Source organism: Rhodopseudomonas sp., from assembly GCF_036404135.1.
Taxonomy (GTDB): Bacteria; Pseudomonadota; Alphaproteobacteria; order Rhizobiales; family Xanthobacteraceae; genus Rhodopseudomonas_A.
Genome location: NZ_DASWPE010000022.1, coordinates 1 through 114623, shown reverse-complemented (window position 1 = coordinate 114623; position 114623 = coordinate 1). Strand labels below are relative to the sequence as shown.

Annotated in this window: 101 protein-coding genes and 1 riboswitch (1 of these 102 running past the window's edge); of the genes, 63 read left to right on the top strand and 38 right to left on the bottom strand. The window is 66.7% G+C overall.

What is annotated here, in order from left to right; all coding sequences use genetic code 11:
- The 3 genes from VGC77_RS02925 to VGC77_RS02915 form a co-directional block, all read right to left on the bottom strand.
- On the bottom strand, positions 1 to 1421 hold the 5' portion of the coding sequence (locus VGC77_RS02925) for a MacB family efflux pump subunit (protein ID WP_331170061.1). Its footprint begins 544 nt before the window's first position; only the first 1421 of its 1965 coding nucleotides appear in the window; it begins with the start codon at positions 1419 to 1421; the stop codon falls past the left edge of the window.
- A 3-nt stretch (positions 1422 to 1424) separates the two neighbouring features.
- Entirely contained in the window at positions 1425 to 2639 is a 1215-nt protein-coding gene (locus tag VGC77_RS02920) for an efflux RND transporter periplasmic adaptor subunit (protein ID WP_331170060.1), read from the bottom strand.
- A 189-nt stretch (positions 2640 to 2828) separates the two neighbouring features.
- Positions 2829 to 3479, bottom strand: coding sequence for a TetR/AcrR family transcriptional regulator (locus VGC77_RS02915; RefSeq protein ID WP_331170059.1), 651 nt, complete (start codon positions 3477 to 3479; stop codon positions 2829 to 2831).
- A 126-nt stretch (positions 3480 to 3605) separates the two neighbouring features.
- Here VGC77_RS02915 and VGC77_RS02910 point away from each other — a divergent pair, with 126 nt between their 5' ends.
- From VGC77_RS02910 to VGC77_RS02895, 4 genes are all read left to right on the top strand, one after another.
- A complete protein-coding gene (locus VGC77_RS02910) occupies positions 3606 to 4895 on the top strand; it encodes an efflux RND transporter periplasmic adaptor subunit (protein ID WP_331170058.1) in 1290 nt (429 codons plus the stop codon).
- Positions 4895 to 8038: an efflux RND transporter permease subunit gene (locus VGC77_RS02905; protein WP_331170057.1), complete on the top strand. Its 3144-nt coding sequence runs from the start codon at positions 4895 to 4897 to the stop codon at positions 8036 to 8038. Before VGC77_RS02910 ends, VGC77_RS02905 begins: the two co-directional genes overlap by 1 nt.
- An 18-nt stretch (positions 8039 to 8056) precedes the next feature.
- Complete coding sequence (locus tag VGC77_RS02900; protein WP_331170056.1) at positions 8057 to 9583, top strand: efflux transporter outer membrane subunit; 1527 nt, start codon at positions 8057 to 8059, stop codon at positions 9581 to 9583.
- 159 nt (positions 9584 to 9742) lie between these two features.
- A complete protein-coding gene (locus tag VGC77_RS02895; RefSeq protein ID WP_331170055.1) occupies positions 9743 to 12514 on the top strand; it encodes an ATP-binding protein in 2772 nt (923 codons plus the stop codon).
- Here the strand turns inward: VGC77_RS02895 and VGC77_RS02890 are convergent.
- Complete coding sequence (locus tag VGC77_RS02890; protein ID WP_331170054.1) at positions 12468 to 13175, bottom strand: response regulator; 708 nt, start codon at positions 13173 to 13175, stop codon at positions 12468 to 12470. The genes VGC77_RS02895 and VGC77_RS02890 overlap by 47 nt on opposite strands.
- 133 nt (positions 13176 to 13308) lie before the next feature.
- Here VGC77_RS02890 and VGC77_RS02885 point away from each other — a divergent pair, with 133 nt between their 5' ends.
- The 5 genes from VGC77_RS02885 to moaA (VGC77_RS02865) all read left to right on the top strand — a co-directional run bounded on the left by VGC77_RS02885 (position 13309) and on the right by moaA (VGC77_RS02865) (position 19163).
- Positions 13309 to 14484 carry a NapC/NirT family cytochrome c gene (locus VGC77_RS02885; RefSeq protein WP_331170053.1) on the top strand — a complete coding sequence of 392 codons (1176 nt, stop codon included), beginning with the start codon at positions 13309 to 13311 and terminating at the stop codon, positions 14482 to 14484.
- Positions 14485 to 14520: 36 nt separating this feature from the next.
- Positions 14521 to 15162: a molecular chaperone TorD family protein gene (locus tag VGC77_RS02880; RefSeq protein WP_331170052.1), complete on the top strand. Its 642-nt coding sequence runs from the start codon at positions 14521 to 14523 to the stop codon at positions 15160 to 15162.
- A 52-nt stretch (positions 15163 to 15214) separates the two neighbouring features.
- Positions 15215 to 17704, top strand: a complete 2490-nt coding sequence (torA, locus tag VGC77_RS02875) for a trimethylamine-N-oxide reductase TorA (RefSeq protein ID WP_331170051.1) — start codon at positions 15215 to 15217, stop codon at positions 17702 to 17704.
- A gap of 86 nt (positions 17705 to 17790) precedes the next feature.
- The gene (locus VGC77_RS02870) at positions 17791 to 18102 is read left to right on the top strand and encodes a hypothetical protein (RefSeq protein WP_331170050.1); all 312 of its coding nucleotides are present in this window, start codon (positions 17791 to 17793) and stop codon (positions 18100 to 18102) included.
- A complete protein-coding gene (gene moaA, locus VGC77_RS02865) occupies positions 18099 to 19163 on the top strand; it encodes a GTP 3',8-cyclase MoaA (protein WP_331170049.1) in 1065 nt (354 codons plus the stop codon). The genes VGC77_RS02870 and moaA (VGC77_RS02865) overlap by 4 nt, the downstream gene beginning before the upstream one ends.
- On the opposite strand, the gene cobA is transcribed toward moaA (VGC77_RS02865), so the two are convergent.
- From cobA to cbiE, 5 genes are read right to left on the bottom strand one after another with little or no spacing between them, the layout of a single operon-like run.
- Positions 19160 to 19942: a uroporphyrinogen-III C-methyltransferase gene (gene cobA / locus VGC77_RS02860; RefSeq protein ID WP_331170048.1), complete on the bottom strand. Its 783-nt coding sequence runs from the start codon at positions 19940 to 19942 to the stop codon at positions 19160 to 19162. The two genes, moaA (VGC77_RS02865) and cobA, sit on opposite strands and share 4 nt — an antisense overlap.
- Positions 19939 to 21264: a cobyrinate a,c-diamide synthase gene (locus VGC77_RS02855; protein ID WP_331170047.1), complete on the bottom strand. Its 1326-nt coding sequence runs from the start codon at positions 21262 to 21264 to the stop codon at positions 19939 to 19941. The genes cobA and VGC77_RS02855 overlap by 4 nt, the downstream gene beginning before the upstream one ends.
- Positions 21257 to 22036 carry a precorrin-4 C(11)-methyltransferase gene (gene cobM / locus VGC77_RS02850; protein WP_331170046.1) on the bottom strand — a complete coding sequence of 260 codons (780 nt, stop codon included), beginning with the start codon at positions 22034 to 22036 and terminating at the stop codon, positions 21257 to 21259. The genes VGC77_RS02855 and cobM overlap by 8 nt, the downstream gene beginning before the upstream one ends.
- Complete coding sequence (locus VGC77_RS02845; RefSeq protein ID WP_331170045.1) at positions 22033 to 22422, bottom strand: cobalamin biosynthesis protein; 390 nt, start codon at positions 22420 to 22422, stop codon at positions 22033 to 22035. The genes cobM and VGC77_RS02845 overlap by 4 nt, the downstream gene beginning before the upstream one ends.
- Entirely contained in the window at positions 22419 to 23642 is a 1224-nt protein-coding gene (gene cbiE / locus VGC77_RS02840) for a precorrin-6y C5,15-methyltransferase (decarboxylating) subunit CbiE (RefSeq protein ID WP_331170044.1), read from the bottom strand. The genes VGC77_RS02845 and cbiE overlap by 4 nt, the downstream gene beginning before the upstream one ends.
- Here cbiE and VGC77_RS02835 point away from each other — a divergent pair.
- On the top strand, positions 23641 to 24423 hold the full coding sequence (locus VGC77_RS02835; protein WP_331170043.1) for a cobalt-precorrin-6A reductase: 783 nt from the start codon (positions 23641 to 23643) through the stop codon (positions 24421 to 24423). The two genes, cbiE and VGC77_RS02835, sit on opposite strands and share 2 nt — an antisense overlap.
- On the opposite strand, the gene cobJ is transcribed toward VGC77_RS02835, so the two are convergent.
- From cobJ to tcuA, 8 genes are all read right to left on the bottom strand, one after another.
- On the bottom strand, positions 24390 to 25151 hold the full coding sequence (cobJ, locus tag VGC77_RS02830; RefSeq protein ID WP_331170042.1) for a precorrin-3B C(17)-methyltransferase: 762 nt from the start codon (positions 25149 to 25151) through the stop codon (positions 24390 to 24392). The two genes, VGC77_RS02835 and cobJ, sit on opposite strands and share 34 nt — an antisense overlap.
- Positions 25148 to 25879 carry a precorrin-2 C(20)-methyltransferase gene (locus VGC77_RS02825; protein ID WP_331170041.1) on the bottom strand — a complete coding sequence of 244 codons (732 nt, stop codon included), beginning with the start codon at positions 25877 to 25879 and terminating at the stop codon, positions 25148 to 25150. The genes cobJ and VGC77_RS02825 overlap by 4 nt, the downstream gene beginning before the upstream one ends.
- The gene (locus tag VGC77_RS02820) at positions 25876 to 26505 is read right to left on the bottom strand and encodes a precorrin-8X methylmutase (RefSeq protein ID WP_331170040.1); all 630 of its coding nucleotides are present in this window, start codon (positions 26503 to 26505) and stop codon (positions 25876 to 25878) included. The genes VGC77_RS02825 and VGC77_RS02820 overlap by 4 nt, the downstream gene beginning before the upstream one ends.
- Positions 26502 to 29828: a cobaltochelatase subunit CobN gene (gene cobN / locus VGC77_RS02815; RefSeq protein WP_331170039.1), complete on the bottom strand. Its 3327-nt coding sequence runs from the start codon at positions 29826 to 29828 to the stop codon at positions 26502 to 26504. Before cobN ends, VGC77_RS02820 begins: the two co-directional genes overlap by 4 nt.
- 4 nt (positions 29829 to 29832) lie before the next feature.
- Positions 29833 to 30864 carry a cobalamin biosynthesis protein CobW gene (cobW, locus tag VGC77_RS02810; protein WP_331170038.1) on the bottom strand — a complete coding sequence of 344 codons (1032 nt, stop codon included), beginning with the start codon at positions 30862 to 30864 and terminating at the stop codon, positions 29833 to 29835.
- An 8-nt stretch (positions 30865 to 30872) separates the two neighbouring features.
- Positions 30873 to 31301: a DUF1636 domain-containing protein gene (locus VGC77_RS02805; RefSeq protein ID WP_331170037.1), complete on the bottom strand. Its 429-nt coding sequence runs from the start codon at positions 31299 to 31301 to the stop codon at positions 30873 to 30875.
- A 118-nt stretch (positions 31302 to 31419) separates the two neighbouring features.
- A riboswitch (cobalamin riboswitch) is annotated at positions 31420 to 31635 on the bottom strand.
- Between the two features lie 58 nt (positions 31636 to 31693).
- The gene (tcuB, locus tag VGC77_RS02800; protein WP_331170036.1) at positions 31694 to 32815 is read right to left on the bottom strand and encodes a tricarballylate utilization 4Fe-4S protein TcuB; all 1122 of its coding nucleotides are present in this window, start codon (positions 32813 to 32815) and stop codon (positions 31694 to 31696) included.
- Entirely contained in the window at positions 32802 to 34178 is a 1377-nt protein-coding gene (gene tcuA, locus VGC77_RS02795; protein ID WP_331170035.1) for an FAD-dependent tricarballylate dehydrogenase TcuA, read from the bottom strand. The genes tcuB and tcuA overlap by 14 nt, the downstream gene beginning before the upstream one ends.
- A gap of 303 nt (positions 34179 to 34481) precedes the next feature.
- On the opposite strand from tcuA, the gene cobS reads away from it, so the two are divergent.
- From cobS to cobF, 3 genes are read left to right on the top strand one after another with little or no spacing between them, the layout of a single operon-like run.
- Entirely contained in the window at positions 34482 to 35270 is a 789-nt protein-coding gene (gene cobS, locus VGC77_RS02790; protein ID WP_331170034.1) for an adenosylcobinamide-GDP ribazoletransferase, read from the top strand.
- Between the two features lie 10 nt (positions 35271 to 35280).
- A complete protein-coding gene (locus VGC77_RS02785) occupies positions 35281 to 35844 on the top strand; it encodes a histidine phosphatase family protein (protein ID WP_331170033.1) in 564 nt (187 codons plus the stop codon).
- A gap of 16 nt (positions 35845 to 35860) precedes the next feature.
- Positions 35861 to 36619 carry a precorrin-6A synthase (deacetylating) gene (gene cobF, locus VGC77_RS02780; protein WP_331170032.1) on the top strand — a complete coding sequence of 253 codons (759 nt, stop codon included), beginning with the start codon at positions 35861 to 35863 and terminating at the stop codon, positions 36617 to 36619.
- A gap of 50 nt (positions 36620 to 36669) precedes the next feature.
- Here the strand turns inward: cobF and VGC77_RS02775 are convergent, their stop codons facing one another.
- The 4 genes from VGC77_RS02775 to VGC77_RS02760 all read right to left on the bottom strand — a co-directional run bounded on the left by VGC77_RS02775 (position 36670) and on the right by VGC77_RS02760 (position 41487).
- Positions 36670 to 37935, bottom strand: coding sequence for a nitrogenase component 1 (locus tag VGC77_RS02775; protein WP_331170031.1), 1266 nt, complete (start codon positions 37933 to 37935; stop codon positions 36670 to 36672).
- Positions 37936 to 39303 carry a nitrogenase component 1 gene (locus VGC77_RS02770; RefSeq protein WP_331170030.1) on the bottom strand — a complete coding sequence of 456 codons (1368 nt, stop codon included), beginning with the start codon at positions 39301 to 39303 and terminating at the stop codon, positions 37936 to 37938.
- 1 nt (position 39304) lies between these two features.
- Complete coding sequence (locus VGC77_RS02765; protein ID WP_331170029.1) at positions 39305 to 40180, bottom strand: nitrogenase iron protein NifH; 876 nt, start codon at positions 40178 to 40180, stop codon at positions 39305 to 39307.
- Positions 40181 to 40269: 89 nt separating this feature from the next.
- Positions 40270 to 41487 (bottom strand): radical SAM protein, encoded by a 1218-nt coding sequence (locus VGC77_RS02760; protein WP_331170028.1) that lies wholly within the window; start codon positions 41485 to 41487, stop codon positions 40270 to 40272.
- 64 nt (positions 41488 to 41551) lie between these two features.
- Between VGC77_RS02760 and VGC77_RS02755 the strand changes: the two genes are divergently transcribed.
- The 5 genes from VGC77_RS02755 to xsc all read left to right on the top strand — a co-directional run bounded on the left by VGC77_RS02755 (position 41552) and on the right by xsc (position 47156).
- Complete coding sequence (locus VGC77_RS02755) at positions 41552 to 41827, top strand: hypothetical protein (RefSeq protein WP_331170027.1); 276 nt, start codon at positions 41552 to 41554, stop codon at positions 41825 to 41827.
- Between the two features lie 78 nt (positions 41828 to 41905).
- Positions 41906 to 43327, top strand: coding sequence for an acylating sulfoacetaldehyde dehydrogenase (sauS, locus tag VGC77_RS02750; RefSeq protein ID WP_331170026.1), 1422 nt, complete (start codon positions 41906 to 41908; stop codon positions 43325 to 43327).
- Positions 43328 to 43336: 9 nt separating this feature from the next.
- Positions 43337 to 44464, top strand: coding sequence for a succinate--CoA ligase subunit beta (locus VGC77_RS02745; protein ID WP_331170025.1), 1128 nt, complete (start codon positions 43337 to 43339; stop codon positions 44462 to 44464).
- Positions 44461 to 45345, top strand: coding sequence for a succinate--CoA ligase subunit alpha (gene sucD, locus VGC77_RS02740; RefSeq protein ID WP_331170024.1), 885 nt, complete (start codon positions 44461 to 44463; stop codon positions 45343 to 45345). The genes VGC77_RS02745 and sucD overlap by 4 nt, the downstream gene beginning before the upstream one ends.
- 32 nt (positions 45346 to 45377) lie before the next feature.
- Positions 45378 to 47156 (top strand): sulfoacetaldehyde acetyltransferase, encoded by a 1779-nt coding sequence (gene xsc, locus VGC77_RS02735; protein ID WP_331170023.1) that lies wholly within the window; start codon positions 45378 to 45380, stop codon positions 47154 to 47156.
- 321 nt (positions 47157 to 47477) lie between these two features.
- Here xsc and VGC77_RS02730 read toward each other — a convergent pair whose 3' ends face one another.
- Complete coding sequence (locus tag VGC77_RS02730) at positions 47478 to 48443, bottom strand: aliphatic sulfonate ABC transporter substrate-binding protein (RefSeq protein WP_331170022.1); 966 nt, start codon at positions 48441 to 48443, stop codon at positions 47478 to 47480.
- Positions 48444 to 48799: 356 nt separating this feature from the next.
- Here VGC77_RS02730 and VGC77_RS02725 point away from each other — a divergent pair, with 356 nt between their 5' ends.
- From VGC77_RS02725 to VGC77_RS02680, 10 genes are all read left to right on the top strand, one after another.
- Positions 48800 to 49762, top strand: coding sequence for an aliphatic sulfonate ABC transporter substrate-binding protein (locus VGC77_RS02725; protein WP_331170077.1), 963 nt, complete (start codon positions 48800 to 48802; stop codon positions 49760 to 49762).
- A gap of 208 nt (positions 49763 to 49970) precedes the next feature.
- On the top strand, positions 49971 to 50927 hold the full coding sequence (locus VGC77_RS02720; RefSeq protein WP_331170021.1) for an aliphatic sulfonate ABC transporter substrate-binding protein: 957 nt from the start codon (positions 49971 to 49973) through the stop codon (positions 50925 to 50927).
- 100 nt (positions 50928 to 51027) lie between these two features.
- The gene (gene ssuD / locus VGC77_RS02715) at positions 51028 to 52197 is read left to right on the top strand and encodes an FMNH2-dependent alkanesulfonate monooxygenase (RefSeq protein WP_331170020.1); all 1170 of its coding nucleotides are present in this window, start codon (positions 51028 to 51030) and stop codon (positions 52195 to 52197) included.
- Complete coding sequence (locus tag VGC77_RS02710) at positions 52194 to 53000, top strand: ABC transporter permease subunit (protein WP_331170019.1); 807 nt, start codon at positions 52194 to 52196, stop codon at positions 52998 to 53000. Before ssuD ends, VGC77_RS02710 begins: the two co-directional genes overlap by 4 nt.
- A gap of 7 nt (positions 53001 to 53007) precedes the next feature.
- On the top strand, positions 53008 to 53853 hold the full coding sequence (locus VGC77_RS02705; RefSeq protein ID WP_331170018.1) for an ATP-binding cassette domain-containing protein: 846 nt from the start codon (positions 53008 to 53010) through the stop codon (positions 53851 to 53853).
- A gap of 8 nt (positions 53854 to 53861) precedes the next feature.
- On the top strand, positions 53862 to 54437 hold the full coding sequence (locus VGC77_RS02700) for a flavin reductase family protein (protein ID WP_331170017.1): 576 nt from the start codon (positions 53862 to 53864) through the stop codon (positions 54435 to 54437).
- A gap of 70 nt (positions 54438 to 54507) precedes the next feature.
- Positions 54508 to 55515 (top strand): taurine ABC transporter substrate-binding protein, encoded by a 1008-nt coding sequence (gene tauA / locus VGC77_RS02695; protein ID WP_331170016.1) that lies wholly within the window; start codon positions 54508 to 54510, stop codon positions 55513 to 55515.
- Entirely contained in the window at positions 55512 to 56318 is an 807-nt protein-coding gene (locus tag VGC77_RS02690) for a taurine ABC transporter ATP-binding protein (RefSeq protein WP_414709599.1), read from the top strand. Before tauA ends, VGC77_RS02690 begins: the two co-directional genes overlap by 4 nt.
- The gene (locus VGC77_RS02685) at positions 56318 to 57169 is read left to right on the top strand and encodes an ABC transporter permease subunit (RefSeq protein WP_414709598.1); all 852 of its coding nucleotides are present in this window, start codon (positions 56318 to 56320) and stop codon (positions 57167 to 57169) included. The genes VGC77_RS02690 and VGC77_RS02685 overlap by 1 nt, the downstream gene beginning before the upstream one ends.
- 105 nt (positions 57170 to 57274) lie before the next feature.
- Positions 57275 to 58297 (top strand): histidinol-phosphate transaminase, encoded by a 1023-nt coding sequence (locus VGC77_RS02680; protein WP_331170015.1) that lies wholly within the window; start codon positions 57275 to 57277, stop codon positions 58295 to 58297.
- A 174-nt stretch (positions 58298 to 58471) separates the two neighbouring features.
- Here the strand turns inward: VGC77_RS02680 and VGC77_RS02675 are convergent, their stop codons facing one another.
- Positions 58472 to 59101 (bottom strand): TetR/AcrR family transcriptional regulator, encoded by a 630-nt coding sequence (locus tag VGC77_RS02675; RefSeq protein ID WP_331170014.1) that lies wholly within the window; start codon positions 59099 to 59101, stop codon positions 58472 to 58474.
- A gap of 102 nt (positions 59102 to 59203) precedes the next feature.
- On the opposite strand from VGC77_RS02675, the gene VGC77_RS02670 reads away from it, so the two are divergent.
- The 4 genes from VGC77_RS02670 (at position 59204) to VGC77_RS02655 (ending at position 64691) form a co-directional block, all read left to right on the top strand.
- Positions 59204 to 60430: an efflux RND transporter periplasmic adaptor subunit gene (locus VGC77_RS02670; RefSeq protein ID WP_331170013.1), complete on the top strand. Its 1227-nt coding sequence runs from the start codon at positions 59204 to 59206 to the stop codon at positions 60428 to 60430.
- A gap of 27 nt (positions 60431 to 60457) precedes the next feature.
- On the top strand, positions 60458 to 63658 hold the full coding sequence (locus VGC77_RS02665) for a multidrug efflux RND transporter permease subunit (protein ID WP_331170012.1): 3201 nt from the start codon (positions 60458 to 60460) through the stop codon (positions 63656 to 63658).
- A 12-nt stretch (positions 63659 to 63670) separates the two neighbouring features.
- Complete coding sequence (locus VGC77_RS02660; RefSeq protein ID WP_331170011.1) at positions 63671 to 63946, top strand: hypothetical protein; 276 nt, start codon at positions 63671 to 63673, stop codon at positions 63944 to 63946.
- 100 nt (positions 63947 to 64046) lie between these two features.
- Positions 64047 to 64691: a PepSY domain-containing protein gene (locus tag VGC77_RS02655; RefSeq protein WP_331170010.1), complete on the top strand. Its 645-nt coding sequence runs from the start codon at positions 64047 to 64049 to the stop codon at positions 64689 to 64691.
- Positions 64692 to 64781: 90 nt separating this feature from the next.
- On the opposite strand, the gene VGC77_RS02650 is transcribed toward VGC77_RS02655, so the two are convergent.
- Positions 64782 to 65276, bottom strand: a complete 495-nt coding sequence (locus VGC77_RS02650) for a prolyl-tRNA synthetase associated domain-containing protein (RefSeq protein WP_331170009.1) — start codon at positions 65274 to 65276, stop codon at positions 64782 to 64784.
- A 154-nt stretch (positions 65277 to 65430) separates the two neighbouring features.
- Positions 65431 to 66468, bottom strand: coding sequence for a GlxA family transcriptional regulator (locus VGC77_RS02645; protein WP_331170008.1), 1038 nt, complete (start codon positions 66466 to 66468; stop codon positions 65431 to 65433).
- A 127-nt stretch (positions 66469 to 66595) separates the two neighbouring features.
- Between VGC77_RS02645 and VGC77_RS02640 the strand changes: the two genes are divergently transcribed.
- Genes VGC77_RS02640 through VGC77_RS02620 form a run of 5 tightly spaced genes read left to right on the top strand, consistent with a single transcriptional unit; the run spans position 66596 to position 73060 of the window.
- Positions 66596 to 67849 (top strand): sarcosine oxidase subunit beta family protein, encoded by a 1254-nt coding sequence (locus tag VGC77_RS02640; RefSeq protein WP_331170007.1) that lies wholly within the window; start codon positions 66596 to 66598, stop codon positions 67847 to 67849.
- 10 nt (positions 67850 to 67859) lie between these two features.
- Positions 67860 to 68150 (top strand): sarcosine oxidase subunit delta, encoded by a 291-nt coding sequence (locus VGC77_RS02635; RefSeq protein WP_331170006.1) that lies wholly within the window; start codon positions 67860 to 67862, stop codon positions 68148 to 68150.
- Positions 68150 to 71131, top strand: a complete 2982-nt coding sequence (locus VGC77_RS02630) for a sarcosine oxidase subunit alpha family protein (protein ID WP_331170005.1) — start codon at positions 68150 to 68152, stop codon at positions 71129 to 71131. Before VGC77_RS02635 ends, VGC77_RS02630 begins: the two co-directional genes overlap by 1 nt.
- Positions 71124 to 71711, top strand: coding sequence for a sarcosine oxidase subunit gamma (locus tag VGC77_RS02625; protein ID WP_331170004.1), 588 nt, complete (start codon positions 71124 to 71126; stop codon positions 71709 to 71711). Before VGC77_RS02630 ends, VGC77_RS02625 begins: the two co-directional genes overlap by 8 nt.
- A complete protein-coding gene (locus tag VGC77_RS02620; protein ID WP_331170003.1) occupies positions 71711 to 73060 on the top strand; it encodes an L-serine ammonia-lyase in 1350 nt (449 codons plus the stop codon). Before VGC77_RS02625 ends, VGC77_RS02620 begins: the two co-directional genes overlap by 1 nt.
- 9 nt (positions 73061 to 73069) lie before the next feature.
- On the opposite strand, the gene VGC77_RS02615 is transcribed toward VGC77_RS02620, so the two are convergent.
- Positions 73070 to 73975, bottom strand: a complete 906-nt coding sequence (locus VGC77_RS02615; protein ID WP_331170002.1) for a LysR family transcriptional regulator — start codon at positions 73973 to 73975, stop codon at positions 73070 to 73072.
- 130 nt (positions 73976 to 74105) lie between these two features.
- Between VGC77_RS02615 and VGC77_RS02610 the strand changes: the two genes are divergently transcribed.
- The 7 genes from VGC77_RS02610 to VGC77_RS02580 all read left to right on the top strand — a co-directional run bounded on the left by VGC77_RS02610 (position 74106) and on the right by VGC77_RS02580 (position 80755).
- Complete coding sequence (locus tag VGC77_RS02610) at positions 74106 to 74837, top strand: isochorismatase family protein (protein ID WP_331170001.1); 732 nt, start codon at positions 74106 to 74108, stop codon at positions 74835 to 74837.
- A gap of 55 nt (positions 74838 to 74892) precedes the next feature.
- Positions 74893 to 75981 carry an ABC transporter substrate-binding protein gene (locus VGC77_RS02605; RefSeq protein ID WP_331170000.1) on the top strand — a complete coding sequence of 363 codons (1089 nt, stop codon included), beginning with the start codon at positions 74893 to 74895 and terminating at the stop codon, positions 75979 to 75981.
- Positions 75982 to 76070: 89 nt separating this feature from the next.
- Positions 76071 to 76958 carry an ABC transporter permease gene (locus VGC77_RS02600; protein ID WP_331169999.1) on the top strand — a complete coding sequence of 296 codons (888 nt, stop codon included), beginning with the start codon at positions 76071 to 76073 and terminating at the stop codon, positions 76956 to 76958.
- Positions 76959 to 76966: 8 nt separating this feature from the next.
- Entirely contained in the window at positions 76967 to 77788 is an 822-nt protein-coding gene (locus VGC77_RS02595) for an ABC transporter permease (RefSeq protein WP_331169998.1), read from the top strand.
- Positions 77789 to 77808: 20 nt separating this feature from the next.
- On the top strand, positions 77809 to 78876 hold the full coding sequence (locus VGC77_RS02590) for an ABC transporter ATP-binding protein (protein ID WP_331169997.1): 1068 nt from the start codon (positions 77809 to 77811) through the stop codon (positions 78874 to 78876).
- Positions 78877 to 78916: 40 nt separating this feature from the next.
- Positions 78917 to 79897 carry a dipeptidase gene (locus VGC77_RS02585; RefSeq protein WP_349257064.1) on the top strand — a complete coding sequence of 327 codons (981 nt, stop codon included), beginning with the start codon at positions 78917 to 78919 and terminating at the stop codon, positions 79895 to 79897.
- Between the two features lie 618 nt (positions 79898 to 80515).
- On the top strand, positions 80516 to 80755 hold the full coding sequence (locus VGC77_RS02580) for a hypothetical protein (RefSeq protein WP_331169995.1): 240 nt from the start codon (positions 80516 to 80518) through the stop codon (positions 80753 to 80755).
- A 310-nt stretch (positions 80756 to 81065) separates the two neighbouring features.
- Here the strand turns inward: VGC77_RS02580 and VGC77_RS02575 are convergent, their stop codons facing one another.
- Positions 81066 to 81725 (bottom strand): GntR family transcriptional regulator, encoded by a 660-nt coding sequence (locus tag VGC77_RS02575; protein WP_331169994.1) that lies wholly within the window; start codon positions 81723 to 81725, stop codon positions 81066 to 81068.
- Positions 81726 to 81860: 135 nt separating this feature from the next.
- Here VGC77_RS02575 and VGC77_RS02570 point away from each other — a divergent pair, with 135 nt between their 5' ends.
- The 9 genes from VGC77_RS02570 to dusA all read left to right on the top strand — a co-directional run bounded on the left by VGC77_RS02570 (position 81861) and on the right by dusA (position 92357).
- Positions 81861 to 82268 (top strand): cobalamin B12-binding domain-containing protein, encoded by a 408-nt coding sequence (locus VGC77_RS02570; RefSeq protein WP_331169993.1) that lies wholly within the window; start codon positions 81861 to 81863, stop codon positions 82266 to 82268.
- A gap of 15 nt (positions 82269 to 82283) precedes the next feature.
- On the top strand, positions 82284 to 83714 hold the full coding sequence (locus tag VGC77_RS02565; protein ID WP_331169992.1) for a phenylacetate--CoA ligase family protein: 1431 nt from the start codon (positions 82284 to 82286) through the stop codon (positions 83712 to 83714).
- Entirely contained in the window at positions 83711 to 84673 is a 963-nt protein-coding gene (meaB, locus tag VGC77_RS02560; RefSeq protein ID WP_331169991.1) for a methylmalonyl Co-A mutase-associated GTPase MeaB, read from the top strand. The genes VGC77_RS02565 and meaB overlap by 4 nt, the downstream gene beginning before the upstream one ends.
- Positions 84674 to 84684: 11 nt before the next feature.
- Positions 84685 to 86391 carry a methylmalonyl-CoA mutase family protein gene (locus tag VGC77_RS02555; protein WP_331169990.1) on the top strand — a complete coding sequence of 569 codons (1707 nt, stop codon included), beginning with the start codon at positions 84685 to 84687 and terminating at the stop codon, positions 86389 to 86391.
- A gap of 59 nt (positions 86392 to 86450) precedes the next feature.
- Positions 86451 to 87518 (top strand): gamma carbonic anhydrase family protein, encoded by a 1068-nt coding sequence (locus tag VGC77_RS02550; protein ID WP_331169989.1) that lies wholly within the window; start codon positions 86451 to 86453, stop codon positions 87516 to 87518.
- Complete coding sequence (locus VGC77_RS02545; protein ID WP_331169988.1) at positions 87508 to 88113, top strand: cob(I)yrinic acid a,c-diamide adenosyltransferase; 606 nt, start codon at positions 87508 to 87510, stop codon at positions 88111 to 88113. Before VGC77_RS02550 ends, VGC77_RS02545 begins: the two co-directional genes overlap by 11 nt.
- A 109-nt stretch (positions 88114 to 88222) precedes the next feature.
- The gene (locus VGC77_RS02540) at positions 88223 to 89524 is read left to right on the top strand and encodes an MFS transporter (RefSeq protein ID WP_331169987.1); all 1302 of its coding nucleotides are present in this window, start codon (positions 88223 to 88225) and stop codon (positions 89522 to 89524) included.
- A gap of 55 nt (positions 89525 to 89579) precedes the next feature.
- Positions 89580 to 91295: a thiamine pyrophosphate-binding protein gene (locus VGC77_RS02535; protein ID WP_331169986.1), complete on the top strand. Its 1716-nt coding sequence runs from the start codon at positions 89580 to 89582 to the stop codon at positions 91293 to 91295.
- A 69-nt stretch (positions 91296 to 91364) separates the two neighbouring features.
- Positions 91365 to 92357, top strand: a complete 993-nt coding sequence (gene dusA / locus VGC77_RS02530; RefSeq protein WP_331169985.1) for a tRNA dihydrouridine(20/20a) synthase DusA — start codon at positions 91365 to 91367, stop codon at positions 92355 to 92357.
- Positions 92358 to 92484: 127 nt separating this feature from the next.
- On the opposite strand, the gene VGC77_RS02525 is transcribed toward dusA, so the two are convergent.
- The 4 genes from VGC77_RS02525 to VGC77_RS02510 form a co-directional block, all read right to left on the bottom strand.
- Positions 92485 to 92997, bottom strand: coding sequence for a TIGR02281 family clan AA aspartic protease (locus tag VGC77_RS02525; RefSeq protein ID WP_331169984.1), 513 nt, complete (start codon positions 92995 to 92997; stop codon positions 92485 to 92487).
- Between the two features lie 10 nt (positions 92998 to 93007).
- A complete protein-coding gene (locus tag VGC77_RS02520; RefSeq protein ID WP_331169983.1) occupies positions 93008 to 93232 on the bottom strand; it encodes a DUF1289 domain-containing protein in 225 nt (74 codons plus the stop codon).
- Positions 93233 to 93272: 40 nt separating this feature from the next.
- On the bottom strand, positions 93273 to 94874 hold the full coding sequence (locus VGC77_RS02515) for a HAMP domain-containing sensor histidine kinase (protein ID WP_331169982.1): 1602 nt from the start codon (positions 94872 to 94874) through the stop codon (positions 93273 to 93275).
- A gap of 334 nt (positions 94875 to 95208) precedes the next feature.
- Positions 95209 to 96078, bottom strand: a complete 870-nt coding sequence (locus VGC77_RS02510) for an NAD(P)-dependent oxidoreductase (RefSeq protein WP_331169981.1) — start codon at positions 96076 to 96078, stop codon at positions 95209 to 95211.
- Between the two features lie 351 nt (positions 96079 to 96429).
- Between VGC77_RS02510 and apbC the strand changes: the two genes are divergently transcribed.
- Both apbC and VGC77_RS02500 read left to right on the top strand, forming a co-directional pair.
- On the top strand, positions 96430 to 97551 hold the full coding sequence (apbC, locus tag VGC77_RS02505) for an iron-sulfur cluster carrier protein ApbC (RefSeq protein WP_331169980.1): 1122 nt from the start codon (positions 96430 to 96432) through the stop codon (positions 97549 to 97551).
- A gap of 198 nt (positions 97552 to 97749) precedes the next feature.
- The gene (locus VGC77_RS02500; protein ID WP_331169979.1) at positions 97750 to 98838 is read left to right on the top strand and encodes a TRAP transporter substrate-binding protein; all 1089 of its coding nucleotides are present in this window, start codon (positions 97750 to 97752) and stop codon (positions 98836 to 98838) included.
- 95 nt (positions 98839 to 98933) lie between these two features.
- On the opposite strand, the gene VGC77_RS02495 is transcribed toward VGC77_RS02500, so the two are convergent.
- On the bottom strand, positions 98934 to 100118 hold the full coding sequence (locus tag VGC77_RS02495) for a TCR/Tet family MFS transporter (protein WP_331169978.1): 1185 nt from the start codon (positions 100116 to 100118) through the stop codon (positions 98934 to 98936).
- Positions 100119 to 100294: 176 nt separating this feature from the next.
- On the opposite strand from VGC77_RS02495, the gene VGC77_RS02490 reads away from it, so the two are divergent.
- Positions 100295 to 100933, top strand: coding sequence for a helix-turn-helix domain-containing protein (locus tag VGC77_RS02490; protein WP_331169977.1), 639 nt, complete (start codon positions 100295 to 100297; stop codon positions 100931 to 100933).
- 453 nt (positions 100934 to 101386) lie between these two features.
- Here VGC77_RS02490 and VGC77_RS02485 read toward each other — a convergent pair whose 3' ends face one another.
- The 5 genes from VGC77_RS02485 to gph all read right to left on the bottom strand — a co-directional run bounded on the left by VGC77_RS02485 (position 101387) and on the right by gph (position 106429).
- Positions 101387 to 103225: a TRAP transporter large permease subunit gene (locus tag VGC77_RS02485; RefSeq protein ID WP_331169976.1), complete on the bottom strand. Its 1839-nt coding sequence runs from the start codon at positions 103223 to 103225 to the stop codon at positions 101387 to 101389.
- A 34-nt stretch (positions 103226 to 103259) separates the two neighbouring features.
- A complete protein-coding gene (locus VGC77_RS02480) occupies positions 103260 to 103856 on the bottom strand; it encodes a TRAP transporter small permease subunit (RefSeq protein ID WP_331169975.1) in 597 nt (198 codons plus the stop codon).
- A gap of 153 nt (positions 103857 to 104009) precedes the next feature.
- Complete coding sequence (gene moaA / locus VGC77_RS02475) at positions 104010 to 105044, bottom strand: GTP 3',8-cyclase MoaA (RefSeq protein ID WP_331169974.1); 1035 nt, start codon at positions 105042 to 105044, stop codon at positions 104010 to 104012.
- A 107-nt stretch (positions 105045 to 105151) separates the two neighbouring features.
- A complete protein-coding gene (locus VGC77_RS02470) occupies positions 105152 to 105595 on the bottom strand; it encodes a hypothetical protein (RefSeq protein ID WP_331169973.1) in 444 nt (147 codons plus the stop codon).
- A 147-nt stretch (positions 105596 to 105742) separates the two neighbouring features.
- The gene (gph, locus tag VGC77_RS02465) at positions 105743 to 106429 is read right to left on the bottom strand and encodes a phosphoglycolate phosphatase (RefSeq protein WP_331169972.1); all 687 of its coding nucleotides are present in this window, start codon (positions 106427 to 106429) and stop codon (positions 105743 to 105745) included.
- A 141-nt stretch (positions 106430 to 106570) separates the two neighbouring features.
- Here gph and rpiA point away from each other — a divergent pair, with 141 nt between their 5' ends.
- The 3 genes from rpiA to gor are packed head-to-tail and all read left to right on the top strand — an operon-like array spanning position 106571 to position 109244.
- A complete protein-coding gene (gene rpiA, locus VGC77_RS02460) occupies positions 106571 to 107269 on the top strand; it encodes a ribose-5-phosphate isomerase RpiA (RefSeq protein WP_331170074.1) in 699 nt (232 codons plus the stop codon).
- Positions 107270 to 107293: 24 nt separating this feature from the next.
- The gene (locus VGC77_RS02455) at positions 107294 to 107809 is read left to right on the top strand and encodes a DUF2059 domain-containing protein (RefSeq protein WP_331169971.1); all 516 of its coding nucleotides are present in this window, start codon (positions 107294 to 107296) and stop codon (positions 107807 to 107809) included.
- Positions 107810 to 107858: 49 nt separating this feature from the next.
- On the top strand, positions 107859 to 109244 hold the full coding sequence (gene gor, locus VGC77_RS02450; RefSeq protein ID WP_331169970.1) for a glutathione-disulfide reductase: 1386 nt from the start codon (positions 107859 to 107861) through the stop codon (positions 109242 to 109244).
- Positions 109245 to 109432: 188 nt separating this feature from the next.
- Here the strand turns inward: gor and VGC77_RS02445 are convergent, their stop codons facing one another.
- Complete coding sequence (locus tag VGC77_RS02445) at positions 109433 to 110332, bottom strand: alpha/beta fold hydrolase (RefSeq protein WP_331169969.1); 900 nt, start codon at positions 110330 to 110332, stop codon at positions 109433 to 109435.
- Positions 110333 to 110510: 178 nt separating this feature from the next.
- Here VGC77_RS02445 and VGC77_RS02440 point away from each other — a divergent pair, with 178 nt between their 5' ends.
- From VGC77_RS02440 to VGC77_RS02425, 4 genes are all read left to right on the top strand, one after another.
- On the top strand, positions 110511 to 111899 hold the full coding sequence (locus VGC77_RS02440; protein ID WP_331169968.1) for a class II 3-deoxy-7-phosphoheptulonate synthase: 1389 nt from the start codon (positions 110511 to 110513) through the stop codon (positions 111897 to 111899).
- A gap of 1 nt (position 111900) precedes the next feature.
- On the top strand, positions 111901 to 112254 hold the full coding sequence (locus tag VGC77_RS02435) for a diacylglycerol kinase (protein ID WP_331169967.1): 354 nt from the start codon (positions 111901 to 111903) through the stop codon (positions 112252 to 112254).
- Positions 112255 to 112296: 42 nt separating this feature from the next.
- Positions 112297 to 114042 (top strand): NAD+ synthase, encoded by a 1746-nt coding sequence (locus VGC77_RS02430; protein ID WP_331169966.1) that lies wholly within the window; start codon positions 112297 to 112299, stop codon positions 114040 to 114042.
- Positions 114043 to 114102: 60 nt separating this feature from the next.
- A partial coding sequence (locus VGC77_RS02425; protein WP_331169965.1) for an AI-2E family transporter occupies positions 114103 to 114623 on the top strand: 521 nt, incomplete at its 3' end.

Below are 114623 nucleotides of genomic sequence, written 5' to 3'. Positions count from 1 at the left end.
GATGAGTTGCCGAGAAAGCGCGCCTGCACCGTGGCGTAGGGCAGATACACCGAGAGATTCTGGCTGGAGCCGAAGCCGCCCTGCTGCTGCTGGGTGACGCCGATGATCCGGCACGGCACCCGGCCGACCAGAATGACCTTGCCGATCGGGCCGTCCGGATCGTCGCTGAAGAAGGTCTGCCTGGTCTTTTCGTCGATCACCACGTCCTGGCTGACGTCGCGTAGTCCGCTCGCATCGAAGAACCGCCCGGCCGACAGCTTGGTGCCTTTGACCGCGAAATACTGCTCGCCGACGCCGTTGACCAGCGCGTTGGATTCCAGCGGGCCGTGCCGCAAGGTGCTACTGGTCGACACCGTCGGCGTCACGCCGTCGATGTAAGGCTGCTGCAGCAGGGCGCGCGCATCCGCCAGCACCAGCGTCTTGATCTTGGAGGAGCGCACGTCGCCGAGATCCTTGCCGGGAAAAATCTCGATCGTGTTGGTGCCGAGGCTGGAAATGTCGGCCAGCACCTTGCGCTTGGCGGCGTCGCCGACCGCGACGATGAACACCACCGAGGCGATGCCGATGATGATGCCGAGCATGGTGAGGAAGGTGCGCAGCCGATGCGCCGCCATCGCCAGCATCGCCATCCGGAACGCTTCGCCGACGCGATCGAGCCCGCTTTGCCAGGGCCAGCGCGATCGGCGTGGTGGCGCGGCGGCAGCGGCTGGCGCCGCGGCCGCGGCAGCCGCGGTCGATGTGGCGCGGTCGGAGACCACGACGCCGTCGCTGAGTTCGATGATCCGCCGGGCGCGCGCGGCGACCGAGGCGTCGTGGGTGACGATGATCACGGTCTTGCCGTCGGCGTGCAGCTCGTCGAGAATCCGCAGCACCTCGTCGCCGCTGCGGCGGTCGAGCGCGCCGGTCGGCTCGTCGGCCAGGATGACGTCGGCGCCGTTCATCAGCGCGCGGGCGATCGAGACGCGTTGCTGCTGGCCGCCGGAGAGCTGATTCGGCCGGTGGCTGGCGCGGTCGGTGATGCCGAGCCGCGCCAACAGCCCGTTGGCGCGGTCGCGCCGCTCGGTGCTGCTCTGGCCGGCGTAGATCGCCGGGATTTCGACATTGCCGAGCGCGGTCAGTTCCGGCAGCAGATGATAGCGCTGGAAGATGAAGCCGAAATGCTCGCGGCGCAGCGCCGCCAGTTCGTCCGGATCGAGCGAGGCGGTCTCGCGGCCGGCGATCTGATAGCTGCCCGAACTCGGCCGATCGAGGCAGCCGAGAATATTCATCAGCGTCGACTTGCCGGAGCCCGACGCGCCCATCACCGCGACCATCTCGCCGGGCTCGATGGTGAGGTCAAGGTCGCGCAGCGCCACCACGGTCGCCTCGCCGGAAGGATATTCGCGGCGCAGCCCGCGCAGCACGATGGTCGAACGCGCCATGGCTCACATTCCCGGCGGCGGCGGGCGCGGCGGGGAGGAGGGCTGCGCGTCGGTCGCGGCCTTGCGGATCACCACTTGGTCGCCGGCGGCGAGACCGGCGGTGACTTCCGCCGCAAGCTTGTTGTTGAGGCCGATGCGCACCGCGCGCGACGCCACCGCGCCGCCCGGCTCCATCACCTCGACCTGATAGCTGCCGTCGGCGTTGCGCTGCGCCAGCGCCGCCGACGGAATCGTCAGCGCCTGCTGCACCTGCGCCACCACGACATAGACCTCCGCGGTCATGTAGGTGCGCAGCCGGCCGTCGGAATTCGGCGCGGTGAAGATGCCGTTGTAGTAGATCGCCGAGGTCGAGGTCGATGACGAGGTCGAGCTGCTGGTGGTGGTGCTGGTGGAACTGAAGCTGCTGTCGTTCTTGATCGATTCCGGCGCCGGCTCGATGAAATCCAGCCGCGCGCCATAGCGATGATCGGGGTCGCCGAGGATGGTGAAATACACCTCCTGGCCCGGCCGGACCTTGATCACGTCGACCTCGGAAATCTCGGCGCGGATCGTCATCATCTCGACCTGGCCCAGGATGACGATGGTCGGCGCCGACTGCACCGCGTTGACGGTCTGGCCTTCCTGGGTCACCACCGACAGCACGGTGCCGTCGATCGGCGCGATGATCTTCGTGTAGTCGAGATTGACCCGGGCGTTGTCCACCGAGACCTGGGCTTCGGTGATCTGGGCGTCGAGTGCGGCGATCTGCGCGCGGGTCTGCTTGACGGTGGCGTCCGCGGTGTCGAAATCGGCGCGCGAGGTGGCCTTCTGCGCGAAGGTCAGCTGATGGCGGCCCAGCGAGGCCTCGGCCAGCGCCAGCGTGGCTTCTTTCTCGGCGCGCTGCGCATGCATGTTCTGCAGCGCGGCTTCCGAGGTGCGCAGATCGTTCTGCCGGGTGACCGGATCGATCTGCGCGATCAGGTCGCCCTGTTTGACCTTGTCGCCGATCTGGACCTTGAGCGAGAGCACGCGTCCGGACACCTGGGCGCCGACCGCGACCATCTTGATCGGCTTCAGCGTGCCGCTGGCCAGCACGGTTTCCTCGAGGTCGGCGATCTTGGCGGCCGCCGTCACCAGGTTCTCCGCCGGCTTCGGAAACAGCCTGGCCTTGATCATCCATCCCGCGACGGCTGCGACGATCAGGACGAGCACAATCGCGACGCGGCGGGTCTTGAACATGTCTGAGTGGTCCCTCGGCGCCACGACGGCCCGCCTGCTACAACTTTGGTATTCACGTCCACGACTTCGCCGCGGAGTCAACCGGATGCCGGCGCCGCGGCGGTTAACAATCGGACAGGAGAGACGAAATTGCTCAGTCTTGCTCGCGATCGTGTTCGCAAACTGCGCGACGTTGCCCGATGTGTCCGGTCAGCGCGGACGCACGCCGTTGAGAAACACGGCGATGCAGCGCCGGATATGCGCGTTGCGGTCGTCATCGCCGGGCCAGTTGAGATTGTCGACGGTCTTGAACGCAATGGCGCCAAAGATCATGTCCATCAGGATCCGCGCGGCGCTGTGCGGATCGTCGATCGCGATCGCTCCGCGTGATGCCTGCGCCGCCAGCCAGCCGGCGAGTTCGGTCCGCGACTTGTCGGCGCCGTGGCGCCGCACGATCTCGCCGAGCTCGGGGGATTGATGGGCCTCCAGCATCACCAGGCGCAGCAGCGCGACGCGGTCCTTGTCGGCCTGCGGATCGATGTCGATCCGGAAGATCGCCTCCAGCGCGCGGTCGAGCGGCAGCCCATCATAATCGCCGGGCAGCGCAAGCATCGCCTGCCGATGCAGGTCGACGATCGCGGCAAACAGCGCCGGCTTGCCGGGAAACAGCCGATACAGCGTGTGCTTGGAGATCCGGCAGCGCGCCGCGACCTCGTCGGTGGTGGTGCGGCCATAACCCTTCTGCAGAAACAGCTGCCGCGCGCAATCGGCGATCAAGCTGCGCTGGGCGTCGTCCGGCCGCAATTTCGGCCGCCCGCGCTGGCGCGGCTTGTCCAACGCAGGCGGCAAAGAGGCGGCCATGATGAAACCCCGTAATTTTCGCTGGATGTCTCAGAATTAATGTTGATGCAGGATGCCCGCGATTGACTGCCCGGCCGATCGATAATAACGGTACTTAATCGTACTGTAAATAAGGCGACGATGCCCTTGATCCGATTTATCTCAACGTGGCGGACCAGCCACCCATCGCCCCGTCGTGCCGCGCTCGGCGGCAGCCTGCTGCTGGGCTTGCTGCTCGGCGGTTGCGGACAGGACCAGGGCGCGGCGCAGAAGGCCAGCCCGCCGCGGCCGGAGGTTAGCGTGGTGACGCTGCATCCGCAATCGGTGGCGATCACCACCGAGCTTGCGGGGCGCACCACGGCGTCGCTCACCGCGGAGGTGCGGCCGCAGGTCAATGGCATCATCCAGACCCGGTTGTTTCAGGAAGGCAGCGAGGTCGCAGCCGGCGCCGAACTGTATCAGATCGATCCGGCGAGCTATCAGGCGGCCTATGACAGCGCGGTGGCGGCGCAGCAGAAGGCCGAGGCCTCGGTGCCGAGTGCGGCCGCCAAGGTCGAGCGCTATCAGAACCTGGTCAAGCAGAACGCGGTCAGCAAGCAGGATTACGACGACGCCGTGGCGACGCTGGCGCAGGCCAAGGCCGACGTCGCCTCGGCCAAGGCCAGCGTGGAAACCGCCCGCATCAATCTCGAATACACCAAGATCGTGGCGCCGATCGGCGGCCGGATCGACAAATCCTCGCTGACCCCCGGCGCGCTGGTGACCGCGAGCCAGACCACCGCGCTGACCACGATCCGCAAGCTCGATCCGATCAATGTCGATGTCACCGAGTCCAGCACCAATCTGTTGAACTGGCGGCAAGCCGTGCAGGACGGCCGGATCAAATACACCGGCCCCGACGTCAGCATCAAACTGAAGCTCGATAACGGCACGATCTACGCGCAGACCGGCAAATTGGCGTTCTTCGAATCCAACGTCAGCGAGAGCACCGGCACCTTCGCGCTGCGCGCCGAATTTCCCAATCCCGACCGGCTGTTGCTGCCCGGCATGTATGTCCGCGCGCTGATCGAGGAGGGCGTCGCCGAGAACAGCTTCGTGGTGCCGCAACGCGGCGTCACCCGCAACACCAAGGGCGAAGCCACCGCAATGATCGTCACTGCGGAGGGCAAGGTCGAGCAGCGGGTGCTGAGCGTCGGCAAGAGCGTCGGCAACAACTGGCTCGCCAACGCCGGCGTCAAGGACGGCGACCGCGTCATCGTCGAGGGCACCCAATTGGTGCGGCCGGGCCAGGACGTCACCGCCGTCGAGGTCACGATCGACGAGAACACCGGCGAGGTGCGCGCCCGCAAGCAGGGATCGTTGCGTCCGTCCGAGATGGAGCGGTTCGCGCAGGGCGATGATCAACCGAACAGCGTCGTCACGGCCGGAAACCAGTGATGTCGCGATTTTTCATCGACCGGCCGATCTTCGCCTGGGTGATCGCCATCACCATCATGCTCGGCGGCCTGCTGGCGCTGCGCACCCTGCCGGTGGCGCAATATCCGCAGATCGCGCCGACCACGGTGCGGATCACCGGCACCTATGCCGGCGCCGACGCCCAGACCGTGGAGAACTCGGTCACCAAGGTGATCGAGCAGGGCATGACCGGGATCGACAATCTCGACTACATGACCTCGACCTCGACCTCCACCGGGCAGTCGCAGATCACCCTGACCTTCACCAGCGCCGCCAATCCCGACGTCGCGCAGATGCAGGTGCAGAACAAGCTGCAACTGGTCACCGCGCTGTTGCCGCAGATCGTGCAGAGCACCGGGCTGTCGGTCACCAAATCCTCCACCGGATTTCTGATGGTGATCGGCTTCGTCTCCACCGACGGCAAATTGTCGTCGATTGATCTCGCCGACTACGTCAACAGCACGCTGAACGACACCTTGAAGCGGATCGGCGGCGTCGGCGACACCCAGCTGTTCGGCTCCGGCTACGCGATGCGGATCTGGCTCAACCCGGACAAGCTCGCCAAATACGCGCTGATGCCGAGCGACGTCGAGACCGCGATCGAGGCGCAGAACACCCAGGTCTCCGCCGGCCAGCTCGGCGGCCTGCCGGCGCGGGCCGGCCAGCAGCTCAACGCCACCGTCACCGCGCGCAGCCGGCTGCAGACCGCCGAGCAGTTCCGCAACATCATCCTGAAGAGCGCCACCGACGGCTCGCTGGTGCGGCTCAACGACGTCGCCGACGTCGAGCTCGGCGCCGAAAGCTACACCACCAGCGCGGCCTATAACGGCATGCCGGCAGCCGGCCTCGCGGTCAATCTGGCGACCGGCGCCAACGCCATCAGCACCGCGGAGGCCGTGCAGTCCACCATCGCCCGGCTGTCCTCGACCTTCCCGCAGGGCGTCACCGTGGTCTATCCCTACGACACCACGCCGTTCGTGCGGCTGTCGATCGAAGAGGTGGTGAAGACGCTGATCGAGGCGATCGCGCTGGTATTCGTGGTGATGTTCGTGTTCCTGCAGAACATCCGCGCCACCATCATCCCGACCATCGCGGTGCCGGTGGTGCTGCTCGGCACCATCGGCGTGCTGTCGATCTTCGGCTACTCGATCAACACCCTGACGATGTTCGCGATGGTGCTGGCGATCGGCCTGTTGGTCGACGACGCCATCGTGGTGGTGGAGAACGTCGAGCGGGTGATGCAGGAGGAGGGGCTGTCGCCGAAACAGGCGACCCGCAAATCCATGGACGAGATCACCGGGGCGCTGGTCGGCATCGCCACCGTGCTGTCGGCGGTGTTCATTCCGATGGCGTTCTTCGGCGGTTCGGTCGGGGTGATCTATCGGCAGTTCTCCATCACCATCGTCTCGGCGATGGTGCTGTCGGTGATCGTCGCCTTGATCCTGACGCCGGCGTTGTGCGCCACCATCCTGCGCAAGCCCGAAGTGCATGCCACCGGCAAAGGCCTGTTCGGCTGGTTCAACCGCAGCTTCGATCGCGGCGCGCAGGCCTATCGCCGCGGCGCCGCCGGCGTGATCGCGCGCTCGCTGCGGTTCGGCCTGGTGTTCATCGCCATCACCGTGGCGATGGGGGTGATCTTCGCGCGGCTGCCGAATTCGTTCCTGCCGCAGGAGGACCAGGGCATCCTGATCACCAGCGTGCAGCTGCCGGTCGGCGCCACCCAGGATCGCACGCTGCGGGTGCTCGACCAGGTCCGCGACTATTACGCCACCCAGGAGAAGGACGCCGTCGAGAGCGTGTTCACCACCGCGGGCTTCGGCTTTTCCGGCCAGGGCCAGAACATCGGCATCGCCTTCATCCGGCTGAAACCGTTCGCGCAGCGCAAGACCGCCGCGGTGTCGGCTCAGGCGGTGGCCGGGCGCGCGATGCGGACCTTCAGCAAATTCAAGGACGGCCGGATCTTCGCGCTGGCGCCGCCGGCGATCCAGGGCATGGGCACCTCGAACGGCTTCGACTTCTATCTGCAGGACATCAACGGCGCCGGCCACGCCAAGCTGATCGAGGCCCGCAACACGTTGCTGGCCGGCGCCGCGCAGAGCAAGCAGCTCGCCAACACCCGGCCGAACGGTCAGGAGGACGAGCCGCAATTCTCCGTCACCATCGACCAGGAGAAGGCCAGCGCGCTCGGCGTCGGGCTTGGCGACATCAACGCCACGCTGTCGACCGCCTGGGGCAGCGACTACGTCAACGACTTCATCGATCGCGGCCGGGTCAAGAAGGTCTATCTGCAGTCGGCCAAGGATTTTCGCATGCAGCCCGACGATCTGGGGCGCTGGTATGTGCGCAATTCCTCGAGCGTGATGGTGCCGTTCTCGGCGTTCGCCTCCGGGCAATGGAGCTTCGGCTCGCCGCGGCTGGAGCGCTACAACGGCTCCTCCGCGGTGGAAATTCAGGGCGAGGCCGCGGCCGGCATCAGCTCGGGTTCGGCGATGGACGAGATCGACGCGCTGGTCAGCCAGTTGCCGGCCGGCTACGGCCACGAATGGACCGGGCTGTCGGCGCAGGAGCGGCTGTCGAGCAACCAGGCCGCCTCGCTCTACGCCATCTCCGTGGTGGTGGTGTTTCTCTGCCTCGCGGCGCTGTATGAGAGCTGGGCGATTCCGCTCGGCGTGATGCTGGCGGTGCCGATCGGCATCTTCGGCGCGTTGCTGGCGGCGCTGCTGTTCGGGCAGACCAACGACGTCTATTTCAAGGTCGGGCTGTTGACGACGATCGGTCTGGCGGCCAAGAACGCCATTCTGATCATCGAATTCGCGCTGGAGCGGCAGGCCTCCGGTCTGCCGCTGGTCGAGGCCACGCTGGAGGCGGCGCGGCAGCGGCTGCGCCCGATCCTGATGACCTCGTTCGCGTTCATCCTCGGCGTCACGCCGCTGGCGATCGCGTCGGGCGCGGGCTCCGGGGCGCAGAATTCGATCGGCATCGGGGTGATGGGCGGCATGATCGCGGCGACCGCGCTCGGCATCTTCTTCGTGCCGCTGTTGTTCGTCGTGGTGCGCCGGCTGTTCAAGGGCAAGCCGGCGGTGGATGCTGCGTCGCCGGCCGATCCTGCGCAGGAGCAGGCGTAACATGGGGTTTCAAGGTCGATGATGACACGGGCAAAGCCGCGAGGCGAGCATGACACGGCCGCGGTTCGCCGCCGGCTGACGCGGCCGCTGTCGGGCCTGGTGGTGGCCGGCACGTTGCTGGCCGGCTGCGCGGTCGGCCCGGATTACGCCGCGCCCGGCATCGAATTGCCGACCATGTGGAATAACGCCAAGCCGCCGCGCACGGCGCCGCCGGTGGCCGATCTGCGGCAGTGGTGGCGGCGCTTCAACGATCCGCTGCTCAGCCAGTTGATCGAGCAGGCGGTGCAAAGCAATCTCAGCGTCGCCAGCGCCAAGGCGCGGATCCGCGAAGCCCGCGCCACGCGGCGGCAGGCGATCGGGGCCTTGTTTCCCTCGCTCGAAGGCACCGGGTCGGCGACCCGCAACCAGGTCAGTGCCAGCAGCACCGGCGGCAGCGCGGTGACCTCCACCTACAACCAGTTTCAGGCCGGTTTCGACTCCACCTGGGAGCTCGACATCTTTGGCGGCAACCGCCGCGCCGTCGAGGCCAGCAGCTACGGCGTCGATGCCGCCGAGGACGATCTGCGGTCCACCTTGCTGACGCTGATCGGCGACGTCACCGCCTACTACGCCGAGGCCCGCGGCTACCAGGCGCGGATCGCGCTGGCGCGGCGCACCGCCGCCTCGCAGCGCGAAACCGCGGCGCTGACGCAGCGCAAATTCGACGCCGGCTCGTCCTCGGCGGTGGATGTCGCCAAGGCCGCGGCGCAGGCCGCCACCACCGAGGCGAACATCCCGACCTATCAGGTCGGCTATTCCGAGGCGATGCACCGGCTCGGCGTGTTGCTGGGCCGCGAGCCGACCGCGCTGAGCCAGCCGATGGGGCAGGGCGGCGGCATCCCCGCGCCGCGGCTGCCGTTGCCGAAGGGGATTCCCGCCGACGTGCTGGTGATGCGCCCGGACGTCCGCCAGGCCGAGCGGCAGCTCGCGCAATACACCGCCAAGATCGGCCAGGCCGAAGCCGCGCTGTATCCCAGCGTCAGCCTGACCGGGTCGGTCTCCACCACCGCGCTGAAGATCGGCGACCTCGCCAAGAATTCGACGATCGGCTGGTCGATCGGGCCGGCGCTCAGCGTGCCGATCTTCAATGGCGGACAGTTGCGCGCCGCGGTCGAGATCAGCGAAGCGGAGCGCGACCAGTATTACGTCGCCTGGCACGCCGCGGTGCTCACCGCGCTGGAAGACGTCGAGAACGCCATCGTGGCGTTGGCGCAGGAACAGCTGCGGATCCGCAGCCTCACCGAAGCCAGCCGGCGCTACCGCGACGCCGCGCGGCTGTCGCGCTCGCTGTACGAGACCGGCTCGTCGAGCTTCCTCGACGTGCTCGACGCCGAACGCTCATTGTACACCGCCGAGGATTCGCTGCTGCAGAGCCGGGTCACGGTGGCGACCAGCTTTATCGCGCTGGCCAAGGGATTGGGCGGCGGCTGGGACGGCGCGATCGACAGCTCGCGGCCTGAAGTGATCGACCCCAACACCGGCCCGCACATCGCCATCGCCCAATAGCCGGCGTGTCGGCTGGAGCTATTCCGGTTCTGATAGATCAGAACCGGAGTTCCAGATTGTTGTTTCGACGCGTTTTCTTCACGCGAACCGGGAGCCACTTCGCTCGAAAACGCTATAGGATGGCGGGCCTGGCGCGCCGGTCAGGCGAAAGGGATCTGCGTGTTCAAGCACTCGCTGGCGAAACTGGTCCTGGTGCTACACTGGACCTCGATTCTGGCGCTGGTCACCATCACCTCGCTGCTGGCGGCGCAGGAATGGCTGGCCTTCGTCGACGCCGACCGCATCGTGGTTCTGACCCGGGCGGATCGCATGCTGTTCAACGCGATGACTGGAATCCGTTTCGAGGTCGGCGTCGCCGGCGTCGCGGTGCTGTCGCAGGATCAGCCTGACGCCCTGGTCGAGGCGTCGAACCGCAAGGTCGACGCGTTGTTCGCCTCGGCGGTGGCGGCGATCGACGCCACCCGGCTGGACGGCCGCGCCGGCTTGCTGGCGGCGGCGCGCGACGCCTATGCCGGGCTCGAGCGCAGCCGGCCGCTGCTGTCGGCGATGACAGCGCAGCCCGTGGCCGCGCGCGACATGGCCAGCGCCGATCCCTGGCTGATGGCGATGTATGACGTCGCCGGACGGCTGGAGGAGGCCTCGATCGCGGTCGGCAACAATGCCCGCATGCTAGACCCGGAAATCGCCGAGCTGGTGCAGTTGCGGCAGTCGTCCTACGTGATCCGCGAGCGCTATGGACGGCCGTGCTCGGCGTTGCGCGCCAATGTTCAGCGCAGCCTGCCGCTCGACCGCGACAAGCTCGCCACCTGGCGCGAAGGCGTCGGCGAATACACCGCGCGCTGGCGCTATCTGGAATCCTATCTCAACCGGCCCGGCGCCTCGCCCGAGCTGATCGCCGACGTCACCAACGGCCGCATCGCCACCGAACTCGTGCAGAAGCGCATGGACGAAGTGCTGTATGCGCTCGACGGCTCAGGTGCGCCGGCGATGCCGGCCGCCGAATGGTCGCAACTGTGCATCAGCGCCTATGATTCGATCCTGAAGCTCGGCCACGACGCGCTCGACCAGGCGATCGCCCACGCCGAACAGCGCAAGACCCGCGCCTCGCTGATGCTGGCGGCGATGGCGGTGGTCGCCGCGGCAGGCATTCTCTTGGTCGGCTTCTGGATTCAGACGGTGCGGCGTCGGCTGTCGGCGCCGATGAAGACCCTGGTCGACACCATCGGCCGGCTGTCGCGTCAGGAGTTCGCTTTGCCGGTTCCCGCCACCGGCTATCCCGACGAGATGGGGGCGATGGCCGGCGCCTTGGAGGAACTGCGGGTCGGTGCGTTGAAGGCGCAGCACCTGCAGCGGCTGTTGGAAAAGGCCCAGGAGGTCGAGATCGAGCGCGCCAACGAGGTCAGTCGCGCCAAGACCGACTTCCTCGCCACCATGAGCCACGAGATCCGCACGCCGCTGAACGGCATTCTCGGCATGGCGCAGTTGCTGGATGATAGTCCGCTGTCGGCGCAGCAACGGCAATGGCTGGACGCGGTCGCGCAATCCGGCTCGCTGCTGCTGTCGATCCTCAACGACATTCTCGACCTCTCCAAGATCGAAGCCGGCCGCATGGAGCTAGAATCGATCGCCTTCAGCCCGGAGGAGTTGCTGCGCACCATCGCCGCGGCGATGACGCCGCAGGCCGCCGGCAAGGGGCTGGCGTTTCTCACCGACTATCCGGCGTTGCCGCAGCGTCTGATCGGCGACCCCGCCAAGATCAGCCAGGTGCTGCTCAATCTGGTCGGCAACGCGGTGAAGTTCACGCACTCCGGCGAAGTGGTGCTCAGCGTTAACTGGCAGCCCGACCTTGCGCGGCCGGATCGCGGCCGGATGGAATTTCGCGTCACCGACACCGGCATCGGCATCGCCCGCCAAGCGGTCCGCCACGTGTTCGATCCGTTCTCGCAAAGCGATTCCTCGATCACCCGGCGGTTCGGCGGCAGCGGCCTGGGGCTTGCGATCTGCAAGCGCATCATCGACGCGATGGGCGGCACGATCGCAGTGGAAAGCACGCTGGGCTGCGGCAGCGTGTTCACCGTGGTGCTGGATTTCGTGGTGGCGCGGCCGTCGCTGCGCGGCCCGGCGCGGACCGCGGGGTTCGACAACATGCCGCAATTGTCGATCCTGCTCGCCGAAGACAACGAGGTCAACGCCGCGGTGGCCCGCGCCATGCTGCAGAAGATGGGCCACACCGTGCAGCACGCGGCGCACGGCCTGACCGCGGCGGCGCTGGCCGCCGAGCACGACTACGACGTGGTGCTGACCGATCTGGCGATGCCCGGGCTCGACGGCATCGGATTGGCCAAGGCGATCCGCGCGCTGCCGCACGCCACCCGCCGCGAAGTGCCGATCATCGCCATCACCGCCAATGTCTCGGCGGGCCGGATCGAGCAATGCTTCGCCGCCGGTATGACCGGCTACATCGAAAAGCCGTTCCGCCAGGAGACCTTGCGGCAGGCGCTGGCCGACGCCGTCGGCGCGCTGGAGGACGAGGGCCTGCCGCAGCCTTACCGCAGCGGATCGCTGCTGGAGCAGCGCTGCGACGATCTCGGCGAGGAAAAGACCGGCTACATCATCGAGCTGTTCGTCTCCACCGCGCCGTCGCTGATCGCCGAGGCGAACCGGGCGCTGCAGGCCGGCGATGCGCGCGGCTTCGGCGACGCCGCCCACCGGCTGAAGAGTGCCGCGGGAAATGTCGGGCTCAATCATCTGGCGCGGCTTGCGCAGCTTGCCGAGCGCGCCGCGGCGGCCAATGATCACGGCGCGATGCGGCGTTGCGCGCAGGCGATGGCGGCAAAAGCCCCCGGCAAGATCGACGCTTTGCAGCGCTCCTGGGCGGCCGTGCTCAGTGCACGGGCCCGGCAAAGCGATAGCCCAGACCATGCTCGGTGACGATCAGCCGGGGCTCGGCCGGATCGATTTCGATTTTCCGCCGCAACCGCGCGATCAGCACGTCGACGGTGCGATCGTTCGGCGCGCCGTCGCGATGCGCGCTTTCGTCGAGCAGCGCGTCGCGTGACAAGACCTGGCCGGGGCGCCGCACCAGCGCCGCCAGAATGTCGAACTCGCCGCGGGTCAGCCGCACGTCCTCGCCCTGCGCATCGGTTAGGCAGCGCTGCGACAGATCCAGCGTCCAGCCGGCGAAGCGCCGCGCCAGATTGTTGGTCTCGAGACGGTAGCTGTCCGAGGTGCGGCGCAAAAGGGTGCGCACCCGCGCCAGCAATTCGCGGTGCCCGAACGGCTTGGTGACGTAGTCGTCGGCGCCGAGCTCGAGGCCCAGCACGCGATCGATTTCATCGCCCCGGCCGGTGACGAAGATCACCGGCAGATTCGACCGCGCGCGTAGTTCGCGCAGAAAGCTCAAGCCGTCCTGGCCGGGAAGCCGGATGTCGAGCAGCACCAGATCGACTTTCTCGTGCGCGAGCACCCCGCGCAGACCGCGGATGTCTTCCGCCATGCTGACGCGAAAGCCTTCGCGCTCCAGATAGGCGGCAAGCGATTCCCGAGCCACCGGCTCATCATCGACCACGACGAGATGTGTTTGACTAACCATACGTATCTTTACTTAGGGGACGAACCCGAGGTTCTGTTCATATCTCATTCGCAACTTAGCGGAACGACGTTTACATCGCCCGAATAACTCCTGCGCAGCCTTCCTCTCGCGAGGCTGGCGCAGGAGAACGACGATGGGCTTACGTATCACGCGGCTGAAGAATTGGCTGAAGAGGCCGGTGGGCATGGGCACCGTGGCTCTGGTCGCCGTGATCGCCGCCGGCGGTTCGCTGGCCGGATGGGGCGCGTTTTCCGTTTTGCTCGACAAAACCAATTCGCTGGAATTCTGCGTCTCCTGCCACTCGATGAAGGGCAATTACGAGGAATACCAGAAGTCGCCGCATTTCAAAAATGCTTCGGGCGTCCGCGCCGTCTGTTCCGATTGCCACGTGCCGAAGGAACTCGGCCACAAGCTGATCGCCAAGGTGATGGCGGCGAAGGATGTCTGGCACACCTTGCTCGGCACCATCGATACCCCGGAAAAATTCGAGGCGCACCGGCTGGAAATGGCCAAGCGGGTGTGGAGCAAGATGGAGGCGAGCGACTCCCACGAATGCCGCAACTGCCACGCGCAGGACGCGATGGACATCCACAAGCAGCGCCCGAAAGCCGTCACCGTGATGCAGAAGGGGCTGGAAAAGGGCGAGACCTGCATCTCCTGCCACAAGGGCATCGCGCATAAATTGCCGGACATGTCGAGCGGTTACAAGTCGCTGTTCGATGACCTGAAGAGCCAGGCGGTGGCCAAGAGCGGCGGCGCCGACACGCTTTACGCGCTGGAATCCACCGCGTTCTATGCCGAGCGCCCCGAGGGCGATGCCGGCAAGGGCGACGGCAACGTCTATCCCTTGACCAAGGTCAAGGTGCTGGAGCGCAAGGGCGACTTCGTCAAGGTCGAGATCAGCGGCTGGGTGCAGGAAGGCGTCAAGCGGCTGATGGTCGCGGCGAAGGCGCGGCGCATCTTCGAACTCAGCATGACCGACGCGATGGCCGCCACCGTCAAGCTCGGCGACGCCGAGGTCGATCCCGACACCACGCTGTCCTGGCAGCAGGGCAGCATCTCCGGCTGGGCCAAGGCGGCGTCGTTCACTGCCGACCAGGCCGGGCTCGGCAGCTACGGCGCCGAGATGGCCAGTGCCGCCTGCGGCGCCTGCCACAGCCAGCCGCAGCCCGGCCATCTGCCGGCCAATCAATGGATCGGCGTGATCAAGGAAATGAAGGACGGCACCGCGCTTGGCGCCGAGGACGTCCGCCTGCTGCAATCCTACTTCCAGTTGCACGCCAAGGACATGCCGAACGCCGCACACTGATCCCCAGCCGCCCCGACCCCATGAGGCTCGATCATCATGACTGTTCTGACCGCTGAATCCTTGCCCGTCGCGGCGTTCGCCGAAGCCATCAACACGCTCGCTGCACTGTTCGGCGCGCCGCTCGAGCAACCCGTGCTGGCCGAGGTTTGCCTGCCGGTCGCGGTCGGCGCGCTGGCGCCGCTGGCGCGCATCGCGGCGTTGCGGCCGGGGGTCGAAACCGCAGCGGCGGCGGCGCGCGGGCTCGATCCTGTTCGAGCGGAATCGCTGCTCAACGCGGCGTTCTGCCGGCTGTTCTTGGGCTCGGGCGGCCCGACCTCGGCGCCGCCTTATGAATCCGCTTACCAGGGCAGCGGCCGGTTGTTTCAGGAGCCCGCCGGCGAGATGGCGTTGCTGCTGCAGCGCCGCGGCCGCCGCACCGCGGCGGACTTTCCCGAGGCGCCCGACCATCTGGTGATCGAACTCGCCTTGCTGTCCGAGGCGCTGGAGTTCGCCGCGGCCTCTCACAATGCCGACGACACCGAGACCGTCAACGTGCTGCTGACGCGGCTGCGCGGCTGGGTGCCGGATTTCGTCGCCGCCTGCCAGACCCATGACGCCAGCGGCTTCTACGCCGCCATCGCCGGCGTGCTCGAGCTGTTGCTGAACCTGCCTTTTCCCGGAATGGCGCGCGCGGCCTGACGCCGCGAACGTTTCAAAAAGCTGTGGAGCTGGTCGTTCGAAAGAGCCCGCCATGCTCCAGAACCTGAAGGAGACCAAGATGTCGGAAACTCATTCGTTGTCGCGGCGGCGCTTTCTCAGCGCGACCTCGTCGCTCACCGCTCTCGCCGCCGCCGACATGATGCTGCCGGGCGTGGTCGGCCGCGCCTTTGCGGCGGAGGCTCCGAAGGAGATTCTGACCGGCTCGCATTGGGGCGCGTTCTACGCCAAGGTCGACAACGGCCGCTTCACCAGCCTGCGGCCGTGGGAGAAGGATTTTCATCCGAACCAGGCGCTCGATGGCGTGCAGGACGTGGTCTATTCGTCGAGCCGGATCCGCTATCCGATGGTGCGCCGCGCCTATCTCGAAAACGGCATCAAGGCCGACCGCGACAGCCGCGGCGACGGCGACTTCGTGCGCGTCAGCTGGGACAAGGCGCTCGATCTGGTCGCCGGCGAATTGAAGCGGCTGGAGGAGCAGGAGGGGCCGTGGGCGGTCTATGCCGGCAGCTATGGCTGGCGCAGCTCCGGCGAGATCGGCAGTCCGCAGATCATGCTGACCCGGCTGATGAACCTCAACGGCGGTGCGGTGTATTCGTCGAGCAACTACTCGAAGGCGGCGCTCGAAGGCATCATGCCCTACGTCGTCGGCTCGATCGACGCCGCCGGCCCGCAGACCACCTATCAATCGGTGCTGGAGAACACCAAGACCATCGTGTTCTGGGGCACCGATCCGTTCAAGACCAACCAGATCGGCTTCGCGCTGCCCGACCATGAGGAATACAAGTGGTTCGAGGACATGAAGAAGGCCGGCATCAAGGCGATCTTCATCAACCCGGTCAATCTCGAGGCCAGCAAATATCTCGGCGCCGAATGGCTGGCGATCCGGCCGCATTCCGACGTCGCGCTGGCGATCGCGATCTGCCACGTGCTGTTGACCGAGAAGCTGTACGACGCCGAATTCATCGCCAACTGCACCTTCGGCTTCGAAAAGTTCTCCGACTATCTGCTCGGCAAGGGTTGGGACAAGGTCGAGAAGACCCCGGAATGGGCCGCGGCGCTGACCGAAATTCCGGCCGACGTGATCCGCCGGCTGGCGCATCAGTTCGTCGAGAACCGCACCATGTTGGTCAGCGGCTGGAGCTGCCAGCGCCAGCATCACGGCGAGCAATGGCCGTGGGCGTTCGTCACTCTGGCCTCGATGATCGGTCAGGTCGGGCTGCCCGGCGGCGGCTTCTGCCAGAACTATCATCTCTACAGCCTGGGATCGCCGGCCTCGCCGGCGCCGGCGCTGGCGCCCGGCATGTCGGGCGGCACCCGCAAGGCCAACAAGCCGTGGCCGAAGGAGAAGGGCGCGCAGTCGATTCCGGTCGCCCGCATCGTCGATATGCTGGAGAAGCCCGGTAAGACCTATGAGCACAACGGCGAAACCAAGATCTATCCCGACGTCAAGCTGACCTATTGGGTCGGCGGCAATCCGTTCCACCACCACCAGGACCGCAACCGGATGCGCAAGGCCTGGCGCAAGTTCGAGACGGTGATCGTGCAGGATTTCCAGTGGACCGCCTCGGCGCGCTTCGCCGACATCGTGCTGCCGGCCACCACGACCACCGAACGCGACGACATCGAGATGGTCGGCGCCAATTCCAAGCGCGCCTATGTCGCGATGAAGAAGGTAGTCGAGCCGGTGTTCGAATCCAAGACCGACTACGCGATCTTCACCGCGATCGCGGAGCGGCTCGGGCTCGGCCAGGAATTCACCGAGGGCAAGAGCGAACTCGACATGGTGCGCGACGTCTATGCGGCGGCGAAGAAGACCGCCGACGCCAAGAAGTCGGTGACGCTGCCCGCCTTCGAGGAGTTCTGGGACAAGGGCATCATCGAGTTCGAGACGCCCGCCAAGAACCTGCGTTGGGTGAAATACGCGGATTTCCGCGAAGACCCGATCGAGAACATGCTGCCGACCGGCACCGGCAAGATCGAGCTGTATTCGAAACCGATCGAGAAGATGGGTTACGACGACTGCCCGCCGCATGCCTCGTGGCTGGAGCCGCTGGAGTGGCTCGGCCAGAAGGACAAGGCCTATCCGTTGCACATGAACTCCAACCATCCCTTGCACCGCATGCATTCGCAGCTCAACGGCACCCGCGTCCGCAAGATCTACGAGGTCGCCGATCGCGAGCCTTGCATGATCAACACCAAGGACGCTGAAGCCCGCGGCATCAAGAATGGTGATGTGGTGCGGGTGTTCAACGGCCGCGGCCAGTGTCTCGCCGGCGCGGTGGTCAGCGACGACATCCGCCCCAGCGTGATCCAGTTGCAGGAAGGTGCCTGGTACGATCCGGCCGACATCAAGGATCCGAACACGCTGTGCAAGCATGGCGACGTCAACGTGCTGACGCCGGACATCGGCAGTTCGCGGCTGGCGCAGGCCACCTCGGCGCACACCTGCCTGGTCGACGTCGAGAAATACACCGGCCCGCTGCCCAAGGTGACGGTGTTCGACGCCCCGGCCAACGCCTGATTGCGGGTCAGCGATGACGACCGCCGCCGGGAGCTGACTTCCGGCGGCGCCCGATCCCTCCGCGCGCAATCCCAAGGAGCCGAACCATGCTTCGTATTGCCCTCACGGCCGCGCTGCTCGGCGCGGCACTGCCCGGCGCGGCATTCGCGCAGAGCGAGGCCCCGGCCGCCGCGGCGGTCGATCTCAGCGCCCCGCCGAAGATCAACGGCGGTCCGCTGGCGACGGGGACCAACACACTGACGGAAAAGCAGGTGCAGCGGCGGCTGCTGCGCGCCGGGCTGTCCAATGCCAGCGATCTGGTGTTGGACGACAGCGGCATCTGGCGCGGCAAGGCCGAGCGCTCCGGCATCAATCTGCGGGTCGGCGTCGATCGGCTCGGCGACATTTCCACCCAATGAGCTGCTCATTCCCCTTGATGGACCAGCTCGGTCTGGCACCGCGGCCGCTGTCGCGGGACCGCGCCACGCCGCGCGAGGTCGCGCCGCTGGTCGATCCGTTCGGCCGCGCGGTGTCGTATCTGCGGGTGTCGCTCACCGACCGCTGCAATCTGCGCTGCCATTACTGCATGGCGGAGGACATGACCTTCCTGCCGAAGGCGGATGTGCTGACGCTGGAGGAGATCGACCGGCTGTGCGCGAGTTTCACCGCGCTCGGCACCCGAAAACTGCGGCTGACCGGCGGCGAGCCCTTGGTGCGCTCCGGGGTGATGGATCTGATCCGCGCGCTCGGGCGGCACTTGAAATCGGGGGCGCTCGATGAGCTGACGCTGACCACCAACGGCACGCTGCTGACGCGCTACGCCAAGGAACTGGTCGCCGCCGGCGTGCGACGCGTCAACGTCTCGCTGGATACGCTCGACCCGGACAAATTCCACGCGGTGACCCGGTTCGGGCAATTGGCGAAGGTGCTGGACGGCATTCAGGCCGCCGCCGACGCCGGGCTTGAGATCAAGATCAACGCGGTGGCGATGAAGGGCATCAATGACAGCGAGTTTCACCGCCTGGTGAGCTGGTGCGGCGAGCGCGGCTACGATCTGACTTTCATCGAGATCATGCCGCTCGGCGGCATCGCGCGCAGCGAGCAATATATTCCGATGAGCGAGGTCCGCGCCGCCTTGCAGGCCCGCTTCACGCTGCAGCCGAACTCGCACCGCTCCGGCGGACCGGCGCGCTACATGACGGTGAAGGAAACCGGGCAGCGCATCGGCTTCATCACGCCGCTGACCCACAGCTTCTGCGAAAGCTGCAACCGCGTCCGCCTGACCTGCACCGGCCAGCTCTGCCTGTGCCTCGGCCAGGACGACGCCATCGACCTGCGGGCGCCGCTACGCCGTAGCCGCGACGACGGTCAGTTGATCGACGCGATCCGCGCGGCGATCCGGCTGAAACCGAAAGGCCATGATTTCTCGATCGCGCGGCCCGGCGCGGTCAGCCGCTTCATCAATGTGACCGGCGGCTAGCGCTGGGTCTGCGGTTCAGCCCCGTCGCGGCCGACGCCGGCCAGCGCCGCGCCGTACAGGATCATGCAGGGGCCCTGCGGCTTCTCGGCGGCGAGCTGCGCCGCGATCCCGCTCAGCGTGCCGGCGATCACCTGCGTCGCCGGCGTGCCGAGGCTTTCCACCACCACGGTCGGCGTGTCGCGCGACAGCCCCTGCGCGATCAGCTTCTCCGCCAGCGCCGGGAAGGTGGCCTTGCCCATGAATACGCAGGTGGTGGCGCCGGCGTCGGCCAGCGCCGCAAGATCGAGATCGCTCGGCAGCGTGCCTTCGATGTCGTGGCCGGTGACCATCTGCAGCCGGCGCGCCACCACGCGCTTGGTCAGCGAGGTGCCGAGAAACGCCGCTGCCGCGGTCGCGGTGGTGATGCCGGGCACGATCTCGATCGGCACGCCGGCGGCGCGCGCCGCGCCGATTTCCTCGTCGGCGCGGGCGAAGATCGCCGGATCGCCGGCCTTGATCCGCACCACGCGCTTGCCGAGCTTGGCGTAGCTGATCATCAGCCGGTTCAATTCGTCCTGCTTCGGCGACGGATGCCCGGCGCGTTTGCCGACCGCGATCAGTTCGGCGTCGTCGCGCGCGAACGACAACAGCGCGTCGCCGGCGAGGTCGTCGTACAGGATCACGTCGGCGGCGCGCAGCCGCTCCACCGCGCGCAGCGTCAACAGATCGACGTCGCCGGGGCCGGCGCCGACCAGCGCGATGCTGCCGATGGCTGCACCATTGGGTTCGTTGGATGTCATGGCGTCTCCTCGGCCACATCGACGATGTGGAAAAAGCTGCCGGTCACGCGGCCGCGGCGGCTGCCGGTTTCGGCGGTCGGCACCCCGGCGGCGTCGCAAATCGCGGCGAGCGGCTGATCGGGTTGGTTGATGACGCGGGCATAATGGAATTCGTGGCCGCGCAGTATGCTGTGTTCGGCATGGCCGGGGATCGGCGCCAGCAGCCTCGCGCTGCGGTAGCCGAGATGCAGCTTGCGCTGCGCGAAATCGGTTTCCAGCCCGAGCAGCCCGAGCATCGCGTGCCGCGCGCCGGCGGCGTCGACGAGGCCGGTGCCGAGCGTCATGTAGCCGCCGCACTCGCCATGCACCGGCTTGGTATGGGCGAATGCGCGGATGCCGTCGGCGAAGCGCGACGCCGCGGCGAGGCGGCCGGCGTGTAGTTCCGGATAGCCGCCGGGCAGCCAGGCGACGTCGCATGACGGATCGGGCGCCTCATCGGCGAGCGGCGCGAACGGCACGATCTCGGCGCCGGCGGCGCGCCAGCCGGCGAGCAGATGCGGATAGACGAAGGAGAACGCGGCGTCCTGCGCCAGCGCGATGCGTTGCCCGGGCGGCGCGGTGCGCGCGTGAACCGATGGCGGCGAACGCAAGGTCGGCCGCGCCGCCTTCTCGAGCGCCGCAAGGTCGACGTCGCGCGCCACCAGATCGGCCAGCGCGTCGAGCCGGGCCGCGAGCGCGGCGTCTTCCTGCGCCTGCACCAGGCCGAGATGCCGCTCCGGCATAGTCAGTGACGCGTCGCGCGCGACCGCGCCGAACACCGCGATGTCATGCCGGGCGAAGCCGTCGCGCACCAGCGCGGCGTGGCGTTCGCTCGCCACCTTGTTGAGGATCACTCCGGCGATTTGCACGTCGCTTCGATAATGCGCAAAGCCGAGCGCCACCGCGGCGGCGGATTGCGCCTGCCCGGAGACGTCGAGCACCAGCACCACCGGCCAGCCGGTGGCGGCGGCGATATCGGCGCTGGAGCCGTTGCCCCAGGCGCCGTTGGTGGCGACGCCGTCGAACAGTCCCATGACGCCTTCGGCGATGCATAGATCGGCGTCGGCGGCCTGATCGAGCAGCGCGTCGAACCGGCCGCGGCTCTGCGCCCAAGAGTCCAGATTGTACGAGGCGCGCCCGGCGGCCACGGCGTGGAACGCCGGATCGATGTAGTCCGGCCCGCACTTATAAGGCTGCACCACGCGGCCGCGCCGTCGCATCGCCGCGAGCAGCGCCAGCGTCAGCGTGGTCTTGCCGCTGCGCGTGGCGGGGGCTGCGATCAGCAGGCCGGGGGGATTATTCACGGATCAGCCCGGTCAGCGAGTTCGGCCGGAACCGGCGATCGTAATCCGCCGAATATAGCGCGCTGTCGGCAAAATCCTCGGCCGCCAGCGACGGCCCGACCAGGATCAGCGCGGTGCGCTCGATCGCAGCCTCGCGCACCTTGTCGGCGATGCTCGACAGCGTGCCGCGCAGCACGATCTGTTCCGGCCAGCTGGCGCGGACCACCACGGCGATGGCGCCGTCGGCGCCGTAATGCGGAATCAGCGTCGCCACCACCTCGTCGAGCACGTGGATCGACAGATGGATCGCCAGCGTAGCGCCGGTGGCGGCATAGGCCGCGAGATTTTCTCGCTCCGGCATCGCCGAGGCGCGGCCGGAAGTTCGCGTCAGCACCACGGTCTGCGCCACTCCAGGCAGCGTCAATTCGCGCCCCAGCACCGCGGCTGCGGCGGCGAACGACGGCACGCCCGGCGTCACGCTGTAGGGAATGCCGAGTTCTTCCAGCCGCCGGATCTGCTCGCCCATCGCGCTCCACACCGACAGATCGCCGGAATGCAGCCGCGCCACGTCGAGCCCCTGCGCATGCGCGGCGGAGATTTCCGCGACGATGGCGTCGAGATCGAGCGGCGCGGTGTCGACCACCCGGGCGCCGGGCGGGCACAGCGCCACGATCTCGCGCGGCACCAGCGAGCCGGCGAACAGGCACACCTTGCAGCGCGCGACAAGATTCTGTCCGCGCACGGTGATCAGGTCCGGCGCGCCGGGGCCGGCGCCGATGAAATGCACGGTCATGTTTCGTCCTCATTGAATGCGGCGGCGGCGGTGGCGGTGCGATCGGCCGAGACCAGGCGCGGCACGATTAGCCGCGCGCCGGGGCCCGCGGCGGCGAGTGCCGCGGCCTCGCAGACGCTGCCGACGCCGCGGTGGCGTTGGATGGTTGCGGAGCGCGTGGCGATATCGGCATCGGCGCGGCGCAGATCGGCTGCCGTCACGCGCCGGATCGGCAGCGCTGCGGCGAGTGCTGCCACGAGCAGGGCCGGATGCGCCGCCTTGTCGTCCAGCACGGCGATGGCGTCGGCGGCTTCGCCGGCCTGCGCCCGCGCCGCGGCGATGACTTCGCCGATCGAGACTGCGGCCGCCGCGTCGCGAAATCCCAGCCCGATCACCAGCCGGCTCATTTCACCACGCTCCATTGCACCACCGGCATCGCCGCGCGCCAGCCGGTCATGCCGCCGACTGCGCCTGCGCGCTCCACCGCAAGCCGCAGCAGCGTGCCGCCGTGGCGGGCCTGCCGCGCGATCAGTTCGGCCTCGGTCTCAAGCGTCACCGCATTGACCACCAGCCGTCCGCCCGCCGGCAAGGCCTGCCATACCGCGTCGAGCACGCCGTCGCGGCTGGCGCCGCCGCCGATGAAGATCGCGTCCGGCGTCGGCAGGTCGCGCAGCGCCTCCGGTGCCGAACCCAGCCGCAGATCGAAATGCGGCACCCCGAGCGACGCCGCATTGCCGCGGGCGTTGTCGAGCCGGTCCGGCCGCGGTTCGATGCCGATCGCGCGATTGGCCGGATGCGCCAACAGCCATTCGATGCCGATCGAGCCGGACCCGGCGCCGACGTCCCACAGCAATTCGCCGCCGCGCGGCGCCAGCGTCGACAGCGTCACCGCGCGGATCTCGCGCTTGGTGAGTTGGCCGTCGTGCTGGAACAATTCGTCGGGCAGCCCGGCGACCCGCGGCATGATCACCGCGCCGGGGGCTGCGATGGCTTCGATCGCAACCGCGACCGGCGAGCTGATATCATCGATCGCAAAGCTCTCGGCGCTCGATTCGCGAATCCGCTCGCGCGGCCCGCCGAGCGCTTCCAGCACGGTCAGCCGCGACGGCCCGAATCCCAGGCCGGTCAGATACGCCGCGATCTTGGCCGGCGCCGCGCCGTCGCGCGCCAGCACGATCAAGCGCGCGGAGTTATGCAGATGCGGTCGCAGCAATGCGAGCGGCTTTGCGTGCAGCCCGAGCGTGAGCGTGTCTTCCAGCCGCCAGCGCAGCCGCGCCGCCGCGAAGCCGAAAGTGGAGGGCGCCGGCACCGCAACGGTCTCGGCGGCCGGCACCGCGTCGGCCAGCACCGCGCCGGCGCCGTACCAGAACGGATCGCCGGAACACAGCGCCACCACGCGCTTGCCGCGCTGCGCCTTGAGCTTCGGCAAGGACCCCGCGAACGGAATCTCCCAGGCCAGCGTCGGCTTCCCCAGCGCTGCAACCAGCGCCAGATGCCGCGGCCCGCCGACGATCAGTTCGGCGTCGGCGAGCAGAGAGCGCGCCGCGGCGGACAGCCCGTCGAGCCCGTCCTCGCCAATTCCGATCATAGACAGCCAGGGCGTTGTCATGTCATCGCTTGCGGTCATGAACGCCTCCACGACCAAACAATTGCGCGTGCTGCTGCTCGGCGGCACCGCCGACGCCAACCGGCTGGCGCATGCGCTGGCCGGCGCCCCGCAGATCGACGCCGTGCTGTCCTATGCCGGCCGCACCGACAATCCGACGCCGCCGCCGATCCCGTGGCGCGTCGGCGGCTTCGGCGGCGTCGATGGCCTCACCGACTATCTGCGTAGCGAAAACATCGACCGCGTGGTCGACGCCACCCATCCGTTCGCCGCGCAAATGAGCGCGCATGCGGTGGAGGCCTGCCGGCGCGCCGGCGTGCCGCTGCTGGCGCTGGAGCGCGCGCCGTGGCAGCGCGTCGCCGGCGATCAATGGATCGAGGTCGACGATCTCGCCGCCGCAGCCGAAGCGCTCGGCGAAACACCCCGCCGCGTCTTTCTCGGCATCGGCCGGATGCATCTGAAAACCTTCGCCGCCCATCCGCAGCACGCCTATCTGGTGCGGCTGGTCGATCCGCCGCGTGCGGCGCTGCCGTTGCCGAATGCGCAGGTGATCGTGGCGCGCGGGCCCTTCGATCGCGCCTCCGACCGCGCCATGCTGACCGAGTTCCGCGCCGATTGCGTGGTGGCGAAGAACGCCGGCGGCCACGCCGCCTCGGCCAAGATCGAGGCCGCGCGCGATCTGGCGCTGCCGGTGGTGATGGTGCGGCGGCCTGACGTGCCGACGCGGCCCTGCGTCGAGTCCGTCGCCGAGGTGATGCGCTGGCTCGGTCACGACGAGACCCCGACCGAGCGCGGCGTATAGACGAACGGTTTGCCAGCGGCGCGCTCGATCAATTTGGTGTGGGTCGAGCCGATCATCACCAGCGTGCGCATGTCGGCGCGCTCCGCCACCGCTTCGCCGAGCGGTACGGTGTCGATGGCCTCGCGCGCATCGCTGATCGCGCTGGCGAAGATCACCGGCACGTGGCCCGGCAATTCCTCGCGCAGCAGATCCAGCGCGCGGCCGAGCTGCCACGGCCGCGCCTTCGACAACGGATTGTACAGCGCGATCACGAACCCGGCTTGCGCCGCGAGCCGCAGCCGGTGCTGCACCAATTCCCACGGCTTCAGATTGTCCGACAGATTGATGGCACAGAAATCATGGCCGAGCGGTGCGCCGATCCGGGCCGCCGCGGCGAACATCGCGCTGATGCCGGGCAGCACCTTGATGTCGAGTTCGCGCCAGGCAGGGTCGCCGGCGTCGACCGCCTCGAACACCGCCGCCGCCATCGCGAACACCCCCGGATCGCCCGACGACACCACGACCACGCGCTTGCCCTGCGCGGCCAGCCGCAGCGCGTGGCTGGCGCGGTCGAGTTCTTCGCGGTTGTCGGAGCCGTGCCGCACCAGGCCCGCGCGTTCGGCGACCCGCGCCACATAGGGCGCGTAGCCGATCAGGTCGGTGGCTTCGGCCAGCGCCGCGGCGACTTCCGGGGTGATGAGGTGCGCGGCGCCGGGGCCGAGGCCGGCGATGATCAGCGATCCGCTCATGGCCGTCGTCCCTGGCCGTGCACCAGAATCACAGAGAAGTAGGGCGCCTCGTCGTCGGTCTTGTCGGCGAGCCGCATCACCTTCTGCGCGGCCATGGTGCCGCGCTCGACATAGATCGCGCGTTCGATCAGGCCCGCGGCCTCAAGCGCGCGGCGCACCTTCGGCAGATTGCGGCCGAGCTTCATCACCACCAGCGCGTCGATCGCGGCAAATCGCTCGCGCAGGCTGGCTTCATCCAGCGTCGCCGGCACCACGCTCAATACGTCGTCGCCGAAGGTGATCGGCCGGCCGCTGGCGGTCCAGCAGCCGGACATTCCGGAAATCCCCGGCACCACCACGACGTTGGCCTTGCCGGCGAGCCGGCTGTGCAGATGCATGAAGGAGCCGTAGAGGAACGGGTCGCCCTCGCACAGCACCGCGACGTCGCGGCCCTCCGTGACGTGCACCAACAGCTGCCGCACGCAGTCGTCGTAGAACTCGCGCAGGCTGTCATTGTAGGCCGGATCGTCGATCGCGATCTCGGTGGTCACCGGATATTCCATCGCGAATTCGATCACGCCGGGCGCGAGCATGCCGTTGACCAAGGTGCGGGCGTTGCCGGCGCGGCCGGGTTTGCGGAAATGCGCGATCACCGACGCCTGGCCGATCAGCCGCGCCGCCTTGACGCTCATCAGTTCGGGATCGCCGGGGCCGAGCCCGACGCCGTAGATGGTAGCAGCCATGCTCATTCGACCTCACTCGCCAGCGCATTGACCGCGGCTGCCGCCATCGCGCTGCCGCCGCGGCGGCCGCGCACGATCACGCTCGGCGCCGCTTCGCTTTCCAGCAGCGCCTCCTTGGATTCCGCGGCGCCGACGAAGCCGACCGGAATGCCGATGATCGCGGCGGGCGGCGCCAGGCCCGGCTCCTGCAACATCTCCAGCAGGCGAAATAGCGCGGTCGGCGCGTTGCCGATCACCACCAGCGAGCCCTTGAGCCGGTCGCGCCACAATTCCATCGCCGCGGCGCTGCGGGTGGTGCCGAGCCTTGCCGCCAGCGCCGGCACCTGCGGGTCCGAGAGCGTGCAGATCACCTCGTTATCGGCCGGCAGCCGCGCCCGGGTGATGCCGTTGGCGACCATCTGGGCGTCGCAGAAGATCGGCGCGCCGGCGCGCAGCGCAGCGCGCGCCGCGTCGCTGAAGCCGGGCGTGAACACGATGTCGTCGGCGACCTCGACCATGCCGCTGGCGTGGATGATCCGGACCGCGACTTTTTCGTCGCCGGGGTCGAAGCGCGCGAGCTTGGCTTCGGCGCGGATGATCGCGAAGGATCGCGTGTAGATCGCGGCGCCGTTTTTCTCATAGGCGTAGCTCATGATGCAGCCTCGGTGTGTGGGGGCGTGGCGATGGTCTGGATCGCCGAATTGCGCCGCGTCGTCCAATAGCCGGCGTCGAGCAATTGCTGGAAGCGTTGTCGCATCGCTGCTGCGGCCGCCGGATTGGCCTGTTCGATGAAGCTGCGCACCTCGTCGCAACCCAGCGTGGCGTCGTAGTACAGATCGAAATGCGCGCTGGAGACCGCGCCTGCGAGATGCGCGAACAGCGCCATCTGGTCGAGCGTCGAGGCGATTTCCGCGGCGCCGCGAAAGCCGTGCCGCATCTGGCCTGCGATCCAGCGCGGATTGGCGGCGCGGCCGCGCACCACGCGGGCGATCTCCTCGTCCAGCGTGCGCATCTTCGGCGCGTCGAGGCGCGCGGAATCGGCGTGATACATCGTCGGCGCGGCGCCGCCGAGCTTGCGCGCCGCCGCGGCAAAGCCGGCTTCATGCGCGGCGTAGTCGGGCGCCGCGAGCAGGTCGGTCTCCGGCAGGTCCTGGGTGTGGACGAAGGCGTCGGTATCGCGGGTGCGGCGTTCCAGCGCCGCGCGCGCCGCGGCGCCGTCGTCGGCGCCGCCATAGGCAAAGCCGCTCGCCGCGAGCCAGGCGTCGCCGGCCTCATCGATGGTCTGCGGCGCCAGATCGGTCACCGTCTCGACCACGCCGGCGCCATAGCTGCCGGGCGCGGGTCCGAACACCCGCGGGCCTTCGCCGCGGCGATAGGGGTTTTCCGCGTCGGGCTCGTCGCGCAGCGCGAGTGCTGCGACCGCCTGTTCGAACAACAGCGGCAGGTTCTGGAACACGTCGCGGAACAGCCCCGAGATCCGCAGCGTGACGTCGATGCGCGGGCGGCCCAAAAGCGGCAGCGGGATGATGTCGAAGCCGGTGACCCGCGTCGAGGTCTGGTCCCATTCCGGCACCACGCCGATCAGCCGCAGCGCCATGGCGAATTCCTCGCCGGCGGTGCGCATCGTCGCCGAGCCCCACAGATCGAGCATCACATTGCGCGGATAGTCGCCATGGTCCTGCAGATGCCGGGTCAACAGCGCTTCGGCCAGCCGCTCGCCCTGCGCGGCGGCGTTGCGGCTCGGCACCGCGCGCGGATCCACTGTGAACAGGTTGCGCCCGGTCGGCAGCACGTCGCGGCGGCCGCGCCACGGCGAGCCGGAGGGGCCGGGCGGGACGCGGCGGCCGTCGAGCGCGGCCAATAGCGCGGCGCGTTCGCCGGCGGCGCAGGCCGCGAACGGCATGGTCAGCTCATCGCCGCCTTCGGGCGCGCAGCCGAAAACATGCAGCCCGTCGGCGACCAGCGTGGTCTTGACGTCGCAGACAAAGGAATCCAGCCGCACCACCGCCTCGCGCGGCGTCATCTCGGAGGTCAAGCCGCTGTCGCGGTCGAGCCCGGTTTCGCGGGCGCTGTCAATGATGGCGGCGGCCAGCCGCTCGCGGCGGCGCGGGTCGAGGCCCTCGGCGAGCGAGTATTCATCGAGCAGCCGCTCGATCGCGTGCAGCCCCGGCGGCAATTTGCCGGCGCTGATCGGCGGCGTCATGTGGCCGATGGTGACGGCGCCGAGCCTTCGCTTCGCCGCCGCGGCCTCGCCGGGATCGTTGACGATGAACGGATAGATCAGCGGCGTGGCGCCGAGCAGCGCGTCGGACCAGCAGGCCCGCGACAGCGCCACCGATTTTCCGGGCAGCCATTCCAGCGTGCCATGCGCGCCCATATGGATCAGCGCGTCGGTGCGCGCGGCGTGGCGCAGCCACAGATAGAACGCGACATAGCCGTGGCGCGGCGCGCGGCGCGGATCGTGATACTCGGCGGCGCGATCGCTGCGCTGGCCGCGCTCCGGCTGCGCCGCGATCAGGGTGTGGCCGCAGCGCACGATTTTGAAAACGAAATCGCCGTCGATGAGCGCCGGATCGCTGTCCGCGGCGCCCCATTGCGCGTCGAGGTCGGCGCACAGCGCCGGATCGAGCTCGGCCAGCGCGGCCTGATACTCGCGCAGCGGCCAGCGCACGGTCGCGCTTTGCAGCCGCGCGATCAGCGTCGCGGCATCCTCCGGAGCGTCCTCGATGGCAAAGCCCTGCTGGCGCAACAGCCGCAACAGCTCGACGGCGCTGGCCGGGGCGTCGAGCCCGACGGCATGGGCGATCTGGTCGTCGCGACCGGGATACGACGACAGCACCAGCGCCAGGCGCTTGTTGTCGTCGGTGGCGCGCCGCAGATTGATCCAACCGCAGGCGCGCGCCACCACGGCCTTGATCCGCTCGTCGTCGCCGCAATGCACGATGCGGGCGTAGCCGAGCTCCGGATCCGGCGCCTCGGCTTCCTTGAACGAGGCGACGCCGGCGAACACCCGGCCGTCGATTTCCGGCAGCACGACATGGATCGCCAGATCCGGCGGCGACAGCCCCCGATCCGATTCCGCCCACACCGCGCGCGAGGAGCCGGCCAGCGCCACCTGCAGCACCGGGGCGTCGACCACGTCGAACGGCGCGCCGTGCTCGCCGCGCGCCGAGAACGCGGTGACGTTGATGATGACGTCGGGCGCGATCCGGGCGATCGAGGCGCGCAGCCAGGGATCGCTCTGCGGATCCTTCAGGCTGGCGGCGAACAGTCCGATGGCGCGGACGCCGCGGCGCGACAATTCGCCGATCAGCCGGTCGACCGGATCGGTGTCGGCGGCGGCGAGGAAGGCGCGATAGAACACCACCAGCGCCACCGGGGCGCCGTCCGGCGCAGCATCGAGCGCGTCGTCGGCGACGACGCCGGTGTCGGGACGATAGAAGCCGTGGCGCGGCAAGGCGGCGGTGGCGGTCGGCAGCGCCGCCGGCAGGCCGGCGGCGAGCGCCAGTTGCGCCAGCGCGCCGCGCGCCGCGTCCGGGCCGCCCTTGTCGCACAGTGTGGTGAGCCGGCGCAGCGTCGAGGGCGGCAGGTTGGACGCCGCGTCGAGCCGCGGGTCGGGGCGGCCGTCGCCGGGAATGATCGCCAACGCAATGCCCTTGGCCGCGGCCAGCGCCGAGACCTGCTCGATGCCGTAGCGCCAATAGTCGATGCCGCCGAGCAGCCTGATCAAGATGCCTCGCGCGCCGCTGAGCGTCTTTTCGCAGTACAGATCGACCGACAGCGGATGGATCAGCCGGCGCAGATTGGCCAGCCGCAGGCTCGGCAGCGATCCTTGCCCGGCCCGCCAGGCCGCGGCGAAGCCGCCGAGGTCGCTGTCGGAGAACGACAGCACCACGAGGTCGGCCGGCTGCTGGCCGAGATCCTCGGCGGTCGCGGTTTCCTCCAGGCCATGGCGTTCGCGGAGCAGGATATGCATGGCGTCACCCGGTCATCACGGCGGTGATGGCGGCGTGGTCGATGCCGCGCTCGCCGATCACCACCAGCCGCGACTGCCGCGCTTCGTCGGCGCGCCACGGCCGGTCGAATTGCGCGCGCACCCGCGAGCCGACGCCCTGCACCAATAGCCGCATCGGCTTGCCGGCAATGGCGACGTAGCCCTTTGCGCGCAGCACGCCGTGATCGCGGGCGATGGTTTCCACCGCGGCGATGATGGCTTCGGCGCTGCTATCGCCCGGCAAGGTGATCACCAGCGTCTCGAAATCGTCGTGGTCATGGGCGTCGTGGCTGTCGTGATGGGTCGGCCGCGCGGCAAGATCGTTCTCGGCCGCAGCGCCGATGCCGAGCACGATGCGCGGATCGACCCGGCCCTCGGTCGCTTCGACGATCGGAATGGCGCGTGGCGATTCCGCCTGCACCGCCTCGCGCGCCCGTGCGAGCTGCGCCGGATCGACCAGGTCGGCCTTGTTGAGGATCACGATGTCGGCGCAGGCGACCTGATCCTCGAACACTTCGCCGAGCGGGGTGTCGTGGTCGACGCTATTGTCGTCGAGCCGCTGCCGGGCGATCGCCGCGAGGTCGTGGGCGAAGCGGCCGTCGGCCACCGCCTCGGCGTCGGCGACCGCGATCACCCCGTCGACGGTGATGCGGGCGCGCAGGTCGGGCCATTCGAAGGCCTTCAACAGCGGTTTCGGCAGCGCCAGCCCGGAGGTTTCGATCAGGATGTGATCGGGCGGGTTGGGGCGCGCCAGCAGCGCGGCAATCGTCGGCACGAATTCGTCGGCGACGGTGCAGCACAGGCAGCCATTGGTGAGTTCGACGATGGCGTCGGCCGGGCAATTGGCGTCGGCACAGCCTTTCAGAATGTCGCCGTCGACGCCGAGGTCGCCGAATTCGTTGACCAGCACCGCGAGCCGGCGGCCCTGCGGGCTCTGCATCAGGTGGCGTACCAGCGTGGTTTTGCCGGAGCCGAGGAAGCCGGTGATGATGGTGACGGGAATCTTTTCGATCGACATGGGCTCTCCTAGGCCGGCTGCGGCGGGGGCGGAATCCGCGCGATCACGCCCTTGCGGAAGATCGTCGGCCGCTCGCGCCACGGCACCAGGCCGTCGTCGGTCGCGGCGTATTGTCCGGCGCCGGCCAATAGCTCGGCGGCCGCGGCCTCGGTGAGATCGCCATAGACATAGCTCCAGCGCCCGGCGCCGGAGAGCGCCGCGCTACAGCCGCGGTTGCAGTTCGACAGGCATTCGGCGGCGACGATGCGGACCCGGGGCGGCTGATCCTGCTGCTGCTGGGCTTCCAGCAGCGCCTGATGCAACCTTGCGCCGGGGCGGGGGCTGGTGTCGCGGTCAGCGCCGGCCAGGCAATTGACGCAGACGTGCAGCGTCACCGTCGGATCGACGGATGCATCGCCGGGTCGCTGGCTGGGCGCGGCTTGGGTCGGATCGTCCATACGCAAGGCCAGTCGATGGATGGGCGGCCGCGTCAAACGCGGGACCCAGACATGCGGCGAACGGACCTGCACTCCGATCGACCAACGTCTTCACTCCGGAATTCCCCGCCCGGAATGGCGAAACGCGCAGGCGACGGCAGGTTTCCTGGCTCGCGGGTCGTGGCCGGCACCACCTTCCCAGGTCGAAACCCAGTGGTTGTCGGTGCAGGCTGTCCGCTCACAGTTGCGGGGGCAGCTCCGGCTTCGTCGGAGTCCGGGAGTTCCCGTCCTCTGACGCCCGGTATTCCCTCTTCGCCCTGCCCAAGGACAGGGTACCGTCGGCTAGGGACTCCATCAGCCCGAAACGCCGCGAAGTCAATACCTGCAGGCGTACAGTCGGAGGCTGATCCGGCTCATTCGTCGCCGCCGCGGCGCCGGCGCGGCTTCGCGCGGTCGATCGCGGCGCGCAGCAGCGCCAGCGAACGGTACAGCCCGTGCACCGCCTTGCTGACCGGCAGCACCGCAAAACTGCCGATCACGAGACCCAGATGCAGGCTCAGCGCCAGCCCCATCGCGGCGCTGTCGCGCAGCGCCAGCACGGCGAGGCCGCTCGCCGCCAGGCTCGCCAGCAACAGCAGAAACACCACATTGAGCCGGACCTCGGCGGCCGCCGAGGGCGCGCGGTCGGCGCGGCGTTCCAGCCGCAGCAGCCCGCCGATGCCGAGCAGCATCAGCACCCCGCCGATGCCGCCGGCCAGCACCGGCAGGCTATCCAGCGGGTAGGGCGCGGCGATCGCGAAGACGTGGTGATAGACGGCCGCGATCAGCGTCGAGGCGACGCTGGCCAGGAAACCCGTGACCATGATGTGGTGGCACCAGCGGCGCTGCTGCGAGAACTGTTGGTTCACGTCGTTGCAGCCGGGACCGCCGCCGCCGAGATTGCGCAGCGTGACGATGTCGCGCAGCGCCGGGCCGAGCGCGCGCAACGTCGCCGCGAGCGAGGCGCCGGGCGCGATTGCCCGCCAATAGCGCGCCGCGCTGATGCCGATCGCGAGCATCGCCCAGGTCAGCGTTACGGCGGCGGCGCCGGCCATGATCGGCCACGGCACCACGCGGTAGAACGCGCCTTCACCGCGATGCGCAGTCAACAAAACCTCGGCCGGCAACAGCAGCCATGTCGCCAGCAGCGTCAGCGCGGTGATGCCGCCGACGATGCCGGCCACCACGCCGGCGTTGAAAGCAAAGCCGCCGCGCAGCACGCGCGGCCAAGCGTAGTCCGCATAAGAGCGCTGCCGTAGTTCGGCCAGCGTATTCGGCAGGTTGACGGCGAAGGGGTGCGGCGGCGCGTATTGGCAGGCGTACCAGCAGCCGCGGCAGTTGTGGCAAAGATTGGCGAGATAGTCCAAGTCGTTCGGGGTGAACTCGTGCTGCCCGGCGATGGCCGGAAACACCGCGCATAGCCCGTCGCAATACATGCAGGCGGTGCAGATCCGCAGCACCCGATCGGCCTCGGCGGTGAGTTCATCTGGCGGCATGGCGCGCGGCCTCCTCGCCGGCGAGGCGTCCGAACACCGCCGACAGCGTGACGCCGAGCCCGGCCAGATAACCGCGGCCGAGCACATTCGCCGCCATGATCATGCCTGCGGCGAACACATTGCCGAGGCACTCGTCGCCGGTTGTCAGCACCCGCATGGTTTGATCGACGGCGACGCCGAAATGCGTAAACGTCAGCCCCGGCCGCATCGGATAGGCGGCGAATGGCGGCGCGGTGAGCGGTTTCGCGCCATGGCTTTTCGGCGGGGTGAGCGCCTCGGTGCCGCCGCCCTCGCGCACCGCGGCGTTGAAAGAGGCGACCGTGGCCTGCAGCGCCTGCGGATCGAGTTCGAGCTTGGCCGCGAGGCCCGCGATGCTGTCGGCCTCGATCGGCGGCAGCGCGGTCGGCAGCGCCCGCGCCCGGCCGGCGGCGTCCATGATCAGATAGGCAGTCTGCCGCTCGCATTGCGCGATCCGCGCGCCCCAGCGGGCATAATGCGTCTTGCGGGCGTCCTCGCCCTCGTCGTGAAAACGCTTGGCGTTGCGGTCGACCACGATGCCGTAGGGAATCGCGGTGATGCGGGTGACGATGCCGCCGTCGACCTCTGGTCCGCGGGCATCGACCGCGACGATGTGGGCCTGCGCCGGATCGCCGACCGCTCGTGCGCCGGCATCGAGCAGCAGCCGCAGTACCCGCCCGGTGACGTAGGGCGTGCCGCGGATCACCAGCCCGTCGGCGATGGCGCCGAAATGCGCGCGCAACCAGCCGCGATCGGACTGCTGGCCGCCGCAAGCCAGCACCACGGCCTTCGCGGCGATTCGTTCGGCGCCGCCGTCGCGCGCCACCACGACCTCGCTGCAGCGCGCATCCTCGACGTGCAGCGCCACCACTTCGCTGTCGTAGCCGATCTCGACGCCGATCGCCTCTGCGGTGGCATAGAGCGCGTTGATCATCGCCTTGCCGCCGCCGAGAAAGAACGCGGTGCGCTTGGAATGCGGCATCACCCCGCTGCCGGGATCTTGCAGCGCCACGCCATTATCCTGCAGCCACGGTGCGATGCTGGCGGAGCCGCGGATCAGCAGCCGCGCCAAAGCCTCGTCGGTGGCGCCGGCGGTGACGCGGTGAAGGTCGCGCAGGAACGCGGCTTCGCCGTAACTGTCCGGCACGTACCATTGCGCTTCGTCATGCATCAGCCGGAAATTGCGGGCGTGGCGGCTGTTGCCGCCGCGGAAGCTGATCGGCGCCTGTTCGAGCAGGCGCACCGTGGCGCCCCGGCGCCGCGCCGCGAGCGCCGCGCACAGCGCCGCGCTGCCACCGCCGACCACCAGGACGTCGATTGCTGTTGGAGCGGACGCGCCGCTCATGATCGCGTTCTGTCGATCATGTCAGCACCGCGGTCCAATGGCTCGGGGACGATCGCCGCACTCATAGGAATGCCGGGCTTGCCTTGTCAACCGTGCAGCGCGGCGGCGCGCCGCGCCGGCGCCGCGGTCGGCCCGGCAATTTGCGCTGGCTGCCGCGCGATCAACCAGCCCGATCCGCGCCTCGCGCGCTTTGCGCTTTCCGCCCAGAAAGTGCTATCGGCTCTGCGGCGCGCCGCCGCGCCGGCGTCGCGCCCTGCGTTGCAACGATCGGCCGCGACGCAAACGCAACTGTGAGACGGCACCATGGACAATCACAATCCGGCGTCGAAGCCCGGTCGACTCGCCGACTGGGTCGACGATCTGCGCATCGCGACGGCGCTGTTGACGCGGGTGCCGATGCCGCATCCGGCGGGCGCCGGGGTGCCGGATATCGCGCGCGCGCAGCGCCTGTTCCCGCTGGTCGGCGCGCTGATCGGCGCCGTGGTCGGGCTGATCGACGTGGCGTTGCTGGGAATGCGGGTTCCGGCGTTCGCCGCCGCAGCGCTCGCGCTCGGCGCCAGCGCGGCCTTGACCGGCGCGCTGCATGAAGACGGCCTCGCCGATGTCGGCGACGGGTTCGGCGGCGGCCGCGACCGCGCCGCCAAACTCCTGATCATGCGCGACAGCCGGCTCGGCACCTACGGCACGCTGGTGCTGCTGGTCGGCTTTGCGACCCGGTGGGCGGCGCTGGCCAGCCTGCCGGCGGCGGCCGTGGTTCCGGCGCTGATCGTCGCCCACGCGCTCGGCCGCGCGGCGATTCCGGTGCTGGCGGCGAACATGCCGTTCGCCCGCGCCGATGGGCTCGGCAAGACCGCGGGGCGGCCGCCGGCGGCCGGCGCGCTGATTGCGGTCGGGCTGGCGGCGCTGCTGGCGCTGCTGTGCCTGCCGCTGCAGGCCGCGCTTTTGGCGCTGCTGGTGACCGCGGCCGGCGCCGCCGCGGTGGCTGTGCTGGCGTGGCGGCAGATCGGCGGCGTCACCGGCGACGTGTTCGGCGCCGCCGAGCAGGTCGCGGAAACCGCGGTGCTGGTGCTGCTCGCCGCGCAGTTCGGGTGAGGCGGCGCCAATGAACAACGACACCCGGCTGTGGCTGGTGCGGCACGCGCCGGTGGCGGGACCGAAGGGCGTCATCCACGATTCCGACGCGCCCGCCGACACAGGCGATGCCGACGCTTTCGCCGCGTTGCGCTTGAAGTTGCCGGCGGACGCCGCCTGCTTTGCCAGCCCCAGCCGCCGCACGATGCAGACCGCCGCGGCGCTGGCGCTCAAGCCCGGCGCTGAGCCGAAGTTTCGCGAACAGCATTTCGGCACCTGGACCGGGCGGCGTCACGACGATCTCGCCCGCGAACTCGGCGACGGCTACACGGAGTTCTGGCGGGCGCCGGCCAGCAACCGGCCGCCCGGCGGCGAGAGCTTCGCCGACCAGATTGTGCGGGTGCGCGACGGCTTCGAACGGCTGCCCTCCGGCGACGTGGTGCTGGTGGTGCATTCCGGCACGGTGCGCGCGGCACTGGCGATAGCGCTCGAGATGGCGCCGGAGCCGGCGCTGCGCTTCGTGATCGATCCGTTGTCGCTGACCCGGATCGATCGGCTGGATGAGGGTTGGCGGGTGCTCTACGTCAATCGGTGAGGGGTAAGGACAAGCAATGCGAAAAATTCTGGTGATCGGCATCGGCGCCGGCGATCCCGACTATCTGACGCTGCAGGCGATCAAGGCAATGAACCGGGTCGACGTGTTCTTCGTGCCCGACAAGGGCACCGAGAAGGCGGCGCTGAAACATCTGCGCACCACGATCTGCGAGCGCTTCGTCGAGCGCGCCGATGTCAAGATGGTCGGCATCGAAGTGCCGCAGCGCGCCGCCACCGGCTGCTATCAGGACAATGTCGACCACTGGCACGCCGAGCTCGCCGATCGCTACGGCCATCAATTCGAGTCCTGCCTTGCCGATGGCGAGGTCGGCGGGCTGCTGGTGTGGGGCGATCCCGCGCTGTACGACAGCACGCTGCGCATCATCGAACGGCTGCGCGCCAAGGGGCTGGCCCTGGACTACGAGGTGATCCCCGGCATCAGCAGCGTGCAGGTGCTGGCCGCCAAGCATCGGATCGCGCTGAACCGGATCGGCGAGCCGGTGCTGTTGACCACCGGGCGCAAGCTTGCCGAAGGCTTTCCCGCCGATGCCGGCAGCGTCGTGGTGATGCTGGACGGCACCCAGACCTTCGCCCAACTCACCGAGCAGAATCTGGAGATTTTCTGGGGCGCCTATCTCGGCACGCCCGACGAGATTTTGATCTCGGGTCCACTCGCCGCGGTGAAGGACAAGATTGCAACGGCACGCAGCGAGGCCCGCGCGCGGCACGGCTGGATCATGGATATCTACCTGCTGCGGCGGTCCGAGCCGAGCTGATCGGCGCGGCGAGCGCCGCCGGCGGCTCCGGGCAGCCGCGCCGCGCGAAATCACGCCGGCACGGCCTGCAGGATGTCCTCGAGCAGCGCGCTGCCGCCGCGGCAGCCGGCAACGCCGCGGCTGAGCCCGGGCCGCGCGGTCGGGAAGGCGACCTCGACCAGCGGCACGCCGAGCTCGGCGGCGACGCCGCGTTCCAGCGTGCTGCCGAAGACGATCTCGGCGGCGCTGCCGCGCAGAACGTCGGCGATCTCGCCGGCGTCCTGGGTGTAGCGGAGGCCGCCAATGTCGGCCTCGATCGCGGCGCGGCTTTCGGCCGGCGGATCGTCGGTGACGACGACGGCGCGCGGCGTCCAGCCCAGCGTGCCGGTGAGATAGCGCGCCAGCCCCGGCGCGTGCAGGCTCGGCGCCACCACCGCGAAGTCGAGCTGGCCGCCGCGGCGGTACAGCGGCTCGGCGGCGACATCGAGCAGATAGGCTTCCCGCCTGGCCTCGGCGGCGAGAAAGCCGTCGGCGGCGGCGCGATCGGCCGAACTGGCGATCTCGCAGATCAGCCGCAGCAGCACCAGGCTCGCCTCGGCGCCGACGGGGAGGCCGCCGGCCTCCAGCCACGGCGTGCCGAACCGTCGTTCCAGTTCGCGCGCCGGCTCCAGCCCCCAGGGCGACAGCACCAGGCTGAGTTCGGCCTGCGCCAGCGCCTGCAGGCCGTGCACGCCGCCCTCCGCCCCGAACAGCGGATTGGCGCGCAGTCCGACGCCGGCCAGAAGCCGCGACAGCTCCTCGATCTCGGCAAGCCAGAACGCGTCCTGCTGCGGCACGATGCCGAGGATGTTGACCAGGCCGGGCAGGGTGGGCTGATGCGCGATCTGCTCGGCGATTATGCCGTTGAGCAACAGTTCGTAGCCGCGATGCGCCGAGCCGCGAAACCCGGCGGTGGCGATCTGCAGCACCGCCTCGCCCTGGTCGCGGGCTTCCTGCACCATCGCCGCGACGTCGTCGCCAATCATCTCGGCGGGACAGCCGCTCAGCACCACGGTGAGTTCGCTGTTCAGCACGCTGAGCGAATTCTTGATCTGTTCGCGCAGCCGCGAGGTGCCGCCGAACACGATGTGCTTTTCGGAAATGTTGGTCGATGGCGTGGCGGGGCCGGCGCTGGCGCGCGCGCCGCAGCCGGCGCCGGACAATCCGAGCTGATAGGCCTGCGCGCCGCAGCCCGCGGTCGAATGCAGCAGCGGCGTGACGCCGTCGATCGCGGCTGCGGTGAACAGCGCGCCATGCAGCGCGCAGCCGGCGCGCGAGCGCAACAGCGGGACCGCCATCTACTTGACCTCGAGCTTGATATGCCAATCCGGGCTGCGCTTGAACCAGCCCGGCCGATAGGGCGCGCTGCGCGCCGCGCTTAAGCGCTGCACCAGCGCGACGTTGTGCAGCGCGCGGGCGGCGCGTCGCGCCAGTTGCGCCACGCCGATGCTGCCGTAGAGCTGCTCCGGCCGCAGCGCGACCGCGGGGATTCCGGCGCGCGCTGCCAGCACCGCCAGTTCGGCGGAGCCGATCAGCAGATCCGGCAAGAGCCGCGCCAGCCGGTTGGCGTGCTCGAACGGCTGGCCGTCGGCGACGTGCAGCGGCACGCCGGGGCGGCGGGCGGCGAAATCCTGCAGCGCCGGCAGATGGCCGGCGTCGATGTGATCGACGCTGACGCCGGCGAGGGTGCCGCCGAGCTCGTCGATCAGGTCGGCGAGCCCGAACGCCGCGGCGGGCGGCGCCGCGATCACCACGCGCCGGCCGCGCAACACCTGCGGCGCGGCGGTTTCAGCGAGCGGGGCAGGGGCTGCGTGGTCGGTCGCCTCAGCCACCGCGGCGAGAAAGTGCTGCGTGGCGGCGCTGCCGATCGGCGGCGGCAGCGGCAGGAAAGCCACGCCGTGGGTGCGCTCCAGGCCGCGGCCGAATGCCTCGTTGGCGTCGGCATCGAGCGTGACGCTCAGCGCAGCACTTGCGGCGCGGCGAAAGCCCTCGGCATCGGCGCCGTGCGGCAAAGGGTTAACTTCGAGCCCGAGGGCGCGAAGCTGCGCCGCGATATCGGCGACGCCCGGCCCGCCATCCACCGCGAGCAGGTTGACGAGGTCGCGGCGCGGCGCGGCCTCGGCCGGAGTCACCAGTTGTAGCGCGGCTTGCGCCGCGGCATCGAAGCCGGTGGCGGCAATCTTCGAGCGGAAGCCGTCGCTGATCACCTCGATCACTGGGATGTCCAGCTCGTCGGACAGTTCGATCGCGGCGCTGCGCACGTCGTCATTGTTGATGGCGATCACCGGAGTGGCGACGATGAAGATCGCCCACGGCCGCTCGCGGCGATACAGCCCGCGCACGGTGTCGGCGAGCGCGCCGTCGGAGCCGAGAATGGTGTCGCGCTGGTCGAGATTGCTCACCGCCCAGCGGCCATTCGGGGCAAACCGCGTCAGCGCGCCGGCGCAGCCGCGCCCGCCATGCACCACGATGCCGGCGCCGGCGATGCCTGCGAGCACGTGCAGCGCCTGCACGATGTCGTCCGGCGCGATCTGCGCGAAGGTGCGGATGCGGTCGGAGGATTGCCCGCTTTGCAGTTCGGCGATCAGCGGCGCGACCTCGCCGAAATAGCCGCCGATCGCACCGAGGCGTTTTTCCCGGGTGCGCAGTTGCGGCGGGCGCGCCACCTCAGATCGCCTCTTGCGGGGCGACGATCCCGGCCTCGACGCCGAACACCCGATCGCCCCATTCCCGCGCCCAGCCCTTCAGCGCCGGGCCGTTCAGCGGCTTCGGCACGCTGCTGTCATGGCTCTGCGCGATATGCCGCGCCAGCGCGCGATACACCTCGGCCTGCTCGGAGCGCGGCTGCGCCTCGATCACGGTCTTGCCGTACAATTCGCTCTGCGCCACCGCCTGCGAGCGCGGCACATAGCCGACCACCTTGGTGCCGGTGCGCGCGGCGAAGTCGTCGATCAGCGACGCCGCATAGGGCGTCTGGATCGAGTTGGCGATCACCCCGCCGAGCCGGGCACCGCCGGAGGGCGCGTATTTGCTGATCGCCTTGAACAGATTGTTGGCGGCGAAGATCGCCATGAAGTCCGACGAGGTGACGACGAACGCGGATTCCGCGATGCCGTTGCGGATCGGCACCGCGAAGCCGCCGCACACCACGTCGCCGAGCACGTCGTAGAGCACGACATCCGGCTTGAATTCCTCGAACAGATTCAGTTCGTGCAGCAGATCCACCGCGGCGTTGATGCCGCGCCCGGCGCAGCCGACGCCGGGCACCGGACCGCCGGCCTCGATGCACAGCACGCCGGCAAAGCCGGTGGCGGAGACGTCGGCGATCGACGGCCGGCCGCGCTCGCGCAGGCTGTCGAGCACGGTCGGTAGGTCGTCGCCGCCGCGCAGGATGTTGGTGGAATCGCTCTTCGGATCGCAGCCGATCTGGATCACGCGATAGCCGGCCTCCGCCAGCGCCGCGCTGATGTTCGACGTGGTGGTCGACTTGCCGATGCCGCCCTTGCCGTAGATCGCGATATGTTTGGGTTTACGTTCAGTCACGGGACCTCCGGGCCATCGGCAAAGTTGCAACGGGGGCGCGGCGCGATCGCGCGTGGCGCCGCTCCGGCGCGCGGTCGCCACGCAGCTTGCTATTCCGCCGCGACCAGGCTTCTGGTCTCGGAGAACACCGGCAGCAATTCGTCCTCGATCCGCCAGACGTCATGCTGCAGGCTGTCGGAGGAGGCGTGGCAGTCGTAGATCTGCTGGTAGCTGAAGCCGTTCTGCTTCCAGATCGCGACCTGCTTGTGGGCGAGGTCGAGATACCAGCCGGGCTCGGGCGAGCGGTGGCCTTCGAGTTCGGAGCCGGGGTTCGGGCACCACACCGTGGCGGTGCCGACCACGCCCTTGGAGGCGAGATATTCCAGCCCGGCCACCGTGCTCTTCTTCGGCTCGATGCCGGCGACGATGTTGGAGCGCACCCGGCCGTGCCCGAACACCTTGGCGGCGTGTTCCAGCGCCTTGACCCAGTGCTCCCAGCCGCCGCTGCCGCGCGCCTTTCCGGGGCAGATCGCGTTGTAGATGCCCTTGTCCCAGATCTCGATGTTCATCGCGGTGGTGCGATAGCCGGCTTCCTTGAAGCGGTCGATGTTGCGCAGGTCGAGCGGGGCCGCAACCGTCGCGGTGCCGTTGAAATCCTCGAGCCCGGTGTGGCGCTGGATCGCTTCGGCGACGTCGAGATAGTAGTCGAGTTCGCGGCGCTCCGGGATGATGCCGCCGCTGACCGTCAGATGATCGACCTCGCCGCCGAGATAGGCCGCGGCCGCGGTCTCGCCGATCTGCTTGGCGTTCTTCCAGAACGGCCGCTGATCGCCATAGACGTCTTTGGTGTAGTTGATGTTGCAGAACAGGCAGTCTTCGCCCTTTTCCTTGTAGGAGCATTCGTTGCTGTAGACGATGAACAGATGGCGCTGCGCGTAATGCGCGCCGATCGCCGACATCTCGACGCCGTCGGAGGTCTTGGCGCCGTAGAATTTCGGCCGCGGCTGGAACTCGACGTCGGCCAGCACCTCGTTGCCGTGAATGATCACGGTGCGCTCGCCGATCAGGTCGATGCGGTAGCTGGATTTCGGATTCCAGCGGAACGGCGTCGTCAGTCCGTTCGGCAGTTGGAAGTGCGACGGCAGTTCGGTGGTGTGGATCTCGAAGTCCATCTCGAACAGGCAGTGCACCTGTTCCTGCGCCTTGACGCCGGGTTGGATCAGCTCCAGCGCCTCGCCGCTGATCGCCACGCCGTTGATGCCGAGCTCGGCCTTCAGCGCCAGCTCCTTCCACAACGCGTCCTTCAATTCGCCGACCGTCGCCGCCATCGCCATGCCTCTCACAAGATTGCCGCCGGTCAGGCCAGCGGACGCGTCGGCGCAAAGCGCGGACGTGATCGTTTATAGGCGGCCGAAACTACCAACTGAATTTCGTATTGCGCGGCTGCCGCGCCAAAATCATCCAAACGCCGCGAGGTTAGCAGCAGGTTCAATCTTCGTCGCGCGACGAAAGGTGTTGCGATACGCCCCGCGCGCCGGCGGTGTTGCCCGCGTCGGCTCGCGCGGCGCGACGCGGCGCGGCCTTGCGGTGTCGGGAATTCTCTCGGCGGGCGGTTTGATGGAATGGATCTCTCATGCGCGGCTGATAGTTGAAATTCTGATCCATTGACCGGGGCCGCGACAACAAGAGATATCTGCGCGGCGCCGGCGAGCGCCGATCGCCCGCCATCACGATGCGAGAGTCGCCATGACCGCCGCCAATTTCCTCACGCGCCCCGTCGATGCGGCGTCCGTTGTCGACGACGTCGTGCGCCGATCGCGCGCGGCGCAACAATCCTTCGCCGACGTCGATCAGGCCCGCGCCGACGAGGCGGTCCGCGCGCTGGCGTGGTCGTTGTACAAGCCCGAGCACGCCCGCGAACTCGCCGAGCTGGCGGTCGCCGACACCGGCCTTGGCAACGTGGCGGACAAGATCGTCAAGAAGCAGCGCAAGACGTTCGGCACCCTGCGCGATCTGTTGCGGGTGAAGTCGGTCGGCGAGATCGAGCGCGACGACCGCCGCGGCCTGGTCAAATTCGCCAAGCCGATCGGCGTGGTCGGCGCGGTGACGCCGTCGACCAATCCCGGCGCCACGGCGGTGAACAAGGCGATGATGGCGATCAAGGGCCGCAACGCCATCGTCATCGCGCCGTCGCCTCTGGGTTATCGCACCACGGCGCGAACCGTCGACTATATGCGCGCCGCGTTGAAGCAAATCGGATTGCCGGACGATTTGGTGCAGATCCTGCCGGCGCCGATCACCAAGCAGGCGACCGAAGCCCTGATGCGCGCGGTCGATCTGGTGGTGGTCACCGGCTCGCAGGACAATGTGCGGCGGGGCTACTCGAGCGGCACGCCGGCGATCGGGGTCGGCGCCGGCAATGTGCCGGTGATCATCGACGAGACCGCCGATCTTGCCGACGCCGCGCGAAAGATCTGCGCGTCGAAGACGTTCGACAACGCCACCTCGTGCTCCTCGGAGAACGCGGTGGTGATCGTCGACGCGGTGTATGACGCGGCACTCGCGGCGTTGCGCGACGCCGGCGGCTTCCTCGCCGACGCCGCGCAGAAACAGCGCATCGAGACCACGCTGTGGAGCGCCGGCAAGCTCAACCGCGAGCTGATCGCCCGCGACATCTCGGTGCTGGCCGCTGCCTTCGGTTTGCCACAAGATTTGCAGGCGAAATTCATCATGGTGGAGGAGGCCGGCGTCGGCCCCGCGCATCCCTTGTCCGGCGAGAAATTGTCGCTGGTGTTGACGCTGTACCGCGCCAGCGATTTCGCCGCGGCCGCCGCTAAGGCACGGGAAATATTGGATTATCAGGGTCGCGGCCACTCCCTCGGGCTGCACACAAGGGATTTCGCCCGCGCCTATCGGCTCGCCGAGAGCTTTCCGGTGGTGCGGGTGCTGGTGAATTTCGCCCACACTTTCGGCAATGGCGGCGGTTTCGACAGCGGCCTCGACTTCACACTGACGATGGGCTGCGGCTCTTGGCAGAAGAACAGCATCTCGGAAAACCTTAATTATAAGCACTTTCTCAACATCACTCACCTCGTGGTGCCGATCCCCGAGGACAAGCCGACCGAGCAGGAATTGTTCGGGCCGCATTGGCAGCGCTATGGGCGATAGGGCCGCGCGATGAATTTCGAAGAACATGTCGGCAAGACCTTGTTACTTGGCCGCGCCGGAATTGCGACCCCACAAGGCGTGGTTTGTACGACGCCGGAGCAGGCGGCCGACGCGGCGCGCGGCATTGGCCGCGTCGTGGTGAAGGCGCAGGTGCCGGCGGGCCAGCGCGGCAAAGCCGGCGGCATCGCGATCGCCGAGACGCCGCAGCAGGCGGAGATCGTCGCGCGAGAAATTCTCGGCAAGACCATCGGCGGCTACGCCGTGGAACGCGTCCTAGTCGAAGCGCAGGCCGAGATCGACCGCGAGTTCTACGCCGCGGTTGTGACCGACGTCGCCAGCCGCAGCCCGCTGGTGCTGTTTGCGAGCGACGGCGGCATCGAGATCGAGGAGCTTGCGGCAGAGAAGCCCGCCGCGCTCCGTCGCGCCGCGGTCGACGTCACCCGCGGCTTCACCGCCGCCGACGCCGCGGAGTTGCTGCGCGGGCTCGGCCTCGGCGCGGCCGAGGCGGCGGTCGCCGACGCGCTCGCCCGGCTCTATCAGCTCTATCGCGACCACGATGCCGAACTGCTGGAGATCAATCCCTTGGCGCTGCTACGCGACGGCCGCGTGGTGGCGCTGGATTGCAAATTCGTGCTCGATGATGCCGCTGCATTGCGCCAGCCGGCGCTGGTCGCGGCCGCGGCACCGCCGAGGCTCACCGCGCTGGAGCGGCGCGGCACCGAGCACGGGCTGAAATTCATCCAGCTCGACGGCAATGTCGGGATTCTCGCCAACGGCGCCGGCTTGACCATGACGACGATGGATGTGATCGCGTATTTCGGCGGCCGGCCGGCGAATTTCCTCGAGATCGGCGGCGACGCCTACACCAAGGCCGAGGTGGCGCTCGACCTGGTGCTGGCGAATCCCGGCGTCAAAAGCCTGGTGGTGAATTTCTGCGGCGCCTTCGCCCGCACCGAGGTGATGGCCGCCGGCGTGATCCGCTCCTGGGAAGCGTTGCGGCCGAGCGTGCCGGCGTTCTTTTCGATTCACGGCACCGGCGCCGAAGAGGCGGTGAAGCTGGTGCGCGAGCGGCTTGGCATCGAGCCCTATGACCTGATGGAAGACGCGGTGCTGGCCGCGATCGAGGCCGCGCGATGATCTATCGGCGTGGACAGACCGTGCTGGTGCAGGGCATCACCGGCAAGCAGGGCAGCTTCTGGACCCAGAAGATGCAGGCCTGCGGCACCAACATCGTCGCCGGCGTCAATCCGAAGCGCGCCGGCGCCAGCACGCTCGGCGTGCCGATCTATCGCTCCGCGGTGGAGGCTGTGTGGGACGGCGCGATCGACGTCTCGGTGCTGTTCGTTCCGCCGTTGCAGGCGCGCGACGCGGTGATCGACGCCATCGACGCCGGCATTCGCAGCATCGTGGTGCTGACCGAACATATCCCGACCCGCGACGTGGTCGACATCCACGCTCGCGCCCGCGTGTCGCAGAGCCGGATCATCGGCCCGAACACCGCCGGCCTCGTCACGCCCGGCGAAGGCTTTGTCGGCATCATGCCCGGCGACAACGCCGAGGTGTTTCGGCCGGGCGCGATCGGCGTGATCTCGCGCAGCGGCAGCCTCGGCACGCTGATCTGCCTCAACCTGACCCGCGCAGGCCTCGGCCAATCCGCCTTCATCGGCATCGGCGGCGATCCGTTGATCGGCACCACGACGCTGGATGCGTTGACCGCGCTCGATCGCGACCCGCGCACCCGCGCGGTGGCGCTGATCGGCGAGATCGGCGGCCACATGGAAGAAGACGCCGCCGACTATGCGCGGGGCATGAGCAAGCCGGTGGTGGCGTTCATCGCCGGCTGCGCCGCGCCACCGGGCAAGACGATGGGCCATGCCGGCGCCATCGTCAGCGGCGGCCGCGGCGGCTATGCGAGCAAGCGTGCTGCGCTGCAAGCAGCCGGCGTGCGCGTCACCGCGACGCCCAATGAGCTCGCGTCGGCGCTCGCCGCCGCGCTTGCGCCGGCCGGCGTCGCCTGATCTCACATCGACATTTCAATTGGACCAAGCCCATGCGTATGACCACCGAAGAAGCGTTCATCAAAGTATTGCAGCTGCATGGCATCGAACATGCGTTCGGCATCATCGGCTCGGCTTTCATGCCGATCTCGGATTTGTTTCCGAAAGCCGGGATCACCTTCTGGGACGTCGCGCACGAGGCCAATGGCGGGCTGATCTGCGACGGCTACACCCGCGCCACCGGCAAGGTCGCGATGGCGATCGCGCAGAACGGCCCCGGCGTCACCAACTTCGTCACCGCGGTGAAGACCGCCTATTGGAATCACACTCCGATGCTGCTGGTGACGCCGCAGGCCGCCAATCGCACCATCGGACAGGGCGGCTTCCAGGAGGTCGAGCAGATGGCGATGTTCCGCGACACCGTTTGTTACCAGGAGGAGGTGCGCGATCCGGCCCGCGTCGCCGAGGTACTGAACCGGGTGATCACCAAGGCAAAGCGGCTGTCGGCGCCGGCGCAGATCAACATGCCGCGCGATTTCTGGACCCAGGTGATCGACATCACGCTGCCCTCGATCATCGAACTCGAACCGCCGGCCGGCGGCGTGGACGCAATCGCGCAGGCCGCGAAGCTGTTGTCGGAGGCGGCGTTCCCGGTGATCCTGTCCGGCGCCGGCGTGGTGATCGGCAATGCGATTGCCGATTGCGTGGCGCTGGCCGAGCGCCTCGATGCGCCGGTGTGCAACGGCTATCAGCACAATGACTCGTTTCCCGGCTCGCACCGCCTCGCCGCCGGGCCGCTCGGCTACAACGGCTCGAAGGCGGCGATGGAATTGATCGCCAAGGCCGACGTGGTGCTGGCGCTGGGCACCAGGCTCAATCCGTTCTCGACGCTGCCGGGCTACGGCATCGACTATTGGCCGACCACGGCCAAGGTGATCCAGGTCGACATCAATCCTGATCGCATCGGTCTCACCAAGCCGCTCGCGGTGGCGATCTGCGGCGATGCCGGTCGGGTGGCGCGGCAGATTCTTGCGCAGCTCGCGCCGAAAGCCGGCGACGCCGGCCGCGAACAACGCAAGGCGCTGATCCACACGACCAGGTCGGCCTGGCTGCAGCAGCTCTCCAGCATGGACCACGAGGACGACGACGACGGGACGACGTGGAACGCGCGCGCCCGGGTGCGCGATCCGGAGCGGATGTCGCCGCGGCAGGCGTGGCGGGCGATCCAGGCCGGTCTGCCGCGCGAGTCGATCATCTCCTCGGACATCGGCAACAATTGCGCGATCGGCAACGCCTATCCGAGCTTCGATTCCGGCCGGCGCTATCTGTCGCCTGGGCTGTTCGGGCCGTGCGGCTACGGCTTTCCGGCGATCATCGGCGCCAAGATCGGCCGACCCGATCTGCCGGTGGTCGGCTTCTCCGGCGACGGCGCGTTCGGCATTTCGATGAATGAAATGAGTTCGATCGGCCGCGAAGAATGGCCCGGCATCACCATGGTGATCTTCCGCAACTATCAATGGGGCGCCGAGAAACGCAACTCGACGCTGTGGTACGACGACAATTTTGTCGGTACCGAGCTCGACCCGCATCTCAGCTATGCCCGCGTCGCGGTGGCCTGCGGGCTGCAGGGTGTCACCGTGCGCAGCCCGGCGGAGTTGACCGCGGCGCTGGCCGAATCCTGCGCGGCGCAGCAGGACGGCGTCACCACCTTCATCGAGGTGGTGCTGAACCAGGAACTCGGCGAGCCGTTCCGCCGCGATGCCATGAAGAAGCCGGTGGTGATCGCCGGCATCGACCGCGCCGACATGCGGCCGCAGCCGGGCGCTGCGTGAGCGCACCCTCATTGTGAGCAGCGCGCCGACTTCGGCGCGCGTCTCGAACCATGAGGCCTCATCCTTCGAGACGCCCAGCTTCGCTCTTCGAGCTGCGCCGGGCTCCTCAGAGTCTGACTCAAAAAGCGATCAATGAAATCAGGCATTAGACGCGTCATTGCGAGGAGCTCTTGCGACGAAGCAATCCAGGGTTCCGCAAAAAGCCCCTGGATTGCTTCGCATCGAAGCCGGCGCTGCGCGCCGTCCTCGGCTCGCAATGACAAAAACGCCTGATTTTACTCGCTGCTTTTTCGGTCAGACTCTCAGGATGAGGAGACTTGATCACTCCGGCTTCGGCGTCCATATCTTGGCATCGGCAGCGTTGACCTTCACGGGCAGCAGACCTTCGGCGAAGAAGGCGTCGGCGATCCGCTGCTGTTCGGACAGCCCCGGTGTGGTGACCGCGCCGACCTTGTAGGAGCGGTGGCCGTTGGCCTCTTCGACCGTGGCGGCGTCGATGCTCCACAATCCGGCCAGCAGGGAGGCGGCGTCCTGCGGCTGCGCCTTGACCCAGCGGCCGGTCTCCTCGAGCTTGCGATAGATCACGTTCAAGACGTCGGCGCGCCGTTCGGCGAACGCCGCCGACGACAGATAGTAGCGCTTGTAGCTCGCAAGCCCGTTGCTGCCGTCGGCGAGCACGCGCGCTCTGGACTGATGCGCAGCGCTGGTGAGGAATGGATCCCACGCCACCCAGGCGTCGACATTGCCGCCGATGAAGGCGGCGCGGCCATCGGCCGGCGTGAGGTAGGCCGGCGAAATGTCCTTGAAGCTCAGCCCGGCCTTAGCCAGAGCGGCGAGCAGCAGGAAATGGCTGCCGGCGCCCTTGGTCACCGCGACCTTCTTGCCCTTCAGATCGGCGACGGCCTTGATTGGCGAGTCCGCGGGGACCAGGATCGCCTGCGCTGCCGGCGAGGCGGATTCCTCGGCGATATAAGCGAGCTTGGCGCCGGCGGCCTGCGCGAACAGCGGCACGGTGTCCGCGACGTCGGCGCCGAAATCGACATTGCCGGTGTTGATCGCCTCCAGCAGCGGTAGCCCGCTGGTGAATTCGTGCCACGACAGCTTGACGCCGAGCGGCGCCAGCGCCTTGTCCAGTTCGCCGTTGCTCTTGAGGATCGCGGCCAGCGTCGACGACTTCTGATAGCCGATGCGGACCTGATCGGGCGCGGCCGGGCTTTGCGCCGCGGCCGGCAGCGCCGCGGTGGCGACGGTGGCGATCAGGCCAAGCTGTGAGATGAATTTGATCATGAGACTGTTCTCGATTTCGGGGCTGTGAAGAGCCGACCCTGCGGATGCGCGGAATGTCCGTCAATAGAACCGCCGTTCGTTGTTGCCGCGATCCGTGAAACACAACGCTGCTTTGCGGCCGATCGCCGACCGATCCTTGCTATGCGCCGGTTGGCCGGCGGCGAGCTCCGCAAAGAGCGCCGTTTGACGAGACTGAGCGTCGCCGGGCGGGAGATAAACTCACCTCCGGGCCGGTGATCGAAACGTCAATGCTTGCGCGCTTCGATTCATCTTTGAAACAACATTCCCGGCAAACAACGCTAGCGTCGCTGCTCCCGCGATCCGGCATCGCGCCCGACAGATGGAGCAAGACGATGATGGCGCAGACCCGAAGGACCGTGATCTCCGCGATCGCCGTCGCATTGTTGGCCGCGGCATTCGTGGGTCCGGCGGCTGCGGCCACGGATGAGTTGAAGGAAGTCCGGATCGGATTCCAGCGCGCCGGCATCTTCCCGGCCACCAAGCAGCGCCACACCGTCGAGGACGCGCTGAAATCGCGCGGCATCGAGGTGAAGTGGGTGGAGTTCGCATTCGGCCCGCCGCTGCTCGAGGCGCTGAACACCGGCAATATCGACTACGGCTACACCGGCGATGCGCCGCCGATCTTCGCCCAGGCCGCGCGCGCCAATCTGCTTTACGTCGCGGCGTTGCCGTCGGCCGGCAGAAACGAGGCGATCGTGGTGCCGGAGAATTCGCCGATCAAGACGGTGGCGGATCTGAAGGGCAAGCGGGTCGGCTTCGCCAAGGCCTCGAGCTCGCACAACACCACGGTCGCGGCGCTGGAGAAAGCCGGGCTGTCCTATTCGGATATCACGCCGGTATATCTGGCGCCGGCCGATGCCGCGGTGGCCTTCGCCGGCGGCAATCTCGATGCCTGGACGATCTGGGATCCCTATCTGGCGCTGGTCGAAAAGGGCAAGGTCCGGGTGATCGTCTCGGCCAAGGACGTCCATGACGCCAATGCGTTCTTCCTTGCTAATCGCGACTTCACCGGCAAGCATCCCGACGTCGTCGCGAAGCTCAACCAGATCTTCGCCGATGAATCGGTGTGGGCCACCGATCATCACCCCGAGATCGTCAAGGCGCTGCATGAATCAACGGGGCTGGAGACCGAGGCGCTGACCCGCGCGGTGGATCGCACGCTGTTTCTGGTCACGCCGGTCACCGACAAGGTGGTCGCGACCCAGCAGACCGTTGCCGATCGGTTCTACAAGCTTGGACTGGTCCCGAAGCCGGTCAACGTCAGGGAGATCGTCTGGACCTGGACGCCGGGGTCGTAGCGGCTGCGGCAGCGTGATCGCCGGCTGGTTTCGCCGGCGCCAGATGAAACAGTCAAAGCGTCGCAGCGCGGGTTCCGGCAATAAACCCATCGCTGCGGCGCTGATCCGCAGCGGGGCCATTGCTATTTTGGCCGAAGCCTCGACACCCGTCGCAGGTGACACCATCATCCCTTCGTCGAATGAGTTGCGGCGGCGCGGAGAGCCATAGATGCAGCGCAGGAAATTCCTGAAACTATCGGCAGGCGCTGCAGCGTTCGCCGCGCTGGCGCAGCCGTCGCAGGCGCAAACGGCCGCGCCGCTCACCGAGATCCGCATCGGCTATCAGAAAAACGGCGTTCTGCTGATCGCGCGGCGGCAGGCCGTGCTTGAGAAGCATTTTGCGCCGCAGGGCATCACCGTCAAATGGGTGGAGTTTTCCTCCGGCCCGCCGATGATGGAAGCGATCAATGTCGGCAGCGTCGACTATGGCTCGGTCGGCGATTCGCCGCCGATCTTCGCGCAGGCCGCAGGGGCCGCGATCGTCTACGCCGCGGGCCAGCCGATCACCACCGGGCAGGGCATTTTGGTGCCGCAGAATTCCCCGATCCGCAAGCTCGAAGACCTGAAGGGTAAGCGCGTCGGTTTCACCAAGGGCTCGAGCGCCCACAGCGTCGTGGTGCAGGCGCTGGAGAAAGTCGGTCTGAGTTACGCCGACATCACGCCGGTGTATCTGACGCCGCCGGACGCCGGGCCGGCCTTCGCCAACGGCAGCATCGACGCCTGGTCGATCTGGGACCCGTATTTCGCGATCGGCGAAACCAAACAGAATGGGCGCATCCTGGTGCACGCCCATGAGATCACCAAGATGAACGCGTTCTACATCGCCAATCGCGACTTCGCGACGACGCACGGCGCGGTGCTGCAGCAGATCATCGATGTCACCGCAGCGACCGCGATCTGGGCCGAGCAGCATCGCGACGAGGTGGCGAAGGCGTTCAGCGAGGTCACCGGCATTCCGCTCGATGTGCAGACCGTCGCGGCCAATCGCAATTCCTTCGCCGTCGGTCCGATCACCGCGGACATAGTGGCGACGCAGCAGGGCGTTGCCGATCGTTACTTCCAGCTCGGCCTCATTCCGAAGCCGATCGTGGTCCGCGACGCGGTGTGGAAACTGGCGCAGACCTGATGCCGCACCGCTACCCGTCGACCTGCAAAATCCCCTCGTCGCCAACAACGCGTCGCCAGCAACGAAACCCAAGACGTCCGATGACACGGAGAACCGATCGATGAGCGCCAATCAACCGAACGCCAACGTTCTTTGGTTCCTGCCGACCCACGGCGACGGGCACTATCTCGGCACGAGTAAAGGCGGCCGCGAGGTCAATTTCAACTATCTGCGGCAGATCGCGCAGGCCGCCGACCAGCTCGGCTATTTCGGCGTGCTGTTGCCGACCGGGCGGAGCTGCGAGGATTCCTGGATCACCGCCTCGGCGCTGGCGCCGTGGACCGAGCGGCTGCGTTATCTGGTGGCGGTGCGGCCGGGGCTGCAATCGCCGAGCGTCGCGGCGCGGATGACCGCGACGCTGGACCGCGTCTCCAACGGCCGGCTGCTGATCAACGTCGTCACCGGCGGCGACCCGGTGGAAAACGCCGGTGATGGCGTGTTCCTGCCGCACAACGAGCGCTACGAGGTGACGCGGGAGTTTCTCGACGTCTACAGCGGCCTGCTCGCCGGCAACACGGTCAACGTCAGCGGCAAGCACATCCGCATCGAGGACGGCCGATTGCTGTTTCCGCCGCTGCAGCGGCCGCGCCCGCCATTGTATTTCGGCGGCTCCTCGGACGCCGGCATCGACGTCGCGGTCGACACCGTCGACAAGTATCTGACCTGGGGCGAGCCGCCGGATCAGGTGCGCGACAAGGTGGAGCGGGTCAAGCGCGCCGCCGCCAAGCGCGGCCGCGCCATCTCGTTTGGCATCCGGCTGCATGTGATCGTGCGCGAGACCAGCGAGGCCGCCTGGAAGGCCGCCGAGGAATTGATCCAATACCTCACCGACGACACCATCGCCGCCGCGCAAAAGATCTTCGCGCGGATGGATTCGGTCGGCCAGAAGCGGATGTCGGAGCTGCATGGCGGACGTCGCGACAAGCTCGAGATCAGTCCGAATCTGTGGGCCGGGGTGGGGCTGGTGCGCGGTGGCGCCGGCACCGCGCTGGTCGGCGATCCGCAGACCGTGGCGGAGCGGATCAAGGAATATCAGGAGATCGGCATCGATAGCTTCATCCTGTCGGGCTATCCGCATCTCGAGGAAGCCTATCGCTTCGCCGAGCTGGTGTTCCCGCTGCTGTCGCTGGCGCATCCGACCGGCGCGGCGACGCTGCGCGCCAACACCGGGCCGTTCGGCGAAACCATCGCCAATGAGCGGCTGCCGCAGCTCAAGGCGGCGCGATCATGAGCCTGACCGACACCCTGCCGCGGTTTCGCACGCTGCGTTGGCCGCGCGCCGACGGCCTGACGCAATGGATCGTGCCATTGCTGATCCTGATCGCCTGGCAGCTTGCCTGCGTCACCGGCCTGGTGCCGACCCGGGTGCTGCCGGCGCCGAGCGACGTCGCGCTGGCGGGCTGGAAGCTGCTGTTGTCCGGCGATCTCGCCAACAACATCTGGGTCAGCTTCTGGCGCGCCTCGGTCGGCTTTGCGATCGGCGGCGGCATCGGCTTTGCCTTCGGGCTCGCCAACGGGCTGTCGCAGCTGTCCAGCAAGCTCACCGACACCACGCTGCAGATGGTGCGCAACATTCCGCATCTGGCGCTGATTCCGCTGGTGATCCTGTGGTTCGGCATCGACGAATCCGCCAAGCTGTTCCTGGTGGCGCTCGGCGTGTTCTTTCCGATCTACCTCAACACCCTGCACGGCATCCGCACCGTCGATCCGCAACTGATAGAGATGGGCCGGATCTACGGCATGAGCAACGGCGAGTTGTTTCGCCGGGTGATCTTCCCGAGCGCGCTGCCGTCGATCTTCGTCGGCGTGCGCTTTGCGCTCGGCATCATGTGGCTGACGCTGATCGTCGCCGAGACCATCGCGGCGTCGTCCGGGCTGGGCTACATGGCGATGCAGGCGCGCGAATTCATGCTGCTCGACGTCGTGGTGCTGAGCATCCTGATCTACGCCTTGCTCGGCAAGGTCGCCGATAGCACGGCGAGACTGCTGGAGCGGCTGACGCTGTCCTGGCATCCCGCGTTCCAGCAACATTGAGGCCGCCATGCAGCAATCGCTTCGCCTGGTTTCGGATACCCCGGCGGTGACGCCGGCCGCCGTCGCCGAACGCGCTACGCCGGTGTTGCGCAGCGTCGGCGAGCCGGACGGGCGCGGACTGCCGCTGACGATCCGCGGCCTCACCAAGTCCTTCGGCGACAATCAGGTGCTGCGCGGCATCGATCTGACGATCGCCGCCGGACAGTTTGTCGCCATCGTCGGGCGCAGCGGTTGCGGCAAGAGCACGCTGCTGCGGCTGATCGCCGGGCTCGATCAGGCCACCACCGGCAGCATCGCCTTCGGCGAAACCGCGCGGACGCAGGACATCCGCATCATGTTTCAGGAGCCGCGGCTGCTGCCATGGGCGCGGGTGCTGTCCAACGTCGAAGTCGGGCTCGGCCGCGACCGCGGCCAGCCGGATGCCAGGGCGCGCGCCGAAACCGCATTGAACGATGTCGGCCTCGAGGATAAGCGCCAGCAATGGCCGGCGGTGTTGTCCGGTGGGCAGAAACAGCGCGTCGCGCTGGCGCGCGCGCTGGTCGGCGATCCGCGGGTGCTGGCGTTCGACGAGCCGCTCGGCGCGCTCGATGCGCTGACCCGGATCTCGATGCAGCGCCTGTTGGAGCGGGTGTGGCGCGACCAGGGCTTCACCGCGATCCTGGTGACCCATGACGTCGCGGAAGCGGTCGCGCTCGCCGACCGGGTGCTGGTGATCGAGGACGGCCGGATCGCGCACGACATCAGCGTCGACATCGCGCGGCCTCGGGACCGCGGCTCCGCCGAACTCGCCGCGCTGGAAGGCTCGATTTTGCGGGATCTGCTCGAAGGTGCCGACGGCACCACAGATTTGTGAGGCGTAGCATGAATGCCACGGTCCGCGATGTCAGGGTCGCGGCGACGTCTGCGGAGTTTCGCGGCGCGATGCGCCATCTCGCCGGCGGCGTCAGCATCGTCACCACCGGGCAGGGCGCCGAGCGGGCCGGCATGACCGTGACCTCGGTGGCCTCGCTGTCGATCGAGCCGCCATCGCTGATCGTCAGCATCAACCGGCAGGCGTCGTCATGGCCGCTGTTGAAGCGCCACGGCTTCTTCGGCGTCAACATTCTGTCGGCGGATCAGCTCGAGCTTGCCGAGCGCTTTGCCGGCAAGGGCGGCGTCCAGGGCGAGGCGCGGTTCTCCGGCGCGGAATGGACCACGCGGGTCTCCGGCGTGCCGCTGTTGGTCGGCGCGCTGGCGGCGATCGATTGCGAGATCGAGCACATCGTCGAACGACATTCCCACGCCGTGCTGATCGGCCGGGTGCTCGATGTTCGCGCCGGGCCGCGCGGCGCGGCGCTGGCCTATTGGCAGGGGCAGTATGTGGTGATCGATCAGGACGTCGACGCGGTGAAACTCGCCGAGGTCAGCCTGCCGAGCGCGCGCGCCTTGTGGGATTGACGCGGGCCATGGAGTCGGCTGCCGGCGTTCGAAACGGGTCGGCGAGCGAACGAAGGACAGGAGACAAAAGATGAAATCCAAGGCGTGGCTTTTGCTGTCGCTGGCATTCGGCTTGTGGGGCACGCAACTCCACGCGCAGACCCGCGAAGTCACCATCGCGCACCAGGACATGATCGTGCCGTTCCTCGTCGCGCAGGCCGCCGGCGCGGTAGAGCGGTCGACCGGCTACAAGATCAACTGGAAGATTTTCGGCGGCGGCGGCGACGTGATCAAGGCGATGGCATCGGGCGACGTGCCGATCGGCGAGGTCGGATCGAGCCCCGCGACCGCGGCGATCGCGCAGGGCCTCGACATCGAGGTGGTCTGGGTGCTCGACGACATCAACAATGCCGAGCAACTGGTGGTGACGCGGAATTCCGGGATCGCCGACCTCGCCGGCCTCAAGGGCAAGAAGATCGCCACGCCGCTGGCTTCGACGGCGCATTATCAGTTGATCTACGCGCTCAGCAAGGCCGGCATCAAGCCGGGCGAGGTGCAGATCATTAATCTGCGGCCGCAGGAGATTGCCGCGGCCTGGGAGCGCGGCGACATCGACGGCACCTTCGTGTGGGATCCGGTGCTGAGCCGGGTCAAGGCCGATGGCGGCAAGGTGATCCTGTCGTCGGCCGACGTCGCCAAGCTCGGCGCGCCGACCTTCGACGCGGTGATCGTCAACAAGGCTTGGGCCGCTGACAACAAGCCGTTCGTCACCGCGCTGGTCAAGCAATTGGCGGCGGCGGACGATGCCTATCGGCAGGACAAGGCGCGCTACACCGCGGAGTCCAGCGAGGTCAAGACCATCGCCCGCGTGGTCGGCGCGAAAGCCGAAGACGTGCCGGCGACGCTCGACAGCTACGCCTTCCCGGCAGCGGCGGCGCAGGCCTCGTCGGCCTGGCTCGGCGGCGGCAAGGACGGCGGCGTGGCCAAGGCATTGGCCAACACCGCGCAGTTCCTGAAGGCGCAGGGCCGCATCGTCGAGGTGCCGGCCGACTTCTCGAATTTCGTCAACGCCGAATACGCCGCGGCGGCGGCGCGATGACGGCTGCGGCGGCCGCGGCGGCTTTGATGGTCGACGACGTGTCGGTGCGTTATGCCACGCAAGACGGCAGCGTCGCGGCGCTCGACCATGTCAGCCTGTCGATCGCGGCGGGCGAATTCGTGGTGGCGATCGGCGCCTCCGGCTGCGGTAAAACCACGCTGCTGTCGGTGATCGCCGGGTTCCTGCCGCCGACCGGCGGCAGCGTGCGGCTGCACGGCCGGCCGATCGCGGGGCCGTCGTCCGATCGCGGCGTGGTGTTCCAGAAGCACGCGCTGATGCCGTGGCTCAACGTGATCGACAACGTCGCCTTCGGGCTGCGGATGCGCGGCGTCGCCAGGCCGGCGCGTTACGCGCTGGCGCGCGAGCAACTCAGGCTGGTCGGGCTGGCCGATCTCGAAACCAAGATGGTCTATGAACTGTCCGGCGGCATGCAGCAGCGCGTCGGCATCGCCCGCGCGCTGGCCTGCGACCCGCAGGTGCTGCTGATGGACGAGCCGCTCGGCGCGCTCGACGCCTTGACCCGCGAACAGCTGCAGGAATTGATCCTGGACGTCTGGCACCGCACCGGAAAGATGATGTTCTTCATCACCCACTCGGTCGAGGAGGCGTTGTTTCTCGCCACCCGCCTGGTGATCATGACGCCGCGCCCGGGAAAGATCGAACGCAGCATCGCGCTCGATTTCGGCCTCCGCTTCATCGCCTGCCGCGACGCCCGCAAGGTGAAGTCGGATCCGGATTTCATCGCGATGCGCGAATTCGTGCTGGCCGCGATCCGGCAGCGTGACACGCTCGCCGTGGCCTGATGACGATGACCGCGGCAGAGCCGGAGCCTGACGCCGCGGTCGTATCACCGTTGCGGCAGAAGACCAGCCGCTATCGCCAGCTCGGCGAAGGATCGAGCCTGGCGCTGAACGCGCTCAGCATCGCCGCGCTGCTGGCGCTGTGGTGGGGCGCCACGCATCTCGGGCTGATCAAGCCGTTGTTTCTGCCGAAGCCGGAAACGATCTGGACCGCGTTGCAGCAGGCTTCGGCCGGCGAACTCGACGGCCATACGCTCGGCGTGCATTTTCTCTGCAGCATGTCGCGCGTATTCCTGGCGTTCGCGCTGGCGGCGCTGATCGGCATTCCGATCGGCATCGCCATGGGGGTATCGCGGATCGCCCGCGGCCTGTTCGATCCGCCGCTCGAATTCTATCGGCCGCTGCCGCCCTTGGCCTATCTGCCGCTGATGATCGTGTGGTTCGGGATCGGCGAATTGTCCAAGATCCTGCTGTTGTTTCTCGCGATCTTTGCGCCGGTGGCGCTGGCCGCCCGCGCCGGCGTGCGCTCCGCCGGGCAGGAGCAGATCCATGCGGCGCGCTCGATGGGCGCCTCGACGCTGCAGCTGATCCGGCACGTCATCATCCCGAGCGCGCTGCCGGAGATCCTGGTCGGCTTGCGGATCGGCATGGGGGTGGGCTGGACCACGCTGGTCGCCGCCGAAATGGTCGCCGCCGATGCCGGGCTCGGCAAGATGGTGTTCAACGCGTCGAATTTTCTGCGCACCGACGTCGTCATCTTGGGCATCCTGGCGATCGGCGCGGTGGCCTATGCCTTCGAACTGGTGATGCGCGGAATCGAACGTAGGGCGGTGCCGTGGAAGGGTAAAACATAAGTGCGGGACGATCGCCCGCTGCCAGCTTCGTCGCGACAGCTTCTCGCCGCTACGAAGTGGATTGTCCGAACGCGATGAGCGCCTGGTGAGTGAGACTGACACGCCATGACCGTCCCGCCGCAGCCCGCGCCAATCCGTCTGTCCTTGAACGAAAATCCGCTCGGGCCATCGCCGCTGGCGTTGCAGGCGGTCAAGGTCGCGCTCACCGATCTGAGTTCCTATCCGGTTGACGCGCGCGCCGAGCTGATGGCGACCATCGCCGCGCGGGAGAATCTGCCGACCGGGCAGATCGTGCTCGGCGAGTGTCTCAACGTGCTTGGTTTGTATGTGTCGGCGCAAGGCGGGCCGGGAGGGGAGTTCATCTCTTGCGAGCCGGGCTACACCGCGCTGGTCGATGCCGTCGTCCCCGTGGGCGGCCGCGTCGTCGGCATCCCGCTGACCGACCGGCTGGAGAACGACTTTGCCGCGATTGCTCGCCGGGTGAACGATAGGACGCGGGCGGTGTATCTGGTCAACCCGCATAATCCGACCGGCATCGTCGCGCCTGCGACGGAGTTTATCGACTTCGTGCGACGGCTGTCCGAGCGGACGCTGGTGATCGTCGACGAAGCCTATCTCGATTTCTTGCCGGATTTCGACCAACTCACCGCCGCGGGTCTGGTCCGCGACGGCGCCCGGGTGGTGGTATTCAGGACCTTTGCGAAGCTGCACGGGCTCGCCGGCCTGTGCTTCGGTTACGCGCTGGCGCCGGCCGATCTCGCGGCCGCGCTGAACCAGCTTGGCGTCGGGGCGTTCTTCGACCTCAACCGGCTGAGCGTGGCGGCGGCGAATGCGAGCCTGCGCGACGCGACTTACATCGCTTCCGTGCGCGCCGCGGTGGCGGCCGAGCGCGAGGCCTGGCACGCGCTGTTTCGGCAGCACGATGTTCGCTTCACCGACTCGCAGGGCAATTTCGTGTTCTTCGACGCGAAGCGTCCGCATCACGAGGTGGCGGCAGCGCTGGCCGGCAAGGGCATCGCAATCGGTCGGGGGTATCCGGCGTTGCCGAACTGGGTCAGAATCTCGATCGGCAAAGTGGAGCACAATGCGATCGTCCGGCACGCCGTCGCCGATCTGCTGACGCGGTGAGGCACGCCCCGCGACCGATCGTCGTCCTCAGAGCCTGGCCGAAATACAGCATTAAAATTATTGCCGCCGCGACCCGAGGACGGCGCGCTGCGCCCGCCGAACAGCGAAGCAATTCTGGGGCTGCGCGTGTGGCCCTGGATTGCTTCGTCGCAAGCGCTCCTCGCAATAACGAACTTAAGCGCCTGATTCCGTTGCGGGCATGCGGCCAGCCGCGGTGCGCTGATCGAAGGCCTTTAGCGACAGGCTGGCGATCTCGCGCAGTTCGTCGCGCCCGGCGCCGGAGGAGGCCATCACGCCCATGCCCACGGTCACCGCCGACAGATAACGCGCCAGCGCCGCCGGATCGGCGGTGGCGGTCAGATCGCCTTCAGCCTTGGCTTGCTCAAACCGCTCCCGCAACCGATCCTCGGTCTCGGCGCGGCGCGAGGCCAGCTCGAACGGCACATTCTCCGAGCCGGTTCCGCAGGCGAGCCCCCCCTGGACCAGGAGGCAGCCCGGCGGATGTGTGGGGTCTGTCTGCACGTCGGCGATCCCCATCAGCAGCTTTTCGGCCACCGCGCGGGCGGTCGGGGCTCGTAAAATTTCCGTTAGAAAGGCCGCACGCTTGGCGGTGTAGCGGTCCAGCGCGGCCCGCAACAGGCCTTCCTTGCTGCCGAATGCCGCATACAGGCTGGGCGGATTTATGCCCATCACATCAGTGAGTTGCGCAATCGTGGCGCCCTCATATCCGTGTCGCCAGAAGACTTCCATCGCTTCGTCCAACGCCTTGTCGGCGTCGAAGGCGCGGGGACGACCCATCGCCATTTGCTGTTACCTCGACTTTTCTTAGTGCGTGATACATAATGCTCTTGACGACGGACGTCCACCTCTACATCTGTAGCAAGCACTACAGTTATGGAGCGCCACATGACGTCGTCCGCCATCGTCCCGCCGTCCCACCGTTTCCGCCGAACCATCGTCGGCCTGGCTGTGGCCGGGGCCGCGATTCTTGCCGGGTCGGTGATCACCGACCGCTATTTCCATGTCGAGCAGGCGACCGCGAGCGCGCCGCCGCCCGAACAGGCTGTCCCCGTCACCGTCGCGGTGGTGCAGCCGCGGCAGGCCACCTTGTGGGACGATTTCTCCGGCCGGTTGGAGGCGGTCAACCGCGTCGAACTGCGGCCGCGCGTCGCCGGCGCCATTCAGACCGCGCGGTTCACCGAGGGCGCGCTGGTCAAGGCCGGCGACCTGCTGTTTGCGATCGATCCCGCGCCCTATGCGGCCGAGGTCGACAAGGCGCAGGCCCAGCTCGAGGCGGCGAAGGCCCGCGCGCTGTTCGCCGCTGGCGAACTCGAACGCGGCCGCCAGTTGGTCGGCAACAATATCGTCACCAAGCGAGATTTCGACCAGCGTGACAACGCCAGTCGCGAAGCCATCGCCAATGTGGCGGCGGCGGAAGCCACGCTGCAATCGGCCAAGCTCAACCTGGATTACACCCAGGTCCGCGCCCCGGTGGACGGCCGGGTCGGCAAGATCGAAGTCACCGTCGGCAACCTGGTCGCCGCCGGCACGTCATCGCCGGTGCTGACCTCGCTGGTCTCGATCAACCCGATCTATGCCAGTTTCGATGCTGACGAAGAGGTGGTGATCCGGGCGCTGAATTCGATCGGCGGCGCTTCCGGCAAGCTCGACCGCATTCCGGTCGAGATGTCGACCTCCGGCGGCGACAGCGTGAAGGGCCACATCCAGCTGATCGATAATCAGGTCAACGGCCAGAGCGGCACCATCCGGGTGCGCGCCGCGTTCGACAACGCCGACGGCCGGCTGATCCCCGGCCAGTTCGCGCGACTGCGGATGGGACAGCCGCAGCAGCAGACGCTGGTGATGGTGGAGGAGCGTGCGATCGGCACCGACCAGGACAAGAAGTTCGTGATGGTGGTCGGCAACGACAACCGCGCGCTGTACCGCGCGATCACGCTCGGCGGCAATGTCGAGGGGCTGCGGATCGTGACCTCGGGGCTGCAATCCGGCGATCGCGTGGTGGTCAACGGCTTGCAGCGGGTGCGTCCCGGCGCGTTGCTGAAGTCCGATCTGGCCGACGCCGGCGGCGCCGGTCCGCGGCTCGCTGCCGCCAGCCAGCTCGCGCAGCGCTAACAAAAACCTTCGCAGCGGAGCGCGGCCATGAATCTATCGAAATTCTTCATCGATCGTCCGATCTTCGCCGGCGTATTGTCGGTGCTGATCTTCCTGGCCGGGCTGATCTCGCTGCTGGCGATGCCGATCTCTGAATATCCCGACGTGGTGCCGCCATCGGTGGTGGTGCGCGCCACCTATCCCGGCGCCAACCCCAAGGTGATCGCCGAGACGGTGGCAACGCCGATCGAGGAGCAGATCAACGGCGTCGAAGGCATGCTCTATATGGCAAGCCAAGCCACTACCGACGGCGCGATGACGCTGACGGTGACGTTCCGGCTCGGCACCGATCCCGACAAGGCGCAGCAACTGGTGCAGAACCGCGTCGCGCAGGCCGAACCGCGGCTGCCGGCAGTGGTGCGCCAGCTAGGCATCATCACCAAGAAGAGTTCGCCCGACCTCACCATGGTGGTGCATCTGCTGTCGCCGAACAACCGCTACGACATGACGTATCTGCGCAACTACGCGGTGCTCAACGTCAAGGACCGGCTGGCGCGGCTCGACGGCGTCGGCGACGTGCAGCTGTACGGCGCCGGCGACTATTCGATGCGGGTCTGGGTCGATCCGCAGAAGGCGGCGGAGCACGCGTTGACCGCCAGCGACATCGTCAAGGCGATCCAGGCGCAGAACGTCGAGGCCGCGGCCGGCGTGGTCGGCGCCTCGCCGAGCGTCAAGGGGCTCGACCTGCAACTCTCGGTCAATGCCGAGGGCCGGCTGTCGACCGAAGAGCAATTCCGCGACATCGTGGTCAAGAGCGGCGCGAAGGGCGAGGTGACGCGGCTGCGCGACGTCGCCCGTGTCGAGCTCGGCGCCTCGGAATACGGCCTGCGCTCGCTGCTCGACAACAAGCAGGCGGTGGCGATTCCGATCTTTCAGGCGCCGGGATCCAACGCGCTGCAGATCTCCGACAGCGTTCGCGCCACCATGGCCGAGATTCAGAAGACCATGCCGGAGGGCGTCGAGTACCAGATCGTCTATGACCCGACGCAATTCGTCCGGTTTTCCATCGAAGCGGTGATCCACACCCTGCTGGAAGCCATCGCGCTGGTGGTGGTGGTGGTGATCCTGTTCCTGCAGACCTGGCGGGCCTCGATCATCCCGCTGCTCGCGGTGCCGGTGTCGATCGTCGGCACCTTCGCGGTGATGCACGTGTTCGGATTTTCGATCAACGCGCTCAGCCTGTTCGGCCTGGTGCTGGCGATCGGCATCGTGGTCGACGACGCCATCGTCGTGGTGGAGAACGTCGAGCGCAACATCGAGGCCGGCCGCTCGCCCCGCGATGCGACCTATCAGGCGATGAAGGAGGTCTCGGGGCCGATCATCGCCATCGCTTTGGTGCTGATCGCGGTGTTCGTGCCGCTGGCCTTCATCAGCGGGTTGACCGGGCAGTTCTACAAGCAGTTCGCGCTGACCATTGCGATCTCCACGGTGATCTCCGCGGTCAATTCGCTGACATTGTCGCCGGCGCTGGCGGCGTTGCTGCTGAAAGGCCGCGACGATCCCAAGGACCGGCTGACGCGGATTCTCGACCGCGGGCTCGGCTGGTTCTTCCGCGGCTTCAACCACGCCTTTGCGCGCTCGGCGCACGGCTACAGCCGTGGCGTCGGCGGCGTGATCTCCGGCAAGGCGATCGTGATCGGCGTCTATGTCGTGCTGGTGGTCGCCACCGCCGGGCTGTTCAAGCTGGTGCCGAGCGGCTTCGTGCCGGGCCAGGATAAGCAGTATCTGGTCGGCTTCGCGCGGCTGCCCGACGGCGCCACGCTCGACCGCACCGAAGACGTCATTCGCCGGATGAGCGACATCGCAGCGACCCAGCCCGGCGTGGAAAGCTCGGTGGCGTTTCCCGGGCTATCGATCTCGGGCTTCACCAATTCCTCCAATGCCGGCATCGTGTTCTCGACGCTGAAGCCGTTCGAGGAGCGCAAGGATGCCTCGCTGAGTGGTGCTGCGATCGCCATGGAGCTGAACAAGAAATATGCCGGCATCCAGGAGGCGTTCATCGCGATGTTTCCGCCGCCGCCGGTCAACGGGCTCGGCACCATCGGCGGCTTCAAGCTGCAGATCGAGGACCGCGCCGGGCTCGGCTACGACGCGCTGAACGACGCCACCAAGGCTTTCCTGGCGGCGATGGCGAAAGCGCCGGAGATCGCCGGCACGTTCTCCAGCTTCCAGGTCAACGTGCCGCAATTGTTCGCCGACATCGACCGCACCAAGGCGCTGCAGCTCGGCGTGCCGGTGACCGAGGTGTTCAACACGCTGCAGATCTATCTCGGATCGTACTACGTCAACGACTTCAACAAATTCGGCCGCACCTATTCGGTCTATGTGCAGGCCGACGCGCCGTTCCGGGCGCGGGCCGACGATATCCGCCAGCTCAAGGTGCGCTCCGCTTCGGGCGACATGGTGCCGCTCGCCGCGCTGTTGAAGATTCACCAGAGCGCCGGTCCGGAACGGGCGATCCGCTACAACGGCTTCCTGTCCTCGGACATCAACGCCGCGGCGGCACCGGGTTATTCTTCCGGTCAGGCGCAGGAAGTGGCGACCCGGATCGCGGCGGAGACCTTGCCGCCGGGCTTCGCCTTCGAATGGACGGATCTGACCTATCAGGAATTCATCGCCGGCAATTCCGGGCTGTGGGTGTTTCCCTTGGCGATCCTGTTGGTATTCCTGGTGCTGGCGGCGCTGTACGAGAGCCTGACGCTGCCGTTGTCGATCATCATGATCGTGCCGATGGGGTTATTGGCCGCGATGTTCGGCGTCTGGCTGTCGAAGGGCGACAACAACGTCTTCACCCAGATCGGGCTGATCGTGCTGGTTGGACTGTCCGCGAAGAATGCCATCCTGATCGTCGAATTCGCCCGCGAATTGGAATTCGCCGGCCGCTCGCCGATCAAGGCGGCGATCGAAGCCAGCCGGCTGCGGCTGCGCCCGATCCTGATGACGTCGATGGCGTTCATCATGGGCGTGCTGCCCCTGGTGCTGTCGACCGGCGCCGGCGCGGAGATGCGCCGCGCCATGGGCGTGGCGGTGTTCTCCGGCATGATCGGCGTGACGCTGTTCGGGCTGTTCCTGACTCCGGTGTTCTATGTGCTGCTGCGCAGCGTCACCGGCTCGAAACCGTTGACCCAGCACGGCAGCGGTGGAACCTTGGCCGCCGACGACGAGGTCGTCGAGCCGGTGGCGGGCTGAGCGATGTCGAAGATGAAGCGCAACCGTGAGCTCCTCGCGATCTGGCCGAAGATCGCCGACCTGCGCCAGAGCTTTCCGACGTCGAGCCAGCTGCCGCTGCTGGAGCAGGGCGCGCGGGTTCGCATGAACGGCTTCGGACGCGAACGCCATCCGCATTATCGCGGCCGCGAAGGCACCATTGTCGGCGTCGGCTCGCCCGGCAGTTGCCGGGTGCAGTTCGACGACACCAAGACGCCGGTGGCGATCTATCGTGGCTATCTGGAGCTTGTCCCCGCCATCGGACAATAGCGATGCAGCGCGAGTTGCCGTCGATGGCGATTTTAAGTGATCGGCAGGGAGCGCGCTCCATGCCGCTGCAAGGGATCTGAACGAGCCTGGTTGTGTCATGATGTGCATCAGCAACAACGCAACGATGCGGTTGGTCCAGTCCATCGTTCGCCCGATCGCGATCGGCTGCCTGCTGACGATCGCCATCGCCTCGCTACAGGCCGCAGCGGCCACGACGGACGGCCGCAATTCGGAAATGGTCGGCGACAGCCCTGAGGTTCGGGATGCCGCCACGCAGAGCGAGCGCCAGGCGGCGAGCGCCCGCAGCGTTGCGATCACGCTGCTGCAGGCGCTCGACATCTCGGAACGCCAGCATGCCGGGTCGCGGGCCGTCGATGTCAGCTTCGTCGCGACCTCGGGCGAGCGGTTCTACCGCATCCTCACCCTGGTCGGCGATCAGGTGTTGGAGCATCATATTGATGCAGACAATGGCGAGGCGGGCGCGGCTCGGATCTATTCGACCATCGACAGCCTCGATCAGACCGATCGCGCCAATGTCAGCGACCTGATGCGAACGGGCTTGAATCTGTCGGACGCGGTGGCGCTCGCGGAGCGGGAGACGACGGGGATCGTGATCAGCGCCGGCCTGATCAGAATCGGCGGCAAGCTGAATTTCGCAGCCGTCGCGTTATGCGGCGATCGCTTGAAGGAGGTCGTCCTCGAGCCGCCGTTGCAGTCCAAACCGAGGCGGCGCGGCGACGGCTGATCCGGGCAGCGCCGCGAGGCGGCGGATCGGCGGGCTCGACATTGCGGAAGAATAGGATCGCGAGGCCCGGTGCGGGATCGCGGCGCGACGTCATTTGCCGTCGAGCGAAATGCTCAATGGCGAGTGCCCAGTGTTGGCCAGGAATTGTCGCAGCGCCTCCGCCGACAGCGACGTGGTGCGGCGGTTGCTGAGCGGATGGCAATTGATCGTCTCGGCGGCAAGCAAGGATTGATCGACGACGAGGGTGACGTTGTGCGTAGCGTCGTTGACCAGCGCCAGTAGCGAAATCGATCCGGGCGTCACCCCCAGCATGTCCAGGAGAACGTCGGCGGCGCCGAATGACAAATTGCCCTTCGCTCCGATCTTGTGACGCAGATCCTTCAAATTCACCGTCGCCGCCTCATCTGCCACCACAAGAAAGAACGTCTTCTTGCTGTCGCGCAGGAACAGGTTCTTGGTGTGAATCCCCGGGATATCCCCGCGCAATCGCCGCGAGTCCTCGACGGTGTGCACCGCCGGGTGGTCATGGGTGGTGGCGCTGATGTGCTGGTCCGCGAGATAAGCGAGAAGGTCGTCGCTCGTCATAGGCATCGGGAGGCTTTCTTTCTGCACATCGTTCGATCGATGGCGACACTGGTCTTCGGCCGCGCGCCCGCGCTAAAATTGTTACGACATGCCGGCGGCGAGATGCGACATCGCGGCCGCCGGCCAGCGGGCTGCAAATGTCTCGGCGCTGGACTCATTCGAACACCCGCGCCTCCGCGGGATCGTCGGGCTGCCTTCGCGGCTTCAGCGCATCCGGCTGCTGCCGCTTGACCTGCTTGCGGAACGCCGCCGGCGCCAGGCCATAGCGCGCTTTGAAGCTGCGGCCGAAATGCGAGGCATCCGAAAAGCCAAGCTCGGCGGCGATGCGGCTCGGCGGCAGCGTGTGGTTCTTGAGCATCCATTGGCCATGCTGCAGCCGCAACGCCAGATAGCTCTGCTGCGGTGACGATTTCAGTTCTTGTCCGAACACCCGCTCGAGCTGTCGGACGCCGACCCCGATCCGTTTGGCGATCGCCGAAATCGGCAGCGGTTCGGCGAGGTTCTGTTCCATCAGCAGCAGGGCGCGGCAAATCCGGATGTCGTCGCTGTCGGTTCCGGGAAGCGGGGCGGGCTGCGAGCTGCTCTCGCTGCGCCGGCGATCCACCAAAAGGATATGCAGCGCCTTCTGCGCCACCGAGGCGCCCAAACGTTCGCTGACCAGATGCGCGGCGAGATCGGCGACGCCGAGACCGCCGGAGCAGGTGATGCGATTGCCGTCGATCACGAACAGCCGATCGGCGATCGGAACCAGATCGGGAAATTCCTCGACGAAGTCGCGATAGTGATACCAACTGACGCAGCATTTGCGTTGCTTCATCAGGCCGAGCCGGCACAGCACGAAACTGCCGGTGCAGACCCCGATCAGCGTCACCCCGGCCTCGGCCGCCTTGCGCAAATAGCCGGCGATCTCCTTGGACAAAGGCGGCATGCCCTGCAGCAGTCCACCCACCACCACGATGCAATCGAACGCGGTGGGATCAAGCAGCCCGGATGACGGCTGAATCACGATGCCGCAACTGGCCTTGGCCTCGCGCTGGCCCGCGCTCATCACCTGCCAGCTACAATCGATCGGTCGGCTGCGATCGCCCTTGTCGGCGGATAGCCGCAGCACGTCGACAAAGCTGGCGAAGGCGGTGAGGGTGAAGTTGTGCATCAGGATGAAGCCAACCCGTAATTTCGCTGTGCCAGGCATTCATTGATCCGCGGCCGGAACCCACCCGATGTCGCGTTTATTCCAGAATTGATCGTTTGGCTACGAGAAATCGCCGCTGCAGCGGTTAAAGCGCTAGGGTCAGGAAATTCCGGCTGGAGACCGACCGATGCGCCGCTTCTCCTTACGTTCGCTGGTTACCGAAGCCGCTAACGCCCAGCAGGGCTGGGGGCGGCAATGGCGCGCCCCGGAGCCGAAGCCGGCCTACGACGCGGTGATCGTCGGTGGCGGCGGCCATGGCCTCGCCACCGCATTCTACATGGCGAAGCTCCACGGCATGCGCAATATCGCGGTGCTGGAGAAGGGCTGGATCGGTGGCGGCAACACCGGGCGCAACACCACCATCATCCGTTCCAACTATCTGTACGACGAAAGTGCTGCGCTGTACGACCACGCGCTGAAACTCTGGGAAGGCCTCAGCCAGCAACTCAACTACAATGTGATGTTCTCGCAGCGCGGCGTGCTGATGCTGGCGCATAATGTTCACGACGTGCAAAGCTTCAAGCGTCACGTCTACGCCAATCGTCTGAACGGCGTCGACAATGAATGGCTGACGCCGGAACAGGCCAAAGCGTTCTGCCCGCCGCTGAATATCTCGCCGGACATCCGCTATCCAGTGGTCGGCGCCGCGCTGCAGCGCCGCGGCGGGGTCGCCCGGCACGACGCGGTGGCCTGGGGCTATGCCCGCGGCGCCGACGCGATGGGCGTCGATATCATCCAGAATTGCGAAGTCACCGGCATCAGCCGCGGCCCCGATGGCGCGGTCGCCGGCGTCGACACCACGCGCGGCGCAATTCGCACTTCGCGGGTCGGCGTTGCGGCCGCCGGCCACAGCAGCGTGGTGATGGAGCGGGCGGGGTTGCGCATGCCGCTGGAGAGTTTTCCGTTGCAGGCGCTGGTGTCGGAGCCGGTGAAGCCGGTGTTTCCCTGCGTGCTGATGTCGAACGCGGTGCACGCCTATATCTCGCAATCCAACAAGGGCGAATTGGTGATCGGCGCCGGCACCGATCAGTATATTTCCTACAGCCAGCAGGGCGGCCTGCACATCACCACCCACACGCTGGACGCGATCTGCGAGTTGTTTCCGCAATTCTCCCGGCTGCGGATGCTGCGCAACTGGGGCGGCATCGTCGACGTCACGCCGGACCGTTCGCCGATCATCGGCAAGACGGCAATTCCCGGGCTGTTCGTGAATTGCGGATGGGGCACCGGCGGTTTCAAGGCGACGCCCGGCTCCGGCCATCTGTTCGCCCACACCATCGCCACCGGCGAGCCGCATCCGATCAATGCGCCGTTCAACCTCGATCGCTTCCGCAGCGGCCGCCTGATCGACGAGGCCGCGGCGGCCGCGGTCGCCCATTGAGAGGCGCCCGATGCTGCTCGTGACCTGTCATTACTGCGGCGAACGCCCGGAAATCGAATTCCGCTGCGGCGGCGAGGCGCATATTGCGCGGCCCGCCGATCCCTCCGCGCTCGACGACCGGGCGTGGAGCGAATTCCTGTACTATCGCCACAATCCCAAGGGCGTGCATGCCGAGCGCTGGAATCACGCCCATGGCTGCGGCCGCTGGTTCAACGCGCTGCGCGACACCGCCAGCGACCAATTTCTGGCGACCTATCCGATGGGCGCCGCGCGTCCCGATCTCGCAAGCGGAGGCAAGTGATGGCGCAGCCGTTCCGACTGCCGCAGGGCGGCCGCATCGATCGATCGCGGCCGATCCGGTTCAGCTTCAATGGTCGGCGCATCGACGGCTACGCCGGCGATACGATCGCCTCGGCGCTGCTCGCCAATGGCCAGCATCTCGTCGGCCGCTCGTTCAAATATCACCGGCCGCGCGGCCTGCTTTCGCACGGCTCCGACGAACCCAACGCGCTGCTCAATATCAGCCGCGGGACGGGTCGCACCGATCCCAACAACCGTGCTACGGTGTTCGAAGCCGTCGACGGGCTGAGCGCGAAAACGCAAAATCATTGGCCGTCGCTGCAGCACGACATCGGCGAAATCAACAATCTGTTGTCGCCGCTGCTGGCCGCCGGCTTCTACTACAAGACCTTCATGTGGCCGCGCTCGTTCTGGGATCGGCTCTACGAGCCCAATATCCGCGCCGCGGCGGGGCTCGGTGTTGCGCCTGATGAGCCCGATGCGGATCGCTACGTGCATCGCCACGCCCATTGCGACGTGCTGGTGGTCGGCGCCGGCCCGGCCGGGCTTGCGGCGGCGCTCGCCGCGTCGGCCTCAGGGCAGCGGGTGATCCTCGCCGACGAACAATCGGAGCTCGGCGGCACGCTGCTGCACGACACGGTGTCGTCGATCGAGGGGATGCCGGTGGACGCCTGGCTGCGCGAGACCGTGGCGACGCTGCGCGGCCGCGGCAACGTGGTCATGCTGCCGCGGACCACGGCGTTCGGCTACTACAATCACAATCACGTCGTGCTGGCCGAGCGGGTCACCGATCACCTTCAGCAGCACAGCGACGCGGTGCCGCGCGAACGGCTGTGGCAGGTGCGGGCGAAGCGCGTGGTGCTGGCCGCCGGATCGCACGAACGGCCGCTGTGCTTTGCCGACAACGACCGCCCCGGCATCATGCTGGCGGAGAGCATTCGTGTGTTCGTCAATCGCTATGGCGTGGCGCCGGGCCGGCGGATCGTGCTGGCGACCAATGGGGCCGCCGCCTATCAGGTCGCCGCCGACTTGCACGCGGCCGGCCTTGCGGTGAGCCTGGTCGACATGCGCAACGACGATGAGTGCGGCCTGGAGCTGGCGATGGTGCGCGGGCTCGGCATCGAGGTGATGACCTCGCACACCGTCGTTGGATCGACCGGGCGCAAACGGGTCAGCGGCCTGATCGTGGCCGCGGTCGACCGTGACGGCGCGGTTGGCGCAAGGCGCACGCTTGATTGCGATTGCGTCGGCATGTCCGGCGGCTGGACGCCGGCGGTGCATCTGTTCTCGCAATCCCGCGGCAAGCTGCAATTCGACGCGGCGATCGATGGCTTCGTGCCGGGAGCGTCGGTGCAGGCCGAGCGCAGCGTGGGCGCGGCCAGCGGCAGCTACGATCTGCAGCGCTGCCTGGTCGAAGGCTGGGAGGCCGGCAGCGCGGACGGCGTCGCCCGGGCGATGGCCGCGGCGCCGGCGAGCCTCACCGGATTTCATCCGCTGCGCCAATTGCCCTCCGATCGACCCGCCGGTGGAGCGATGGCCTTCGTCGATTTCCAGAACGACGTCACCGCCAAGGACGTCCGGTTGGCGGTGCGCGAAGGCTTCGAATCCGTCGAGCACGTCAAGCGCTACACCACGACCGGCATGGCCACCGATCAGGGCAAGACCTCGAACATGGCGGCGCTCGGGCTGTTGTCGGAGATTTTGCACAAGCCGGTGCCGGCGGTCGGCACGACCACGTTCCGGCTGCCCTATACGCCGGTGACGTTCGGGGCATTGGTCGGCTCGGCGCGCGGCGAATTGTTCGATCCGATCCGCAAGGCGCCGCTGCACGACTGGGCCGAACGGCACGGCGCGAAATTCGAAAACGTCGCGCTGTGGCGGCGCGCCCGTTATTTCCCGCGGCCCGGCGAGACCATGCAGCAGGCGGTCAGCCGCGAATGCCGGGCGGTGCGCGCCGCGGCCGGCATCTTCGACGCCTCGACGCTCGGCAAGATCGAGGTCGCGGGCCCCGACGCCGCCGAATTCATGAACCGGTTCTACGTCAATGGCTGGCTGAAACTCGAGCCCGGCAAATGCCGCTACGGGTTGATGCTGCGCGAAGACGGCTTCGTGTTCGACGACGGCGTGGTGGGGCGGCTGACGCCCGAGCTGTTCCACGTCACCACCACCACCGGCGGCGCGCCGCGGGTGCTGGCGCATATGGAGGACTATCTGCAAACCGAATGGCCGGAGCTCAGGGTGTTTCTGACCTCGATCACCGAGCAATGGGCGGTGATCGCGCTGCAGGGCCCGGCGGCGCGAACAATTCTGCAGCCGTTCGTCTCCGGCATCGATCTTTCGCCGCAAGCGTTTCCGCATATGGCGATCCGCAGCGGCGAGATTTGCGGCGTGCCGACGCGGCTGTTCCGGGTCTCGTTCACCGGCGAACTCGGCTTCGAGATCAACGTGCCTTCCGATCACGCGCAAGCGGTGTGGGAAGCGCTCTATGCGCACGGCCGATCATTCGGGCTCACGCCCTATGGCACCGAGGCGATGCACGTGCTGCGCGCCGAGCGCGGCTTCGTCATTGTCGGCCAGGAGACCGACGGCACCGTGACGCCGGACGATCTCGGGCTTGCCGGCATGATCGCCAAGGCGAAACCGGATTTCGTCGGCAAGCGCTCGCTGGCGCGGCCCGATCTGGTGGCGGCGGGCCGCAAACAGCTGGTCGGCATCCTCACCGATGCAGCGGCCCTGGTGCTCGATGAAGGCGCCCAGGTGGTGCTCGATCCGAAGGCGCCGGTGCCGGTCAAGATGCTGGGGCACGTGACCTCGAGCTATTGGAGCGACGCCTGCGGCCATTCCATCGCGCTGGCGCTGGTCGAAGACGGACGCGCGCTGACCGGCCGCACGGTCCATGTCACGACGCCGACCGGCTTCGCCGCGGCGCGGGTGAGCGATCCGGTGTTCTTCGACGTCAAGGGAGAACGGGGCCATGCCTGACATCGGTGGTTGCGCACGCCATTCCATCATCGCAGCCGCAGCCCGCGGCGACGCGGGGCAGGTCGCGGTGCTGGATCCCGCCGCGCGTTTCTCGCTTCGGCTCGGCTCGGCGGAAGCCGCGGCACGGCAGAGCGTGGCGGCCTGCCGCATCGATCTGCCGATCAATAGCTGCGTGGTCAACGGCGAGCGTCTCGCCGCGCGGCTTGGCCCCGACGAATGGCTGCTGACCGCCCCCGAATCCGACGGCGTCGGGCTCGGGCGGCAGATCGCCGCCGAACTCGCCGGTTCGTTCTTCTCTCTCGTTGATATCGGCCATCGCAATGTCGGGTTTCGGGTCGGCGGCGCGCATGCCCGTGACATCCTCAATGGCGGCTGCCCGCTGGATCTCGATGATGCGCGGTTTCCCGCAGGATCGGCCACCCGCACGGTGTTCGGCAAGGCCGAGATCGTGCTGATCCGTGCGGGCGCCGCGCCGTCCTATCAGGTGGAATGCTGGCGCTCCTTCGCGCCTTATGTGCATGGGCTGCTCCAGGAAGTGGCCCGCGAATTCGACGCCATCGCGCCGGCTCGACCGCGGTGATGATCAGCGCCTTCGATCTGTTCAAGATCGGGATCGGGCCGTCGTCGTCGCACACGGTCGGACCGATGGTTGCGGCGAACAGGTTCAGGGATCAGCTTCCGGCCGCCGTGATACGCATCGAGGTCGAGTTGTTCGGCTCGCTGGCATGGACGGGCAGGGGCCACGGCGCCGACCGAGCCATCTGTCTTGGTCTACTCGGCGAGCAGCCGTCGCGCGTCGATCCGGACGACATCGCGGGGTTGCTCGCAGCGCTCTCCGCCACTAAAACCATTCGCCTGCCGGGCGGCACGGCCGCCGCCTTCGATCCGGCGGCCGATCTCGTCTTCAATTTCGAGGCGCTGCTGCCGCATCATTCCAACGCCATGCGCTTTCGCGCATTCGCAGCGGATGGCGCCGAACTGATCGAGAAAGTATTCTATTCGATCGGCGGCGGCTTCGTCGAAGAAGAAGGCGCGTCGCGCGCCGGCACCAGCATCGACCTGCCGTTCGGCTTCGCGTCATCGGCGGACTTGTTAGGCATCTGCAGGGACACCGGGTTGTCGATTGCCGGCGTGCAATTGGCCAACGAACTCGCGCTGCGATCGCGCGGCGAGGTGGACCGCAATCTCGATCTCATCCGCGATGCGATGTTCGCCTGCATCGACCGCGGGCTGCGGCTCGACGGCGTGCTTCCCGGCACGCTGCAAGTGCGGCGCCGCGCCAAAGAACTGTTGGCAAAGCTCGAAGCCCGGCGCCTGACCAACAGCAGCGGCCCGCACGAGATTTTCGACTGGGTGTCGACCTTCGCGATCGCGGTGAACGAGGAAAATGCCACGGGCGGCCGGGTGGTGACAGCGCCGACCAATGGTGCCGCGGGGATCATTCCCGCGGTGCTGCGCTATTTCCGCGATTTCTGCCCGGACTATTCTGACGACGCGGTGCGCAGGTTCCTGCTCAGCGCCGCCGCGATCGGGTCACTGATCAAGCGCAACGCGTCGATCTCCGGCGCCGAGGTCGGCTGCCAGGGCGAGGTCGGCTCGGCGGCGTCGATGGCGGCGGCGGGGTTCGCCGCGGCGCTGGGGGCTTCGCCGAGCCAGGTCGAGAACGCCGCCGAAATCGCCATGGAACATCATCTCGGCATGACCTGCGATCCGATCGGCGGCCTGGTGCAGATCCCCTGCATCGAACGCAACGCGTTCGGCGCCAACAAGGCGATCGCGGCGGCGTCGCTGGCGATGCGCGGCGACGGCGTCCACCACGTCTCGCTCGATCAGGTGATCGAGACCATGCGGCAGACCGGCGCCGACATGCAGTCCAAATACAAGGAGACCTCGCGCGGCGGTCTCGCCGTCAACGTGACGGAATGCTGAGCGCTGTCGTCAACTCGCAGCGCCCCGATGCCCCCACACATTGTGGAGGAACGCCTTGAAATGCTGCAGGCTGGCGGATTGCTCCTGGCGGCCCCAGACCGCCGACACTGGCAGCGTGCTGCCGACGTCGTCGAGCGGGCGAATGACGATGCCGCGGCGCTGCAGGTTGCGGACGCAGCTTGAATAGACGCTGACGCCGACCCCGGCTGCCACCAGCCCGAAAATGCCTTCGCTGCTGGAGGCTTCCTGGGCGATCTGCGGAAAGAAGCCGCGGGCCTGGCACAGGCCGAACAGGCGATTGCGGAACGCGGTCCAGTTTTCGCCGTTGCCGAGCACGAATTTTTCTTCGGCCAGGTCGCGCAGCGTCAGCGACTGGACGTTGGAACGCGGATGGGTGATCGGCAGCAGCGCGACGTAGCGGTCCTCGTCGAACGCGTAGCTGTCGACCAGTTCGTGGTCGAACGCGCCGATCATGAAACCGACGTCGATCCGTCGCTCCAGCAGCGCGGTCTGCTGATGCGAGGTCGGCATGAAGCTGAGCTCGAGGCGGATCTCCGGATGGTAGCGTTGGAACGCGCGGATCAGTTCGGGCAAACGGCCGTTGATGGCAAAATCCATATAGGCGACGCGCAATTCGCCGATCACCCCGGCCGCGGTGCGCCGAGCGGTTTCCACCGCGCGGTCCAAATGGTCCTGCGCCAGCCGGCATTCGGCGAGGAAGGCCTTGCCGGCATCGGTGAGCTCGACCAGCCGGGTGGTGCGGCGCAGCAGCGACACGCCGATCTCCCGCTCGAGGTCGCGCAGGGTGCGGCTGAGCGCCGGCTGCGCGACGTGCAGCCGCTCCGCCGCCCGGCCGAAATGCAGCTCCTCGGCCAAGGTGACGAAGGCGCGGACGTGTCGAAGATCGAAGCGCATCGGACTATTTATACCGAATTTGGCATCAATCCAGCATTATTTGATATTTCTCTTGCCGTTTTATCGCTGACACACTGCGGGCAGTTGAGGTTGCCTCCCATTCCTAAAAAGCGAGACCTGGAGAAATCAGATGTCCGTCACCGTCCCGCCGTCCGGTTTTGATCGCGAACTCGATGCCACTCTCGCGCTCGCGTTCGAAAAGGCGAGCGCGCTGTATCGCGCGCGCGGCTTTCAGCGGCGGATCGGCTTCGGCAGCCGTCCGGCGTTGATCAATGTCGATCTCGCCAATGCCTGGACCCGGCCGGGCAATCCCTTCACCTGCGAGGGGGTCGACGATCGTATCATTCCCGGCGTGCAGGGGCTGCTCGCAGCGTGCCGCCGCAACGGACATCCGGTCGTCCACGTCACCACCTGCTATCAGGTCACCGACCGCAGCAATCCGCTGACCGATATGGGGCTTTGGCACGACAAGATCCCGATCGAGGTGGTGGCGCAGTCGAATCCGGAAATCTGGGCGATCGACAGCCGGATCGAGCCGATCGAAGGCGAGCAGGTTCTGATCAAGAAGCGCGCCAGCGCGTTTCACGGCACCTATCTTGCCGGCTTCCTGCGCGCCGCAGGCGTCGACACCATTCTGGTGACCGGAGTGACCGCATCCGCCTGCGTCCGCGAGACGCTGTGCGATGGTCTCGCCGACGGCTTCCGCACCATCGCGGTGAAGGAATGCATCGGCGATCGCGTCGCCGGTGCGGTGGCTTGGAACCTGTTCGACATCGACGCCAAGTTCGCCGACGTCGAGAGCGTAGAGCGCTGCGTCGCCTATCTCGACGACGTCGGCCACGTGCCGATTGCCGCCGAGTAACGAGGCCCGGTCGCATCGTCTGCGCATTGCACCAATTCAACAGAGGGAATGACGGATGAACGAGTCTGAACGGTTGCGCGAGCTTCATCGTCTCGGCGCGGCGCCATCCCGCCGCAACGTGCTGATCGGCCTCGGCGCCGCGGCGGGGCTGGCGAGCTTCGGCCTGCCGCGGCAGGCCCGCGCCGCCGGCGGCACCATCGTGGTGTCCAATTGGGGCGGCGACTGGAACGAACGGACCCGGAAATTCGTCGAAATTCCGCTGCTGGAAGACAAAGGCTACAAGATCGTCCACGATCTCGGCATGGAGCCGGAGCGCAAGGCCAAGCTGCTGGCCGAGCGCGCCATCCGCCGCGGCTCGATCGACGTGATCCACCTCAACAGCTCCGACGGCTTCGAGATGAAGCAGCAGGACGCGATCGGCAATCTCGATTTCAAGAAAATTCCGAATTCCGGCGACCTGGTGAAAGAACTGCGCAGCGATTATTTCGTGCCGTGGCTCTATAGCGGCGTGGTGATCCTTTACAACAAGGACAAGGTGCCGAATCCGCCGACCTCCTATCAGGAATTGTGGGATCCGAAATGGGCCGGCAGGCTCGGCCTCACCAATCAGCTTTACTTCAACTACATGTTGATGGCCGGCCTCGTGAAAGGCGGCACCATGACGTCGGTCGACGCCGGCCGGGATTCGCTGGTCGAACTGCGCGACAAGGTTCAGCCGCGGATTTACGCCGGCCATCAGCAGCTCGCCGCCGGCCTTGCCAATGGCGAAGTCGATATCGCCGTGAACTACAAAGCGCGCGGCCTACAATGGATCAATGATGGCCTCAAGCTCGGCGTGCAGTATCCGGCCGAGGGCGCCATCGCCGTGACCTTCGGCGCCGGCATGCCGCAGAAGGCGCCGAACCCGGACGACGCCTACGCCTATCTCAATGCCCTGATCGATCCCACCGCGATGGCCGGATTGTCCGCCGCCAGTTTCTATGCGCCGGCCAATGCCAAGGCCGAGCTGTCACCCGAGCTGCGCGCGCAGATCGACTTCTCCGCGGAGGAAAAGGCCAAGCTGAAATTCCTCGACTTTGGCTATGTCGCCAAGAACACCTCCGAATGGCTGGAGTGGTGGACCAAGAACGTGACGCGTTCCTGATCGCGGGGTGGTGGCGATGCGTTCACCGGCCACTCCCAGGCAATTCTGCCTCGCGCATGTCGGCGGGTGACGCGATGACCGAACTGGCCATGACGGAGCAAATCACCACAGCGGCGGCGCTGCGCCGCAAGCGATCTCCGGTTGCGATGCTGGTCGGGCCGGCGACGATCTTCGTCGTGTTGGCGTTGTTCGGTCCGCTGGCGATCATGTTTCGCTACAGCCTGAACCGCTTCGTGCCCGGCGATCTGATGGCCAGCGCCTTCACCGCGGACAACTATCTGAAATTCCTGAGCGACGGATTCTATCAGGAGGTGTTGTTCACCACGCTGTGGGTGTCGGTGCTGTCCACCGCGATCTGCCTCGTGCTGGCGTTTCCGGTCGCCTATTATCTGGTGCGGCAGGCCTCCAGCCGCGCCAAATCCTGGCTGATCATTCTCGTGGTGATTCCGCTATTGATCGGCAATGCGGTGCGCACCGCGGCCTGGATGGTGGTGCTGGGCGATCGCGGGTTGCTCGCCGCGCTGGTTGGCGCATTCGGCTTCCAGGGCCAGCTCGGGCTGATGTACACCCCGACGGCTGTGGTGATCGGCCTGGTCTCGGTGCTGCTGCCGTTCATGATCATCACGCTGCACAGCGTGATCGACGGCATCGACCGCAACCTGGAAGACGCCGCGGCGAGCCTGGGCGCCGGGCATCTTTCGACGCTCCGCCGAGTGGTGCTGCCGCTGGCGCTGCCCGGCATCCTGGCCGGCACCTTGCTGTGCTTCATCCTGTCGATGAACGCCTATGCGACGCCGCTTTTGATCGGCGGACCGCGCTTTCACATGATGGCGCCGACGGTGTATCAGCAGGTCGCCAAGGCGATGAACTGGCCGTTCGGGTCGGCACTGGCGTTCATCCTGATGACCATCACCCTGGCGCTGACGGTGAGCGCCAACCTGCTGGTGCAGCGGCGCTATCGCCGCTGGGCGGAGTGAGGCGCAGGATGGCAAACCTCGCGACATCGCAAAGGCTGACCCGGGTGTTTTACGGCGCGACGACGCTGGTCGTCACCGCCTTCATCGTGCTGCCGCTTGTTGTCATCGTCTGGATGAGCTTCTTCGCCAACAAGATTCTGGCGTTTCCCCCCAGCGGCTATACGCTGGACTGGTACCGCCGCGCCTGGGAAACCGACGTGTTTCGCGACGGCCTGATCGTCAGCCTGCAGACCGGGCTGTTCGCCACGCTGGCCAGCCTGCTGCTCGGCGTCCCCGCGAGCCTGGCGCTGGTGCGCTACGGCTTTCTCGGCCGCGAGCTCGTCAACACCATCCTGCTGTCGCCGATGATCGTGCCCGGCATCGTCGGTGGCAGCGCGTTGTTCATCTTCTTCATCCAGGTGGAGATCCTCACCGACGTGCAGATCGCCGGCACCACCGCCGGCCTCCTGATCGCCCACAGCCTGATCGCGCTGCCCTGGACCGTGCGCCTGGTGTCGACCTCGCTGATCGGCATGAACCGTTCGGTGGAGGAAGCGGCCGCGAGCCTCGGCGCTTCGGCGCTGACGGTGTTCTTCCGGGTCACGCTGCCGATCATCAAACCCGGCATCATCGCCGCGGCGCTGTTCTCCTTCGTGGTGTCGTTCATCGATCTGGAGAAGTCGATCTTTCTGGTCGGTCCCGGCAAGACCACGCTGCAGATCGCCATCGTCAATTATCTCGAATGGAATCTCGATTCCACCATCGGTGCGGTGGCGGCGGTGCAGATCGCGTTGATCGCGGCACTGCTGCTGATCACCGACCGCTATGCCAAACTGAGCCGCGCATTCTGACCGACTAAGAGGGGCGTGCCATGACGGAAATCGTGCTGCAGGATCTCGCCAAGCACTACGACTCCAGCGTCGCGGTCGAGCACATGTCGATCCGGATCGCGCCCGGTGAACTGGTGGCGCTGCTCGGTCCGTCCGGCTGCGGCAAGACCACGACGTTGCGGATGGTCGGCGGCTTCGTCGACGTCAGCTCCGGCCGGATTCTGGTCGGCGGGCGCGATGTCACCGCGCTGCCGCCGAACCGCCGCAACATGGGCTTCGTGTTTCAGAACTACGCGTTGTTTCCGCATATGAGCGTCGCGGAGAACGTCGCCTTCGGATTGCAGATGCGCAAGACGCCGAAGCCCGAGACCGCGAAACGGGTGGCGCAGGCGCTGGCGCGGGTCAAACTCGCGAGTTTTGCCGATCGGCTTCCCAAGCAATTGTCCGGCGGCCAACAGCAGCGCGTGGCATTGGCGCGCGCGCTGGTGATCGAGCCCGACGTGCTGCTGCTCGACGAGCCATTGTCGAATCTCGACGCCACGCTACGCCAGGAGATGAAGATCGAGATCCGGCAATTGCAGCAGTCGCTCGGCCTGACCACGATCTTCGTGACCCACGATCAGGACGAAGCCATGAGCGTCGCCGACCGCATGGTGCTGATGCGGCAGGGCAGGGTCGAACAGATGGGGACGCCGGGCGACATCTTTGAGACGCCGTGCTCGCGTTTCGCCGCGGAATTCATGGGCGTGACCAACCTGTTTCCCGGCAAGGCGGCCGCCCCCGGCCTGTTCGTTCTCGACGACGGCGCGGTGGTGCGGCTGGCCGATGCCGCGGTGCCGAGCGGCCCGTGCAGCCTCGCCTTGCGTCCGGAGCGCATCGAGGTCTCGGCCGCGCCGCCGGCCGAAGGCGACAATAGTTTCCACGCCATGGTGGAGATCGCGACCTATCGCGGCGCGCTGATCGAGTATCGGCTGCGCTCGCAGCGCGGACTGACCATGATCGCGCGGCGCCCGACGCCTGCGCTCGGCGGTCCCGCCGTGCTGGCGCCCGGCGCCACCGTCCACGTTTCTTGGCCGATCACCGCCGGTTCGCTGGTTCCCGAGAATTGAGATCGACCGGCGCCCATTGCGCCAAGCTTGCAAAGGATAGTTGATGGCCTCCAGCCTGCACGACGACGCCCTTGTGATCGACGGCCTGATCGTCTCCGATTTTAGCCGCCCGGTGTTCGAGGACATGCGACGCGCGCGCCTCACCGCGGCCAACTGCACCTGCTGCATCTGGGAAGGATTCACCGAGACCATGCGCAATGTGATGCGCTGGAAAGCCTGGCTCGCCGACAACAGCGATCTGTTGCGGCAGGTTTACAGCGCCGCCGATATTTTGCGGGCCAAGCAGGAGGGCAAGACCGGCATCATCCTGGGCTGGCAGAATATCACCGGCATCGAGGATCAGATCGGCTATCTCGGTCTGTTCAAGGAACTCGGGGTTGGCATCATGCAGATGGCCTACAACACCCAGAATCTGGTCGGCACCGGCTGCTACGAGAGCAAGGATGGCGGGCTGTCGGATTTCGGCCGCGAGGTGGTCGCCGAGATGAACCGGCTCGGCATCCTTTGCGATCTGTCGCATGTCGGCGCCCGCACCAGCGAGGACGTGATCCTCGCCTCGCAGCAGCCGGTGGCCTATTCGCATTGCCTGCCCGCCGGCCTGAAGCCGCATCCGCGCAACAAGACCGACGCGCAGTTGAAATTCATCGTCGATCACGGCGGCTTCGTCGGCGTCACCATGTTCCCGCCGTTTCTGAAACGCGGTCCGCAGGCCAACGTCGATGACTACGTCGAAGCGATCGACTACGTCATCGACATCTGCGGCGAGGCCAATGTCGGGATCGGTACCGATTTCACCCAGGGCTACGACCAGAAATTCTTCGACTGGATCACCCATGATAAGGGCTATGGGCGGCGGCTGACCGATTTCGGCGACGTCATCAACCCCGAAGGTCTGCGCACCATCGGCGAATGGCCGAACCTCACCGCGGCGATGGAAAAACGCGGCTGGAAGGCCGCGCGGGTCGAGGCGGTGATCGGCAGGAACTGGTTCAACCTGCTGCGAGCGGTGTGGGGCGCCTGACCGCGGACTCCGGCACGTGGCCGCACATGCGGCTCGAAACCGGGACAATCCGGCTCGTGCGACGCCGCGGCCAGGTTATCTCGGCGCCGAAGCGCTTGCCGCGCACGACTATAGCGTTTTCGAGCGAAGTGGATCCAGTTCGCGTGAACAAAACGCGTCAAAATAACAATCTGGAGTTCCGGTTCTGATGCTATCAGAACCGGAATAGCTCTGGGCGGCAGCAGCCAGCTCTCTCGCGTGCCAAGGTCGCGACTTCGGGAAAAGTCGAGGCATCGATGCCAGGCAGGTCGGCTACGAAGTAAGGTCCGATCGGCCGGCAACTGATTTCCGACGAGTTGGCCTCCGACGAGATTTTCGCTTGCGGCGGATGACGAGCGCGCAGCGATCGCTGCTACACCAAGTTCCCATGGTGCCGGCCTCATCCCGGTCGCACTACCTGACGTTGCTGCGCGTAGCACGATGCAAGCGCTGCTGTGGTCTCTTCCTACGCAATCATACGGGCTCGCCAGCATTGCCGATCCGGCTTACAGCTCAATGCGGACCCGGGCGTTGGAACGAGCCAGCTGGTCGCCACGGGCCGCGTTGCTTGGATTGATCCTTTGCCGTTGGAGGATGACCGTGGAAACGATCTTGCAGGCTGCAGCAAACGCCGAGGTTGCCGCTATCATGCATTGGCGGTCGTCCTATCTGGTCCGCCTCATCCATACGATCACCAACTCCGCGCAGCCGCATGCGCGGCGCGCGGCGCTTCGCATGTTGGAGATGGAAACCGAAGCGATCATCGAGGATCTCGCCAAGGGGCACTTCCACACCGCTGCCGGCGCGAAGATCGAGTTCACACTGCTTCAGCAAAGCTGAGGCAGACGCGGGGCGAGAAGACCGCATCCGATCCGCAGCACGGCAGGGCGAAGGCGAAATAGCGCGGCGTCGGGCTATAGCGTTTTCGAGCGAAGTGGATCGCGGTTCGCATGAAGAAAACGCGTCAAAATAAGAATCTAGAGCTATTGCGGTTTTGATCTATCAGAACCGCAATAGCTCTAAGACCAGCGACTTCAACGAGGTGATCCGGCCGCTGGGTGCTCACTGCACCATCACTGATCCGAGGCCGTCCGGCGATCGTTAGGCATGGTCGTTCGTTCGACCGCACATCAATTGCCCGGAATCAGCCCTATGTTGCTGCGTCCTGAATCTTTCCGACCCGGTTATAGGCCTCGATCAAGTGGCGGCGCATCAGTTCAGCGGCGCCGTCGCCGTCGCCGCGGATCATGCCTTCCAGGATTCGGCCGTGCTCCTGCCAGACGCTGATCGACATTCCCGGGTAGCGCAGCACTTCGCCCATGGCGCGGCGCAGATGGCGCCAATGCAGCCCCATGGTCTCGGCGATCAGCGGATTGCCGGACAACGAATAAATGAATGAATGGAAATCCATGTCGGCTTGCAGCGTCGCCCGGCTATCGCCCGCGACCACCAGGTTGCGGCCGTGCTCGACCAGCGAACGGCCGCGCAGGATCGCCTGTTTGGTGAGCCGCGGTGTGGCCAGCTGAACCGCGAGCGGTTCGACGGCCGAGCGGAATTGATAGATCGATTCGAAAAATTGCGGCTCCACCGAAGTCACGGTGAGGCCGCGGCGTCCCGCCTGCGCCAGAAAGCCTTGCGCCTTCAAGACGGCGAGGGCGTGGGTGACGGGCTGCCGCGAGACGTTGAGCCGGGCGGCGATGTCTTCCTGAGTCAGCCGTTCACCGGGCTTGAAGGTGCCGTCGCACAAGGCATCGAGGATCACCTCATACGCCTGATCGACCAAGCTTTTCGGCGATTCTAGCGATTCCACATCGGCATCCCTTCGATTCTTCGCTGTGCAATATCAGTGACGCTTGACAACCGCGCAAGGCAACGACATTCTGAGTTTCGAGTACTGAATTCAGAATACAAAAAAAACAAAACAAGAATTTTAGGGAGGCTTCGTTTGACCCAGCCGATTCGCGTTCTGCTCGCCAAAGTCGGGCTCGATGGCCACGACCGCGGCGTCAAGGTGGTGGCGCGCACGCTACGCGACGCCGGGATGGACGTGATCTATTCCGGGCTGCACCGCACCCCCGAAGAGGTGGTCACCGCTGCAGTCCAGGAGGACGTCGACGTGCTCGGCGTCAGCCTGTTGTCCGGCGTGCAACTGACGGTGTTTCCGAAAATCTTCCAGCTGCTCAGCACCAAAGGGGCCGACGACATGATCGTCGTCGCCGGCGGCGTGATGCCCGACGAGGACGTCGCCGAACTGAAAAGGATGGGCGTCAAGGAGGTGTTGCTACAGGACAGCGCGCCGGATGCGATCGTCGCCACGCTGGCGCGTCTCGTATCCGAGCGCGGCGAGCGCTGATTGGGAGGCCCTGCGATGGAATCCTGGTCATTTCCGCCGTCCTATGACGCCGCTTATCTGCCGCCGTCCGACAGCCGCTATTGGTTTCCGCGGCGCGAGACCATGCCGGCCGGCGAGCGCGACGTGGCGATTCTGTTGCGGCTGCAGCAGGTTTGCCGCTACGCCTATGATCACTCCGCGTTCTACCGCCGGCGCTGGAGCGAGGCCGGATTTCATCCGGATCAGTTGCGGTCGCTGGAGGACTTTGAGGACAAGGTCCCGGTGATCACCAAGAAGGAGCTGCGCGAGTCGCAGGCGACGCAGCCGCCGTTCGGCGACTATCTGTGCGTGCCCGACAACGAAATCTTTCATATTCACGGCACCAGCGGCACCACCGGGCGGCCCACCGCCTTCGCGATCGGCCGCAACGACTGGAGCTCGATCGCCAACGCCCACGCCAGGATCATGTGGGCGATGGGAATGCGGCCGGGCGACACCATCTGCGTCGCCGCCATCCTCAGCCTGTATATGGGCAGCTGGGGCGCGCTGGCCGGCGCCGAGCGGCTCGGCGCCAAGGCATTTCCGTTCGGCGCCGGCGCGCCGGGCATGACCATCCGCTGCGCGCAATGGCTCGATACCATCAAGCCGTCGGGGTTTTACGGCACCCCGACCTACGCGCTGCATCTGGCGCAGGCCGCGATCGACGAGGGGCTGAACCCGCGCAAGTTCGGTCTGAAGCACATGTTCTTTTCCGGCGAGCCCGGTGCGTCGATCCCCGGCGTCCGCGACCGCATCGAGGATTTCTATGGCGCCGCGGTGTTCGATTGCGGCTCGATGGCGGAGATGTCGCCCTGGATGAACATCGCCGGATCGGCCGAGACCGAGGGCATGCTGTGCTGGCAGGACCTGGTCTACACCGAGGTCTGCGATCCCAAGACCATGCGTCGGGTGCCCTACGGCCAGCGTGGAACGCCGGTCTATACCCACCTCGAACGCACCTCGCAGCCGATGATCCGGCTGGCGTCGGGCGATCTCACGCTGTGGGTCGATGAGCCCAATCCGTGCGGGCGGACCTATCCACGACTGCCGCAGGGGATCTTCGGCCGGATCGACGACATGTTCACCGTGCGTGGCGAGAACGTCTATCCCAGCGAGATCGACGCCGCGCTGAACGCGACGCCCGGCTATGGCGGCGAGCATCAGATCATCATCACCCGCGAAGCGGCGATGGACGAATTGCTGCTGCGGGTCGAAGCCACCGAGGACACCTTCGCGCAAGGCGCGATCGAGCACTTCCGCCTCGACGTCAGCCGGCGGATTCAGAAGCTGCTCGGGCTGCGCACCACCGCGGAGATCGTCGCCAAGGGCAGCCTGCCGCGCACCGATTTCAAGGCGCGCCGGGTGATCGACGACCGCGCCGTGTTCCGCGATATGTACAGTCAGATCCGGTCGGAGAGCGGCGCATGAGCCGCTATGTCCCGTCTTCCGAACTGATCGAACGGGCCGCGCGCGGCGAGACCGCGGCGATCGGACGGCTGATCTCGCGCGCCGAGGCCAATATGCCGGAGGCGCGAGACGCGCTGGCGGCGATCTATCAGCGCTCCGGGCGGGCGCATGTGATCGGCCTCACCGGCGTTCCGGGCAGCGGCAAGTCGACGCTGGTCGCGGCGTTGACCCAGCGGTTTCGCGCCCAAGGGCAGACCGTCGGCATCGTCGCGATCGATCCCTCCAGTCCTTATTCCGGCGGCGCGATCCTCGGCGACCGCATCCGGATGTCGGACTTGGCCAACGATCCCGGCGTCTATATCCGCAGCATGGCGACCCGCGGCGCGATGGGCGGAATGGCGCGGGCGACGCTCGACGCCGTCGACATTCTCGACGTCGGCGGATTCCACACCATCATCATCGAGACCGTCGGCGTCGGTCAGGACGAGGTCGAGATCGCCAAGGCCTCGCACACCACCATCGTGGTGTCGGCTCCCGGGCTCGGCGATGAGATCCAGGCGATCAAGGCCGGGATGCTGGAAATCGCCGACATCCACGTGGTGTCGAAGGCCGATCGCAGCGACGCCAACCGCACGCTGGTCGACATCAAGCAGATGATGACGCTGGGGGCCGCGAGCTCGGCGAAACCGGAATGGCAGGTGCCGGTGCTCGGTGTCAGCTCGTATTCCGGCGAGGGGTTCGACGATCTGGTCACGGCGATCGCCGGCCATCGCGCCATCGCCTTCAAGACCGAGAGCGGGCGCAAGCGGCAATTGTCGATCGCGAATTTCCGGCTGCAGAAGACCGCGGAAACCCTGCTGATCGAACGCTTCATCAAAGCATCGACCTCGTTCGTCCCCTCCATCGCCGACCGTCTGCTGCGCCGCGAAGGCAATCCCTACGCGCTCGCCAGTGAACTGGTCGCCAAGTCCCTCCAATAAGGATACGCCGCATGGACAAGATCGCAGACCGCTCGGTGCTGTCGCAGGCCACCATCGATCAGATTCGCGCCGAGGAGAAAGATTGGGAGGCCAACGAGGTCACCCAGTTCCTCGGCAAGCAGGCCGAACGCAAGAGCGAGTTCTTCACGCTCGGCGATTTTCCGGTGAAGCGCACCTACACCGCGGCCGACCTTGCCGCCACCCCGATCGAGGATATCGGCCTGCCGGGGCGCTACCCGTTCACCCGTGGCCCGTATCCGACGATGTATCGCTCGCGGACCTGGACGATGCGGCAGATCGCCGGCTTCGGCACCGGCGAGGACACCAACAAGCGCTTCAAATATCTGATCGCGCAGGGCCAGACCGGAATTTCCACCGACTTCGACATGCCGACCTTGATGGGCTACGATTCCGACCATCCGATGAGCGAGGGCGAGGTCGGCCGCGAGGGTGTGGCGATCGATACGCTCGCCGACATGGAAGCGCTGTTCGACGACATCGACCTGGAGAAGATCTCGGTCTCGATGACGATCAATCCATCGGCCTGGATACTGCTGGCGATGTATATCGTGCTCGCCGAACAGCGCGGCTACGATCTCAACAAACTGTCCGGCACGGTGCAGGCCGACATCCTGAAGGAGTACATGGCGCAAAAGGAATACGTGTTCCCGATCGAGCCGTCAGTGCGGATCGTGCGCGACTGCATCACCTATTGCGCCAAGAACATGAAGCGCTACAACCCGATCAACATCTCGGGCTATCACATCTCCGAAGCCGGCTCCTCGCCGCTGCACGAGGCCGCGTTCACGCTGGCGAACCTGATCGTCTATGTCGAGGAGGTGCTGAAGACCGGCATGCAGGTCGACGAATTCGCGCCGCGCCTGGCGTTCTTCTTCGTCTGCCAGGCCGACTTCTTCGAGGAGGTGGCGAAGTTTCGGGCGCTGCGGCGCTGCTATGCCAAGATCATGAAGGAGCGGTTCGGCGCCACCAATCCGGAATCGATGCGGCTGCGCTTCCACTGCCAGACCGCCGCGGCGTCGTTGACCAAGCCGCAATACATGGTCAACGTGGTCCGCACCTCGATGCAGGCGCTGGCCGCCGCACTCGGCGGTTGCCAGTCGCTGCATACCAACGGCTACGATGAAGCCTTCGCAATTCCGACCGAAGACGCGATGCGGATGGCGCTGCGCACCCAGCAGGTGATCGCCGAGGAAACCAACGTCACCCAGGTGACCGACCCGCTCGGCGGCTCCTACTACGTCGAGAGCCTGACCACCGAATACGAGAAGCGGATCTTCGAACTTCTCGAGGAGATCGAGCAGCGCGGCGGCACCTTGAAGCTGATCCAGGAAGGCTGGTTCCAGCGCCATATCGCCGACTTCGCCTACGAGACCGCGTTGCGCAAGCAGTCGGGCGACAAGCCGGTGATCGGCGTCAATTGTTTCGTCGACAGCACCGCCGATCCGGCGATCCATACCCATCCCTACGACCAGACCACGGCCGAGCGGCAGGTCGCCCGCACCCAGCGGGTGCGCCGGGAGCGCGATCAGGTGAAGTTCGATCTCTTGCTGCAGCAGCTCGTCGAGATCGCCAAGGACCCGTCGCAGAACATCATGCCGATTACCATCGAACTGGTGCGCGCCGGCGCCACCATGGGCGACATCATCGAGCGGCTGAAATCGGTGTGGGGGGTCTACCGCGAAACCCCGGTGTTCTGAGCGATGCGCGATGCAGCGAGCACATGCGGCCGCGAGGCCGAACCCAAGGACGCCACGGCATGACTCTCCAGTCCGAGCTGCTCACGGCCTGCCAAGTGCTGAGTTATGAAGGCACCGCGCCGTATTTTGCCGGCGAACCGGCCTTCGCGGCGGTCGACGCCAGCGTGCTCGGCAAGGTGAGAATCGGCGCGCGGGCCTGGCTCGGGCCGGCGTCGGTGATCCGCGCCGATGGGCATTTCGTGCGGATCGGCGACGATTTCAGCATCGGCAGCCATGCCACCGTCCACATCGCGCACGAGCTCTATCCGACCCTCATCGGCGATCGGGTGACGGTCGGGTCCAACGCCGTGGTGCATGCCTGCACCGTCGGCGATGATTGCGTGATCGAAGACGACGTGGTGATCCTCGACGGCTCGATCGTCGGGGATCAGGTTGTGATCGAGCGCGGTGCGGTGGTCTATCCGCGCTCGACGCTGCAGAAAGGGTCGGTCTATGCCGGCGCGCCGGCCAAGCGCGTTGCTGCTTTGGCTCCGGCCGAGCAGGCGCAACGCAAGGCGCGGCTGCGCGAAGCTGCGGGCAACGCCGCGGTTGCACTCCGCGATCGCGCCGCGGCGAAGTGGCGGCCGCAGGCGTTCGTCGCCCGCACCGCCGATCTTGCCGGCCAGATCGATCTCGGTGCCAACGCGAGCGTGTTCTTCTCCTGCGTGCTGCACGCGGAGGGCGCCGCGATCGTGGTCGGCGACAACAGCAATATCCAGGACAACACCCGGATTTTCTGTTCCGGCGGCGGCGTGGTGATCGGGCGCGACACCACCATCGGCCACAATGTCCAGATGATGGACTGTCGGATCGGCGATCGTTGCCTGGTCGGGATCGGCAGCGTCGTCAACCCCGGCACCGTGATCGAGGACGATGTGCTGCTGGCGGCCGGCGCTGAGACCGAGCCCGGTCAGCGGCTGCAAAGCGGCGCGCTCTACGCCGGACGCCCGGCCCGTGCGATTGCCAAGCTGGATTCCGCAAAGCGGACGATGATGGCCGCGATCATCGCGCAATATTGCGGTTACGCCGAAGTCTATCGCGCGCAGCAGTCGCGCTTCGAGGAGCAGGGAGCATGCCATGGGACATAGGCTGTCGCGCATCGTCACGCGCACCGGAGACCAGGGCCAGACCAGTCTCGGCAACGGGCTGCGGGTGGACAAGGACAGTCCGACGATCACCACGCTCGGCACCGTCGACGAATTGAACAGCTGGATCGGGGTGCTGATCGCGCTGTCGAAGTCCGAGCCGATGAAACAGCTGTTCACGCTGGTTCAGCACGATCTGTTCGACCTCGGCGCACAGATCAGCGTGCCAGGAACGCCGCTGTTGTCGGAAGCACATCTGTTGCGGATCGAACGGAATTTCGAGGAAGCCAATTCCGGCCTCGACATGCTGAAGGACTTCATCCTTCCCGGTGGCGCACCGGCTTCGGCCTTCGCCCATGTCGCGCGCACCGTGTGCCGGCGCGCGGAGCGGCAGCTGTGCAGCCTGCTCGAGACCGAGGCGACGGCATCGGGCGTCCTCAGCGATACTGCGCCGGCCGCGGAGAGTTTCGGGCTTTGTTATCTCAACCGTCTGTCGGATCTGTTGTTCGTGGTGGCGAGGGCCGAGAACCGCGCCGACGGCCGCGCCGATGTGCTGTGGGAACGCGGCAAGAGCCTCGCCACCGCCGCGATGGCCTGACGGCAGCCAAGACCGGGCGAGCCAGATCGGCTCGTCGCGCACAATAGAAGCGCTCGCTACCATAAGTAACAATGATCCCAGCAAGGGATTGCCTCACAGGGAGAAGGACATGAGCAACATTGCTCTCGGCCGCGTCGATGCGGAAACGGCCAACGGCGAGATCTACTCGCGGCTGCTGCGTCGGCTCATTCCGTTTCTGCTGATCTGCTACGTCGTGGCCTATCTCGACCGGATCAATGTCGGGTTCGCCAAGTTGCAGATGTTGAGCGATCTGAAATTCAGCGAGACCGTTTACGGGCTCGGCGCCGGCATCTTCTTCCTTGGCTATGTGCTGTTCGAAATTCCGAGCAATCTGGTGCTGGTCCGGGTCGGGCCGCGGATCTGGATCGGCCGCATCATGGTCACCTGGGGCATCGTCTCGGTGCTGATGATGTATGTCACCTCGCCGGCGATGTTCTACGGGCTGCGCTTTCTGCTCGGCGCCGCCGAGGCCGGGTTCATTCCGGCGATCCTGTATTATCTGACGATCTGGTTTCCGTCGTCGCACCGCGGCAAGGCCTCGGCGTTGTTTCTCGCCGGCATTCCGCTCTCGGGGATCATCGGCGGCCCGCTGTCCGGCTGGCTGATGACCGGCATGAACGGCGTGGCGGGGCTATCGGGCTGGCAATGGATGTTCATGCTCGAAGGCATCCCGGCGGTGCTGCTCGGCGTGCTGTGTTTCTTCTACCTCGACAACGACATCGAGTCGGCGAAGTGGCTAAGCGGTACCGACAAGGCCAGGATCAAGTCCGATCTGGCGCGCGAAGCCTCGGAAAAACGCCTGCACACCTCGCGGCAGGGCTTTGCCAGCGGCCGGGTCTGGCTGCTGAGCTGCACCTATTTCTTCTTCACCATGGGGCTGTACGGCCTGAGCTTCTGGCTGCCCAGCATCATCAAGGAAACCGGCGTCAAGGATCCGTTGAATGTCGGGCTGCTCACCGCGATTCCGTATCTGGGCGCGTTGATTGCGATGTATCTGATCGGCCGCAGTTCGGACCGCAATCAGGAACGTCGCTGGCATTTGGCGCTGCCCGCCCTGGTCGGGGCGATCGGACTGACGCTCAGCGTGATCTACGCCCATGACACCGTGCTGGCGCTGGCGGCGCTGACGCTGGCGGCGATGGGGGTCTTGACCTGCATTCCGCAGTTCTACGTGCTGCCGCCGGCGATCCTCAGCGGTCCGGCCGCGGCGATGGGGCTGGCGGTCGCCAACTCGGTCGGCAGCGTGGCCGGCTTTATCAGCCCCTATTTGCTGGGCTGGATCAAGGATCTGACCGGCAGCACCAATATCGGGGTGATCGTGCTGGCGGGGGCGCTGGTGATCGGCGCGCTCATGGTGTTCGCCAATCCGGCGCGACTGGTGAACCGCTGAATTATGGCGGCCGCCGCGCGCGGCGGCCACGGCGCTGACCGCCGGGGAGACCACATTGCAACTCGCAGAAGACTGTTCGGCCGCCGTGATCGCCCGCTTTCTGCGCAGCCGCGCGATGAAACGGATCTTCGCGCTGTGCGGCGGCCACATCATGCCGATCTGGATGCGGGTGCACCATGAAGGCGTACAGATCATCGATGTCCGCGACGAGCGCGCCGCGGTTCACATGGCCCAGGCGCATGCCCTGGTCACCGGCGAGGTCGGCGTCGCGCTGGTGACCGCGGGGCCCGGCGTCACCAATGCGATGACCGGCATCGCCAACGCGCATGCGTCGCGCACGCCGCTGCTGATCCTGTCGGGAACGCCGCCGCGGCCGCAGCAGGGCCGCGGCGCGCTGCAGGACCTCGATCACCTTCAACTGCTGCGCTCGATCACCCGCTACGCCCGCGCGGTCCACGAGCCGGCGATGGTGTTGCAGGAGCTCGACGAAGCGGTGTCGCGGGCCCGCGGCGAGGGTGGCGGCGAGCCGGGGCCGGTGTATCTCGAATTTCCCACCGATACGTTGCGGGCCAAGGTGCCGCATGCGGTGCAATTGCCCGAGCACCTGGTTGCGAAGCAGCCGAAGACCACGCATCCGTCGCCCGGCGACGTCGCCGAGGCCGTCGAACTGTTGTTCAGCGCAAAGCGGCCGCTGATCGTGACCGGGCGCGGCGCGGGTGAGGCGGGCGTCGAGATCGCCGAATTGCTGGACCGGCTGGGCGCCGCCTATCTCGACAGTGGGGAAAGCCGCGGGCTGATCCCGGAGCATCATCCGAGCGCGGTGGGCGCGATGCGCGCCATCGCGATGGCGGAAGCGGATCTCGTTCTGACCATCGGCCGGCGGCTGGATTTTCAATTGGCCTATGGGTCGCCGGCGGTGTTTCGCAACGCTACCTTCCTCCGGATTGCCGATACGCCGTCCGAACTCCGCGACAACCGGCGCGGTGCGGTCGAAATCTACGCCACGCCGAAGCATGCGGTGCGGGCGATCATCGCCGCCGCCGGCAACCGCCCGGCCGCTGCGGAGCAATCCTGGATCGCGCGGCTGCGGCGCGAGCACCGCCAGCGCACGGCGCGGCTGAAACAGGCGATGGCGACGGCGCCGGCCGGCGGCGATGGCGGAATTCACCCCAACCGTCTGCTCGGCGCCTTGCACGAATGGCTCGACGATCGCGCGATTCTGGCGATCGACGGCGGGGATTTTCTGGCCTTTGCGCGCGTCGCTCTGTCCGCGGCGGTGGTGCTGGATCCCGGGCCGCTCGGCTGCATCGGCGTAGGCGTGCCCTATGGCATCGCCGCCAGCCTCGCTTGTCCGGATCGCACGGTGATGGTTGCCACCGGCGACGGCGCCTTTGGCTTCAACGCCATCGAGCTCGACACCGCGGTTCGCCACAAGGCGCCGGTCCTGATCGTGGTCGCCAATAACGCGGCCTGGCAGATCGAGGTCCACGATCAACAGCAAAGCTATGGCGAGGTGGTCGGGACCCGCCTGCAACGCGCCGACCACGCGGCGATGGCGCGGGCCTTCGGCATGCATGGCGAGCGCGTCGAGCGTGCGGAAGACCTCGCGGCGGCGCTGGAGCGGGCGTTCGCCAACCTTCCGGCGCTGCTCGACGTCGTCGTCACTGCGGAAGCAATCTCGTCGGACGGCAAATCCGGCCTGGCCTGGGTGCCGGACCTTCAGGCGCTGGCGGCGTGGGACGAAGCCGAACGGCAATGGCGTGAGGCCTGATGCCATGCGCGGCAAGCTGGCGTAGAATGCCGGCCGCCGCCGCTTCAACGAATGAATGCCTCAAAGATAATGCCGCCTGATCAATTACATAGGTTCTCTGTCGCCCCGATGATGGACTGGACCGACCGGCACTGCCGGGTGTTCCACCGGCTGTTGTCGCGCCGCGCGCGGCTTTACAGCGAGATGCTGACCACCGGCGCGGTGATCCATGGCGATCGCAACCGGCTGCTCGGCTTCGATCCCTGCGAGCACCCGCTGGCGCTGCAGCTCGGCGGCTCGGATCCGGCAGACCTCGCGCGCGCGGCGAAGATCGGCGAGGATTTCGGCTATGACGAAATCAACCTCAACGTCGGTTGTCCGTCGGATCGGGTGAAGGACGGCCGGTTCGGCGCCTGCCTGATGGCGGAGCCCGCGCTGGTCGCCGAGGGCGTCGCGGCGATGAAGCGCGCGGTCGGCGTTCCGGTCACGGTGAAGTGCCGCATCGGCATCGACGACCAGGACCCCGAGGTCGCACTGGATACTTTGGCGCGCGCGGTGGTCGAGGCCGGCGCCGACCTGCTGATCGTGCACGCGCGAAAGGCCTGGCTGAACGGCTTGTCGCCGAAGGAAAACCGCGACGTGCCGCCGCTCGACTACGACCGGGTGTATCGGCTGAAGGCGTCGCTGCCCGGCGTGCCGATCGTGATCAATGGCGGCATCGCGGGCGTCGACGAAGCCAAGCCGCATCTTTCGCATGTCGACGGCGTGATGCTCGGCCGCGCCGCCTATCAGGAGCCGTGGCGGCTGTTGGCGGTCGATCCGGAGCTGTTCGGCGAGCCGGCGCCGTTCGCCAGCATGTCGGCGGCGCTGCAGGCGATGATGCCCTATATCGAAGCGCAGCTCGCGCAAGGCACCCGGCTGCATTCGATCACCCGGCATTTCGTCGGCGCCTATCACGGCGTGCCCGGCGCGCGCGCGTTCCGCCGCCATCTCGCCGAGCAGGGCGTCAGGCCCGATGCCGGCATCGCGGTGCTGCGCGAGGCGATCGCCCGGATCGAGGACCGCGCCGTGGAAGCGGCGTGAGCTGGCAGCCCAACCGGAATTCCGCCGCGGGAGCTTGAGTAAGAATCGTCCCACTCGATCACTGCCTCACCTCTCCCCGCAAGCGGGGCGAGGGGACGCGCGTTGCGATTTCGGCGAGCGCGTTTTGCTACGGATAGCCGTGCAGCATTAGCCGGTCGGCACGGACTTCCCAGCGCTCCAGCCGATCGAGAAAGCTCATGCCGAGCAGGTTGGTCTTCATCTGGCCGCGCGGCACCACCAAAGCGGGCACCGAGCGCTCCACCAGCTTGCCGATCGCCAGGCTGTCGAGCGACAGCCGCGCCGCTTTGGTGTGGCCGCCGGCGGTGGCGACGTCGACATTGAAGTCGAGCATTTCCAGCGGTAGGCCGGCGGCCTTCGCGGTCTCGTAGGTCAGCACCACGGAGGTCGCGCCGGTGTCGATCACCATCGGCGTCGAGACGCCGTTGACCTTGGCGCGCAGCACGAAGTCGCCGGATTGACCGCGATCGATCTGCACGATGCGCGGCCGCGGCGTGGCGCGCTGATGCAGCATATGCGACACCACGTCGCCGGCCGAGGCGATCCGGTCGGGATCGCCATACGCCACCACCGCGCCGGCGGTCGCCACCAGCACCATCACCACAAGCAGAATGCGGCTCACCTCGCACCTATCATCGGTTGGTTTCCGTCGTCGGCGGTTCTGGTTCGGCGGCCGGCTGCGGTCGCAGCCCGGCCTCGATCAGGCGGTCCGGCAGCTGCGCCATGATGGCGCGCCTCGCCTCGCCGGGCAGATGACGCCAGTCGGTGATCTCCGACACCGTGCGTCCGCAGCCGATGCACAGCGCGCTGTCGGGATCGATGATGCACACGTCGATGCAAGGCGAGGTTCTACTCATGGGATGACATGCTGCGATGGGGACCTGGCGTGAAACCGGATCACAGTCCGGTTCCTGCGCTCATGATCGGCTTGTTGCGAACCCGGCGGTTTTCGTCGGCCAGATTGACGTCGTAGGACGGCTGCAGCGGCGGCGCCTCGTCGGCCATCGGCGCCAAGGCCGACATCACCCGTTCCGGCTGGAAGGTGACGATCACTTCGGTGCCGATCCGCAATTTGGATTTCAGCGTGAAGGTGCCGCCATGCATGTCGATCAGGCTCTTGGCGATCGGCAGGCCGAGGCCGGCGCCCTGTTCGGCGGATTTGATCGAGTTGGAGCCCTGGCCGAACGACGCCAGCACGATCGGAATCTCATCCTCGGCGATGCCCGAGCCGGTGTCCTTGACGCTGAGATATTGTCCGCCGGAGGCGGTCCAGCCGACCTTCAGCCAGATCTCGCCGCCCTGCGGGGTGAACTTGATGGCATTCGACAACAGGTTGAGCACGATCTGCCGCGCCGCGCGCTCGTCGCCCCAGATCCGCGGCATGCCCTGCTCGAACACCTCGTGGATGGTGATGCCGCGGCTGGAGGCGCGCAGCTTCAACAAATGATGGCAATCGGCGACGACGTGGACCAGCGACACCGCTTCCTCGTTGAGCTCGTAGCGTCCGGCCTCGATCCGCGACAAATCGAGAATCTCGTTGATCAGGTTCAAAAGGTGCACGCCGGAATTATGGATGTCGGCAGAGTAGTCCTTGTACACCGCCACCGCATGGGCGCCGAAGATCTCGCTCTTCATCACTTCGGAGAAGCCGAGGATGGCGTTCAGCGGGGTGCGCAATTCGTGGCTCATCTGCGCCAGGAACCGGGATTTCGCGACGTTGGCGGCTTCGGCGCGATGCCGCGCCTCGTCGGAGATCGCCTTGGCTTGTTCGAGCTCGCCGATCAGCGCGTCCTTTTCGGCGCGGGCTTCCAGCGTCGCCAGCGTGGTGGAATGCAGCCGGTGCGCTAGCAGGGCGAAATAACCTTCGGCGGCCACCGTCAACAGCGCGAGAATGTAATTGTCGAAGCTCCCGCTCATGAGGAAGTTGACCGCGATCGCCGCGGTCACCGGCGCGGTCGCCGCCAAGGCCGCGATCGGCAGGTTGGCGGCCAGCATGCTGGACACCGCCACCACCAGCAGCATCAGGAACATCAACAGCGTATTGGACACCACTTCGACGCCGGGCGGGTGAATCAGGATCGCGGTCCAGCACACGCCGTACAACAGATCGAGCAGCACGAAGCGGGTGCGCCAGATGCGGGTTCGCGCCGGCGTTTGCGGCTCGTCGAGGAAGCGGCCGCAAATGCGGATCATCACCGCATGGACGCACAGCATCCCGCAGGTCCAGGCCGCGGCCGACAACGGCTGGATCCAGATCCCGAACAACGCCCCGGTGGCCACCACCAGCAGGATCACCACCACTGACGCCGATTGCCGCATCTGGGCGTATTGCCGCAGCAGCTCGTGATCGAACGCCGGGCGGGTGCCGCTGGTCGAGGTCAGCCGATCGCGGGCCTCACGGACCCGCTGCGCCGCAGCGCGTCGATTGCGCGCCGGCGTCACGATCGGTGCTTCAGCCGGAAGCTGAACCACCTCAGGCCTATCGGCGGGGATACTCATCGACCAACACAAATCCAGCGCAGAGACGCGCGCGGTTATCTTCGGTTATTTTTCGTCAGAAATCGTTAAGAGTAACCTTAGAGGGGAAGCCAATCGGGTTAACAAATGGCTAATCGCCGCCGGTTTGTCGCCGCCGTGGCCGCCGTGCATCAGCGCCGCGCGAGACGGTTTATTGTCAATTGCGAGCCGAGGTCGGCGCGGTGCGCCGGCCGAACAGCGAAGCAATCCAGGGGCATCGTCGGAGCCCTGGATTGCTTCGTCGCAAGAGTCCCCTCGCAATGGCGACCTCGATCGCCTGAATTCGTGCATCGCGCCTTGAGTGCTCGGGAGACGATCAGCGCTCCAGCCGCGCCAACAGGCTCGACGTATCCCAGCGCTTTCCGCCGAGTTTCTCGACCTCGGCGTAGAACGCGTCGACCAGCGCCGTCACCGGCAGGCTGGCGCCGTTGCGGCGCGCCTCGCTGAGGCAGATCGAAAGATCCTTGCGCATCCATTCCACCGCGAAGCCGAAATCGAATTTGCCTTCGGCCATGGTCTTGTGGCGGTTCTCCATCTGCCAGGACTGCGCCGCGCCCTTGGAGATGGTGTCGATCACGGCATTGACGTCGAGCCCGGCCTTCTTGGCGAAGTGGATGCCCTCCGACAGCCCCTCGACCAGCCCGGCGATGCAGATCTGGTTGACCATCTTGGTGAGCTGGCCGGAGCCCGCCGGGCCCATCAGCTTGCACATCCGCGCATAGGCGGCGATCACCGGCTCGGCCGCGGCATAAGCCTCGATGCCGCCGCCGCACATCACCGTCAGCACGCCGTTCTCGGCGCCGGCCTGGCCGCCCGACACCGGCGCATCGACGAAGGCGAAGCCGTGCTTGCTTGCCTCGGCGTTGAGCTCGCGGGCGACCTCGGCGGAGGCGGTGGTGTGGTCGACGAAGATCGCGCCGGGCTTCAGGCCGGCGAAGGCGCCGTCGGCGCCGATCGTGACGCTGCGCAGGTCGTCGTCATTGCCGACGCAAGCCATCACGAAATCCTGACCCTGCGCGGCCTCGCGCGGCGTGGCCGCGGTGCGGCCGCCGAATTTCTCCGCCCAGGCTTTGGCCTTCGCGGCGGTGCGGTTGAACACCGTGACCTCGTGGCCGCCCTTGGCGACCAGATGCCCCGCCATGGGAAAGCCCATGACGCCGAGACCGAGAAAAGCGACTTTGGCCATGTCTTCAATCCTGAGTTTGCTCGGCGCGCGCCACGCCGAAATTGCGAAGGGAGTGTGGTTGCGGGAGAGGGCGAGGAGGCGAGGCGGTAGCATAAACGGCGACGTCGTCGCGGCAAGCCCGCCGCCCGGAGGAATCCGCCGGAACCGGCGCGATGGGCGTCTTGTCTTGCGACCTTTTCGGCCTAAAAGGACATCTCGCGGCGCGAGCCTGAACTGCAACCAGCAGATTTCCTTGTGCCACAGCAACGAGCCGGGCCGCGTCTGGCGGCAACAGCTGTGCACCGTTGCGAAGACCGCGCCGTCGCGGATGGCGAACTTCGGATTCGGGAGCAGCGGTGACAGGAGAGTCCTTTGAGCGTGACGCAGCAGCAAATTGTTGATTGTCTGGCGAAGCTGGCCTCGCCGCGCGGCGTCGCTTTGACCAAGGCCGATGTGTTGTCGGAGATCTCGATCGTCGACGGCAAGGTGTATTTCGCCATCAATGTCGAGGCCAGCGAGGTGCGGGCCTGGGAGGCCGTTCGCGGCCAGGCGGAAGCCGCGGTGAAGGCGCTCCCCGGCGTCAAGGCGGCGATGATCGCGCTCACCGCCGAGCGCAAGCCGGGATCTGCGCCGGCGGCGCCACGGCCCGGCGTGGCGCCGAACGCGGCGCATCGGCCGCCGGCGGGGCCGGGTCCGGCCTCGCCGATGTCGAAGCAGGCGGAGATCGCCGGCGTCACCTCGATCATCGCGGTCGCGTCGGGCAAGGGCGGTGTCGGCAAATCCACCACCGCGCTCAATCTGGCGCTCGGGCTGCGCGACCTCGGGCTCAAGGTCGGGCTGCTCGACGCCGACATCTACGGTCCCTCGGTTCCCAAGCTGACCGGGATCAACGAACGGCCGCAACTCGACGACGCCCGCAAGATGATTCCGATCGAGCGGTTCGGCCTTTCGATCATGTCGATCGGTTTTCTGGTCGAGCAAGACAGCGCGATGATCTGGCGAGGGCCGATGGTGATGTCGGCGATCACCCAGATGCTGCGCGACGTCGCCTGGGGCACGCTCGACGTGCTGGTGGTCGACATGCCGCCCGGCACCGGCGACGCGCAATTGACGCTGGCGCAGAACGTGCCGCTGAAGGGCGCGGTGATCGTCTCGACGCCGCAGGATCTGGCGCTGATCGACGCGCGGCGCGGGCTGGCGATGTTCAGCAAGGTCGGCGTGCCGGTGCTCGGCATCGTCGAGAACATGAGCTACTTCCAATGCCCGCAATGCGGCACGCGCTCCGATATCTTCGGCCATGGCGGCGCCAAGCACGAGGCCGAGCGGCTCGGCGTTCCGTTCCTCGGCGAGGTGCCGCTGCATATGTCGATCCGCAGCAACTCCGACGCCGGCACCCCGGTGGTGGTGAGCGAGCCGACCGGCGTGCACGCCGCGATCTACCGCGCGATCGCCGGCCAAGTCCGGGATCAGCTTCACGCCGTGGTCGCCGGCTGAGTTATTCCGCACTGCAGTTGCGGCTGCATTCGACTTTGGTTGCATGCTGCGGCCCGGCGGCGTCGCGGCGTTTTCCCGCAGCCGGACATCGTGGTACAGACCACTCACCAGAGCGTCGTCGGCGTGGTGATTGGCCTCGCCGTCGTACACTGCTGAAGGGAAAATTCCGGGAAACGCCGGCAACAAGGAGATGGCTTGATGAAACGTCGTGACTTTTTGAAAGTGTCCGCAACCGGCGCTGCGGTGGCCGCGGTGGCGTCGCCGGCGATTGCGCAGTCGTCGCCGGAAATCAAGTGGCGGCTGACCTCGAGCTTCCCGAAATCGCTCGATACCATCTATGGCGGCGCGGAATATCTCGCCAAGCAAGTCGCCGAGATGACCGACAACAAGTTCCAGATCCAGGTGTTCGCGGCCGGCGAAATCGTCCCCGGCCTGCAGGCGCTCGACGCCACCTCGAACAACACCGTCGAGATGAGTCACACCGTCTCCTACTACTATGTCGGCAAGGACCCGACCTTCGCGGTCTATGCCTCGGTGCCGTTCGGCCTCAACGCGCGGCAGCAGAATTCCTGGTGGTATCAGGGCGGCGGCATGGAGCTCGGCAACGAGTTCTACAAGAAATACGGCCTGATCGGCTTTCCCTGCGGCAACACCGGGACCCAGATGGGCGGCTGGTTCCGCAAGGAGATCAAGACGGTGGCCGATCTGTCGGGCCTCAAATTCCGCATCGGCGGCATCGCCGGCCAGGTGCTGCAGAAGCTCGGCGTGGTGCCGCAGCAGATCGCCGGCGGCGATATCTATCCGGCGCTGGAAAAAGGCACCATCGACGCCGCCGAATGGGTCGGCCCCTATGACGACGAAAAGCTCGGCTTCCAGAAGGTCGCGAAGTACTACTACTATCCGGGGTTCTGGGAAGGCGGCCCGACCGTGCACGCCTTCGCCAATCTGGAAAAATTCAACTCGCTGCCGAAGAGCTATCAGTCGGTGCTGGCCAACGCGGCGCAGGCCACCAACAGCTGGATGGCGGCGCGCTACGACATGCAGAACCCGCCGGCGCTGAAGCGGCTGGTGGCCGGCGGCACCCAGTTGCGGCCGTTCTCCAACGAGGTGCTGGACGCCTGCCTGAAGGCGACCAATGAGTTGTGGGCCGAAATCTCCGCCAAGAACGCCGACTTCAAGAAGGCGATCGAAGCGATGCAGGCCTACCGCTCCGATCAGTATCTGTGGTGGCAGGTCGCCGAATACACCTTCGACAGCTTCATGATCCGCTCGCGCACCCGCGGCTGATCAGCGCCGCATCACCGACGACGAACGCCCGGCCGCAAGGTCGGGCGTTTTTTGCGACCGCCGCAGCGCAGCGCGGAACGGGGCACGAATAACCGTCATGTCGCGGCGCGGGCGGTGTGGGTGCCGAGCAAGACCAGCGGCACCGCGATGGCATAGATCACCACCACCGAGAGCCAGATCGCGCCGGGCCAGTCGCTCTGCACGGCGAAGTAGAATGTCGAGAAGGCGAGCGGCGCGACGATGGAAGCCAGGCTGACCGCCGAGGCCAACACGCCTTGCAACTGACCTTGACGGTCCGCATCCACCTGTCGCGTGGCCAGGGCTTGAAACGCCGCCGTGCCGATACCGGCGAGCGCGAACACCGGCATGATGACGAACACCATCCAGCCCTGGTTGGCGAAGGCCAGCGCGACAAGAGCGACGCAGGCGCAGCCGATTCCGACGATCACCGCGCTGCGCTCGCCGAGCAGTCGGGTGGCCGGGCCGGGCAGGAACGCCTGCACCAGGGTCTGGCAGAGGCCGAAGGTGCCGAGCGAAAGCCCGATCCACATTCCGTTCCATTGGAACGTGTCAAACCCCCACAGCGCCCAGCAGGTGCCGTAGGCCTCGCCGGTGGCGCTCAGGATGAAATATACCGCGACGATGGGCAGAAGGCCTTTCATCGAGAACACCCAACGCAGCGGTCGCAGCGGGTTGAGGGCCGCCGGATCGATGCTCTGGCGGGCCGGCGTGCGCGACTCCGGCAGGACCAGCAAGGCCAGCAGCAGATTGCCGGCGTTCAGCACCGCGGCGGCGATGAACGGCAGCCGCAGCCAGGTATCGCCGAGCAGGCCGCCGAGAACCGGCCCGACGATGAAGCCGATGCCGAACATGGCGTTGGACAGGCCGAACCGGCGGGCGCGCTGGTCTTCCGAAGAAATGTCGGTGATGTAAGCCATGGCCACCGAGACATTGGCGCTGGTCAGGCCGGCGATGGCGCGGCCGAGCAGCAGCATCCAGAGCTGCGGCGCGAACGCCAGGACAACATAATTGATTGCCGCTCCCGCGAGCGAAATCAGCAGCACCGGACGCCTGCCGAGGTTGTCGCTCAACGCGCCGAGCACCGGCGCGAAGATGAACTGCATCACCGCATAGAGCGCGGTCATCACTCCGATATAAGGTGCAATGTTCTGGCTCTGCGTCACTTCAGCAAGGAGGCGCGGCAGAATAGGGAACACCAGGCCGATGCCGGCGGCGTCGAGGCAAAGCGCGGCGAAGATAACGACCAGGGGTCTGTTCATCGCGCAGCTGCCAAGCGAGCCGCCGGCAAGCCGCGGGCGCCGCCCCTGGTCGGCGCCGGGATGGCCGGGGTTTCGGCTGCGCCCATCCCATCATCGGCTTGATTCCGCGTTTGAATTTTCATATACTGAATTCCAATATATACTCAGTATAGTTTAACTAGGGCATCGTGGGCTGCATGTCAATTCCAACTGATCGTCGGGCTCGGAAGCGCGCCGTCACGCGACAAGGCATCTCCGACGCCGCCACCCGGCTGTTCATTGCGCGGGGCTTCGATCAGGTGACGGTGGATGACATCGCGGCCGCCGCCGACGTTGGACGGATGACGGTGTTCAATCACTTCCCCCGCAAGGAGGACATGTTCTTCGATCGCGACGCAGAGGCGCGCGAGATGCTGCGCGACGCCTTGCGGCAGCGCGAGCCCGGCGTCGCTCCGATCGAGGCCTATCGTCTGCTCGCGCATCGGCTGATCGCCGAACAAAGCCCCGCCGTCGCATTTTCCGCCAGGAGCCAAGGCTTCATCGCGGCGGTCGAGGCCAGCGAAACCTTGAAGGCGCGGGCCAGGGCGATCCGCGACGAACTCGCTCACGTCGTCGCGCTGGCGCTCGCCGAATGCGTCGGACGCGACCCCGCCGATCCCGACGCGCATCTGGCAGCCGGCCTGCTGTTGGCGACGTGGACGGTGGCTTTCATCGAGGCGCATCGCACCTTTCGGCAGACCCGCGAGACAGCGCGGGCGAACGCTACCTTTCTCGCCTTGATCGATAAGGCAACCCACGGTGTTAAAGCGGCGATGGCAGGCTCGCCCTACGCCTGAGCGATTGCGCCCGACGCTGCTGCGCGCGGTCTTTCTTGATAGTTGGGCCAGCGCGCTGCAGGTGTGGGGAAGTCTACGCCTCAGCCCCCGGCGCGTCATCCTGAGGCGCCTGATCTGTGCGCGTCGCGCGCAGATCAGGCCTCGAAGGATGAGCCACGCATTCGGTCATCCTTCGAGGCCGCTGCGACGGCGCACGGCGCCGTCGCAGCGGCACCTCAGAGTCCGATTCAAAAAGCGATCAATGAAATCAGGCATTAGCCCCTTCATTGCGAGGAGCTGTTGCGACGAAGCAATCCAGGGCCACGCATGAAGGCGCTGGATTGCTTCGCTGTTCGTTCGGCGCTGCGCGCCGGCCTCGGCTCGCAATGACAAAAACCCTGATTTTTTTCGCTGCTATTTCGGTCAGACTCTCAGGATGACGGGCCGACGACGCGACGAGCCTACGCACGTCCGTTATTTCGACGGTCCGAAATCCAGCGGCGCCTGGTCCATCGGCGGCAGGTCGAATTCGATCTTGGAGGGATCGACATTGGAGGCCGCGCCCTTGTAGTGCATCACCATCGCCGGGAACGCGATCACCAGCCCGACCATGATCAGCTGGATGATCACGAACGGCACCGAGCCCCAATAGATCTGCCCGGTGGTGACCGGCGCCATGCGCTTGCCGCTGACGCGGTCGATGTAGGATTCCTTCGGCGCCACCGAGCGCAGATAGAACAGCGCAAACCCGAACGGCGGATGCATGAACGAGGTCTGCATGTTGACGCCGAGCATCACGCCGAACCAGATCAGATCGATGCCGAGTTTTTCCGCCGCGGGTCCGAGCAGCGGAATCACGATGAAGGCGAGCTCGAAGAAGTCGAGGAAGAACGCCAGGATGAACACGAAGGCGTTGACGAAGATCAGGAAGCCGACCTGGCCGCCGGGCAGCCCGACCAACAGCTCCTCGACCCAGCGATGGCCGTCGACGCCGTAGAAGGTCAGCGAGAACACCCGCGCGCCGACCAGGATGAACACCACGAAGGCGGAGAGTTTTGCGGTGGCCTCAGTCGCCTGCTTGGTCAGATCGAAGGTCAGCCGGCCCTTCATCAGCGCCAGGATCATCGCGCCGGCGGCGCCCATCGCGCCGCCCTCGGTCGGCGTGGCCACCCCGATGAAGATGGTGCCGAGCACCAGGAAGATCAGCCCGAGCGGCGGCACCATCACGAACACCACCTGTTCGGCGAGCTTCGACAGCAGCTTCAACCGCGCCACGTGGTTGAGCAGCGCCAGCACGAACGACAGCGCCACCGTGATCGACATCGTCAGCACCACGTAGTCGGCGCCGGATTTCACGTCGGTGAAGCTCATCGCCACGATCCCCAGCGCAGTGGAGCCGACCACCACCAGGAATAGCGACATCGTCATGGTGCGGATGATGCCGATAAACGGCCGCGTCAGAATTCCGAGCAGAATGACGAACCAGAAGCCCTGCAACACCAGCCGGCCGAGCCCGAATTTGTCGAACGCGGGCTGCGTCCAGTCGAACAGCCCGACATGGACCACGAAGAAATACGCCGCGGCCGCCGCCGACAGTGCCGCCAGCGGCAGGATCAAGGGATGTTTCGCGGTCTCCAATTCGCGCAGCGTCTGCGCTTCCAGCGGCAGCCCGGGCACCGCCTTCGGCGCGACCAGCGAGACGATGAAAATGTAGACCGCGTAAAGCAGCGCCAGCACGATGCCGGGAATGAACGCGCCTTCGTACATGTCGCCGACCGAGCGGCCGAGCTGGTCGGCCATCACGATCAAGACCAGCGACGGCGGGATGATCTGCGCCAGCGTGCCGGAGGCGGCGATCACCCCGGTGGCGACGCGACGGTCGTAGCCGTAGCGCAGCATGATCGGCAGCGAGATCAGCCCCATCGAAATCACCGAGGCGGCGACCACGCCGGTGGTGGCGGCGAGCAATGCGCCGACGAACACCACGGCATAGGCGATGCCGCCGCGAATCGAGCCGAACAATTGCCCGATGGTTTCCAATAGATCCTCGGCCATGCCGGATCGCTCCAGCACCAGCCCCATGAAGGTGAAGAACGGAATCGCCAGCAAGGTGTCGTTGTTCATCACGCCGTAGACGCGCTCTGGCAGCGCCTGCAGGAAGTCGGGGCGGAACAGTCCGAGCTCGATGCCGATGAAGGCGTACAATAGGCCGTTGGCCGCCAGCGAGAACGCCACCGGATAGCCGAGCAGCAGAAACAGCACCAGCGACGCGAACATGATCGGCGCCATGTAGTGAATGAACATCGCAGTCATTCAGATTTGCCTTCCGTTCGATGACCAGGATGGTTCAGTGTTTTTCGCCGGCGATCACGGCGGCCAGCCGTTCGGCTTCCAGTTCGGCGGCGCGGTGCGCGCTGATCGCCGATGCGTTAGAATCCGGGATGATGCCGCGCATCATCGCGGCGCGCTTGATGATCTCGGAGATGCCCTGCAGCAGCAAAAGCACGCAGGCCACCATGATCAGCGACTTCGCCGGCCATTGCGGCAGGCCGCCGGCGCTGAACGATTGTTCGTTCTGGTGCAGCGAGGTGAGGAAGAACGGCACCGACATGTAGAGCAGGATCAGCGTGAACGGCAGCAGGAACAGCACGTGGCCGATCATGTCGATCCAGCCGCGCAGCTTCAGCGGCAGCGAATGATTGATGATGTCGATGCGGATGTGTTCGTTGTTGAGCAACGTCCAGGGCGAGCACAGCAGGAACACCACGCTGAACAACACCCACTGCAATTCCAGGAACGAATTCGACGACACGTCGAAGATCTTGCGGATGATCGCGTTGGTCGCTGAAATCACCACCGCGACCACGATCAGCCAGGACACCCATCGACCGATCAGCGTGTTGAACGCGTCGATCGCCCGGCTCACCCCAAGCAATGCCTGCAATGTGCGACCTCCCGATTTGCCTCCCCGATTGACGGGCGGGAATTGCGAAGCGGAGGCACCATTTCAGCGCGGCTTCTCGCCGTCAATTGGAAATTCGACAATTGAACGCAAGATCAAGCTGTTATGCGGTGGCCAAGGGCGCGGCGGGCTGGCCTAGCCGCCGGTGACGCTCATATGCCGGCTGACGCTGGGCCGGTTGTGCTGGCGATCGATGATGAAGTCGTGACCCTTCGGCTTCAGCCCGATGGCGCGGTCGATCGCTGCGCTGAGCAAGTCGTCGCTCTCCGAGGCGCGCAGCGGCCGGCGCAGGTCCGCGGCATCCTCGTGGCCGAGGCAGGTGTGCAGCGTGCCGGTGCAGGTGACGCGCACGCGGTTGCAGGATTCGCAGAAATTATGCGTCATCGGCGTGATGAAGCCGAGCTTGCCGCCGGTCTCGCTGACCCGGACGTAGCGGGCGGGGCCGCCGCTGTTGTCGTCGAGATCGATCAGCGTGTAGTGGCTGGCGAGCCGGGCGCGCAGCAGCGACAGCGGCACGTATTGGTCGATGCGGCCTTCGCCGATCTCGCCGAGCGGCATCACCTCGATCAAGGTCAGCGCCATGCCGGCGCCATGCGCCCATTCCATCAGCGAGGGAATCTCGTCCTCGTTGACGTTCTTCAGCGCCACCGCGTTGATCTTCACCGCAAGCCCGGCTTTTCGCGCAGCGTCAATGCCTGAGAGCACCTTGCCAAGATCGCCCCAGCGGGTGATGGCGCGAAACTTTGCCGGGTCAAGGGTGTCGAGCGAAACGTTGATGCGGCGGATGCCGCAGTCGGCGAGCTCGGCGGCGTAGCGCTCGAGCTGCGAGCCGTTGGTGGTGAGCGTCAGTTCGTTCAGCGCGCCGGTCTGCAGGTGGCGCGACAGCGATCGCACCAGCGACATCATGTTGCGGCGGACCAGCGGCTCGCCACCAGTTAGCCGCAACTTTTTGACGCCCTTGGCGATGAACGCCGAGCACAGCCGGCCGAGCTCTTCCAGCGTCAGCAGGTCGGCCCGCGGCAGGAAAGTCATGTCCTCGGACATGCAATAGACGCAGCGCAGATCGCAGCGGTCGGTGATCGAGACCCGCAAATAGTTGATCGCGCGGCCGAACGGGTCGGTCATCACCGATCCGCCCGGGGCCGTTGCAGTCCGCGTCGATCCGATCATTGGTTATGCCCTTACGGTCGCCGCCGATCCGGCGCTGCTTGCGTAATGTAGGCACGACCACAGCTGCGCACAATCGCACAGCTATGCTGCGTTGCGGCGCGGAACCGTCAGCGCGCCGGGGCGGCCTCGGGCTGCGGGAACGGCGATTCGGCGGGCGCTGCGGCGGCCGGCTTCGGCTTCCGCTTGCGGACGTTCTTGGCTTTCTTGACCGGCCCCAATGGCTGCAGCTCGGCCACCACCGGGTTGGGATCGATGGTCGTGGTCGGCGGCGAAGCGAAATCGCCGGGCGTCCGGGTCACCGTGACCGGCACCGTCGCGGTCTGGAATTTGGGCAGCGTGAAGGTCACGCTGAAATTCTCGGCGGCCGGCACCTCAACGGAGCAGGGCGTCTTGCAGCTCGGTCCGGCCGAGGTGCGGGCATCCGCGCCTTGCGGGACCGAATCCAGTTGCACGGTCACTGGGGGCGGAGCCGATTTGAAGGCATCCAACGAAAACGACGAACAGCCAGCCAAGCCGAGGCCCGCTGCCGCTATCACAATGACACGACGCATGATTCATCCACTAATTTGCGACTAACAGCCACAGTCCCGAAGTGACCATAGGAGCGTCCCGCGCCCCTGGCAACCGCGCGGAGCAGAACCGTTAATTTTTGGTTAACGACTGTGGCCGAATCGACAACTCGCTGCGCCATCAACGACTTAGTTGTTGGCCTTGACGTCGTTGAGGCTGGCCACCGCGGCCGGAAGGTCGCGCATATGGCCGATCAGCCGATCCGGTTTCAGCTCGGCGATCGGCACGTCGGTATAACCGAACTCCACCCCGATCACCGGGATGCCGGCACGGCGAGCGACCCCGACATCCGGGCCGGCGTCGCCGACCATGATCGCGCCGGACATCTCGGCGCCCGCCTTGGCCACGGTCTGCCGCAGGATCACCGGGTCGGGCTTCGCCACGCCGAACGTATCGCCGCCGCAGATCGCGGCGAATCGCTTTGTCATGTCGAGCTTGTCGAGCAAGAGTTTCGCCAGCCACTCCAGCTTGTTGGTGCACACCGCAAAGCGATAGCCCTCGGCCGCGAGCTGATCCAGCGCCTCATCCAGGCCCTCGAACGGACGCGAGGCGTCGGCGATATGCGCGGCATAATAATCGATGAAGTCGTTGGTCAGCCGGGTGATGTCGGCGGCGCTGGTGATCCGGCCATCGATCTCCAGGCCGCGCTCGATCAGTTTGCGGACCCCGGCGCCGATCATGTTGCGGGCCGCGGGGAACTCGACCGCAGCCATGCCCTCGCGAACCAGCATGTGGTTCAAGGCATTGATGAGGTCGGGGGCGGTATCGACCAACGTGCCGTCGAGATCGAAGACGATGATGCGAGATGATGTCATGTCTTTTCGCTACAGCGCCGGACGCAATTGCGCAACCGTCTCGCCCCGGCCCGGTGAATTCCACCTGTTCGCCCGGCGGAAACGACGCTAGATATGCCCGCCGCGATCGGGCGGCGGGGCGGTCACAGGGGCGAAGGGGCGATGAGCTCGGATCAATTGAAAAGGCAGGCCGCGGCGGCGGCGCTCGAGCACGTCCGCGACGGCATGAAGCTCGGCCTCGGCACCGGCTCGACGGCGAAGCACTTTGTCGAGTTGCTCGGCGAGCGGGTGCGCGCCGGGTTGAAGGTGATCGCGGTGCCGACCTCCGAGGTGACGCGCGCCGATGCGCAGCGTTGCGGCATCGCCCTGACCACGCTCGACGAGGTCGACCGACTCGACCTCACGGTCGATGGCGCCGATGAAATCAACGCCGCGCTGAACCTGATCAAGGGCGGCGGCGGCGCCTTGCTACGCGAGAAGATCGTGGCGGCGGCGTCCGACCGCATGATCGTGATCGCCGACGAGAGCAAGCTGGTCGCCAATCTCGGCCGCTTTCCGCTGCCGGTCGAGGTCAATCCCTTCGGTCTGGCGGCGACGTTGCGCGCGGTCGAAGAGGCCTGCGCCGACTGTGGCGTTTTTGGTCCGATTTCGTTGCGAAAGGGCAGCGACGGCCATGCTTTCGTCACCGATGGGGGGCACTGGATCCTCGACGCCCATTTGGGGCGGATCCCGGATGCTCCCAGCCTGGCCGACTCGCTGAACGCGATCCCGGGCGTCGTCGAGAACGGGTTATTTATTGGTCTGGCAAGCATGGCGGTGCTGGCGGGCCCCAATGGAATCCGCACACTTGAACGGCCTTGAGCGCCGCAATCCTGGAGAATCGGAATGAGATATCTTGTCAACGCGCTGCTTGCAGCCAGCCTTGCCTTCGGCTTGTCGCTGTCGGCCGCCTCCGCTCAGGCGCCAGCGCCGCTGAAGCCGGCCTCGCCGGCGGCGATCGCCGCGGCCAAGGAAATCCTGACGATGAAGAACGTCAGCGCGATGTATGCTGCCGCGGTGCCGAACATCGTGCAGCGCACCAAGGACACCCTGCTGCAGAACAACCTGAACTATCAGAAGGACCTCAACGAGGTTGCGGTGGTGGTGGCGCAGGCGTTGGCCGGCCGCGAGAAGGACATCGGCGAGCAGATGGCGAAGATCTACGCCAGCGATTTCACCGAGCAGGAGCTGAAGGATCTCGTCACTTTCTACAAATCCCCGCTCGGCCAAAAGCTGCTGTCGCAGGAGCCGAAGACCATCTCCGCCAGCATGCAGTACATGAACCAGTGGGCGCAGAGCTTCGCCGAAGAGGTCAACGGCCAGTTTCGCGCCGAGATGCGCAAGCGCGGCAAGGAAATCTAAGGAAATCTAACGGCTCTGAATCGAACCGACTGATCAGGCGCGAGGCGACATGAGCGAGTTCGACGTCGATCTGTTTGTGGTGGGCGGTGGCTCCGGCGGCGTGCGCGCCGCGCGGATCGCCGCCGGCCACGGCGCCCGCGTGATGATCGCCGAGGAATATCGATTCGGCGGCACCTGCGTGATTCGCGGCTGCGTACCGAAGAAGCTGTTGGTCTACGCCTCCCATGTCCGTCACGAGATCGCCGACGCCGCAGGCTTCGGCTGGAGCATCCCGCAGGCCCGCTTCGATTGGCCGACGCTGATCGCCAACAAGGACCGCGAGATCGCCCGGCTGGAAGCGATCTATGCGACCAACGTGGAAAAATCCGGCGCCACGACCGTCAAGACGCGGGCGGTGTTCGAAGATCCGCACACGCTGCGGCTTGCCACCGGCGAGGCGGTGCGAGCCCGCTACGTGCTGATCGCCACCGGCGGCGCGCCGAACCATGGCATGGCGATTCCCGGCATCGAGCACGTCATCTCATCGAACGAAGTGTTCGATCTGCCGGAATTGCCGAAGCGCATCCTGATCCAGGGCGGCGGCTATATCGCTCTGGAATTCGCCTGCATCTTTGCGGGCCTCGGCAGCGACGTCACCGTGATCTATCGCGGCGACAATATTTTGCGCGGCTTTGACGATGATGTCCGTGCCCATGTCCGCGCCGAGATGGAGAAGCAGGGCATTACCATTCTCACCGGCTGCACGGTGACTTCGGTCGACAAGCACGGCGGCGAATACACCTCGCATCTGTCGAACGGCTCCAGCGTCGCCGCCGAGCAGGTGATGTTCGCGATCGGGCGGCATCCCAATGTCGCCAATCTCGGGCTGGAAAAGGCCGGCGTCGCCATCGATCCGGTGATCGGCGGCATCGCCGTCGACGGCTTCTCGCAGACCTCGGTGCCGCATATCTACGCCATCGGCGACGTCACCCACCGCATCAATCTGACGCCGGTGGCGATCCGCGAGGGCCACGCCTTCGCCGACACGGTGTTCGGCAAGCGCCCGGTGCAGGTCGACTACAATGCGATCCCGACCGCGGTGTTTTCGCAGCCGGAGGTCGGCACCGTGGGACTGACCGAGGCGGAAGCGCGCGCGGCCTACACCCATGTCGATATCTACAAGGCGAGCTTCCGGCCGATGAAGGCGACGCTGTCGGGCCGCGACACCCGCGTCTTGATGAAGCTGGTGGTCGATGGCTTAAGCGATCGCGTGTTGGGCTGCCACATCGTCGGCGACGAGGCCGCCGAACTGGTGCAGGTGATCGCCATCGCGGTGAAGATGAAGGCCAGCAAGGCGGATTTCGACGCCACCATGGCGCTGCATCCGACCGCCGCCGAAGAACTCGTCACCATGCGCACGCCGAGCGCGCGCTACGTTCGCGAAGCGGCGCAGTAATTTCAGCCATTTGAGCCGTCATTCCGGGGCGCGAGGCCGATAGGCCGAGCGAACCCGGAATCTCGCGCCACGCACTGTCTTGCCCCCGCAGAACGTGCAGCAAGATTCCGGGTTCGCTTGCAGCTCAATGCTGCTTGCGCCCCGGAATGATGACGCTTCCTTCAGTTGAACGCCTCCTGGAGGCGGCGCTATTCGCTGTCCTGCTCCAGCCATTCCGCCGCGTCGCGCCACAGCGTGTCGCGATGCTCCGGCCGGAAGAAGCCGAAATGCCCGATCTTCGCCACCCCGGCCTCGGCCGGGTGGATGTCGATGATCTGTGGGTTGATCGAGGTGAAGCCTGCGCACAACAGTTCGACCGCCGGCCGCGTCGCCCAGGGATCGTCGGCGATGCACAGCGCCCGCAGCGCGCCATGGTAGAACGGGAAATTCGCCAGCGCGATCAGCCCTTCGTCGTCGAACATGTAGCGTTCGCGCATCACCCAATCGACCCATTGCAGGAACACGCCCTTCGGCAGGTCTTCGCCGAGCCCGGCGCGGCCCGGCGCATAGCCCATCAGATGGGTCAGCGGTACGCCGACCAGATTGAGCATTAGCAGCACCCGGTAGCGCTCCGGCGCCGCCATCAGTTTCCAGGATCCGGCCTGTGCCGCGATCAGCAGCGCCCGCGACACCTCGTCGTTGTTCGGCAACAGCCCGAGCGCCTGGCCGCCGAACGAATGGCCGACATAGCGCAGCGGCATGGTGTCGTAACGCTGCCGCATCCAGGCCACGGCGGCGGCGGCGTCGCGCTCGGCCCAGTCCGCCATCGTCGCCTTGAAGCCGACCAGCGACACCGGCTGGCCGCTGCGCAATGACGGCTGCCGCGAGCCGCCGGTGCCGCGATAGTCGTAGGTCAACACCGCGCTGCCACGCCGCGCCAGGTAACTGGCAAAGCCGCGGTAGATCTTGCGCGGAACCGCGGTGGCGGAATTGATCAGCACCGCGTTCCGCTTGGCGCCGCGCGGCAGATACAGCGTCGCCGCCAGCACAAATCCATCGCTTGCAGGAAAGGTGATGTCGTCGGAAAACACATCGTCGGGCGCGGCCATAACCAAGGCGAATTCCGGAAAGCCTGTTCGCAGGACCCCAGCAAAGGCGAATTCGGCTTTGACCGCAAGGGGTTGTGTTCTGCGCATCAATTCCAACTGGCGGTGGGGCGGAAGCCTGTGTATAAACCGGCCTCCGCCGGGTACCCTAACTCGCGGTTTTTCCTCAGGAGTTGATCTTATGTCCGAGCGGTGGACACTCGACAGTTGGCGCAGCAAGCCGGTGCAGCAGATGCCGGATTATCCCGATGCCAAGGCGCTTGGCGAGGTCGAGGCGCAACTGGCTACGTTTCCGCCGCTGGTTTTTGCAGGTGAGGCGCGCAATCTGAAGAAGGCGCTGGCGCGGGTCTGCGCCGGCGAAGCCTTCCTGTTGCAGGGCGGCGACTGCGCCGAGAGCTTCGCCGAGCACGGCGCCAACAATATCCGGGATTTCTTCCGCGTGCTGCTGCAGATGGCGGTGGTGTTAACCTATGCCGGCGCGCTGCCGGTGGTGAAGGTCGGCCGCATCGCCGGGCAATTCGCCAAGCCGCGCTCGCAGCCGATGGAAAAGCGCGACGGTGTCGAATTGCCGAGCTATCGCGGCGACATCGTCAACGACATCGGCTTCACCGCGCATTCGCGGGTGCCCGATCCGATGCGCCAGCTGATGGCCTATCGGCAGTCGGCGGCGACGCTGAACCTGCTGCGGGCGTTCGCCACCGGCGGCTTCGCCAATCTCGGCAGCGTGCATCAGTGGATGCTGGGTTTCCTGAAGGATTCCCAGCAGTCGCGGCGTTACAAGGAACTGGCCGACCGGATTTCCGACGCGCTGAACTTCATGCGCGCCTGCGGGCTCAATCTGGAGAGCCATCCGGAGCTGCGCGCCACCGACATCTACACGAGCCACGAAGCGCTGCTGCTCGGCTACGAGCAGGCCTTCACCCGGGTGGATTCGACCACCGGCGATTGGTACGCCACCTCCGGCCACATGCTGTGGATCGGCGACCGCACCCGCCAGCTCGACCACGCCCATGTCGAATATTTCCGCGGCATCAAGAACCCGATCGGGCTGAAATGCGGTCCGTCGCTGAAGACCGACGAGTTGCTGAAGCTGATCGACGTGCTCAATCCGGACAACGAGCCCGGCCGCCTGACGCTGATCGGCCGGTTCGGCGCCGACAAGATCGGCGACAGTCTGCCGGCGATGATCCGCGCGGTGCAGCGCGAGGGCCGCAAGGTGGTGTGGTCGTGCGATCCGATGCACGGCAACACCATCACCTCGACCTCGGGCTACAAGACCAGGCCGTTCGACCGCATCCTGTCGGAGGTGAAGTCGTTCTTCACCATCCACGCCGCGGAAGGCACCCACGCCGGCGGCGTGCACCTGGAAATGACCGGGCAGGACGTCACCGAATGCATTGGCGGGGCGCGGGCGATCACCGACGAGGACCTCAACAACCGCTATCACACTGCCTGCGATCCCAGGCTCAACGCCGAGCAGTCGATCGACATGGCGTTCCTGATTGCGGAACTGTTGAAGCAGGGCCGGGTCGGCAAGGCCAGTCCGATGCCGGTGGCGGCGGGACTGTAATGTGCTGCGGTTCTGGCGGGCGACCATCAACACCAAAAATGGCCTCGCCTTCGCGATCCGCTCCGAAGCCGCGATCCGCGAGGAGCTGATCGCGCTGGCGCTGGCGGTGCCGCTGGCGTTTCTGGTCGGCTCCAGCGCGATGCGCCGGGTCGAACTGATCGCGGTGGTGGTACTGGTCCTGGTCGTGGAACTCTTGAACACCGCGATCGAGAAGCTCGCCGACCGGCTCACCACCGAGCACGATCTGCAGATCGGCCGGGTCAAGGACATGGGCTCAGCCGCGGTCGGCGTCGCTTTGGTGATGGCCGGGTTGTTCTGGCTGTTCGCCTTGGCCGAGCGGGCCGGCGTGGTGTAGCCCGACATTGCGCCGCAGCGCGGTCGCGGCTAGATGTTTTTCATGACCGAACCCGCTGAATTCACCGTCACGCTGGCGCAACTGAACCCGACGGTCGGCGACATCGCCGGCAACGTCGCCCTGGCGCGCGCGGCGCGAGCCAAGGCCGCGGCCGAGGCCGCCGCGCTGATCGTGTTTCCCGAATTGTTCATCTCCGGCTATCCGCCGGAAGATCTGGTGCTGAAGCCGGCGTTCCAGGCGGCCTGCCGCGCCGCGGTCGAAGAGTTGGCGCGCGACACCGCCGACGGCGGCCCGGCGATGCTGATCGGCTCGCCCTGGGTCGATGGCGGCCGGCTCTACAATGCCTGCGCGCTGCTCGACGCCGGCGCCATCGCCGCGATCCGCTACAAGGTCAATCTGCCGAATTACGGCGTGTTCGACGAGAAGCGGGTGTTTGCCCGCGGCCCGGTGTCCGGCCCGGTGACGATCCGCGGCGTTCGCGTCGGCGTGCCGATCTGCGAAGACACCTGGATGGAGGAATCCGCCGACTACGAGAACGTCGTCGAGTGCCTGGCCGAGACCGGCGCCGAAATCCTGATCGTGCCGAACGGCTCGCCCTACGCGCGCGGCAAGACCGATCTGCGGCTGTCGGTGCAGGTGGCGCGGGTCACCGAAAGCGATCTGCCGCTGATCTATCTCAACCAGGTCGGCGGCCAGGATGAGCTGGTGTTCGACGGCGCCTCGTTCGCGCTCAACGCTGACCGCACGCTGGCGGCGCAACTGCCGGCGTTCGAACAAAGCCTGACCACGCTGCGCTGGGTCAACCGCGGCGCCGGCTGGCGTTGCGATGGTCCGATCGCCGTGGTGCCGGACGGCGACGCGGCTGACTATGCCGCCTGCGTGCTGGGATTACGCGACTACGTGAACAAGAACGGCTTTCCCGGCGTGCTGCTCGGCATTTCCGGCGGCATCGATTCGGCACTGTGCGCGGCGCTCGCGGTGGATGCGCTGGGTGTGGAGCGGGTGCGCGGGGTGATGCTGCCGTTCCGCTTCACCGCGCAAGTCTCGCTCGACGACGCCGCCAAGCTCGCGGCCGCGCTCGGATTCAAGTACGAAGTGCTGCCGATCGCCCAAGCCGTCAACGGCTTCGAGGAGATTCTCGCCGGCACCTTCAAGGGCTTGCCGCGCGACATCACCGAGGAGAATTTGCAGGCGCGCAGCCGCGGCACGCTGCTGATGGCGATCTCCAACAAGACCGGCGCCATGGTGGTGACCACCGGCAACAAGTCGGAAATGTCGGTCGGCTACGCCACGCTGTATGGCGACATGAACGGCGGCTTCAACCCGATCAAGGACATCTACAAGACCGAGGTGTTCCGGCTCTCCAGCCTGCGCAACGCCTGGAAGCCCGACGGCGCTTTGGGGCCCTCGGGCGAGGTGATCCCGGTCAACATCATCACCAGGCCGCCGACCGCCGAACTGCGTGAAAACCAGACCGACCAGGATTCGCTGCCGCCCTATGACATTCTCGATGGCATTCTGGAGCGGCTGGTGGAGCAGGAACAGCCGCTGGCTTCGATCGTCGCCGCCGGCTTCGATCGCGACACCGTGGTGCGGATCGACCGGTTGCTGAACATCGCCGAATACAAGCGGCGCCAGGCCGCCCCGGGCGTCAAGGTGACGCACAAGAATTTCGGCCGCGACCGCCGCTATCCGATCACCAACCGGTTTCGCGATTCCGGCGAGCCGTTGCGCGAGCCGGACGCCACATTGTTGGCCCGCGCCACCAGCGACGCGTTTGACGGTTGATCGCACGCGGTGTCGCGGCGAGACAAGCCATCGTCGATCGATGACCTGACAGGATTCCGCATGCGACGCTCCATCGAGGACAAGTCCTTCCTGCTGTTGGTGGTCGTGATCTCGCTGGCGTTCGGCTGGATCCTGTGGCCGTTTTACGGCGCCATCCTCTGGGGCGTCGTGATCGCGGTGGTGTTTGCGCCGCTGTCGCGGCGGCTCTCCGCGCTGATGCCGCAGCGGCCGACGCTGGCCGCACTCGCCACGGTGCTGATCATCGTCTTCATCGTCATCCTGCCGCTGACGCTGGTGATCGCCTCCTTGGCGCAGGAAGCCGCCAGCGTGTATGAGAAGATCCAGTCGAAGGATCTCGACCTGGTGCGGTCGTTTCAGGAAGTGCTGAACGTGCTGCCGAGCTGGGCGACCTCGCTGCTGGAGCGCTTTGGCCTCGCCAGCCTCGGCGCGGTGCAGGACAAGCTTTCGGCGGGATTGTTGAAGGGCAGCCAGTTCATCGCCACCCAGGCGCTGAACGTCGGCCAGAGCACCTTCGACTTCGTGCTCGAACTCTTCATCATGATCTGTCTGCTGTTCTTTCT

What these genes read in the sequence shown, in the direction of transcription:
- VGC77_RS02555 (WP_331169990.1), top strand. Translation starts at nt 84,685, where the DNA reads ATGGACAAGATCGCAGACCGCTCGGTGCTGTCGCAGGCCACCATCGAT.
- VGC77_RS02430 (WP_331169966.1), top strand. Translation starts at nt 112,297, where the DNA reads ATGACCGAACCCGCTGAATTCACCGTCACGCTGGCGCAACTGAACCCG.
- cobF (WP_331170032.1), top strand. Translation starts at nt 35,861, where the DNA reads ATGCGAAAAATTCTGGTGATCGGCATCGGCGCCGGCGATCCCGACTAT.
- VGC77_RS02825 (WP_331170041.1), bottom strand. Translation starts at nt 25,879, where the DNA reads ATGAGCATGGCTGCTACCATCTACGGCGTCGGGCTCGGCCCCGGCGAT.
- VGC77_RS02620 (WP_331170003.1), top strand. Translation starts at nt 71,711, where the DNA reads ATGATCAGCGCCTTCGATCTGTTCAAGATCGGGATCGGGCCGTCGTCG.
- VGC77_RS02685 (WP_414709598.1), top strand. Translation starts at nt 56,318, where the DNA reads ATGACGATGACCGCGGCAGAGCCGGAGCCTGACGCCGCGGTCGTATCA.
- VGC77_RS02760 (WP_331170028.1), bottom strand. Translation starts at nt 41,487, where the DNA reads ATGGCGGCGACGGTCGGCGAATTGAAGGACGCGTTGTGGAAGGAGCTG.
- VGC77_RS02675 (WP_331170014.1), bottom strand. Translation starts at nt 59,101, where the DNA reads ATGGCGATGGGTCGTCCCCGCGCCTTCGACGCCGACAAGGCGTTGGAC.
- VGC77_RS02885 (WP_331170053.1), top strand. Translation starts at nt 13,309, where the DNA reads ATGGGCTTACGTATCACGCGGCTGAAGAATTGGCTGAAGAGGCCGGTG.
- ssuD (WP_331170020.1), top strand. Translation starts at nt 51,028, where the DNA reads ATGAGCGCCAATCAACCGAACGCCAACGTTCTTTGGTTCCTGCCGACC.
- gor (WP_331169970.1), top strand. Translation starts at nt 107,859, where the DNA reads ATGAGCGAGTTCGACGTCGATCTGTTTGTGGTGGGCGGTGGCTCCGGC.
- moaA (WP_331170049.1), top strand. Translation starts at nt 18,099, where the DNA reads ATGAGCTGCTCATTCCCCTTGATGGACCAGCTCGGTCTGGCACCGCGG.
- VGC77_RS02745 (WP_331170025.1), top strand. Translation starts at nt 43,337, where the DNA reads ATGAATTTCGAAGAACATGTCGGCAAGACCTTGTTACTTGGCCGCGCC.
- VGC77_RS02485 (WP_331169976.1), bottom strand. Translation starts at nt 103,225, where the DNA reads ATGACTGCGATGTTCATTCACTACATGGCGCCGATCATGTTCGCGTCG.
- VGC77_RS02730 (WP_331170022.1), bottom strand. Translation starts at nt 48,443, where the DNA reads ATGATCAAATTCATCTCACAGCTTGGCCTGATCGCCACCGTCGCCACC.
- VGC77_RS02605 (WP_331170000.1), top strand. Translation starts at nt 74,893, where the DNA reads ATGAACGAGTCTGAACGGTTGCGCGAGCTTCATCGTCTCGGCGCGGCG.
- VGC77_RS02615 (WP_331170002.1), bottom strand. Translation starts at nt 73,975, where the DNA reads ATGCGCTTCGATCTTCGACACGTCCGCGCCTTCGTCACCTTGGCCGAG.
- VGC77_RS02545 (WP_331169988.1), top strand. Translation starts at nt 87,508, where the DNA reads ATGGGACATAGGCTGTCGCGCATCGTCACGCGCACCGGAGACCAGGGC.
- VGC77_RS02905 (WP_331170057.1), top strand. Translation starts at nt 4,895, where the DNA reads ATGTCGCGATTTTTCATCGACCGGCCGATCTTCGCCTGGGTGATCGCC.
- VGC77_RS02670 (WP_331170013.1), top strand. Translation starts at nt 59,204, where the DNA reads ATGACGTCGTCCGCCATCGTCCCGCCGTCCCACCGTTTCCGCCGAACC.
- VGC77_RS02820 (WP_331170040.1), bottom strand. Translation starts at nt 26,505, where the DNA reads ATGAGCTACGCCTATGAGAAAAACGGCGCCGCGATCTACACGCGATCC.
- sauS (WP_331170026.1), top strand. Translation starts at nt 41,906, where the DNA reads ATGACCGCCGCCAATTTCCTCACGCGCCCCGTCGATGCGGCGTCCGTT.
- cobJ (WP_331170042.1), bottom strand. Translation starts at nt 25,151, where the DNA reads ATGAGCGGATCGCTGATCATCGCCGGCCTCGGCCCCGGCGCCGCGCAC.
- cobM (WP_331170046.1), bottom strand. Translation starts at nt 22,036, where the DNA reads ATGACCGTGCATTTCATCGGCGCCGGCCCCGGCGCGCCGGACCTGATC.
- rpiA (WP_331170074.1), top strand. Translation starts at nt 106,571, where the DNA reads ATGAGCTCGGATCAATTGAAAAGGCAGGCCGCGGCGGCGGCGCTCGAG.
- sucD (WP_331170024.1), top strand. Translation starts at nt 44,461, where the DNA reads ATGATCTATCGGCGTGGACAGACCGTGCTGGTGCAGGGCATCACCGGC.
- VGC77_RS02645 (WP_331170008.1), bottom strand. Translation starts at nt 66,468, where the DNA reads ATGCCTGGCACAGCGAAATTACGGGTTGGCTTCATCCTGATGCACAAC.
- VGC77_RS02725 (WP_331170077.1), top strand. Translation starts at nt 48,800, where the DNA reads ATGGCGCAGACCCGAAGGACCGTGATCTCCGCGATCGCCGTCGCATTG.
- VGC77_RS02490 (WP_331169977.1), top strand. Translation starts at nt 100,295, where the DNA reads ATGTCAATTCCAACTGATCGTCGGGCTCGGAAGCGCGCCGTCACGCGA.
- xsc (WP_331170023.1), top strand. Translation starts at nt 45,378, where the DNA reads ATGCGTATGACCACCGAAGAAGCGTTCATCAAAGTATTGCAGCTGCAT.
- VGC77_RS02690 (WP_414709599.1), top strand. Translation starts at nt 55,512, where the DNA reads ATGACGGCTGCGGCGGCCGCGGCGGCTTTGATGGTCGACGACGTGTCG.
- VGC77_RS02700 (WP_331170017.1), top strand. Translation starts at nt 53,862, where the DNA reads ATGAATGCCACGGTCCGCGATGTCAGGGTCGCGGCGACGTCTGCGGAG.
- VGC77_RS02635 (WP_331170006.1), top strand. Translation starts at nt 67,860, where the DNA reads ATGCTGCTCGTGACCTGTCATTACTGCGGCGAACGCCCGGAAATCGAA.
- VGC77_RS02590 (WP_331169997.1), top strand. Translation starts at nt 77,809, where the DNA reads ATGACGGAAATCGTGCTGCAGGATCTCGCCAAGCACTACGACTCCAGC.
- gph (WP_331169972.1), bottom strand. Translation starts at nt 106,429, where the DNA reads ATGACATCATCTCGCATCATCGTCTTCGATCTCGACGGCACGTTGGTC.
- cbiE (WP_331170044.1), bottom strand. Translation starts at nt 23,642, where the DNA reads ATGACCGCAAGCGATGACATGACAACGCCCTGGCTGTCTATGATCGGA.
- torA (WP_331170051.1), top strand. Translation starts at nt 15,215, where the DNA reads ATGCTCCAGAACCTGAAGGAGACCAAGATGTCGGAAACTCATTCGTTG.
- tauA (WP_331170016.1), top strand. Translation starts at nt 54,508, where the DNA reads ATGAAATCCAAGGCGTGGCTTTTGCTGTCGCTGGCATTCGGCTTGTGG.
- VGC77_RS02510 (WP_331169981.1), bottom strand. Translation starts at nt 96,078, where the DNA reads ATGGCCAAAGTCGCTTTTCTCGGTCTCGGCGTCATGGGCTTTCCCATG.
- VGC77_RS02565 (WP_331169992.1), top strand. Translation starts at nt 82,284, where the DNA reads ATGGAATCCTGGTCATTTCCGCCGTCCTATGACGCCGCTTATCTGCCG.
- VGC77_RS02655 (WP_331170010.1), top strand. Translation starts at nt 64,047, where the DNA reads ATGTGCATCAGCAACAACGCAACGATGCGGTTGGTCCAGTCCATCGTT.
- VGC77_RS02440 (WP_331169968.1), top strand. Translation starts at nt 110,511, where the DNA reads ATGTCCGAGCGGTGGACACTCGACAGTTGGCGCAGCAAGCCGGTGCAG.
- VGC77_RS02610 (WP_331170001.1), top strand. Translation starts at nt 74,106, where the DNA reads ATGTCCGTCACCGTCCCGCCGTCCGGTTTTGATCGCGAACTCGATGCC.
- VGC77_RS02515 (WP_331169982.1), bottom strand. Translation starts at nt 94,874, where the DNA reads ATGAGTATCCCCGCCGATAGGCCTGAGGTGGTTCAGCTTCCGGCTGAA.
- VGC77_RS02835 (WP_331170043.1), top strand. Translation starts at nt 23,641, where the DNA reads ATGAACGCCTCCACGACCAAACAATTGCGCGTGCTGCTGCTCGGCGGC.
- VGC77_RS02445 (WP_331169969.1), bottom strand. Translation starts at nt 110,332, where the DNA reads ATGGCCGCGCCCGACGATGTGTTTTCCGACGACATCACCTTTCCTGCA.
- VGC77_RS02680 (WP_331170015.1), top strand. Translation starts at nt 57,275, where the DNA reads ATGACCGTCCCGCCGCAGCCCGCGCCAATCCGTCTGTCCTTGAACGAA.
- VGC77_RS02920 (WP_331170060.1), bottom strand. Translation starts at nt 2,639, where the DNA reads ATGTTCAAGACCCGCCGCGTCGCGATTGTGCTCGTCCTGATCGTCGCA.
- VGC77_RS02710 (WP_331170019.1), top strand. Translation starts at nt 52,194, where the DNA reads ATGAGCCTGACCGACACCCTGCCGCGGTTTCGCACGCTGCGTTGGCCG.
- VGC77_RS02630 (WP_331170005.1), top strand. Translation starts at nt 68,150, where the DNA reads ATGGCGCAGCCGTTCCGACTGCCGCAGGGCGGCCGCATCGATCGATCG.
- VGC77_RS02650 (WP_331170009.1), bottom strand. Translation starts at nt 65,276, where the DNA reads ATGACGAGCGACGACCTTCTCGCTTATCTCGCGGACCAGCACATCAGC.
- VGC77_RS02890 (WP_331170054.1), bottom strand. Translation starts at nt 13,175, where the DNA reads ATGGTTAGTCAAACACATCTCGTCGTGGTCGATGATGAGCCGGTGGCT.
- VGC77_RS02500 (WP_331169979.1), top strand. Translation starts at nt 97,750, where the DNA reads ATGAAACGTCGTGACTTTTTGAAAGTGTCCGCAACCGGCGCTGCGGTG.
- VGC77_RS02520 (WP_331169983.1), bottom strand. Translation starts at nt 93,232, where the DNA reads ATGAGTAGAACCTCGCCTTGCATCGACGTGTGCATCATCGATCCCGAC.
- moaA (WP_331169974.1), bottom strand. Translation starts at nt 105,044, where the DNA reads ATGATCGGATCGACGCGGACTGCAACGGCCCCGGGCGGATCGGTGATG.
- VGC77_RS02785 (WP_331170033.1), top strand. Translation starts at nt 35,281, where the DNA reads ATGAACAACGACACCCGGCTGTGGCTGGTGCGGCACGCGCCGGTGGCG.
- cobW (WP_331170038.1), bottom strand. Translation starts at nt 30,864, where the DNA reads ATGTCGATCGAAAAGATTCCCGTCACCATCATCACCGGCTTCCTCGGC.
- VGC77_RS02805 (WP_331170037.1), bottom strand. Translation starts at nt 31,301, where the DNA reads ATGGACGATCCGACCCAAGCCGCGCCCAGCCAGCGACCCGGCGATGCA.
- VGC77_RS02470 (WP_331169973.1), bottom strand. Translation starts at nt 105,595, where the DNA reads ATGCGTCGTGTCATTGTGATAGCGGCAGCGGGCCTCGGCTTGGCTGGC.
- VGC77_RS02660 (WP_331170011.1), top strand. Translation starts at nt 63,671, where the DNA reads ATGAAGCGCAACCGTGAGCTCCTCGCGATCTGGCCGAAGATCGCCGAC.
- VGC77_RS02880 (WP_331170052.1), top strand. Translation starts at nt 14,521, where the DNA reads ATGACTGTTCTGACCGCTGAATCCTTGCCCGTCGCGGCGTTCGCCGAA.
- VGC77_RS02495 (WP_331169978.1), bottom strand. Translation starts at nt 100,118, where the DNA reads ATGAACAGACCCCTGGTCGTTATCTTCGCCGCGCTTTGCCTCGACGCC.
- VGC77_RS02775 (WP_331170031.1), bottom strand. Translation starts at nt 37,935, where the DNA reads ATGGCGGTCCCGCTGTTGCGCTCGCGCGCCGGCTGCGCGCTGCATGGC.
- cobA (WP_331170048.1), bottom strand. Translation starts at nt 19,942, where the DNA reads ATGACATCCAACGAACCCAATGGTGCAGCCATCGGCAGCATCGCGCTG.
- cobN (WP_331170039.1), bottom strand. Translation starts at nt 29,828, where the DNA reads ATGCATATCCTGCTCCGCGAACGCCATGGCCTGGAGGAAACCGCGACC.
- VGC77_RS02915 (WP_331170059.1), bottom strand. Translation starts at nt 3,479, where the DNA reads ATGGCCGCCTCTTTGCCGCCTGCGTTGGACAAGCCGCGCCAGCGCGGG.
- VGC77_RS02550 (WP_331169989.1), top strand. Translation starts at nt 86,451, where the DNA reads ATGACTCTCCAGTCCGAGCTGCTCACGGCCTGCCAAGTGCTGAGTTAT.
- tcuB (WP_331170036.1), bottom strand. Translation starts at nt 32,815, where the DNA reads ATGCCGCCAGATGAACTCACCGCCGAGGCCGATCGGGTGCTGCGGATC.
- dusA (WP_331169985.1), top strand. Translation starts at nt 91,365, where the DNA reads ATGCCGCCTGATCAATTACATAGGTTCTCTGTCGCCCCGATGATGGAC.
- VGC77_RS02640 (WP_331170007.1), top strand. Translation starts at nt 66,596, where the DNA reads ATGCGCCGCTTCTCCTTACGTTCGCTGGTTACCGAAGCCGCTAACGCC.
- tcuA (WP_331170035.1), bottom strand. Translation starts at nt 34,178, where the DNA reads ATGAGCGGCGCGTCCGCTCCAACAGCAATCGACGTCCTGGTGGTCGGC.
- cobS (WP_331170034.1), top strand. Translation starts at nt 34,482, where the DNA reads ATGGACAATCACAATCCGGCGTCGAAGCCCGGTCGACTCGCCGACTGG.
- VGC77_RS02705 (WP_331170018.1), top strand. Translation starts at nt 53,008, where the DNA reads ATGCAGCAATCGCTTCGCCTGGTTTCGGATACCCCGGCGGTGACGCCG.
- VGC77_RS02845 (WP_331170045.1), bottom strand. Translation starts at nt 22,422, where the DNA reads ATGAGCCGGCTGGTGATCGGGCTGGGATTTCGCGACGCGGCGGCCGCA.
- VGC77_RS02900 (WP_331170056.1), top strand. Translation starts at nt 8,057, where the DNA reads ATGATGACACGGGCAAAGCCGCGAGGCGAGCATGACACGGCCGCGGTT.
- VGC77_RS02455 (WP_331169971.1), top strand. Translation starts at nt 107,294, where the DNA reads ATGAGATATCTTGTCAACGCGCTGCTTGCAGCCAGCCTTGCCTTCGGC.
- VGC77_RS02665 (WP_331170012.1), top strand. Translation starts at nt 60,458, where the DNA reads ATGAATCTATCGAAATTCTTCATCGATCGTCCGATCTTCGCCGGCGTA.
- VGC77_RS02595 (WP_331169998.1), top strand. Translation starts at nt 76,967, where the DNA reads ATGGCAAACCTCGCGACATCGCAAAGGCTGACCCGGGTGTTTTACGGC.
- VGC77_RS02625 (WP_331170004.1), top strand. Translation starts at nt 71,124, where the DNA reads ATGCCTGACATCGGTGGTTGCGCACGCCATTCCATCATCGCAGCCGCA.
- VGC77_RS02540 (WP_331169987.1), top strand. Translation starts at nt 88,223, where the DNA reads ATGAGCAACATTGCTCTCGGCCGCGTCGATGCGGAAACGGCCAACGGC.
- VGC77_RS02600 (WP_331169999.1), top strand. Translation starts at nt 76,071, where the DNA reads ATGACGGAGCAAATCACCACAGCGGCGGCGCTGCGCCGCAAGCGATCT.
- VGC77_RS02720 (WP_331170021.1), top strand. Translation starts at nt 49,971, where the DNA reads ATGCAGCGCAGGAAATTCCTGAAACTATCGGCAGGCGCTGCAGCGTTC.
- VGC77_RS02870 (WP_331170050.1), top strand. Translation starts at nt 17,791, where the DNA reads ATGCTTCGTATTGCCCTCACGGCCGCGCTGCTCGGCGCGGCACTGCCC.
- meaB (WP_331169991.1), top strand. Translation starts at nt 83,711, where the DNA reads ATGAGCCGCTATGTCCCGTCTTCCGAACTGATCGAACGGGCCGCGCGC.